Genomic DNA, 115343 nt, shown 5'->3' on the forward strand with positions numbered 1-115343 from the left:
AGGGTATCGCTATCGAGGCGCCATAACGCGTTATTGTACATAGCGGTCACCTCCGTATTGAACAAACGTTTTTTCGTTGATCGCGTACTCTTTCGGCCAGCTACCGACGCTGATTGCCGCGCTAATGAAGAAGTAGACGGCGCCGCGTATCTCCGGCTTAGTCACGCCCCAGTTCGTTGTCGGTGAATACTCGCGGCAGCATAGCGTTGATAGGCGCTCGATCATCGCCCAGAAGTTCGCCGGCTCCATCCGCGCTAAATGTTCCGGCGCGTTGGCTTGCGTCTCGACAAACCCGTTTATACGCGCTAGTTGAACGGTTCGCTCTGCACTGTCGATTACGTATACAGCGAGCTTAAGCGGCCTTTTGTCTTCGCGGTACGTGATTAAAGTGATTCCGTTGTCTTGTGCTACGGTTGTCATTCCGTATCTTCCTCGTCGCGTGCCGCTGCGGTCTGCGCACGTCTTCGTATTGGAGCCCGCGTATTCCCAGGCGGTTTAATGTCCAGCCCGTAGGACATAAAAATAGCGCTTCGGGCGTGTTTGCCTTCGGCGCTAATTAAAATATGCTTTTGTTGCTTGTAACTGCTCCGCGTTTCCTCCGAAGATGACTCGCGGGTTGATTATAATACGGTAGCTTCTCGTATCATGCGGATTAACTGCCAGCATAAAGACAGGCTTATCGTCCAGTTTCACCGCATGCAATGCCGGTTTTAACCGTTTGGAATCGCGGCCCAGCTTTTCGGCTAAGCTTCCGAGCTCCATCGGTATCAGCCGATCCGTTACCCTCTCCGTCGGGTTCTCACATACTAAGTTTGTCGCGAAATTAATGTACGGCAATACTTCGTAGATGAGCGCAAGCTGTTTAAGTTTGCGGCCGTTATACTGTACGTAAAGATCGCGAATCGTCTTTCGGTACATGCGAATGTGCTCGTAATCGCCGAGATAATACGGAGAATCCTCGACCTTTCCGCGATAAAATACGGTTGGATTAACGTAAATGTCGCCGATTTCGTCTATGCGAATAATGCCCTCGTCGCGCAACTTTCCGAAAAAGGTAGTAAATGACGGTCGGCTGACGTTTAACATTTCCGCAAGTCCTCGGCGCTGGATTGGCTTGCCGTTATCGTGTTCCAAGCGGCCCTCGCGGTAACTTACGTATGTACCAACAAACATAAGCCGCGCCAGGTCCTCGCCGCTGTTGAGCGTATTAAAGCGCGTATCGTACCGGTTAAGGTGCTGAAACATCGCCATTACGAATCCGCCGTTGTCGTCGCCGTGCTGTTGCATTACTCCCATTGAACGGTAAGCACGAACCTGGGCGTCCGTTGTCGCGGTCGGTAGCGAGATTTGAACCGTTTCAGCATAGTCGGCAACCTCCGGAATGCCGCGAAGGGCCTCGCGAATTGCGTCCGCTTGCTGAACGTGATGGCGCTTCTCAACTCGGGTAAGGTTTCTCCACGCTGTATGTTCTGATTTAAAATCGATCGCCATCGGTTCGGCCTCCTAGTTTGAATGAGATAGGTTACTTTGACTTTACACTTTTGCGGAGATAGGTTACTTTGACTTACACACCGAAAACCCCGAAACCCCATACGTGGCGCGGCTTCCCGCCGATTTCGGCTCGGCTGACCCTAAAGATAACCTTATTCTCTCTTAAAGGTCCACGCGGTAAAATATATACGAGTGTGAACGGGTAACACCTATTACGTTTGCTCGCGTTCGGTGTAAACACCGTTCGTTGAGCTAAAGGCTCTCTGCCGAGGAAAAGCGCCTCGTCACTCACCCATCCGCGCAAAAGAAAAACCGGCGCGTCTGGACAGTGTTTTAACTGCGTTTCTTCCTTACGTTTAGGGATAACGCGGTAAATGATAAGCCGGATACGCGAGACGGTTTTACTCGCGGATTCGTAGGGCTTGACCTTTGTTCACGCTGATTCAATGAATCGACGCGAACACTACGTTATACGGGTATCCTCGTACATGGCGAGAAGCCGACGCAGCTTGTCCGGAGTTAAATCTAATACCGCGATAAACCGGTGACGGAATGCGTCGGTGATCGATCGCTGACCGGCCTCGATGCGGAATAAATGCGATTCACTTACGCCGACCATGGACGCCATTTCCGCGAGTGATTTACGGTGCAATTCGCGCAGCCTTCGGATTACCGTACTATCGATGTTCATAGCGCTCCCTCCTTCCAGTAGTGTCAAGATTTCTTGCTTAATGCACAAATAAAAACGCCATCATTCCGGCTAGGCATCGCGGACAATGGCGTATTAGTAACGTCATAACGAAAAAACTCGGCAATACCCGTAGGCAACGGGCGCCGAGTTCGTTCTGGATCGCGATGAATATCAAGCGTTTGCGCAGTACACTTAATATCTCCCTCTCCACTTAATACAGATTTTTCTTCCATGAACTATTCGAGCCCGACAAGCGTACGCCACGTTGCTGCGCTGCTCCGACCTTTCGTCCACTTCTCCGCCTTCGGAAACGCTTCGGCCCTAACATCCCAAACGATATCTAACCAACATACGCTAGGCTGGCGCTGTTCGTCGCTACTTTCGGGAATCCACACTTTAACCGCGTGTGACTCGTCTCCGTCCATCGTTGGCCGCGAACCAGTGACGCTATTCCCGTCGTTACGGATATCGGATGCATGCCGAACGTGTTCCTCGACATCTGCGACTAAAACTTCGTAACGGGCAGTTCGCTTCGATTTCGTGGCCTCACGCTTGTCCTTGAAGTCTTCGACGTTCAAGTACGTACCATGTGTCCGGAATCGAGCGTTCGCTATCTTCTGTTCGGCCGCGCAATCCACACAACAATACTTACTTCCACGTTTACCGCGGATATAGAGTGTGTGACAGTTCCACGCAGCACAAACCGTCCGCGGATCGTCCTCGTCTAGAGTCGGCTTATATCCGACCGCATCGAATTCTTTCGCTTCCCATTCGCTACGAGTCCGAGTTAGGCTTTCCTCTTTTTCGCGCTGCCTGTCGAGCGTTTCCTGGACGTACAGAAGTTTGTTCCCCATTACTTCGGCCCAATACCAAAACACGCTACTCTCGACTCGTATCGCCTTATCGTTTGGACCGATGCGGAGATTCTTCGTGATTAGGTCACGCATTTCAATTTGGCGAAGATAGGATTCCGTTACGGCGGTGTACTGCAGAGCGAGATAGGTTAGCCTCGTAGTCTTGACCGTGACCTTACCTTTGGCCACTTCGCGAAGAATATCGATCGCTACCTTTCGCTTACTTGCCGGTGATACGTACTCAACATACACCGGTGTACGACGTCTTTCTAATGCGATTGCTGATAACATACGGATTCCCCCAAACGGTTATTTAGCGCCGACTCTACAACGCTAGGCATCCATTCGAGTCGTGTCTACTAACCGCGGTTCTTCCTCGTTATCGCCTTGATTATATCGCGTGTATGATCTACCGGACAACCCCTTTCTAAAATTATTTACGATAAAATGAAACGTATGTTCGCATCCCCCGTATTACCCTACATAACGGAAACAAAACGCTCGACAACGGTCCTACCCGAAGCCGAGCGCGCAATGTACATACGATTCAAACAGCGGTCGCTAACGGTTTTTGTTTCTTTGTCGCCATCCAGCGTATAAAAGCAATTGCTTCCGAAGGAAGGTCCGCGATTTCCTCTATCGATCGTGCCGGAATATCGAGATCACATATGAAGCCGCACTCTTCGTAGAAACCTTCCTCTAACGCTGGCCTGACGTAGAAAAAGTCCAGCGTAAAATTGTTAGGTATAGCTACCACATCGTCTGCAATCAGCAATCCCTCGTCCTCATACCGATCTATCACACCGGAAGTAACCTCGTAATACCCAAAGATAAGCGCTTTTTTCACCCTCGTATCATCTCCTCGTAATAAAATAGAACGCCGCCTATCCGTTGTTCTTATTGGCGTAAGGAACGGATAGGCGGCGAGGTAATGCGAGACACGTTTGCACACGCGCCTCCTACGATCGCGATTGCCGTCGTGACCGGTAAAGCACGCAAGGTAGCGGTCCCTAGCCGTTTGCAGCCGGCGGGCACTTGCGGTCCAAGCGGTTGCAGCCGCCAGGGTACGAAAAAAGACATACGGAATAACACGCTCAATAAATTGGCGTAAATTAAACGGTTATCCGCGACGACGGAAGCATAGCGCGCTCCCTTCGTTTCGGCCGGTTACCATCCGGCACTTATTCAAGCGGAATATCAAACGCATCGAACTCTTCGTCATAATGGCGAGTAAGCAGCTCATAGGCGCTAACCTCCGTCAACCGGCGGTACAGGTCCGCGATGAACACGAAGGTAGCTTCGGCCTTGATCGAAACGACGAAAGCTTCGCGGACCTGTAGGTACTTCCCGACATCGGGAACAACCGCAATTAGTAAAGCGAATCCATCAGCAACGTATAAAGCGTGCGCGGCGTCAGGCAGCAGGAATCCGTCATAGTTCGATTTGGCTGCGCTAATTGTAATCGGTGTGAGATGCGTCATCGTAACGCACTCGAAATCAAGCAACGCGTTATTTCTACGATAAGTTCGGCGATGATCGATAATACAAGGCTGCGACGGTTACGGTATACACGAGTATTAGTTGGCATTGGCGATTGAATAGCGTACATGCGGATAACCTCCTCTTTTTACGATAAAGCCGAGCGCGGATAATTGGGCAGGCGTTGCTTCTGTACAGCCGGCTACTACGTTACGATCTACGTCGGGCAGAATGCGGTGAAACGCGCCTGGTAAGACTACGATTTGCTGGCGATAAGAACCGGAACGCGCGGGGAAAGACGGATTGCAAAACGTGACGATTTTGTTGCCGGAGCGTCCGCAGATTACGAAGCCGATCGTATAAGTGCGATAGATACTTACGGAGCCCTGTTCGAATGATCCGGACTTAACGTTGAAGCGGTCGATTTTAAAAGTAGTTGTCATAAGTGAATACCTCCTAAATGGATTCGATTGTGAGCGTGACATTAAACTCGCGACGTTGCCGTTCTACGAGACTTGTTCGGGCCTTAAAACTTTCTTCGACCGGTGGAAAGTGCGTAGCTATCATGTAATGAATCGGACTAATACGTTTAATTTCTTGCTTTACAACGCGGCGCTTTTGCAATGTATCCTGCAACCGTTTAGCGTAACGATAACCGCCTAATACGCCGAATTTATCGTTCTCCATCTCGTGGTAAATTGCGTTTACCTCGCGATCGAGTTCGGACATACGACGATTCAATTCCGCCTGTACGTCCGTGATGCTGGCGTGTAGGCTGCGGAGTTGTTCGAACATTTCGTCGGCTAGTGACAATCGCGAAACCTCCTTTGATATTAGCTTGTCCAATTGACCGTTAAACGTTCATCTTCATGTAAAATATACCACCTGACCGTTAAACGGTCAATAGATTAATAGGAAATATTTTCGTATACTTATTTATGGAGGTGACTTGTGAGTGGATTGGAACCAGAATCCGGTTAATTTACGTTGCAATTTAGGTGAACTACTTAAGCAAAAAGGCATATCCGCTCTACAGTTATCGAAAGACCTTGACCATAGGCGCTCCACGATAAATGATTTAATTAATAATAAGGATATAAGCACAAAACGTATTCCTGCGCAGCTTATAGCGAGGATATGCGCTTACCTTGATGTAACACCTAACGAACTATTTACCATCATACATACGGAATAAGCCTCGTTCATTGAACGGGGTTTTTATTTCGCGCATATTGAACGTTTAACGTTCATAACCTATATCACTACCGCAGGAACGTAGCTGCGGAATATTCGCATAAGGAGCGTGTTCGCCTTGATGACGTATGTAACGATCGGCGCAATCGTGATCACCACAACGCTATTAGAGAAACGCAGCCGTGACGCCGGCAATACGGATGGAGCTTTAACCGCGCGTAGGTTCGGCCGCTACTTCCTGCTCGGTTCCGGCGCCATGATCGCGTATGAGTGGGTCACGGGTATGCTGGCGTTAATACTTTAAACCGTGGTACGTACCACGCACTTCGGACGATGGAAACAACAACTCGAATTGTCAACGAGTGTACGTACACTCATTCCGTTCACCCTTCCGCTGCTATCCGCCCGCCCTTGTCCGCTACCCTACCGTTATACATTCCGATTACCGTACGCGCACCGAATAAATGAACGGAAATGTCCGAATCGCGCGGCGCCTGGCTTTGGGCTCGTCCGCTACCCTTCCGTTTCCGCGAAAGAACTATAGGTTTTAAAGGAGGCCACCATGATATTTGAGATTGGATTTGGGTTATTGTGTGGATCATTATTAACATCACTTCACTCTCTCCCTTTCTCTCGGTCCTTTAAACGTAGCAGGCAATTCGTAGCCGCCTGTAAGACGCTGGGCCTGTCGGTCACGTATGGCGCTGACGTAGCGCTCCCCACCGTCAACGCGGAGTATAAGCATCCGTGGGGCGAACGTTACCTCGTTAACCTACCGGCCGGCTTATCGTCCGCGAAAGTCATCGATCAGCAGCGCGCACTCGCCGAAGCACTCCGCGTTAATGCCGATGATATGGAAATGCGCTACGATAACGGATTAATCATCGATATCATAACCGCGAAGATGCCGACGAAGGTTGCGTATCCAAACGTAAACCCAGGTTTACAAACGTACCGCGTATTCATCGGCGTTAACCGGCGCGGGGAACAACGGTTTTATGATTTTGATGGACCATACGCCCACCTTTTAATAGCGGGGATTAGCGGCGGCGGAAAGTCCGTCCTATTGCGCGCGATCCTTACTCAACTCGTGACCGGCTCATCAGCGGATATGTATCTTTCAGATTTGAAGGGCGGAACCGAGCTCGGCATATTCCGCGACCTGGCTTGCGTGGCCGGCTTCGCCTCTACGTTACCGGAAGTGCGGAATACGGCGGCTGCCGTTGAGTCCGAAATGATTCGCAGATACGAGGTTATGGCGGCTAATGGTTCGCAGCAATGGGCGGGTAATAAAACGATATTTGTATGCGATGAGCTTGCGGACTTTAAAACGCGGGCCGGCGATCCGGAGGCAAAGCTTAAGAACGAGATTAAATCGATCATAACGCGCCTATCCGCTAAGGGCCGCGCTGCTGGCGTATTACTCGTACTCGCTACGCAGAGGCCAAGCGCGGACATCGTAGACGGCCTGATTAAGACGAATATAGCCGCGTCTATCTGCTTCCGTACACGCGATGGCACGCAAAGCCGCATTGTACTCGATCATGACGGAGCCGCTGCGCTACCGGACGTACCAGGCCGCCTCATCTATCAGACAGCGCATGACGAAACGCTGCAGGCTCCGTATTTGACGGCAGAGGACGCGAAACGGTTGATTGCGGAGTTACCAAAGAAATTATGCCACGTGGCACAAATTGAAAAGGAGGAGGAATCGCGCCATGTCGTTGACGATAAACCGTACGCAAGCGAAACTAGCCCGCTGGATAGCGATATTACATTCTTGTGACCGCTTCGGCTACCTCACGACCTCGCAGATACAGCGGCTCCATAACCTCGGAGGCAGCCGGAATACTACGCGCATCCTGGGCGATATGAGCGAGTTTTTATCGTCCTTCCGCGAAGGCGAGACGGTATGGTATCTGAACGCGCGCGGCCGCAAGGAAATCGGCAGCCAAACGCAACGCCGGCGCACTCTTCATGTTAACCATGCGATTATTCGTAACGAAGTGTACGTCGCATATCGGCCGGAACAATGGCGCGAAGAGCATACGGTTAAATGGGATGATAAAACGTTGATTGCGGACGCCCTATTCCGCGCGAAGGCTGGCGGGCCGTTTACGTTCCTCGAAGTCGATAACACGCAGGCTATGGCGCAGAATGAACGTAAGATCGGATTATACCGCGAGCTCTGCGCGACTGGACGGTGGCAGGCGAAGAACGGTCCTTTCCCTACGATTATGTACGTTACGGTGAGCGAGTACCGGCATAAGCGATTGACGGCGTTGTTGCACGGGATGGACGCGAAGGTGCTTACAATTGCGGATTTATGACGTGCAGAGCCCGCTGATACTGGCGGGTTTTTGCTTTCCAGTTTATACTAATACATATACATACGGAGGTGTTTACGTGGAAATAAAGGGCGAGGTTAAAGAAGTATCCAAAACAAACATTACCGCGAATAAAGAAGCTAAGACTGCAATCAATTTTTACGGAGTTGCGGGTATTATTTTTATTGTAGTCGGCGTCTTTATGTTAATATTTGATAATATCTATTCGGGAATAACAATAGCGGCTTTAGGGTTTTTAGTTATGGGAATTGGTGAGATTCTTCGTTTTTTGAACAAAATCAGTAACAGGTCTCTATAATATGAAAAAATACGCAGGATTCCGGCAATTAACAGCATCAGTACATTTCCATACGGCTGCTCTCGATGAAGCTATCGTGCTCGCGTTTCAAGACAACGAACTAATTGGAGATGGGCGGATCGAGGAAATCACTGAAGATACAGTAAAAATAAGTGATGAGCACTTTATGCGCAAAAATTGTACATTCGTATACGCAAAATAAAAAGCCCTGGCTCTAGGGCTTTTTATTTTTTTATATTACCTTAAACGCGTTGTACGTAGAAGATTACTAGTTAAGCCGATTTTTGGGTTGTTAAGTGCATTCCTTAATTGTAATCTTGTGTTAACCGGTGCAGGTGCAGGTACATTCCATGTATTCTCCATAAGAATTGCTGATTTCGGAGGTATATTATATGACGCGTATGAGGTGACTTCTGTAACATGCAAACTGTCGTTAGGATCAATAAAAACTTGAAGATGGTTTCTGACTTGCACAGGTGTTAAATTTGTACGTAATGCCCAAAGAGAACCTTGAACTCTTTCCGCTTCCCCTAGTACATGAATAGCTTTAATTAAAAAAGTGTAATCTTTGCGAGTTTCGGGCGAGTTGAGATCGTAGTTTATATGTAACAATCGCATGCCGACACCCCTCCTTATTAGCAGTCACTCTCAACGAGTGCTAAATACATTATAATGGAAATATTATTAACTTTCAACTGTATATAGCGAAAAAACTAAATTCCACATCTATATATAGAGAGTCCCAAAAACTCTAATCGCAAAAAAAAGCGCGGCCACTAACGGAACATACTCCGCTAATGACCACGCCTATTAAAATCGTCGTTATCCGGACCGTCCAACGAGACCGCCGCGCTAAATGCCCTCTCTAATCTTATAAATACAAATTCTCTAGTGGTGAATGACGTTCGTGTTTAATCGATATATCCGACGAAAACAAGCGGACGTAAGTTCTGCACATATCTAACGTAGAGTGACCGAGTATAATCTGTAATGACAGCGGATCGCCACCGTTCATAACGTACATTTTCGCCATCGTATGACGAAACGTATGCGGAGACACGCGCACACCCTTAATACCTGCAGCAACGCCAATTTCCGCGATAACTTCCTGCATTGTGCGCGTCTTGATCGGAGTATTATCGATGTTAACGAATAGAAAATCGTGATCAAGTAAGCCGCGTATATTAATGTACTCCTTGAGATGACGTTCAAGTGTGCGTTGAAACGGAACGTAACGCTCCTTCCGTCCTTTTCCGTAAACTTTAATTCGCCGCTCGCGCCAATTGATATTCGGTATCGTGATACCTTCTGCTTCGGAAATGCGGACGCCTGTTTCGAGCAAAACCATCATAATCAAAAAATTACGGTAGCCGGTAAACGTCTGCTTATTTGGCGCATCAAACATCGCTTTGACCTGTGGTTTGCTGAACGTTTCAACGATACGCGTTTCCGATTTTATTTTAGCTACGCGATCAAACGGATTCTCCGTAAGGAAGCCTTCCGTTGACATATAGTTGAAGAAAGCGCGCCAGCCTCGTATATACTTATCGACCGTAGCATCTACCGCGCCCTCCTCACGTTTTGCGAGAATACATTCATGAACGTGGTCATGCGTGACGTCAATCGGCTTCTCAACGCCTTGGTGCGCCATCATGCGCGTAAGCATCGACAATACGTCTTTATAGTACGTAACTGTCGTATCTGCTAGATTCCGTATTCTACAATTTCGCAGGAATGTCGCGATCGCTACGTCAAACTCTTCGGACTCGGCCGCAGCCTTTACCGCGTCATAACCGCTAACCGCTATCGTATTCTTTCTCCGTACTGGACCGGTACTGCTTCGTTTACTTGCGGACATAGAAAAAAGCACCCCTTCGCGTAATAATCGTTTTTCAACGAATAAAGCGCGGTTACGAGGTGCTAATTCCGCCTGCTAATCGGTTAGGATCGCGCAGGATTATGTATTTCGCGTGCCGTATAATACCGTCTATTAACGTATGCTTATCGTAGGCTTACCGCTAGGCAAAACGTTGATATAACGGGCATTTACGTAGGTATGCCGAGGACGGGAATCGAACCCGTACGGTGGTCACCCACCGCAGGATTTTAAGTCCTGTGCGTCTGCCAGTTCCGCCAAAAGCTTGATAATACTGGTTTTTTCAACACTTGCCTTCTCTAGCTACACAGAACCCGTAACAGCATTTTAATAAATGTTTAGGTCTAAAATCCCTCAATCCTGTGTACTGGTTCAAAGATACTCTATTATCCATTCCCTGTCAATCTCAACCAATACCCTACCTTCTTTCAATTGAAATTGTTTCAAGCCTAATTAATTCACATGTATAAATCGATTGTGTAACTCTAAATCATACATCCTCAACCTTAACTCCTTCAATATCCCTAATAAGGAGCCACTCACCATCAATCATGAACCGACCTTTCAACTGGTCTACCCTATTCACAACGCCAACCACAGTAAGCATCTCAGTTATATGGAACATCCGAACACTTATTTCCACACGATGTTGCATCGACTCAGCAACCATCCTTGAAATGTCTTCCCACTCTTGTTCGTCAAGATCAATCCGCTGTCTTTTCTTCATTTCTCGATCATATTCATTTAATGCCACCTTATGTTCAGGAAGCATCATCCTAGATGATTCCCACATCCCATTACCTTCAAGTTTTTTCCTCATCATTTCACCGTCCTTTTCATAGGTGCTATCATTATATACGAACAAATGTTCTCTTAGCAATCTTAACTCATACTACGTAACGAATAAGTCAGTTGTGATCTTTCAATCAATAAAAAGAAAGAGCCTAATAAGATTCCACCCCCATTAGACCCTTTACTTCATCCAGTTTAATACCTCAAACATCTTCTCGGAAAAATTGAACTGACGCTCTACGTGACATTGTCTGTATCACACTCATACGAGTCACCTAAGCATGTTACAAGCGCCTATGCACCTCTAAGCATTACGTTACAACGCAAGTAATATAATCCACCAACGACTTCAACAGCATCATCATCGTAATCAGCGACCACGCACACCTCTTCGAACTCACCGCCTACCCATACCTCAATCTTCTGTTGAAAGTAGATGCAGTTTTGCAGATCAGCATCAGTTCGTATCTCGTTGTCCTTCATTCCAGCTTCAATCCCTCTCCTGAAGCAAAAAAAGCACCGCTAAATCAAGGACAGTTTTGTCCTTAAGATAGCAGTGCTTCTGCTTGTGGTTTATTTAACTAACAATAATTTACACAAAATCCACTGAGTTTTCAAGACACTATTTTTTCATTCATACATATTAATCATTCAGGCGTTAAATAAAATAAATAATTATAAATCAATTCATATATTAAAGTCAAATATTTTCTTGAGTTTTCTGATGTAGCAGTTTATCATTCGATATATACCCTCACATAAGGCAAACGATACAAAAATCCTATTATTACTTATTCCATAGAAAGGAGCCTTAACCAGGATGTTGCTGGTATCGTTAAATGGTAACTAATCTATCGTTTAATTTGGAGGTGAACAATATTAGATCAAATACAACCCATCTCGTTGAATTACCGTTCCCCATGCATCCAATGTCCAATAAACGACGTGCTAGGATGAACTTAATTCGCTGCAACCCTGAAATCATTTCAGTGTATAGCGACTCATCCTCCATCGTAAATAGCAATGTTGTTGGACTAGCTGGATGCTTTTCTGGGAATGGAAACTCCTATGTAGCAGCGGATAAACAATATCTAGCTTATGGGAACGAGACATTCTATGGTGAATTACTTGCTGTGTCCCTTTGTTTAGGTATATTACCCATAATGCTTAGTGATTATCGAAGTCTTCTTCTTCGACCAAGTAGAGTCACTTTGTACACTGATATGGAGTTAATTGGTAGGGTGCAAGATGGAACTATAGTATTTAAGAAATCGCATTATGATGATGCTGCATCAGACCTTCGAAGATTGCTCGCTGAAGTGCGAAGTGATTTCCCATTCGTGGAGATCAACGTCGAATATCTGAGTAGAAGTCTCAGGCAAGGTAACTCCTACTACAAAGCCGCTCATAAAGCTGCTAGAAGGGTTATTGGAAAGTAGTCAATCACACAACTATTACGGAGGTGATGAAATGCCGAGTCCTTGGTTCCTTTACGGATGCCTTATCGGGGCTATTGTTTACACAGTCTACTTGCTATTAAAGCGCAGATATGAGCGCCGAAAACGCCATGAAGCAGAGGTTAAGCTTTTCATGAAGTCACTGATGACACCTCAATCTGAAGAAAGCAAAGTCAGGGGCAAGCAAGCTATAGAATTTCTTAAAAAAGTAAGAGAGTCAAGTAAAGCTAATAGAGATGATACTAATGAGAGGGAGGAATGAACATAAATGTCCGACGAACCGCACAACAAAGAAGAACGTAACACTGCTTTCAAGGAATTTATTGAAGACAACAAAAACGCAGTACGATCACACTCAGATTCACAGCCTAAGTCAATCAAACCAGACGACGAATGGGCTGAAGAACACGGGTGGACTGAGATGCATGAAGGATTGCAATCGAAGTTGAAGAAAGATGATTAACAAACTAAGAACATACAGAAGCAAGGAGGATATGTATTTGCCTTCTGATCCCCTAAGTTTGATGGACTCTGACACACTTCCTCCCATCTATTTCTTCTTACTGGGAATGGGTGTTGCGCTTATTGCCATGCTTTTGTATTACCTGTTTAAACGAAACAAATAACCCGATGGAGGTGTGGGCATGCCCCCCCATAGTAATGACAGTGACTGGATAGACGAGTACGACTGGCATATAAAGCGCAGAGAAACAAATGGTTATAAGCGTATAAAATTCGATGCGATTACGATCCAAAGTGACTACTGGGAGTTGTGGGACATTAATACTGAATGTAGACGAAAAAGGAGCATTGAACCACTCAATAAACTAAATCTGAAAATCCCAGCTTTTCACTTCTCTACAACTGAACACAGATTAAGGAATTACGTTGATATATTCCAAGGGTACATCATTTATTGCATATTTGATGGTACAATTTTACTTTATGTTGGAAAAACTGGCGATATACGAACAAGGATATTGTATCATCCTTTAATGGATCGTCCTCTGTATATTGATCTTTTTGCTGAAAACATCACAGTAGAAGGCTTTTTTGTAAACACAGATGCTGACCTTCACACTTATGAATTATTCTCCATCAACACGCTTAAGCCTTTGCATAACATACATCGTGTATATACTTATTGATGTTATGTTAGCACAGCCCACGATTCGTCGTGGCTGCTGCTCTGAACAAGCGTGATATAAAATAAATCCTCGTCGAGCAGCTGTAGTGCACACCCACTATCGGAAATCCTCATAAGTTCTTTGACTAGTAACTATCCCCCCCCTACCATAGCGCAAATTCTCCTAACAAAAAGCCTTCACATGGAAGGACCTGTAGCTGATTTACGTTTGGCTAACTCCCTGTATAAAGTTGGCTTTGATGCACCTGTAAGTTCTGTTATCTCTTTCAACATGTACTGCATACTCTCATGCATCTTGATTGCTTCCTGCACTTTTGTTTTCAGGTGTGTTAATGTCTATCCTGTTGTTACCTGTTGCTTTGGCAATACACTGACAGCACGATACATAAAAATACATGCGTTTGCACTATTATTCAACCGTTAGATGGTACAATTTTGCCTACATACGTCTATGTCGCAAAAGACCAATTTTGCGACACGATATTTATCCTATTTTTATCCTGATAAATCGCAAAAGAATGGATAATTATGCAATGCTGAATCATTTCAAGCAACAACGTTTATACTTCAATCCGCTACCACAAAAGCAAGGTTCATTCCTACCTTTTTTTCTAGTAGTTACTGATACGTTTTCTTTAGGGACATTTCTGAAATCGGAGATAAGCCCTGCTAGATATTCTCTTTTTCGATTTTCCGTATCTTCTAATTGATTCTTCTCTATGAGTATAGCATTCCTTTGCATTCTTGCTGATACTTCTGCTACCTTTTTCAAATGTGAAAGGAATCCATTTTTATCAAATACATTATCTGTTGAGTGTTCACTTGCAATCCTTTCTAAATTAATAGTTGTAAAGTTAGCAGAATCTATTTCTATTCTTTCACCTAGATGATCCGATACACCTTTCATCACATCCAATACGTCTTTATGGTATTCCATAGGAACGCAACTTAAACCTGCCACTGCTAGCCCAGAACCCCAATCTACCCAATCAGTAGCCTTATACTCTGAAACAATTGATGAAGATGCATCAAATAGTTCTGCACCAAAACCATGTATTAGTTCCATTGGAACTTTACGACCACATGGATTCTGAACGAAAGCCACAGGAACTTGTCTAGTTATCATCTGGAATGCATGAGACACATCATTTAGAAACTCTTTGCCTTGGATTGATCGTCTGAACTGATGTAAATGCCTGATAATAAATACTCCATCTATTAGTTCAAAACGAGGTTTGCCCTCTACAAACGTATTTTCAGTAAACAGCCCATTCGCTGGGTTTAGTAATGCTGCCATAACCTCATTAGCATGATCATCCCATACTATAAAGAGAAAACGAAAATCATCTTGATAACTTTCCGACTTCGTATACTCTTTGTATTTGCCCTCTGCGCTTACCAAAAAATCTTTGACTGTCAATACTTTCGACTTCAGTGGATTTTCCTGCGACAAAAGTTCCCTCTCCTGCAAATGGGAAGTCAATTGATACCTAGATTTGCGATCTTGCATATAAGTCATTATATCTGCTGCTTTTACTTCCGCTGCGTAATTGTGACCAAATGCCTTTGATCTAAACTCTGGGTTCTTTCCATTTCTTATTGATTGTGGTTCTGACACAATGTACTTATGTCCGTTTTGTTCATCAGCTATTTGTACTGCTTGGGCAAAGACCAAAACCTCAGCTAAGTTCGAGTAAATTTGTGACCAAGATTCAGTTTCTCCGATCCTATTGATCATTTTCATCGAGTAGTCTGGCACAACTTTTTCGATAATAGCAAGTGTGTCACAAAGCATGCTTACGAATGGATTTATTGGTGGAAGAAATTTATTTTCTACCCGATGGTAGTCATGCACTTGAAATTTAAGTGGGTGAGATTGGGGTATTCTATCCCTCAATAGCTTAAAAATCTGATTTGAGTTCATAGTTGTTATCTCCCTTACACTGGATTATTGTACTGACACAAGATACAGTTGATTAAGGAACCCTCCACGTTCATCATGCTTTTTCTGTCGAATACGTTCCAGTTCCTCTAGCACAACGCCTTTACAACGAAAGTAGCTATAGACTACTTCAAGCAAATAATCCAGACTCATTTTCGCACAATGGATTGCATCGACATTCTTCATCATTCAGGTCATCTGAGAGCATGTTACGCTGTCATAATACCAAGCATATACGTTAGCACCTATCTCTGATGCTTAATCTATAATTTTAATCGATCTGTACCTTATCAATTGGTCTTGCATTACATAGATAGATCATACTAAATTCAAGCCTTCATGTCATATATATGTCCCACAGACAAACAAAAAAAGAGCATTCAGTGTGAAGTACTCTTAATAGGTATTGGTTATTCGATATCTATTCAAACAGCTGGAAAGTATAATTCTTTATTCCCTCTGGAAACTTGGTCATCATCTCAAACTTCTTAGTCTCGTTTGGCTCAATCCCTAGTGAATCAATGGCGTATGTCCAATCAGTATCAATTACATTATCATTCCCATCCTTATATATAGCCTTAACCTTTATATAAGAATAGGATATGTCTCCATTGTTCTTTACTGATCCTGTTGCACGAATGTAGTCTCCATCTCGACTCACTTCTATATCAGTGATTTCAAGCATAGGAACTGCATCTTCATTTGTTTCGTCCAGAAGTTCAGTGAAGAAATCCATATCCTCTGACTTTATAACAAGATCACCATCCAAAACACTCATTGCTTCTTCTGACTTACCCTGCTTATGTAGTTCTTTAGCTTTTTCCATTTGTTCATTGTATTCGCTATCAGAGATTGAATTATCTCTCTCTACATTGTTTGAACATCCAGATAATATGGAGATAGATAAAGCAATGAGAATTAATATTGTATTACGCAATTCAAACACCACTCCATCCTCTATGAAGTTCCTGCTTCCCATTTATGCCCACAACTCATACAGCCAACCATTAGCTTCTTACTCCCAATAAGTCCTCCTAGCAATCCAACTCCACCTAGCAAAGCACCTCCAACAGCAGACTTGCCAAGGCTAAAGCCTTTGTCTCCTGCGGACAATTGAGTGGATTTACATTTTGGACATCGCAATATCTCGTTTGAATTATCCGTATCTTGAAATAACTGTTTGTTTGCTGGCTTCTTAATGATGTTTGAAGACTCTCCACAGGAGCACATAATAACTGCATTGGACTTATAGCCAATGTCATTCGATTGACAGCTAATCTTAAGAACCTTATTCTCCTTAGAGCATCTTTCACAGCTAATATAATAATATCTTCCTGATTCATGTAATAACTTCATACCAAACATCACCCCTAGAACCCTAGAAATTTGAATAACAATCCAATAAGAACAAAGCCACAGACTACAACTGCAAAGATAGCAGCTAGATTAGTACCTTGTGGCAATGTTACAGACCAAGGGGCTTTCTCTGAAGATGTGTTTTCAGTAGTAGAAATGTTTGAAGGCAATTCACTTGCACACTTGCTGCAAAATGACATACCAAACACCTCCCCCTATATGGTTATGCTTACATCATACAATATTATACAAATATGAGGAAGGAAACTTCCTTCTGATAAGCTTTTTCTACTATAACAACAGGTTCTTTCACAGGCTCTTGAACTACAGCTTGTTCAGGCATATGACAAGTTCTGCTCAGGCTATCTGCTTTTTGTTCAACATCCGTCTTAGTGCCCTCACAGTAGCGCTAACAGCTTTCTCATACTCTGCACTGCACACTGATTCAATTCTCGATCTAAACCACTTCACTGGCTTCACTGAGCATGATAAGCCCTAAACCTCCCCCTCTAATAAAGTGTCATTTATCAGGTTTAGCAAATAATAACTTAGCAATATCCTGAGCAATGCCAACTTGGTTAGTTGTATAAGCTGATACTTCGGCGTATAAATTTGTAGCGATAGTCGATATACCTTGACTCATTGATGGGTCGACATTATATTTGTAGCGTTCTGTAAAAACTTTAATACGCCTGATCCTTGATTCTTTTTGATTTGATGGAATTTTCATCTTTGATATAAATGAGAGCCAATCTTTTGCATTCTTATCCCTATTACATGAATTACACGAAGGAACAACATTGCCCCATGAATGCAATCCTCCACTTTTTTTATTCATAGGTATTAAATGATCCTTATCAAATAAAACTGCCGTAATTTTTTTCCTACAGTAGCAACACTTATATTTAAAAAAACCTAATATCACGTGTATGTCAGTGTCATTACTATGATCAAAAGGATTGAATCCTCTATATTGGTCATACTCTCTGCCTAATCTGTAAAACAACTCCCTTACCGCTTGGTTAGCTGCTCTCGATGCTGACATCTAATCCCCCCTAACACCAACTTTAAATCGCATTGTCCATTAAGTCATCTCTAAGTTATCTCTACCTAATAATGAAGTTATTATTCCAGAGAGACAAAACAACATCCATCTGTGAGTTATGGGACATCTCCACTCCATTCATAACCTCTCTCCACAGTTCAAGCTTATCTCCTGCCAACTCAGGCTTGTCTCTCAAAATCTGCACAGCTTGGATTGCATAATTCTTGTTCTTCTGTGACCCACTTCTCTCAGCATATATTCCTTGTACGACACCCTGCACCAAACCATCTTCGCACAAACCAAGAAAAGCATTCTTTGGGCAACCCTTTTTCTGTGCTGCTGTGCCTACTCCAAAAGTTTCGTTAGCAACTTCATTCCAAGCATACAAGGGTGTCCAACCTTCGTTTACCTGAAGTTGTTGAACAGCCTTTACAGCAGTTTGTCCATATTTATTCAATAGATGACCTCTCCCCTATTTGTCCTCACTTGGTATCCCTCAACTATCTTTGACGCTTTCATAGAATATACGATTGCCATTTCCCAATAATACAACGAATTCCTTCTTTTACCTTAGCAATAATTGTATTAAAATAAATTCTAGTATGCAACAACTGAATCTTAAGTCACAAACAACTAGGAGAAAATACATATGTCTTTCTTAAAGGGTTTAGGTCAATTTGCAGGGGAAGTAACAGGCAAAGTTCTAGGTGGAACAGTAAGAGTAGTAGGTGAAGTCGCAGGAAGCCCATTTATTAAAGAAATAGGCAACGGGGTTGAAAAAGCTACAATAAATACTGGAAAGACAGCTGGTCAACTGGCAAGTGGAGCATTTGATGTTGCAAAAGGAATGATTAAGCAAGATGGAGATGCAATTGACAATGGTCTAAGTGATATTGGCGGTGCTGTTGCAACCACAGCCGTAGGGGTAGCGACATCTGCTAAGTACGTTTATAACAGCGGTAAGGACGTAGTGGTAGGAATTAAAGAAGATGATTACGACAAAGTAAAGTCAGGAGCAAAGGGGCTTGTAACAGCAGCTGCTGTAAGTGTTATCGCTGTTGGTCTTTTTGAACTTATTGACGTTGCTGATGGTGGAGTCGAAAGCGCTGATTTGGAAGCTGATGCTGGTGTTGAAAGCGATTTGGATAGTGGAACAACCACAGAAACAGTTGATATAGAACAAAATGTAAATCCAGATTCTGACGTAGTTTTAACTGAAAATCCAAACACTCACAATGTTGATGCTCATTATGTTCATGAATATACACGAGCAGATGGGGTTCATGTGGAAGGTTATTTTAGAGATGGCGATGGTAATACAAGCATTGATAATCCAGATGGTGAATATGAACAAAGTAATCCTGACTATAAGTCAAAGGCTTAAGATCAGGTGATTTAGGGCTGCTCTCTTTCTGTTGTAGTCTATGAAGCCATCCAGCAGGCTTATACGAGTAAGGTGTATATGGCTGTGCCGAAGCATGGGTTATGACCATAAATGGCTTACTGAGCAGGCATGTGATGGTACAAAACGTCTTGGCATTAAGCTTTGGGACATAGAAGTCTTGATTGAGCAGATGGCGAAGATCAAAGCCACGTAAACGATTAGTGTGAATTGATTTAGGAAAGCTGCCAGTTTATATGTTACAAACATAAGGTAAACAAAGGAGTGGTTCTCTTGCTAATAACTAAATTAACTGTAAAAGGACTGAGAAGTCTTACATCTGTTTCACTGCGATTTGAAGAATTTAGTGTAATAGTTGGTAAAAATGATATTGGCAAGTCAAGTACACTAAGAGCCTTAGACATTTTCCTTAACGATTTGAAACCTAATCGAAATGAAATATCACATGGGGAAAATAAGCTAGAGATTTCTATCACCTTCAAACTCACTAGTGAAGAACTTGAAAATGAAGAATTTCACGAGTTGGTCAAGCCTTATCTCGATAGCGATAGGTTCGAAGTCAAGAAAACAATCTCCATTGATACAGCAGATGTAACTAAACTTAGAACAGCAGAAGTTTACATCAAGGATGAAAAAATCAAACCAGCTGACTGGAAAAAACTCTCTTTCCATCTACCACAATTCATATATGTGGAATCCATTAGAGATATCGATAAGGCAACGAAGCTAACTTCAGGATCGATACTAGGAAAACTTGTAATGCCCTTGGTTTTAAAGAAAAAAGAAGTAACTAATGGGATACAACAACTTAAAACAATAATATCAGATAATATTAGTTCAATTGTTACTGACATTGAAGGCTATTTGAAGGAGCAAACGGCTGATGTGCTTAACCTAATTCCAAAATCTGATATTACGATGGATAAAGCAATCGAATTGGATTTACTTGTTAATGATGGTTTTAGTACAACCTCAATCAGTGGAAAGGGTTCAGGAATTCAGAGTTCTCTAGTAGTTTCATTATTCAGGGCTTACGCTAAACATCATGTTGGTAAGAATCTTATCTTTGGTATTGAAGAACCAGATGCTTATCTCCATGTTGGAGCGCAGCGAAAGATATTTCACTCCCTACAATCCATTACCGAGAATGAAGGTCAGGTAGTTCTCACTACGCATTCAACAGTATTTATTGATAGAGGAAATCTAAAGGGAATTACACTTCTAAAGCGTAATGAACAAGGTAAAGTAGAAGCAAAAAGAATAAAGCAAGATAGAGACATTAGTATAATTCAAGAGAACCTTGAATTACGAAACAGCGATTGGTTGCAATGGGATGCCATATTAATGGTTGAAGGTGGAACCGAAGACGCTGTTTTAGACATCTGGGCTAAAAAACTTGGCATTAACTTAGATAGTATTGGAATTAAAATCCTTGTAATAGGTGGTAAGGATAAAGCGCTCTATTTTGCTAATGCTACAATACTTGATGACTTAGGGATTCCATATGCCGTTCTTTTAGATTCCGATGAAAAAAATCCTAATGAGTATGCAGAATACTTAATCAAACAGACTAAAATCAAAAGAGAAAGCTGCTTTATATTAGATAAAAGAGAAATCGAAAACTACTATCCAAAACATGTCTTACAAAAGGTATTTCCTGAAAAGGATTTTGAATCCGTCAATTTCGGTGATAAAGATGATGTTAAAGATCAATTATTAAAGATTGTCAATAAATCTCCAGAATCCTTAGGCAGAATAGTTGCTTCATCGATGATGCCTACTGAAATACCATTTGCAATCCAAGAAGCTATACAACATCTAATTGATAAAATTCTTCATGAAGATGGCAAACTGTCTTTGATACAGCGCCTAGCTGCAGCTACTAACGAACAATAACTTTCACTCTTAAAACTGCTTTGGTTTGTTCTAACTGTCATCGGATGCTTCATCGCAGACGACCTTGGCTAGGAATAAACCAATTAAAATCTATACTTCAAGCATCAAGTTTGGTTACATAAAAGTTTTATTTCATATACGGCTCATTCGGCAATCACGTTAAGTCGCTAACGAGAATATGCCTGTTTTTTATTGGAAACCAAGTAGTACAATTGATATTAAGAAGCAACCTTAACGGTAATTGTAACAAGCGGCTGGCTGCTGTAGTATCCTAGCGTCCTAGCCTACTCAGTTACGATTCAAGGAGTTGAGCAACATCGACAACCTCACTAGGCTTTACGGAGAACAATATCTGAGCAGCCTACCACTTCGTCTATCAAGAATGGATGATCCAGAAGGTGTTGCGTACTTCCTAGCCGCCACAGACGAAGGATTGGTAATCAGGCAGCTTGAATTCGATAAGTACATCCAACCAGCATTCAAACACAACATCGTCGATGACGATATGTTAATCGTTAAAGAACTCAAAGCAAACGGGCAGGATAGCTAGATTTATAAGGGATTTTTGAAACTAATATAGACAAATACAATAATATCCATGCCTATTATTGAAGAGTTAAGTCAGAATTCGGCAATACCCATATATTGGAGGAAACCTACAATGACAACATTTAATGAGTATGAGCAATTTGTTATACGTGAGATGGCGAAGAACGCAATCTCAACTAATCCAGTTCAAGTCGCTCTTGAAGTAGCGGGAAAACCTGTAGCGAAGCTTATGGAAGTTGCTCATTCTTCAAAAAACAAGTATATAAAGAAAGCTGTTTCCAATATAGATGCTACTATCGAAAAATCGTTAAGAGGAACTGTTAAATTAGCAAAAAAATTAACAAGCGACGATGCCGTCCGAAAGGAGTTTATGAAGAATCATAAACTCAGCATTAACCACATAGAAGAAATCCGTAATTTATCCTTAAAAGAGATGGATATTGTTGCAGATTCATTTGATGCCAGTAACGGCTTCTTTGTTACAGCAGAAGGTGCAACAATGGGGTTAATTACTACTTTTACTGCTGGGCTTTTAGCACCAGTAACCATAGCAGCTGATGTGACAGCGTCAATGACACTGATGTCTCGACATATCAGCCAGATTGCAACTTCCTATGGATATTCGCCCGTCGATCCAATGAATATGCCACATATTTTAGCCGCTATGGCTCCTACTTCTTCTTCATCAGACGAAGGATTCTTATCAGCAAAGTCTTTAGCTTTCGCAGAAATTACAGCTGCAACTAAGTTTGCTAACGCTGTAACTAAAGAATGGACATCTGAAGTTATAGAAAAGTCTTGTCCGAGTTTGATTAAATTAATCCAAAAAGTTGCTGAACGTTTAGGCGTTGTGATTACTCAGAAAGAATTGGGTATGATAGTTCCGATTGCTGGGGCGGTCATCAATGGCGGACTTAATCTAGCATTTCAACAAATGAATCATACAAATGCAAAAGACTACTTCCGAAAGGTATATTTATATAATAAGTATGGAGAAGATATTGTAAATAATGCACTTGCAGGGGAAATCCAAAGGTTGGAAAGTAGAGTAAGCTAAGACGCTAACAAAAATGTAACTGTTGATCTTCACAGGTTACACGAAAGTGTCCATCATTTCTGTAACTGTAGGAGTCAGGCACACTAGAAGCCCTTTGCGGCACCCACAAGATTTCCCTAGGTATGAATGAATCTGGTATGACCACTAAGCCAGTGATCGAGTTTGAGCCTACTGGGTTGTTCCAGCCAGAACGCAACACACGTATTAGCGCAGTCGCCACAGTTCAAGTACGATGGAAATGATTAAAAATCAAAAGCCATCCACTCAATGAGGGATGGCTTCTTCTTTATCTCGAATCATCATTTTTAATTCTTCAACTGAAAACGCTGGTTTTCGTTTATGAAGCATTGCATGACAATTAGGGCATACAGGTCGCAAGTCCTCTACTGCATCAACTTCATATTCTTTCCCAACCTCATACAATGGCTTTAAATGATGAACATGAATAAAGTCATTTCCGATCACCCCATAGTAATCAGAGAAATTAAACTCACAGACACTACATTTACACCCATGATGCTCTATGCATTTTCTTCGAGCAATTGGATTCCTTTCGTAGACATTGACGAATATTTGCTTTACCGCACCCTCGACAAGTTTATTTGGTTCACTTTCTTCCTCCGAAAGAATTTCAGGGTGGTTCTCTAGTGGGTCGTTGAACTGCCAAACTACATTCACTGGAGATGTATCTTCAAAGCTTTTCGCCATACCGTTGCCAATGTAAACGAACTGCGGGTCGTCACTATCTTCTCTTGCAAATATGTGTACTTTACTATTTGGATCAATGAGAGACTGTATAGAATCATGTAATAATTTCGAACCCTTTTTCCCAAACCAAACTAAGTCATTCCCATCAAATCTGTTAGGGTGATCATGCCCAGTTCTACCTGCTGTACCAATGTTTGCAAATACATAGGAATCATTATTAAAACGAGTGTAGCCTGTGTCCCAATTTCCTCCCTGTTGGGCATCAGGAACGTTCACTATTCTGTAAACATCTTTACGAGTATAATATTCACCTACAATGAAGGTGGGAGCCGCCAATTCATTTGAAGTGTTGTCATCAAATACTAAACCCTGAATTACATAACCATACTCCTTCAATCGCTCATAGGCAGTACGGCGCTCTTCAACGGTAAATAAGACTTTGTACTGAGGAAGAAGAACACTTGCTTCAATGGTCAAATCAAGTCTCTTCTCACTCCACAACCTTTCAAAGCCTGTCGTTGCAGTATCTCTTGCAAGGAAGTCCTTCGCAACACTTACCGCTCCACGTTCACTAATCATTTGAATGAAAGCCCTTGCATTGTATTTGTACTCTGTCTTAGCAGTGTTGTAAGCTGCGACAACCGTTTTATGAAAGCTATTTGCAGCATCATTTCCAATATCGGTGTAGATCACATCGTTCAATTTATCAATAATTATGAAGCCTAACTGCTTTAAGAAGCCATTAGCTTCAACACCACCACTGAATTCATGCGGTTCTAGTTCAGTTCCGTTAACAAATGTATTTGCAATAGAGAGGACATACTTTGGCGGGTAATTTTTATCGTTATATACCAAGACATACTTGGTTGAAAGTCTTTCATCTGGTACAACACTTTGATTGATGTATTCTATCGCCTTTATAACGTGTTCCACAGATATGTTTTTAGGTATTGGCATTGTCTGCTCCTTTGAACTGTAAATTAAACCCTTCACTGCAAACATACCAGAATTGTACAATTTTAGATATACGTAAAACTAAGTGTCGAGGACACAGTAGAAGGAATAATTGGGATACAGTTAAGCGTTGGCTTAGGGTCTCTTTAACAATAGTGAAACATATAAATTCTGTTAAACAAATGTTTAACATGATGGACAGACGTACACTCCATGCTATTAACTAGGAATTCATCGTTGGTGCATGAGTACCGCTTGCGGCACGATACGAGCGGAGCGACTCAAGCTGATTCTTAATTCGTATCCCCACAAACTGGTACAATAGGGTTAGATGTTTAGCATTTGTGGAGGCTGCTTCAATTTTTCTGTTTCATACGTTATATTTTGGCTGTACTGCATGAGATCAGGAAGACTTCATTTTGAATCATCGTAGTAACCTATTCCTAATTCACTTTTCATGAGGTCAGTTAATTCATTAATTGAAGCCATTATTGTATTATGAATCTCCTCCTGATTGTCAAATTTATTATTACTAAAAAAGTCAATTGTAAATAAAACATTATTCAGTTCATTTGTTAGCCTTTCGACTATTAAGGTCACACCAGCGCTTAAGTAAATCCGATTTAATAAAAACTCATTCTTTGCATTGTTAAAGGCTGTTCTACTTCTGATTAACTCAAGGTCAAAAAGGAAATCACTAATTTTATCTGCAATTTCTTTTTTGTCATCACTTCGACTCCATTCTTCTAGGAAGTGAAGAAGCTGGCTCTCCTCTAAACTAAATCGCCTGAGATAATTTTCAAGTTCTATTTGACTATACATTAAAAACTTTGAGGGACTAAATTCGTTTCTCAAAACTAACCTTACTTTACTTTCCGCACGTAAATAAAGATCATATATCTTTGCATATTTCTCATGCTTCTTATTAGTAAACAAAATAAAATCTTGAGTTTTTCGTTGGAAATCAAACCTCATGTGTTCCATCATTATTTGCAAATCATGCTTATGACTCTCAAGTTTCTTGTTAAAATAATTATTAGTAATAGATTTTGCAAAGTATTTCATAGCCAACCCCACGATAGCTACTATACTGACACCTGATATAGTCAGTGTCCCCCAAGTCCAAACTATATCTATACTATCTCCTCCTAAATGAGAATTGACTTTCATAATTATTCCATAAACTATAATAATATAGTTACCTTTAAAAGTCTCTATCGTATTCACTTGGGATATATGAAAGATGCGAAGAGCCTGTTACCACCGTCAAAAAACCATAAAGCCTTCAAAGCTTCATGCCAACTTGCTGTAAATCTAGCTGGTGCAATGACAGACTTCGTGTTCTTTACATGGGAAGAAAAAGCTTCAATTGGTGAGTGACGCATTGAACAAAGAAGTAGGAATCGCAGAATCACGATTTATTATTTCTGACAATGGCATTAAGCAACTTACCAGCAAATGGATGGTACTGGTTTATTTTTCGTTTCAATTCATCATTTAGGCTCAATGCAGTTTGCCATACAACTGATACCCATGGTTCTTTTAATAGAGATTGTATATCCAAGGATATATTACCTCCATTCAATCGTGCTATTATTCATTCAAATTGGATTCATCACACTTACCAAATATCAATTCAAAATCACCTTTTCTGATTAAATGCTCAATAACTTCCTCAATCCGAATACGACTACATTCATCAACAAATAGCATATCACTGCCCCAAAAGTACTTTCCATGTAAGCATTCGCCAGTTCGTCTATTCTTTTCAGCAAGCGTTTGTATGTTTTTGTATGTATAAAATGAAGCAACCCACCTCGAACCATCTTCAAAAGTGACTATTATATCCGTATTATCGTCATGTATATCCCATTCACCTTCAGCCCATTCTTCTGCTTCGATCCAAATGGAATACTGATTACTTTTCATTTAAGAACTCCCATCAATTCTATCTCTCTATTATCAATACTATACCATATGCTGGAATATCGTGCGTGGCAGAAGCCCTCTACTCTCACATAAGCTTGTTTTTTGATGTGAATGAGTCTAGGACGATTAGAAATCCAGTAATCGAGTTTGAGCCTACTGAATCATTCAGACGCACCTCAACAAACTAATCTGTTTTCTCACTACATTCAAAGGCATGCTCAGTCTCCGAGGACTTCAGTGTATTCTCCTGAACTTATAATGTAACCAAGACTATCTGATGTGCTTTAAATGGACATAGGAAAAGCACCATCGAATGATGATGCTAACTGGATAAGCTTCTCGTTTATAGAAATCTATATAATTGTTGCTGTTGCAATATCCTTTCCAGCCCAAAGATTAAAGCTATAACCTGTTTCGAGTAATTGCCAAGGTGCTTCGTCAACAATAAAAGCCACATCTGCATATGTAACCCACGTATTATCAATATGTTTTGTTATCCTTACTAACACAGTCCATGTGTCTCCATAAAATGACTTATCCTTAATTTCACCGTAGTTTACAACAATGTCCCTTATCCATTCATTTACTTGAAATCGGCTAGGGTCTTTTTTCCAATTAATAAAGGCTTTTACAAACCTTCTGTCCACGGCGATCCCCCTTTGTTTAGAGAAAGGTGTGAATATTATTCAGGTATACTCCAGGTATACTCCGTATCATTAACATAGAATTCGCCCCAAGGAGAAACTCCATTATTACTAAGTTCTCTTATGTACCATTGTGTATTTCGTTGTTGTAACTCATAATCATTTCGAATTATACCCCACCATTTTTTCTGAATCATAGCAATTGAACCATCCTCAACTATTGCAATAGAAAGAGAACTAACTTTAGTTAATATCAACATTACAGTTAGAATAACTATTATGATCCTTAAACTTGTTTTGTCGATGCGCTTCACAACACCTCTCCTTCCGATTCGCTAGATGCCCCCAAAAATAGTCTCAATATCCTTAATGTACATTTGCGGGTTCACTTACGTTCCCCTTAGATATTCGTTATAAAGTTCGTATTCCCTCTCAAAATCTTCCTTATAGCCTGCCAGTCAAAAATTTAACAGAGCCTACTTGGAATCCGAATGCTACAACAGTCTTTAATGGGTGTAAGCAGTTTATTAAGATACAGGAACGATGGTCTTGATTGTATGAAATTGTAATACAACGTATCAAGATGTATTACATTTGTCACACAATTTGATTGGGGAGATAGGACATAGTTGTCGAAGCAGAGAGTGCCGTTTGCGGCACTACAGGAGCGTAAGCGACTTAAGACTGATTCTTATTTCGCATTACCACGACTGGTACAAAAGGTCAGCTGTTTAACAATTGTGAAACAGCAACATTCCGTTAAACAGTTGTTATACAATGTCTGAGTATGTACTAAACGACGACAGCAATACTATAACCTCTCCAGTTCAGACAAGATTTGATCTATATCATTTAAACATAAGACTTTGGTATTGTACTTTTTATCAATACCAAGTTGAACAATTCTATTTTTCATCTTTCGATCAGTAACAACGATATCACTGTAAGGCAATACTGTACTTATATGATTGACATCCATCGAATCACCTGAAACAACTGGAGTTATACTAGTGATAATCTTAGCAAGCAATTTACTCCCTATGTCTATATGTGGTATTTCCTTATAACATTCGGACTTAAGAAAGTCTATAAGTCCTTCAGGTCTATCAGAAAGCTGATTCCACATGGTTCCTAGATCAGTGATAATTGATAGCTGGTCAATGTCCTCTGTAGTAATCATCAATCCATTACTCACTTTATTTCTTATTTTGTCTATCACTACTCTACTCGCTTGAATAATACCAGTGTATTCCTGTTCAAGCTGCTGTTCATATGTAACTCCTGAAGCAACTAATATCTGTCTTAGTTCATTAAATTGTTCAAGTATAATTTGTTTCCGATTGGTTCTTTCTCGTATTTCTTGCTCTGTGACTTCACCATGAACAGATATTATTAATCCATTAAGAATTTCTTTGTTCCTTTCTTTAAGTTCCTCAACAGGATCATTATAGAATGCATCCCTATAATCCATTATCACTGTGTCTTCTTTATTAATATAGGCTTCCATAAAGGCATATAACTGTTCATCATGAATTGCCTTTCTAAACTGGAATTTAATGCCCATCGAAAGAAATGACTGTGTCCTGTGCGCTTCGTTATTCAAGCTGTTTATTTCTTCATCTTGATCACCTTCGACATACAGTAGCTTTCCTGCCCTTGTTTTCTGGTAAATGACATCAATTAACTTCGAGACTCTCTCTCTTTGTAAATCCTTTAACTCCACATCTTCTCTATATTTGGTCATATCGATGACTACATTCGTATCAAGCCAGAGAATTGGAAGTGGACAGTCTTTCATCTGAATGATCATTTCAATCAATAACTCCCTTCAGGATGTATTACATTTGTCTTATAGTCAGATAGAGAATAAAGATACTAGTTGTCGATGCAAGGAGTGCCAGCGGCACGACGACTCGGAGCAGAACGTCATTTATTTAATTTAACTTACAGGCTACCGCACAATTGCTGCCGCAATTGTTTGGTTAAAATGGTACACCTGCAGTCGCAGGATGTCCCATTTTTACTAAACACTACTTTTGATCAAAACTATGCCCTAACTTTTCGAAAAACAGCAATCTATTTTCCAATAAACTTTCTGCATATTTAACTCCAACTCGTACTCCCCTCTATATAAAGATAAAGAGTACGAGTTGAAGAGGAACGGCTATCGTACTAATATGTATCTCGTAAACAGTTTAATGCAGCCTGTCTGGTCTAGTGCTATAAATCGACTATCCTTAAACAGGCTACTAAAATTGCTACCAGAGAACTCTAATACTTTGGCAATCTCGTTTTTTTGATATTTCCCAGAGGGTAGACTCTTTAGATATTCAATAAGTCGCTCAACTCTGTCAGGCGCAACGACTTTGGTTGAAGTTCTTTTCTCCTCGAACTCAAGATTCAAGTATTCTCTAGAGCCTGAACCTTTAATTTGACCTAATACAGTCTCAACAATTTCACTGTCATTGTTAACCAGAAAGAATTGACCACTAGGCATTTCATTTCGTTGTATTCGTTTGATGCTTTGATACAACTCAGCGGCAATATAACCCATCTGATTTGATCTGAATTCGTTGTTCTTAAATCTACCTGAATGTAAGTCTAGCGACTTTCTACCCAAGTCAGAATTGTTATAGATCATGTACTTTAACAGATATTGTTCATATGGAATGTTTGGCGTTCCAAGAATCCAGCATTGGGTGAAGTCAGAATAGTCGTTTCTACCGACAAGATTACCAAACCAGTTGATTGCATACTCCTGATTCGTATACTTATCATCTACTCCTATGGAGTTGACTTCCATACGATGCAACGTCAATTCAATTCTCTCAGCATTCTCCTTGTGACACAAAATCAGCGTCTTGTCAGCAGTACTATGTCGTTCTTTTATCATCTTGCAAATCTCAGGATAAAAGTCGTCTTCATTTAACCGTAGATTTGATTTGCTTGAATTGAAATCCACGATAGTGAACAACGAATTGCTGTGATCAATTAAACGCTCCTGACCAACAACAGTGAATATATCCTTGCTGTTGTAAGCACCATCAATCCCAGCACTAGCATCTAGGATGATATTGTTGTCCAGTCCCCAGAGATGATGTCTTTGATCGAACGTACTGATGTTACCATTGTTGTATATATTGTTGTTGCTATACCACAAGGGTAGTCCCTTTATCATCGTTTCAAGGTTGTTACGTTGCACACGTGATAGAGTTTTTAATGACGGAATATTACGATTGGCTTCCATCAGACTCATAAAATTTACTAAGGTGTTCGGATGAATTCTAACCCTAGTCCTTAGGCATGTGTTCTCTTTTTTATCAAGTTTATATTCCTCTAGTTTGGCATTCATTTTCTTACAGACTTTATCGAGTTCACTTTGAATCGAACTATCGAGATAACCTCGAACTTCATCGTAAAGCTTTTTCGAGAAAGAATATGTAGGAAAACTCACTTTTTCATCTATGATTAGTATGTTTCTGTTCAAAGTAAAGCATTCCCTTAGTTCGTCATCCAGACAGAGGTTAATGTAACGCTGATGTGTAATAATAAGAACTCTAACGTTAACCAGCTTGTCAGGATTATTCTTCCATTCAGAACCCCAATTCTCCTTTGTAAGTCCAACTACATCTAATTTCAATGCATTGTTATGATGATCAAGATATGCTGCCGCTTCGTCAACATCCCTACTGAAGCGCTTCACAATCAAATACCTGTTGCTGCTATCCAAATCACTTAGGCTTTCTTCAACGATACGAATCATTTCCCTGCTTTTGCCGAAGCCTGCTTCGTAGTTGAATACCTTAAAATATGTAGGTTGATTTGTTACTTCGTTTATAGCCTGTTCAAGCTGATTGACCTTTAAAGTGTATCTATCGCTGTATGTTGCTTGCATTAACATCATCTCCATAATTTATCTGTAAATAAGTACATAAATAATCACTTAACGGTTAGTACGTTATCGCTCGATAACGCCTTTCTCGATGCCACGCTCTTTGTATTCTACTAGATATTGATGTAATTCGTCATTCCTCTCAAACATCCAGAACTGTTGTAGCGTCCTTTCATGTAATCCTGTGCATAGATACTTTAAGCTTTTTCCCAGCTTCAAGAAACTCATTAGGTTCCTGCTGTAACAAAAGAAATACTGTTTTTCGTTGGTATTCATATTTTCCTTCACTCCCTTTCATTTAGCTTTATAGTAAATAGGCTGCCGCTGATATAGCGGCAACCTGGCATCCAAAATTTTGTGTTACGATGCAGATGATCTTATTTCAATTCCACTGACCTCTGACTGAACCTGTTGATGCGTTCTAGCAACCTCAACACCTGTGACTAAATCGTAGAGGATTTTATATTTGTTCATTACCATGATGTATTTACTCTCATTTCCTACTTTAAGCTGCCCATCATTTGTTTGTAGCAGCAAATTGACTCCGTTATCAGCTTCAACAATAGTTCCATGATCGACACAGTTCAAAGCGTTCTTTGGAATACGGTAAAGGGCAGCAATAGCCTTCTTGGCTTCTCCTATACCGCTATAATCGATCCTATGGTCTATTCTCGTGTCTTTGATCACAAATACCTGACACTCTTTCAGAGCGCCTTCAGTGACGTTCTTCCAATGTGGAAGCATTCTGATATTGCTTTTCTCGTATCCACGTTTTGAATCAATCCTATCCAATGTGGGACGATCCTTTAAGATGCCACTCATATTATAGATATTCGTTTGAGCAACCCAATCATCTCTGAATTGATTATCATTCCAGAGGTCAGAGAAAAACTCCTTTACATTCTTATAGGAACATGAGACATGGTCATAACCATCTCTTGAATAATTGGGTTGGCTTCTCCTGAAAGCAGCCTGACATGATCGTTTTAGTAACTGTAATGGTGGATTCAAGTCATACACTCGTTTACGTGACTCCTGTTGGTACTCGATATTACATACCTTACAGTAGTTATTTTTCCCATCCTTGCTCTTTACTGATTTGCTGTAATTGTCTAGCGGCAGGTGCTGTTTACACCTGCTGCATCTCTTTGTATTCGCTTTCATTAATGTTCACTCCATTTCATATTCTTCATTCTAGGCAAAGGTAGCGTGAATCCCTGTTACTACTGCATTACTAAAATCCCATTTCCCTACTGCAACCGCTGTATTCGCTGCACCTGAAAACTTCAGGTACTCGTTATCGAAATGTTTGAACGATACATGATCTATGCCGTTGTAGATGGTAAAGTAGTTGATGCCATTGTAATTCAATTCAAAGTCCCCAAATTGTCCGCCAATCTTAGCGTAGTTCGATGGGTAGCTTTGTTGGTATATCTTCTGCGCAGCAAGGTTGGTTGTGTCAATATGCTCTGCCTTGATCTTTCCTGCGATAATTTGATCTGCTTGTAGCGTTCCAGTATACACACCATCAGCGTCAATGTGGGTAAGTCTCGTCGAGTTAATCATAAGACCGCCAAGCTGAGCCGCATTAGGTTGATTTACGACCTGTTCCCAAGTAATAGATGCGTTAGGAGACATAATTACATTTCTTCCTACTTCAAGTGTTTCAATCATCGCAGTTGTTATTCGTCCTTCCGATACATCCAATTGCCCAATCTTTATCTTGTCGATATAATCACCTTGGATTTTAGCTTTGTCCGCTGTCAATACTTCAGAACCATTAAGCTTCAACGAACCTCTTATGTTCATATCGCCATCGAAAGTCATATTCTTGGTGTTCACGTTATAGTAAAGCGAATCGTGCCAAGTCGAACCATTATCAGAACTCGTTTGAAACCTCAAACCATCTGTGGCGTTGAAGGTTGCCTTGGTTTTGTTGTCGCTTCTAGTAATGACTAACCCATTTGTCACATCAAGGTGAACCGCATCACTAGCATATTTAATTGGTCGTGAATCAATAATCGGTGAATGATATTCAATCAATTTATCTTCGTCTAAGTAGTACTGGATCATTGTGCCGCCAATAGTTTCACTTGAATGAGCATTATATACCTGTTGAAATAATCCGATATTATCCAACACCCCATTCAATGATTCCACCATAGCGTTTGTCTGTTCATCTCCACCAATGGACATGAACATAGTCGATACTTCGCCTTCAATTCGTTTTAAGTTGTCAGGGTTGGCAGAAGATATGTTATAAATCACTGGAATTATGCCTTCCACCCTTGCAACAATAAATTCAGCATGCCTTGTACTCCCCAAGTCTATTGTAGATTCATCCTTGAATCGCTGAATGTGTTTTTTGGTAAGTTGTTGAAGCTTCTCCATGCTGCTACTCTTAGATTTAATGAACTCGTCCAATATATGCCTTGTTATTGGCTCACTGCCACTTCGAAAAATAACCATATCATCAACTTTTATGATCTTATTGCATTCACCCACTGCAAATTTCTCTCCGTCAAGTTCAATGGATGTTCTGCTATCGCCAGCTATAAAGATTCTGTCTCTTTCGAGAATTATGACGCAAAGGCTCATTTTTGTTTCCTCCCTTCGTGTGTGTCGATGTACTCTTTGTACTTGTTGATCTTATCTTCTGACATTCCGTATCTACCACTTTCGTAGTTGCTCAATGTCGTTTTGTGACAGTCAAGCATGACACCAATTTCACGCAATCTAATTCTCTTCTTCAAACGTAATAGTCGATATTCTTCTCTGGTTTCCATTCTGAACCCCTCATTTTCAATAGATTTTCATAAAATAACAACGCAAATAAGGAGGACATATTGTCCCCCTAGATTGTTTTTCAATTATGTTTATACAAGAAAAGAACGCTCCACTGAAGGAACGTCCACTTTCGATTCAATACTAGTATTATACCACAGCACATCAAAAATGTCAAATACTAGTAGATTTATCAATAACTTATTGGACATTTGACATGCTTTTCTGCAACATGTCCTCCCATTGATATCAAAAAAAGTTGAAGACGCCCTCATCGCTTCATAGAATATCCACCAATACCACGTAGCTTTGCGACTCCATGAGTTCAACAAAATCCTCATCATCGTATCGCAAAATTTTACTCATGAGTCGCTGGCTTGATGTGCTATGGGTGTTTCCATAAATCGCAATCATGGTATGGATTTTAACTATCCCCGAGTATGTCCTCAAACAAAAAGCCACTCTTAGAAAATGGAGTGGCTTCTTTGATAGAAATTTCTCTTTTATTCAACTATCGTTTTCCTCTAGGTTTATTTCATGTTAGCTACTCTTTATTTGCAATTAATCTCAACGATTACTTAACGTTCACAAGCAATCAAGTCTTTGTCCCTGTCGCTTTTTTTATTGGCGTCATAGAGTTCCTTAGAAACAAAAGGCTTGAACTTCGTTTTCCCACCTTTATTTTTGACTGAGGAAGAACGAGCGACGCCACCTTTATACACTTTATTCAACTCCGTGCAGTTTTTATATGTAACTATCTTTGCTTTTGCTTCTGCTACGCCAGTTAAATTTGAAGTAAAACTAAGAATAAGACCTAAAGATAGTAAAATCACGAATACCTTTTTAATACTAACACTTCCTTTCATCCCATAATTATCGTAAATGCCACTATAACCTCTATATTCTTTTTTTTCAAGATAAGTGAGATATAAATTTAAACGCAAGTACGTTATTCACAAAAATAGTTAGCTAGTCTTTAAGTATACGATCTACCACTTTCTGCTTATCCTCATTACTTGGCATACTGTACCTCAAAATCATATCTGATGAACTATGATCGCTAAGACTTTGTATCACGCTAATGTACTCTCCTGCTCTCACAATTTTTAAGAATAATGATTGTAGCAGTGTTAAGTTGTGCCTAAACGAAGAAAGAAGCCCAATCCGCCCCAACCCTGACAAGTTGACGGAGAGTGCTTCCTCCTTCTTAAGCAATGCTTTGGAAATATACTAATTTTTTAATCTTCCCATACATCATCCATCAGCTTTTTAATCTGTTGTTCACGTTGTTTAGTCTCCGTTGTATCAGTTGTCCATACTCCAGCAACTAATACAACTACATCTCCAACCTTTACACTCGCAGAAACATCTTTTTTGCTCACATCTTGTGTTTGTCCATCAATCTCAATAACAGCATAATCACCTTCAAATCGATCAACTATACCTTTCATAAACTATCACTTCTCCTTTGTAGCTACTCACAAGCAACTCCATCACCATCTCGATCCAGCTTAGTGCTGTAACCAGCATCACCCTTATACAATGGAGCCTTCCCCGCTTCCCTAACTGCTGTACAATTAGCGTAGACAACATTATCTTGTGGTTTCTCTGATGGCTTAGGAGTAGGTTTAGGAGTAGGTTTAGGAGTAGGTTTAGGAGTAGGTTTAGGAGCCTGTGTAGCCGTTGGCTTAGTTGCATTTGCTTTCCATTCATTTTGTGATGTCGTAATTGTCTTACCATCCGTTGTAAAAACAATAGTACCTTGTTTATCATTCCTATAAATCTTTATCTTTTTGTCTGTCAAGCGTTTCAAAACCTCACTAGTAGGATGTCCATAGCTGTTCTTGCCTACTTGTATAACTGCATGTTTTGGGTTGACTGCATTTAGAAATTTTTGAGAAGTTGATGTCTTAGAGCCATGATGACCGATTAACAAGACATCAGACTTTATATTCTCTTTTGATTTTATTATATCGTTCTCACTCTTTGATTCAACATCACCCATCAGCAAAAATGAGGTGCTACCATAAGTGAGTTTAATTACAGCGCTCATATCATTTGCATCATCGTAAGTACCTACTGGAGCAATCATTTTTACAGTAGCATCTTTTTCCCAATCAAGTGTTAACCCTGCCTTTGCAGTCGTAACCTTAAGATTTTTCTTCTTAATGGCAGTTAATACATCTTCATACGTTTTGGTGGTCGAAACAACTTTAGGCATATAGATTTTACCAATTTCAAAGTTTGAAATCACTGCGTCCAATCCACCTACATGATTTGCATCGGGATGTGTCCCAATTAAGATGTCGATCTTCTTTATCTTTTGTTTCTTTAGGTAATCAACAATTGTCTTTTCTTCACTGTTGTTGCCTGCATCGATGAGGATCGTTTTACCAGTTGAACCGATAATTAATTGTGAAGCACCTTGTCCAACATCGATGAAGTGAACCTTCAGACTTTTTGTTTGTGTTGCTGCGTGAACTGGTACAACAGATAGAACTAGAATGAGCATTAGTGCAAATAAGAATAAACGTTTCATTATTACTTCCTCCTCTTCCAACAATTATTCGAGGGAATAGGTAGTTTGTCTCAAATAAAGTCAAACTAACTTAATCAAAGGCTCAGTTATCGTTGATTGTTGATTTTCGAGCAAAAGAAAGTCGCCCTTAGTGTTGGGCGGCTAATTATTATTGACTTTCTTCATTACTTCTATTAACTGCTCCGCAAAAATACGTGGTGAATTAGCTTCATAATAGCCTTTTACAACTTGAATAATTACTTTTCCTGATGAATCCAGTGTAAGGCTCGACATATAATCTTGTTTCCTAGAACCAGACTTATACCAATACTCCAATTTGTCACCATCAATTACTGCTTTCACGCCTCTAGCTGTATTTGATACTATCTCATCAATCACACTTTGCTTGAGTCCACCAAACGACTTTTCCGCATTAATTATAGCGTCAGAAGTAACTTTTACTATGTCAGAAACCGCCCTAGATGTTTTTTTTCTCTTTAATGCAACATATCCAAGGGCTCCCACTCCCGCTATCGCTAATAGTGGCTTAATCACTTTTGACATTTTCATATCGACATTTACCCCAATTCTAATTTAAGCAAGTTTCTGTTTCATAAGAACAAATACTTGAATGTGACCTGTACGGTTTCAAATTAATCACTAATTTATTGACAATTATATCAGACACCTCTAGAATCCCTCAATTCCAAATCTTAATGAACCGTTAGCGAAATCAATAATCAACAACTAAGTTTAACATAGCCTAATCAAAAAAAGGCTTCCTCCATTGTGAAGGAAAGCCTAGTATGATCTTCTGGATATTCAATGTTCATTCAGAAATGGCTACTGCATTCATTTGAATCCATTGGCTAGATCACAATTTTCTGAGCCTTTTCGTTTCTGGCATCAGATTATTAATAGGACTAGCTAAAGAATGTTCTCTTTTTAAATCATTATTGGTTAATGCCACATAACGTTTAGTCATCGTTAAATCACTATGTCCAAGTGTTTTTTGCAGCGTTAGAGCATTTGCACCGTTTCTAATGTATTCAAGTGCAAACGAATGCCTTAAATCATAAGGTCGAATATGATAACCTAGGGTTTTACTATACCTTTCAAGTCTATCTCCCCATGTATGACGATTAAGCATATTTCCTTCACATGTACAGAAAATGGGAACATCTTCAGTCCACTCCGAAGGTCTTACAGAAATCACCTGACGGATTGCTCTGACTGTTGGGATAGAAATTGGTAATGTCCTAGAAACCCTTGTTTTTGCTTTTACAGAAGTAATATATATTTCTTGCGAACTTGAATTAAAATCTTGAATCGATAAGGAAAGTGCTTCTTTAGGTCGTATCCCTGTATCTAATGTCAACAGGATTAGTGCAAAATCACGCAAACCAGTAAAAGTTTGCTTATCAGGCAGATCAAGCAACCGTCTAAGCACATCTTGGTCAATGCTAACGACACGTCCTTCATCTTTACGCTTCTTTATGGATTGCAAAGGGTTAGATTTGACGATTGTTTGCTCCAAACACCAATTCAAAAATGTTCGGAGGTATACTAAGCGATTATTAAACGTACATGGCTTAATGTCATCTTGACCTAGATAATGAAATACGTTGTGCTTCAAGTTTTCAATGGATTCAAATGAATCAGGATAACGCTTGAAAAATAGTCGTACTTGCTGGTTATAATCCTTGTACGTTTGCTCACTAATGCCCTGTGCTTTCTTCCAAAATAAAAATTGCTCTAATGCTTCAGTCCAATTTACAGTCATTACGTTTTTGATTTTCTTAATTCTTACCATGAAAAAAACTCCCTTTCATCACTTGTTTATGGCAAGTGTTGAAAAAGAGTTTTATCTTCGCTTTGAGTTCTGTGCACTTATAAAATTTCTAATATAAGTACTCAGAACCTTCGGCATTTGTACATCTTATGTACTTCGTGAAAACCATTGAAATCTCAAGGTTTTCGAGGTATGCCGAGGACGGGAATCGAACCCGTACGGTGGTCACCCACCGCAGGATTTTAAGTCCTGTGCGTCTGCCAGTTCCGCCACCCCGGCATGTTGTGAAGGTTTTGCTTATGGTGGGCCCTGAGGGACTCGAACCCCCGACCAATCGGTTATGAGCCGACCGCTCTAACCAACTGAGCTAAGGGCCCTCGAAAAACGTCTATTTCAACGTATTCATCGAAAGGTTGGTTGCGGGGGCAGGATTTGAACCTGCGGCCTTCGGGTTATGAGCCCGACGAGCTACCGGGCTGCTCCACCCCGCGACGTATATCCATTTGAGCAAAGCTTCTTGAAATGGCGACATAAAATAATATACTATATGGAGCTGTTTTAAGTCAAGCAAAATATTCTATTTTATTTTTTGTTCCTTTTTCAAGGAATAAATCTAACGCCAAATCGCCCTTTGCGGGATCTAAAAACCTCGACCTCACGCGGACAATCGTAGCCATAGACCCACCAATCATTTTCCATTCTTCTGACTAGGCAACCAGCTTGAAACTTCGTTTCGTATAGGCGAACCCAGTACACCCATCTCATGCGAATCCCCCCACTGTATTATAGGATAAGCAGCTTATTTGCCACACCAATAAAGGCTGTAGCCATTAGAATACCCACAAATTCGGATATTACTAGCGTAAATGGCTTAATCCTTTCCAATTGCTTCTTATATTTCATGCAAATCGGGTATACTCAAATTAGGTCATTACGAAGGAGCTGATGTCCATGTTATATGGAATAGTCGTTTTCCCGGAAAAGCATGTGCAAGATGTCGCTAATAGCTGGCGAAGACGCCATGATCCGCATTACTCAGCAATCCCTGCTCATCTCACTGTAAGAGAAGCAGAGGAATGGACGGATGACGAGCTGAAGCTTGCCGTTGCCCATTTGGAGCAGGTAACTTCGACGATGCCTGCATTCTCCATCCAATTGAACCGAGTCTCGACCTTCTATCCCGTTAATCATGTGCTCTATCTAGCGCTGCAAGACACTGCTGATATGCAGAAGCTCCACGAGCAGGTATGCAGCGGTCCAGTAACATGCACCGAAGGAAAATACGTTTATACGCCGCATGTCACAATCGGGCAAGAGCTTTCGGCTGATGAGCTTCACGATTTATACGGCAATCTTCGAATGCAATCAACTGACCTTGTTTCCAAAATCGATCGCGTTCACTTGCTTTATCAGACCGATAACGGCGCATGGACCGCTTATCAGTCGTTTCTATTGAGAGGATAGACAGAAAGTCTGTTGTAATGTAAAAAAGCCCACAATCGGCGCTCAGGCCGATTGTGGGCTTTTTACGATATTACTTTGTTATTGGCATCACTTCGACTGTACCGCCGCCATCGGTAGCTGTTCCAGTCGGATTGTTTTTGATTTTTTCAAGCACTGCATTTCCTCGTGTTTCCCACTCCGCAAGCGCTTCTTTTGCTGTCTTTGTTTTTTTGATGACTTCCTGGAACAACTCGTAGCCAGGCTGCTGAGCTTCCCATACGCCTGGTTTAGTACGATAAATAAGGTCAGCATCTGAGCTTGTTGGCGGAAGCGGCTTAAGTGTAGTAAAGGCATTCATGTTATATTGCAAGCCGCCGATTGGCGTTAAAAACTCTTTGCGTGCAACCATCTCATAAAGGCTTCTCGACTTCAGCTTCGCCCATTCCTTGCTGTTTGAGAATTTAATAAAATCCCAAGCGTCTTTATCATTTTGCGCTTTGCTGTTGATCCCCATCAGCTGGCTAAGCGAAATGCTGCCGCCAACATCCGGATCGTTAGGATGAACGGGTACCGTTACGACATCCCAGTCAACAGGCTCAAAATCTTTGATTTTCGAAGCGTTGTCCGAAGCTTTTTTGAGCTCGTTAATATAGCCATAGTCTCCAATTGTCATCGCCACTTTGCCTTTGATGAACAAATCACCATAGAAAGGATCATTGCCATTGCCGCCATCTGCGCTTTGCTTCTCATACATCTTGTTAATGAATTCTTGAGTTGGAACAACCTCTTCTTGGTAGAGCGATGCTACTGTATTCCATACGCCTTCCCATTGATCGCTGTTAACAAGCATTTTCTCAGCTTTGTCATCCCACATTTTTAGTTGCAGCGCTTGGCTGTAAACTTGCGTATCATTAAAGCCATCGGATGGCCAGCGATTGAACGAGAAGCCGAACTTACGGTCTTCTCCCTCACCTTTGGCAACTTGACGAGCAAGGTTAAGAATGTCTGCCCATTGCATCTTGTCTGTTGGCGGAGTTACACCTGCGTCAGCGAACATTTTTTTATTATAATAAAGTGCAGAAGAGTTGAACGTAGGCGTTAACGCATAGAGATTGCCGTCGCCTGCCGCTTTAATACCGTCAATAACGGTAGGTACATAATCGCTCAAATCAAATTTGTCTTGCGTTACGAGCGGATCAAGCGGCTGAAGCAGGTTATCCTGCGTCAATCTACGCAGCATATTGTAGTCTAGAACGACAACATCTACTGGATTTTGGCCGTTTAGCATTTCCTTCATCTTCTCGTAAGGATCAGGCTGCGTTGAAGGCTTGGATGGATCTTGCTGTTCAAAGCGCTGTTCATCATAGTTAATTGCGCCCACGATTTCGAACTCGATGTTTGGATGCGACATTTCATACATATCTGTGTATTGCTGGCGGAAATAAGGCTCGTTGTCCGAACCACCGTAAAGCACGCCAATCCGCAATACCCGCTTTTCCGCGGACTCCTCAGAGCCGCCGCTGCAAGCAGCAAGCAAGCCAATAAGCAAAGCAAGCGTTAAGCTAACCAAAGTAAATTTACGAATCCGCATACCTGACAACCGTTTAGTATTCATTCGAATTAACCCCCCAATGATTTTGGCGGCGTAATAATAATCCGCTCACCGTCAAATTCCATAGTTGCTTTGTCTTTAATGTTTAAGGCGGATAAATATTCCTTAGGCACTTGTAACCGTCCAACTCGATCTACGACGACATAGGCTTCATGAACAGATTGCAGTCCACTAGCAGCAGCTGGCAGCTCTGCCTCACCCCCATCAAGATTGATATTCGGATTCCGTTTAATAAACTCCGTGCTCGTTAAGCCGTCGCGAATGGCTACTACCCGATCGACCTTACCCGCAAGCGTCAAGTCATGCGTAACGATCACGATCGTAATTCCGATCTCGCGGTTCAGCCTTCGGAAAATACCCATTATTAAATCAGAGGTTGCCGTATCGACAGAACCGGTTGGTTCATCCGCAAGCAAAAGTTTAGGACGGTTCGACAGCGAAATCGCGATAGCGACCCTTTGCTGCTCCCCTCCGGATAGCTGATGGAGCTTGTTATGCATCCGCTCCTTCAAGCCGACCCATTCAAGCAGCTGCTTTGCGTATGGACGATCGACCTTGCCAGACAACATCATCGGCATCTCGACATTCTCAAGCGCGGAGAGATAAGGTAGCAGGTTGCGGGCATTATTTTGCCAAATAAAACCTACTGTTTCCCTCTTATACTGCACGAGGTCCTCTTCCGAAATCTTGAGCAGATCCCATGGGCCAACTCGCACCTGTCCGGCGGAAGGGCGGTCAAGACCGCCCAGCGTATTCAGAAGCGTAGATTTTCCGCTGCCGCTGTTGCCGATGATAGCCATAAGCTCGCCTTCGTTTACTTTTAAGTTCAAGCCCTGCAGGGCGACGACCTCTAGATCGTCGGTTTTGTAAATTTTCACCAGACCTTCGCAATCGATCATCGCTGTTGTCATCGTTCTTCTCCCATCTTGACCGCTTGATGCACTCTGAGCCTGCGAATATGCAGGAAGAGCAGCAATGCGCCGATCAGCATCATAAATCCGACTACGATGAACAATTGATTCGTATCGCTCGATTCGAAAATGACCCTGAAAGGCGGTACCGTTTCAGCAACGTTTTCCGTTGTTTGCAGGAACGGCAGGAACAGCAAGCTGACCGCTTTCCCGATTAAAACGCCCAGGCCTATGGCAAGGCCAGCTGTGAAAAGCTGCTCCAGCAGCAGCATCCCAGTAAGCTGCTTACGAGAAAGTCCCATCGCGCGCAATACCCCGAATTGAACGACACGCCCCGATAAATTAAAGAACCAAAAGAGCACGTAGCCAGCAAGGGTAATGATAACGGAAACGAGGAAGCCTAAGCTCAGTATGCCGAATACGCCGCCTCTCGTCGGAAGCTTCGATTGCAGGATTAGCTCGCTTCTAACATCATTGATAGATGCTAGCTCTACACCGGCCTTCTGCAGCGCTTGAACGATAGGCGCAACCTTCGCATCCGGCTTCATCTTCAGCCATACCTCATATGGAATAAGCGGAATTTGATCATAAATATAGTCCAAATTCGTGATGATAAACGGTGATTTATCCGGATATTGACTAGGCCAATAAGGCAATATGCCAACCACTACAAAATCAACCTTACCTTCCGTGAAGCCGACTGACACCGGGTCTCCCAGCTTAAGCTGATATTTCTCGGCTACCTTTGAAGGAATAAGCGCTGCATGCTCATACAGCCCCAAATTATTCAAATAATAGTTCGGATGTGTGGGATACAGATCGTTGCGGAACCAGCCAACCTTCGCAAAATCAACGTTGTCGATACCCATTATCGTACCTTGACCGATCGATTTGCCCGAGATGACGACGCTCCCCTTCGCCTGTAAGACGCGAGCTGCTGCTTCTACCCCTTCCAGGGAACGGAACAGCTCGAAGGGCGGCTCACTGAATAATACTTTTGTAGGAACGCTTTGACCGCCACCACCTGCACCGCCGCCGCTTCCTCCTCCGGAACCGCCTCCGGCACCTCCACCGCCAGCGCCGCCGCCTGCTCCACCACCGCCGCCGTTTCCTCCATTGCCTCCGCCATTATTGCCCGGCTTCGTTGTAATCTCTGGAGAGCCTTCCCACACCGTTTGAATGGTAACGTCGGCGCCGTACTTATACAACGTCCGTTCCGTCGAGTTCAAATCGATCGTTCTAGCTGCCGATGCGTTATAAACGCCAAGTCCCAGCGTTAGCACCAGCAAAATCATAAGCGGATAATAACCCTTTGACGAGCGGGAAAGCTGAGTAAGCGTCAAATAAAGCGGCACCGGTAAAAACTTGCGCCCAAGCCAAGTGAAGAGCTTCAACAGCCACGGGAACAGCCGCAAGAAAAATAATCCAAGTGCAAAAATAGACAAAGCCGGAACAAAGAATAAAAACGGTTGAACATTTAATTGATCCGTCGTCATCCCTGTTTTGAATGTCAGCATCTGGCGTTCATTGAACATATACCATCCATAGCCTGCAGCTACGAGCAACAGTACATCGAGATACCACCGCTGCCACACAGGCTTGCGGTCAGATCGGGCCAGATCCTGCTTATAGCTGACTATGGATGATCTAGCATACATAATAGCTGGAATAATTGTTGCAAGAAGAGCAAGCAATACCGCTGCGCCGCCTGCGATTATCGCGTCCGTAGAGAAGCCAACCGGTATCGACTTGCGATTGACGAAGGATAGGAAGCCATTGGCGGATCCTATGCTCTTCGCCATGAACCAGCCGATGAAGGGACCGCTGGCAAGCGCTATGCCGCCAAGCAGCAAGCCCTCCAACAAATAAATCCAAATAATTTGCCGCGTGCCTGCACCCCGGCTTCGGAGAACCGCGATATCGCTTCGCTGTTTATCAAGCGACTGGCGAGCATTCATCGCAATAAAGAAAAATACCATAGCCAGCATAGGTGCAGCTAGCGTAAACAGAAGCGTTTGCAGCTGCAGACTTTGCTTCTTAAATTCTGAGAGCGTAGACGAAAACGAGATTTCTACTCTCGTATCCTTGAGGCGCTGATACAATTCAATGTTGAGGCGCTCAAGCGTCCTGCCAAGCGGTGTTAATTGGCTCGTTTGAATTTCCGATAAATCGAAAGCATAATACCAGCTGGCATTATGAAGCGGAATGGTTTTCTTAGCGAGCAGATTTTTCTCGAACGCAGTTTCGCTAATTTGCAACGTATTCAGCAGGCTTTCCATTCCTTGATACCAGTATGAACTTGTATCAGTAAGCGGTTTGACCGCCCCGACGATTTTGACCCGTAAAGTAAGGTCTAATCCGCCGTATACCGGATATTCGAATATGTCACCGATATGTACATCATTACGATACATCGCTTCCTCGAACATCACCGCTTCGAGCAGCTCTCCATCCCCTTCAGCATTCACAAACCATCTGCCTTGTGTAAGCTCGGTATTAGCCTCAAGTCCGGACATGGTCATAATCGTCAGCTGGCGATTGCGCCCAGCATCAACCTTAGTGGGATCCTCAGGCACGACCTCTGTGCTGCGAATGGAATAGCTGTTGACGTATGTTTGAAAAGGAAAGCCGATCTCCTTCGGCACTCCGTCCGTAATATAGCTTTCAAGCCCCGATAGCGCCGATAAATCCGTTTTCCCGCCAGCGGGTGATTGATACCTCATTAGCAGGGAGCCAGCCGGTAATCCTGAGCTCTTCTGCTGCAGCGATTCGGCTACGACTCGTTTGAGCGCGCCATCCGCATACATCGGTATACTGGTCGCAAAAGCAACCGCCAAGGTCAGTCCCGCCAGCGTGCTTAAGGTTAGCCAGCGCGTGTTCCACATTTTGCGGAACAAAAAACGAAATAGCGGAATACCCATCGGCTATCGACCTACAACTTTCTGCCCCGGCTTCAAACCTTGCAGGATTTCAACCTGCGTCGCGGTCTGTTGGCCGACCTCTACATCCACCTCACGCTTGCCGTCAGCATCAATAACCTGCACGTAAGTTCGGGAACCAATTGAACGAAGCGTAGAAGGAGGAATAACAATGGCGTTTTCAGTGCGCTTCGTAATAATGCTGATAGACAGCGGAGTTCCTCTGTTTAAGTTTTTCGGCAAATCCTTAAGGTCGACAATAAGGAAGTCCTCTGGGCGCTCCGGCTTCGTCGTTCCAGGATTCCCGCCGTTACCGCCGCCATTATTCGGATCCTCCTCCGCTTTGATCGGAAGCTGCTTCACTTTGCCTTTAAAGGTACCGACGCTGCTTATATTAGCGGAAACCTCCAAACCGACAGCGACTTTTTCCAGCTCTGTTTTGGAAAGCTTCGCAGCTGCCGTAATTTTGCTCGTGTCCGCTACAATCGCAATCGGCGCATAGGCTTTAATGAGATCGCCTTTCTGAACATTTAACGTCACTACCGTTCCGCTAAATGGCGCTGTCAAAGTCGCCTTTGCGATTTCCTCTTCCATGTCAACCAGCTTCTGCTTGCGCTCTTCGAACGCTATCGACTTCTCCTCGAATTCAATCGGATCCATCTCATCGCGCTGACGCAGCGTTTCCTTCATGGAAACCTCTTCCTTTTTAAAAGCAAGCTTCTCCAAGCGCAGCGTTTTGACCAAATCATCCACGTCCAGCTCGCCGATCACTTGCCCGGCCTTAACGGCTTCACCCGCTTTCACATAGACCGATTTCAAATGCTTGCCGTCTAGTGTGAAAAACAATGTTTCTTCCTCCAAGGAGATCAGCTTGCCAATCACCTGCACCTTCGTCTCGAGAGTGGCAGTCGTCACCTCGTACTCCGGCTTTTTGGATATTTGCGGAGGGGCGATTTCCGGCAATACCTCTTCCTCTTGCTCGGCGGGAAGCAGCGAGCACCCGCTTGCGAATACTAATGAAACTCCCATTACAACAACCATCGAACGTTTAAATAAACTTTCCGTCCACCATTTCATAGACACGGTCGGCAACCTCCAAAATCGTAGGATCATGTGTAGTCATACAAATTGTAACTTGTTCAGTGCGAATAATATTTTGGAAAACGGCCATAATTTGAGCGGACATGCCTGTATCAAGCTCTGCTGTCGGCTCATCGGCCAAAAGCAGCATCGGCTTATGCGCGATCGCCTTAGCAATAGCAACACGCTGCTGCTCGCCACCCGAGAGCTCGAATGGACGGTGACTCATCCGCCGCTCGAGTCCAACAAGCTCAAGACATTCAGTCACTCTATCCTTCCACTCTGAACGTGGAACACCAGCCATGCGAAGGGAAAGCTCCACATTCTCCCGTGCAGATAAAAGCGGCATAAGTGCGAAGGCTTGAAAGATAAAGCCCATGTGCTTACGCCTAACTAACGTTCGTTGATCGTCGCTCATACTATGAAACGGCAAACCATTAAACAAAATCTCACCCTTGCTCGGGGTATCCAGACCGCCCAAGCAATTCAGAAGCGTCGTCTTGCCTGAACCCGATCTGCCTCTAAGCATAACTAATTGGCGCTCCTTGAGCTCCATTCGAATGCCCTTCAATACATGAAGCGGAGAACCTCCAACCTGAAACGTACGCTCTACATCGGTTACGGTAAGTAGATTACGACTTTCAACGGCGGGTTCTATCTGCGCTTCTGCGATTTGCTCTTCTTCCTGCGGAATGGCCATTAGCGCTTCCGATCCCTCCTCAACCAAGCTTTCATAATTCTAATCTTACATGATAGACGAAGGACATGGTTAAAAAGTTACGCCAAAAAGAAACATATTTTAAAAAGTTTGCAAAGTAAAAAAGCTGCTTTTAGCGAATGCTCCCGCATCACGCCTAAAGCAGCTATAACAGCAATTTACTTTACTTTAAAATGAGAAATGGCTTGGTCCAGCTCTTGAACGATTTCATCCAAATGGCCGGCCGCATTTGAAATGTTATCCATAAGCGCAAGCTGCTCCTCCGTTGCTGCAGCAACGCTTTCCGTCTTCTCCAAGTTGTCGGCAGCCGTCGATGCCGATTGCTCCATCGAAGCGCTAACCTCCTCAGAGCTGGCGGACATTTGCTGCGTAATCGAGGAATTCTCATGAATCTGTTCGCTCATTTCATTGATTGAATTTACGATGATATCCAGGTTTTGACGAACGTCTCTCACACGCTCGCTGCCCAGCCTCATCTCTTCTATCGTTTGCGACATAAAGGCGGAAGCTCCTGCAATCTCCTTCTGCGTCACGTCTACGAGCTGGTGGATGCCGTCTGCCGACGCAAGCGAGCCTGCCGCAAGCTTGCGGATCTCTCCTGCTACAACTGCGAATCCTCTGCCATGCTCGCCGGCGCGCGCTGCTTCAATGGACGCGTTAAGCGACAAAATATTCGTTTGATTGGAGAAGCTTGTTATGTTCTCGGCAATTGCGCCAATTTCCATGGAGCGATGCTCCAGTGTTCTGATCGTCTCTGAAAGCTTGCCGATGACTGTAGTCATTTCATCCATTTGATCAATCAAGCGAAGCAGCGCTTCATGTCCGAGCTCGGCCTGCTGCGAGGTAGAAGTTGATCTGTCTGCTATGGAGGCTGTATTTTCAGCAATTCGTTGAATGCCGATCGTCATTTCCTCAATCGCTCTGGACGTTTCCACCGCGCCTCTCGCCTGAGCTTCCGAGCCTCCTGCTACTTCCTGAATGTTCAATGCGACATGCTCAGCCGCAGCTGCCGATTCCTTAGAGGCCGTCGTAAGCTGGGATGCTGATTGGGTCACGTCAGAAGCATGGACGGCAATGTCGCTAATAAGCTTCTTCATCGCTTCGATCATGTGGTCCACCGATTTCGATATGCTGCCTAGCTCGTCCTTGCTGTATTTCTGATCCGGCAGAGCTGTTAAATCACCTCTTGCTACACAATCTGTCTTATACACGACGCTTTTGATCGTCTTCATAATGTGGCGGATCGAAAAGTAAACGGCAATAGCTAATCCAAGTGTAACGATAATAATGGCTACAAATATGTAAAGCTGTGTTTTATCCAGTTCTTCCGTTATGTTTGTAATGGTCGAATTGGCATGGACGTCAATGGCTTGTCCGATCTCATCGATGCCTGAACGGCTGATCAGAAAGCTTTTATCAATCTGACTATTTATAAAATGGTTGTTGCCGTCACCAGCTGCTTTTAGAGCTGCCGCTGACCAAAAATTAAAATTAGCCTTGAATTCGACCAAAATTTGATTGATATCGCGTGTTGACTCGCTGGCCGCCAAGCCTTGCAATCCCTTAGCGAATACGATCTCTTGCGCTTCCCCTACGCGATCTTCCACCTGTTTAAGATTATCCGCCAACTCTTCTCTGGCCGCATCAGCCGCGGCTTGATCCAGGCTGCCTGATTCAACTCTCAAATAGGCTTGGTAAGCTTGATACATATCTCTATCTGCATTCAATACTAACGTATCCACTTTATTCGTGGTCTCATAAATCTGTTCCTTCATTTCATCAAATACCGCCCGCTGCTCCCCAAGCAAATAAAGCCCTGTGAATGCGAAACATACAAGCGGAACAAGCGATAGCAGTGCCAACCTAATTCTTACAGATAATTTCATTAAAATACCCGCCCCTCAATTCATGAAAAATAGTTCTATTATTATTTATCGGGTAACAGAATAATTAATAAGAGATTAAGAAAAACTTTTTAATTTTTTGTGTCGAATTTCTAAGTCTAATCATATAAAAAGCGTGCTATCACATGAATGCGAGAGCACGCCTTTTAATCCGTTTAAGCATTATTTACCAAAAGATTGGGGATCTTGTCGCCAAGCTTGCAAAGCTGCCACATCTTCCGGTGCAACCTTGCCGAGCTGAACAGCCGTTTGAATTAATGCGCTGTAGTTGGACAGCGTTGCAAGCGGCATTTGCTCAGCAGCAAAGGCTTGAATCGCAGAATCGAACTCATAGGTGAAAATCGCTAGAACGGCTAATACTTCCGCGCCTGCTTCACGCACGGCTAGACCGGCTTTCAGCGAACTGCCGCCTGTCGAGATCAAATCCTCGATGACAACAACCTTCTGGCCTGGGTTCACGCGTCCTTCGATTTGGTTTTGCTTGCCGTGCCCTTTCGCTTTGTCGCGAATATAAGCCATCGGCAGATTAAGCTTTTGGGCTACCCATGCTGCATGGGGAATTCCCGCTGTCGATGTTCCCGCAATAACCTCAGCATCAGGATAATTCTCACGTATGATGGTCGCGAAGCCCTCAGCTATCAGATCCCGAATAGCCGGGTAAGTCATCGTAAGACGGTTATCGCAATAGATCGGCGATTTAATGCCTGATGTCCATGTGAAAGGTTCATTGGGACGAAGCGCAACCGCTTCAATTTCAAGCAAGCTCTTGGCAATTTGGTTAGGCAATTCGATTAACGTTGATTTACTCATAGGAAGTCAGCTCCTCAATAATGGATTCTATTGCAGCTCTTGGGCTAGGTGCCGCCGTAATCGGACGTCCGATTACCATATAATCGGTGCCTTGGCGCAGCGCTTCGCTAGGCGTCATTATGCGCGATTGATCGTTCACGTCAGCGCCTGCCGGACGAATGCCTGGCGTAATCGTTTTGAAAGCTGCTCCGCACGCTGCTTTTATTGCTTCTACCTCGGAGGGTGATGCAACAACGCCGTCCAGACCAGCCTTCTTCGTCAGCTCCGCATAGCGCAAAACCGCTGACTCTACCGTACCGCCGATGCCAATCTGCTCGTTAAGCATCAACTGGCTTGTACTCGTCAAATGGGTAACCGCGATAACGGTTGGCCTGTGCAGTCCGCTGCCCGTAAGAGCAAGGTCCACGCCTTCAAGCGCAGCTTCCATCATTGCGCTTCCGCCTGCCGCATGCACGTTGAACATGTCTACGCCTAGCTTGGTAACGCTGTTTGCCCCGCCTTTGACCGTATTCGGAATATCATGCATTTTCACATCAAGAAAAACGTAGTAGCCTCGCTCTTTCAAGCTATTCACAAATGAAGGACCTGCGGCATAAAACAGCTGCATCCCCACTTTAATATAACAAGGAATGCCCTGCAGCTCGGCAATTAAACGCTCTGCCGCTGCTGCATCTGGATAATCCAGCGCTACCATAATCCGTCCTGCAGCTTGCTCGTTTGTCAACTTCATTCGAAATCTCTCCATTTCTCTATACATTTGCATAATAAACGGCCATACGTCTTGCTCTAGCTTGCCGCCGCAAGGCTGAAAGCCCTTTGGAAGCAAGCAAAGCAATGAACGCTGGCCGTACTTTTAAGCTGCGTGAGCTTATTTCTTTTGAAGCACCACTGGCATAGAGCGCGAGGAGAAGTTTAGCGTCTCGAGCATAACTAGCAATGCGCGAACGGTATCCAGCGATGTCATACAAACTACTCCATTCTCAACGGCTTCACGACGGATTCGGAATCCATCACGCTCAGGCGCCTTGCCTTTTGTCAATGTGTTGACGACAAATTGCGCTTGGCCTTCGCGTACGAGATCCAAAATATTCGGTGAGCCTTCGCTGAGCTTGTTAACAGTCGTAACGATCAAGCCTGCTTCTTCAAGCGCTTTTGCCGTTCCGCCCGTTGCGATGATTTTGTAGCCTAGGTTAAAGAAGCCGCGCAGCAATTCTGTTGCCTCTTCTTTGTCCTTGTCCGCTACTGTAGCAATGATTGCGCCTGATGTCGGAATTTTCATTCCTGCGCCGATAAGGCCTTTATAAAGTGCTTTTGCATACTGAACGTCGCGGCCCATAACTTCACCCGTCGATTTCATCTCAGGCGTCAAGGTAGGGTCAACGCGGCGCAGCTTAGCGAAGGAGAATACCGGAACCTTAACGGATACGTATTCATCCTCTGGCCACAAGCCTTCTGTATAACCAAGATCAGCAAGCTTAGTGCCAAGAATCGCTTTAGTAGCCAGGTTTGCCATCGGAATATTCGTTACTTTACTTAGGAAAGGAACGGTACGCGACGAACGCGGGTTAACCTCGATGACATACACTTTATCCTGGTGGATAACGAACTGGATATTGACAAGTCCGATTACATTCAGCGCTTTGGAGATGCTGATTGTAATGTCGACGATTTGTTGTTTAATGTCATCCGAAAGCGATTGTGGCGGATAAACCGCGATCGAGTCACCGGAGTGAACTCCAGCGCGCTCAACATGCTCCATGATGCCTGGGATAAGAACAGTCTCGCCGTCGCAAATCGCGTCTACTTCCGCTTCCTTGCCCAGCATGTAGCGGTCAATCAATACCGGGTGCTCAGGGTTGATTTTTACAGCAACCTCCATATAGCTTAGAAGCTCTTCATCCGAATATACGATTTCCATTGCACGGCCGCCTAAAACATAGGACGGACGAACAAGCACCGGATAGCCAAGTCCTTGCGCAGTAACAACTGCATCGTCTACTGATGTTACCGTTTTGCCGTCAGGCTGTGCGATGTTCAAGCTGCGAAGCAAGGCTTCGAACTTTTTGCGATCTTCCGCGGCATCGATGCTTTCAAGGCTGGAGCCGAGAATGCGTACGCCTGCTTTGGAGAGCGGAGCAGCAAGGTTGATGGCTGTTTGTCCGCCGAATTGCACGATGACGCCAATTGGATTCTCTTGCTCGATAACGTTCATAACATCCTCGAAGAACAATGGCTCAAAGTACAGTCTGTCGGATGTGCTGAAGTCAGTTGACACGGTTTCCGGGTTGTTGTTAATAATAACCGCTTCGTAACCAGCATTTTGGATAGCCCATACAGCATGAACCGTTGAGTAATCGAACTCGATGCCTTGGCCGATACGAATTGGACCGGAACCAAGCACGAGTACCTTTTGTTTATCCGTTGCTGTAACTTCGTTCTCTACCTCATAGGTCGAGTAGTAGTACGGAGTAGACGCTTCAAACTCAGCGGCACAAGTATCAACCATTTTGTAGACAGGCTTCAGATTATGCTGAACGCGAAGTGCGCGAACCTCTTCCTCTGTCGTATGGCTGCCGTTCGGGAAGCCTTCGCGGCGGATTTCTGCGATCGAACGATCGGAGAAGCCTTTGCGTTTTGCTTCATATAGTGTTTGCTGGGAAAGCGTTGATTCGCTCCGCATCCGATCTTCGAATGCGACGATCGATTGAATTTTGTCCAGGAACCACCAATCGATGTTTGTAATATCTTGAATTTCCTGCAGCTTGTAACCGCGGCGGAACGCTTCCGCTACGAGGAACATGCGCTCGTCGTCCGGCTTCTCAAGACGTGAGCGAAGCACGGCATCATCCAGGGACGAAGCTTCTTTTAGGTGAATGCGGTGCGCGCCGATTTCGAGCGAGCGAACCGCTTTGTGAATCGATTCCTCGAATGTACGGCCGATCGCCATAACTTCGCCAGTTGCTTTCATTTGCGTGCCTAGCTTACGGTTCGCGTTAACGAATTTGTCAAAAGGCCAGCGTGGAATTTTCGAAACAATATAATCAAGTGTTGGCTCAAAGCATGCGTAGGTTTGGCCAGTTACTGGGTTTACTAGTTCATCAAGCGTGTAGCCAATTGCGATTTTTGCTGCCATTTTGGCAATCGGGTAACCTGTCGCTTTGGAAGCCAGCGCCGATGAGCGGCTGACACGCGGGTTTACTTCGATAACATAGTATTGATAGCTTTGTGGATCAAGCGCGAATTGCACGTTGCAGCCGCCCTCGATGTTCAAAGCGCGAATGATTTTTAATGATGCCGAGCGAAGCATTTGGTACTCGCGGTCGGACAAGGTTTGGCTAGGCGCTACGACGATGCTATCGCCTGTATGTACGCCAACCGGGTCAAAGTTCTCCATGTTACATACAACGATACAGTTGTCGTTCGCATCGCGCATCACTTCATATTCGACTTCCTTCATGCCGGCAATCGATTTCTCGATCAAGCACTGGCTGATCGGGCTGTAACGGATACCGGAAGCAACCGTCTCGCGAAGCTCCTCTTCGTTAGTGCAAATACCGCCGCCAGTTCCGCCAAGCGTGTAGGCAGGACGAACGATGATTGGGTAACCGATCGTGTTTGCAAAAGCAATCGCATCCTCAACCGTAGTTACGATATCGCTATCCGGTACAGGCTGCTCTAGTTCGCGCATCAGATCACGGAACAAATCGCGGTCCTCTGCTTTCTCGATGGCTGTAAGCTGAGTACCAAGCAGCTTCACGTTCTCGCGTTCAAGAACGCCGGCGCGTGCTAGCTCAACTGCCATGTTAAGGCCGGTTTGGCCGCCAAGCGTCGGAAGCAAACCGTCCGGACGCTCTTGGCGAATGATTTGGGATACAAAATCAAGCGTGATTGGTTCGATATATACTTTGTCGGCCATGTTCGTGTCCGTCATGATTGTAGCCGGGTTACTGTTTATAAGAACAACCTCGTAGCCCTCTTCCTTGAGCGCTTGGCAAGCTTGTGTGCCGGCATAGTCGAATTCCGCCGCTTGTCCGATAACGATCGGACCGGATCCGATCACGAGAATTTTTTTGAGTTCATTATTTTTGGGCATACTGAAGCTCTCCTTTCAACGTCTCCGATAACACCGCTTGACGAGGTTTTTGTGGGTTGTTTTTCTTGTGCGTACGGATCATTTGCAGGAACTCATCAAATAGATAGCTGGAATCATACGGTCCAGGTGCTGCTTCCGGATGATATTGAACCGAGAAAGCCGGGAAAGTATTATGTTTAAGTCCTTCGATAGTGCGGTCATTGTTGTTAATGTGTGTGACCGTCAAAGGCGTGTTCGCTACAGACTCTTCAAGCACCGTGTATCCGTGGTTTTGCGAGGTAATGTAGCAACGGTTAGTTGCAAGCTCTTTAACCGGGTGGTTTCCGCCGCGGTGACCAAATTTCAGCTTAGTCGTTTCTGCTCCGCAAGCTAGCGCGAACAGCTGGTGTCCTAGGCAAATGCCGAAGATCGGGTACTCGCCAAGCAGCTCGGAAATCATTTTTACAGCGTATGGCACATCCTGCGGATCCCCAGGGCCATTGGACAATTGAATGCCATCTGGAGCTAGGCGACGAATTTCGTCTGCAGTCGTATTATGTGGAACGACGACAACATCACAGCCGCGTTTCGTAAGCTCGCGCAAAATACCGCTTTTAGCACCGAAGTCAACAAGTACGATACGCTCGCCTTGTCCAGGGCTTGAGAATAGGTTAGGTGTCGATGTCCGTGCAACTTGATCTGTCATCAGCTTCGAGATGTTAAGACGCTCTGCAAGCTCTTCAACACGCTCGTTGCCCGTTGTGATCAGACCTTTCATCGTACCGTAGTTGCGAAGCTTGCGAGTTAGCATACGCGTATCGATTTCGCTGATGCCCGGAATGCCGTATTCTTTCAGAAGCTGACCTAGCGAATATTGAGCGCGCCAGTTGCTTGGCACTTCTTCATGACGACGAACGACGAACCCATGAATGAATGGGCGAATCGATTCAAAATCATCGCGCGTAATGCCGTAGTTGCCGATTAGCGGGTAAGTCATCGTTACGATTTGTCCGCAGTAGGACGGATCGGAGAGGACCTCTTGATAACCGGTAATACCTGTATTAAATACAACCTCGCCCATCATTTGCGCTTCTGCACCGAACGAAAGGCCCGTAAACAACGTACCGTCTTCCAACAATAATCTTGCTTGCATCCGTATCACTCCTCAGGTGTTCATTATTCCCCATATATTGGCTTAATTAAGTAGATATTATTATTCGGACCAGACGACAGCGCCGTCAACGATGGTTGTCACTGGCCAGCCGCTAAGCTTCCAGCCGCCGAATGGCGTATTGTTGCTCTTTGATGCAAAAGTGCTTGGATCAACCGAACGCTCGCTGTTCAAATCCACAATCGTTACATCGGCAGGTGCTCCTTGCTCTAATCGTCCAGTCGGAAGACGGAAGACGCGAGCCGGGTCTGCAGTCATGCGCTGCAAGAGGAAGCCAAGCGTCCATTTGCCGGTTTGTACGAATTTCGTATACAAGAGCGGGAAAGCCGTTTCGAAGCCGACGATGCCAAATGGCGCAAGCTGTACGCCGCGTGCCTTCTCTTCCGCGCTATGCGGGGCATGATCGGTAACGACCATATCGATCGTTCCATCCTCGAGCGCTTCGATGACCGCTTGGACGTCGCGCGGCGTGCGAAGCGGCGGATTCATTTTCCAATTGGCATTATCAAGGCCTGGAATGTCTTCGTCTGACAAAAGCAGGTGATGCGGGCAAACCTCAGCGGTTACCCGAACGCCGATTTGCTTCGCAAGGCGGATCAAGCGTACCGATTGCTCTGTGCTCACATGGCATACGTGATAGTGCACGCCCGTAGCTTCAGCCAGCAATACGTCTCTTCCTACATGAATCGCTTCCGATTCGTTCGGAATTCCTTTCAAGCCATGCTTGCGGGAAAACTCGCCTTCCGATGCCCAAGCGCCCTCAACCAATGTGTCGTCCTCGCAGTGCGCGATGATTGGCATATCCATCGACTGCGCAAGCGCCATCGCGTTTTTCATCATTTGCGCGTTTTGAACGCCTACACCGTCATCCGTGAAGCCAATCGCTCCTGCTTCTTTAAGTGAAGCAAAATCCGTCAGCTCGCGTCCTAGCTCGTTTTTAGTAATGGATGCGTAAGGCAGTACCTTAATTACTCCAACCTGCTCTGCTTTGTTCTTAATGTAGGAAACCGTCTCAGCTGTATCCGTTACCGGGCGCGTGTTAGGCATGCATGCAATCGTCGTGAAGCCGCCCTTAGCAGCGGAACGAGTACCTGTTGCGATATCTTCTTTATATTCAAAACCTGGATCGCGCAAATGAACGTGCATGTCGATAAAGCCTGGCGATACTAGTTTGCCCTGCGCATCAATAACCTCCGAGCTGCCTGTATCCGGCGTTTGTGCGCCGTCTACGATCGCTTCGATTTTACCGTTTGCGATTTGGATATGCTTGCTTTCTAGGCTGCCCGAAGTTTCATTCCATACGTTACCGTTAATTATCCATAATGACATGATCGTTTCACCCTCCGGTTGGTTCGTTCTATGTTGCTGCTATTAGCTGAGTGCGCGTTCTATGACGGCCATTCGAATCGGTACCCCATTTTCCATTTGCGGAAAAATGCGTGATTGCGGATGTTCAACCAGCTCATCGTCGATTTCTACGTTGCGATTGATTGGCGCTGGGTGCATGATGATCGCATGATTAGCAAGCTTGCTTGCTCTCTCCACCGTCAAGCCGTAATGCTCGCGGTAGCTCTCAGCGGAGCTCAGCATGCCGCTTTCATGGCGCTCGAGCTGTACGCGCAGCATCATGACGACATCTGATTTCAAAGCTTCATCTATAGTGACATAAGAGACATCCAGTTCAGCGGCTTGCATGTTCGGCGGTGAACAGAAGTTAACGTTAACCCCAAATTTCTGCAGCGCCCACAGATTCGATCTTGCAACTCTGCTGTGCAGCACATCTCCGACAATCGAAACCGTCAATCCTTTGAGTTGTCCAAAATGTTTGCGCATCGTATACATATCGAGGAGCGCTTGGGTAGGATGCTCGTTGTTGCCGTCTCCAGCATTGATTAGTGGTACTTTAATTTTTGTCGCCAGCTCGGCAAGAACGCCGATTGGCTTGAGCCGAATAATTCCAACATCGATTCCCATCGATTCCAGCGTGCGAACCGTATCGTAAATCGATTCACCCTTTTGTACGCTTGATACCGCGGAAGAGAAATTCAGCACCTCTGTTCCGAGACGCTTCTCAGCTACCTCGAAGGAAAAGCGCGTCCGCGTACTATTTTCGAAAAACATATTGGCTGCGAACTTGCCTTGCATCGTCGTGTGGACTTTCGTGGATTGGTTCTCCCAATAAGCCGCCCGATCAAGAATAGATTCAATCTCTTCCTTGCTTAGGTCCTTTAATCCGAGCAAACTCCGTTGCTTAAGCTGTGTCACCGTCATCCGGCTTGCCCCCTCTTGTTAATGTTACTTGATCGATTTGGTCGATTTCGGTAAGAGCTACTTCAATTTGCTCCTGCTTGGAGGTTGGCACGTTTTTGCCGACAAAATCAGGCCGAATCGGCAGTTCCCGATGCCCTCTGTCTACAAGCACCGCCAACTGGATGCTTTGCGGCCGTCCGCAATCCATAAGCGCGTCCATTGCCGCCCGGATCGTTCGTCCTGTGTAGAGCACATCATCGAACAATATGATTCGTTTGTCTTGGACCGTGAAGGGCACGCCGTCGGTATCGCTTATCGCCGCCGCGACTTCAACGTCCGCAGACATGCCGGCTTTGCGATCATCGCGGTAATGCGTGATGTCAAGCTCGCTCACGAGCACCGGCTTTCCTTCAATTTCCCTGATGCGTTCAGCAATGCGGTGCGCGAGGTAGATGCCCCGCGTGCGAATGCCTACGACTACGCAGTTATCGATGCCCTTGTTCTTCTCCACGATTTCATGAGCAATCCGCGTTAATGCCCGGCGAATTGCCGTTTCATCCATGATGACCAAATGCTCTTCTTCCGTCATTTCCGCTTACTCCTTCCATAATCGCCCAAATGCCAGGTTGCGACAAAAAAGCTCCTTGCAAAATTCGCAAGGAGCTTGTGATAAGCCATGAAGAGATAGGGTACATTCCCTCGCCGCTCTCGTCACAGAAAGCTGCACATTAGGATGTCCTATTCTTCTCTTCTATAGACTTGTTATTCACGCTACCTTGCCAGCCTCTCGGGACTGAGTTAAAGGTACTGCTGTTTATCAAAGGAATTATCCCACATTCGACATATGATGTCAAGTGAAAACGAATATTTCCGCTTGTACACCGTGTGAACCAATTCCGATCAGCTATACAAGAATAGCGTTAATTTGTTACAGGCTAAGCTTACGAATTCTTTCAACCGCTTTTTCCGTATTTTCGCGGCTGCCGAATGCTGTTAGGCGGAAGTAGCCTTGGCCGCTTTGTCCGAATCCTACACCCGGTGTTCCAACGATATTTGCTTCCGTAAGAAGCTTATCGAAGAATGCCCATGAATCCATGCCATTTGGCGTTTTCAGCCAGATGTAAGGCGCATTGACACCGCCGAATACTTCCAAACCGATCGATGCAAGACCGTCGCGGATAATCGCAGCGTTAGTCATATAGTAATCAACCAAAGTTTTGATTTGTGCTTTGCCTTCCTCCGAGTAAATAGCAGCAGCACCGCGTTGTGTCACATACGATACGCCATTGAATTTAGTCGTGTGGCGGCGATTCCACAAGTCGTTGAACAAAACTTCGTTACCGGAAGCATCAAAGCCTTTAAGCTCGCGCGGAACGACCGTATATGCGCAGCGTACGCCTGTGAAGCCAGCGGTCTTGGAGAAGCTGCGGAATTCGATAGCAACCTCGCGCGCGCCTTCGATTTCGTAGATGCTGTGCGGAACATCCTCTTCTTGGATGAATGACTCGTAAGCGGAATCGTAAAGGATGATACAGTTGTTCGCCTTCGCGTAATCAACCCATACCTTAAGCTCTTGCTTCGTCAATGTCATGCCAGTCGGGTTGTTCGGGTAGCACAAGTAAATAATATCAACCTTGCGGTCCGGCAGGCTTGGCTTAAAGTCGTTCTCAGCTGTGCACTCCAAGTAGGAGATGTTCTCATAGCGTTTTGTTTCTTGATTGTATTTGCCTGAGCGGCCAGCCATTACGTTCGTATCTACATACACAGGGTACACAGGATCTTGAACGGCAACGATGCTGTTTTCGCTGAAAATTTCTTGAATGTTGCCGACATCGCATTTGGAGCCGTCGCTTACGAATACTTCATTCGATGCGATTTCGATGCCGCGCGCTTTATAGTCATTTTCAATAATTGCGTTGACCAGAAAATCGTAGCCTTGCTCGGGGCCGTATCCGCGGAATGAGCCTGGAGCCGCAAGCTCGTCTACTGCGCTATGCATAGCTTTTAGAACCGCTTCTGGCAAGCCGCGAGTAACGTCGCCAATTCCTAGGCTGATAATTTCAGCATTTGGATTTTCTTGAATAAATTTTGTGCGGCGCTTTGCAATTTCAGAAAACAAGTAGCTGCCTTGCAGCTCCAAGTAATTTTGATTAATGGATGTCATTTCGTGTCACCTATCCTTATATTTTCATTAATTTCAGATGTTACTGTTAGAATAACTTACTTCACAGTTCGAAATAATGAATAAAGTGGTGAAAAGTTTGCACTTTTGCACGTTTTGAACTACCTGGATCTCAAGCTGCTAAGCACATTCTCAAAATCTGCCGGCAAAGGCATCTCGAACTCCAATCTCTCGCCGCTGCGCGGATGCGTAAAGCCGAGAAGCGCGGCATGCAAAGCTTGTCCCTTTAGCGCCACGGTCTTATTGCGCCCATAAACCGGATCTCCCGCAAGCGGATGTCCGATATATTTCATATGCACGCGAATTTGATGGGTGCGTCCCGTTTCGAGCTGCAGCTCGACAATCGTATAATCGCCCAAACGCTCCAGCACATGGAAATGGGTTACCGCGTGTCTGCTGTTGCGCTCCGTTACCGTAAACAGCTTCCGATCATTCAAGTCGCGTCCGATCGGCGCGTCAATAGTTCCCTGGTCATGCGGCAAATTGCCGTGCACAAGAGCGATATATTTGCGCGTTACCGTATGATCCTTCAACTGCTCCGCAAGGGAAATATGCGCGAGGTCATTTTTGGCTGCCATCAGCAATCCCGTCGTATCTTTGTCGATACGATGCACGATGCCTGGACGAATCATGCCATTTATGCCGGACAAATCCTTGCAGTGGTACATAAGCGCATTTACAAGCGTTCCGGACGAATGTCCCGGTGCGGGATGAACGACCATACCGCGCTTTTTATTGATGACAATAAGATCCGAATCCTCATAAATAACCTCAAGCGGAATGTTCTCAGGCACGATCGCAGCCTCTTCCGGTTCAGGTATATGAAGAACAACATGGTTGCCTTCCATTACCTTCACGTTCGCTTTTGCTACCTTCCCGTCTACCAGCACGGCTCCTGCTTTGATCCATTCCTGTACTTGCGTTCTCGATACGCCAGCATCGTCGATGCTGTCAGTTACAAACTTATCTACTCGTTCACCGGATTGCTCTGCTTCTGCGATCCATTCCAAAGGCTCTTCATTATACAGGCTGTTGCTCATGATTGTTATGATCCTTGTCCTCTCCATTTTGCAAACGTTTTTTATCATCCTTAGCGGACAACAACGTATCAATTAGTATTAATGCTACGCCGCAGACGATACCCGAATCCGCCACGTTAAAAATCGGAAATTCATAGCTGCCGAAGTTAAACTGCAGGAAGTCAACAACCTCACCAAACCGAGCGCGATCCAAGAAGTTGCCAATCGCACCTCCAAGCACAAGTCCTAGCCCAACGAGCAGCCAAGGCTTGGCAGACCGGCGAATCGACTGAATGTACCATATAATGCCCGTTACAATGACGATTGTAATAATAATGAAAAAAAGCCGTTGCTCCTGCAGGATGCCAAACGCAGCACCCCGATTTCGATGCGAAGTAATGAGAAAAAAATTACCGATAACGCTAATTTGATCCCCGATCTCAAGCTTTGTTTCAATTATTTTTTTTGTTACAAAATCAAGGACAAACACGATTACGGCTACCCAATAATAATAAAAACGCATCTAATCACTCCTAATTTTTTGTGAAGCAACATTTCAACCCCAGAGAGCTGCGTGTTGGTCCATTTCGAACCGACGCGATAGCTCCTTTCAAACAATTCCAATCAATTGTAGCATACTGGGCCAAACGAGAGCCAGCACGAAGCGTTGTTCTTCCATTGAAGCCCATACTGAAAATCCGCCTTTCGGCAAAAGCTAATACAGCAATTATGTTCCCTGCTAAGGAGGGCGCTCAAAAATGACAACCCTAACAAACGCTCATATTAAGCTGTTGCAAAGCAGGTTATTGGATGAGCAGCACGACATCGAACACAGGCTTGCAGAAAATGATCATTACGGATTATCCCATTCGCTTCGCGATGATACCGGCGAGCTTTCATCGATCGATAACCATCCAGGCGATATCGCAACCGAGCTGTACGAACGTGAAAAAGACGTTGCCCTGCTTGAACAGGAGGATCTGCATCTAAGACGTATCGATGCGGCGCTTGATGCGATAGCAAGCGGTTCATATGGCATTTGCTTGACTTGCAACGAGCCTATTCCGTTTGAGCGGCTTGATGCCGTTCCCGATACGCTGTATTGCATTGAGCATGCGCCTCGCCAGCATTTATCCCTGCGCAGGCCCGTTGAAGAATTAGTGCTTGATCCTCCATTTGGTCGAACAAGCATGGACGAGCATGACAATTACAACGGCTTTGACGGTGAGGATGCTTGGCAAATTGTTGAACAATGGGGCAATGCCGATTCACCTGCCATGTCAGAAAATCGAGATGTTGCCGATTATGATCATGTCGGCATTGAAGCTTATGAGAATGACGGCTTCGTTGAGCCGATCGAAAGCTTTCTTGCGACCGACATCACCGGCCGTCATGTCTCCGTGATTCGCAACCGGGAATATTCGCATTATTTGCATGCCGGCGAAGGAGATCACGGCCTTGAGACTGAAGAGCTTGACGAAAAATAAACAAATCAATACGTTTTTCCTTCAAGCTGGATTTGTACGATTCGAACGATGTCCGCGATATAGTCGCCGATAATCGGCAGGTTCAACGCACCTAATATACGCAGCACATAAAGAATCGTCGCAGCAAAAAAAGTAAAGCCGATTGCGATACCGACGCCTCGCGCCGTACCGGCAAGCAGATTTTTCCAAATCAGCGTTCTGGGGCGGTTCAGCAGTTGGACATAATCGGCAATTTGCGTACGCTCCAAATCTGTTGCGATATTTAACAGGCGTTTATCAAGCATGCTGAGCGAAGATTGCAGCTCGTTCAAATTTTTCGGTTGATCCGGGTTATTTGTTTTCATACGAGGCATCCCCTTTGTCAAACAATAAAACGAGGCCTAACCTCCCTGCCATTGCAGCTGTGCGACCATTTAAGTCGCTTGCTGCAGCAGCCGGTAGGCGACGGCCTCGTTTTTCGCTTGTTGTTTTCCTATATACTATATCCTTATCCGCGGATGAAAATCCCTATAACCTTCTCGCCGAGCGATACTCTCTCCATCTCAGGCGTTTCTTCATAGGATACTGACTGTACAAGCACATTATCGTGCAGGACATCCTTGAATGCTTCAAGAGCTGCTTTAAGCTCAGAATCTACATCCAGCACAAGGTCAATCCTTTTCTCGATCGGCAAATCCAGCTTTTTGCGCGTATCCTGAACGGCACGAATAACTTCGCGCACCCAGCCCTCCTGCTCAAGCTCCGGCGTAATATCCGTATTAAGCGCTACGGTAACGCCATAGCCTGATGCAGAAGCGAATCCAGACTTCGCTTGTTTTTCAACCAACAGCTCTTCAACGGCAATGGCCAGCTGCTCGCCCTCAGCGCTCGTGAAATCGAAGGTGCCACCATTCACAATGCTGCGTGTTTGGTCTGCATTTAAGCCTTTCAGCTGTGCCTGAATTGGCCCTACGTTTTTGCCATACTTTTTGCCGGCAACTTTAAGGTTCAGCTTGAGCGTAAAATCAACAAAGCCGCTGTCTGAATGTTGTACCGTAATCGCTTTGACGTTAATTTCGTCCTTCACGATGTCCTCGTATTCTGCCACGTTGAAATCACGATCCAGCGAAACGATAAGCTCGGATAATGGTTGACGCGTCTTGATGCCCGTTTCGTTCCGAACGTTGCGCGCAAGCTCAACGATTTGTTTCGCGCTTTCCATGTCGCGCTCCAGCGTCTCATCGATCGCAGCTTCGTCAGCTTTAGGGTAGTCAGCCAAATGAACGCTGCCCGCTCCGCCCAAGTTTCCGTATACATCCTCAGCTAGCAAAGGAGCATATGGCGCAATTAGACGAGACAGCGTAAGCAAAACGCTGCGGAGAGTCTGGTAAGCAGCCAGCTTGTCATCGGTAAGCCCGCTTCCCCAGAAACGGTCGCGCGAGCGTCTGATATACCAGTTGCTAAGCTCGTCAACAAACGTCTCAATCGATTTGGCCGGGTTAAGGAAATCATTAACCTCTAGTCCTTTGTTCACCGTGTTGATTAAGCTATTCAAGCGGGAAATGATCCAGCGATCCAGCTTGTTACCCGATTTGATCTCCTCATGTGCGTTAAAGTCAAAGCCGTCAATGGATGCATAAAGCGCAAAAAACGCATGCGTGTTGACGATAGTATCAATGACCTTCGATTTTGCCTCGCCTACGATGCCGCGCGAGAAACGTTTGCTGTTCCACGGCGCGCTGTCTGCAAGCAATGCCCAGCGGAATGCATCTGTGCCGTATTCGTTGATGATTTCCCATGGATCAATGACATTGCCTTTTGACTTCGACATCTTCTGGCCATTCTCATCCAAAATATGTCCGGTTGAGATAACCGCTTTGTAAGGCGCTTTGCCATTGTATAGCGTCGATACCGCCAGCAAGCTGTAGAACCAGCCGCGTGTCTGGTCAATGCCCTCGCAGATGATGTCTGCCGGGTATTGCTCGGAGAACTGCTGTTCATTCTCAAACGGGTGATGATGCTGCGCAAAAGGCATTGAGCCGCTGTCGAACCATACGTCGATCACTTCCGGTGTACGCGTCATTTCTGCGCCTTCGGCAAATGGAGATTTCAGCTTGATTCCATCTACATATGGCTTGTGGAGCTCGATATCCTCCGGCACGTCGCCGATTGCCATCGCGCGTAAATCAGCGATGCTGCTCGGCGAATATTCTTTGCCTGTCACTTCACAGAACCAAACATTAAGCGGCGTTCCCCAGTAGCGATTGCGGCTGATGTTCCAATCCACCAAATCCTCAAGGAACTTGCCAAAGCGGCCTTCGCGGATATGGCCTGGATACCAATCCACACTGTTGTTGTTAGCGATCAGTTGATCCTTAACAGCCGTTGTCTTAATGAACCAGCTTTCCATTGCATAATAGATCAATGGCGTTTTGCAGCGCCAGCAGAATGGATAGCTATGCTCGTAGCGCTCTTTCGAGTAGAGCAAGCCGCGCTCGCTCAAATTTTTGACGATATCGATATCAAGCTCGCTGTCTTTGACGAAACGACCCGCAAAATCCGTTACTTCCGCAACGTAGCGGCCAGCCAAATCAACGACGCTCAGCATACTGATTCCGTTCTCGCGCGATACTCTGTAGTCATCTTCGCCGTGTGCAGGCGCGATATGAACAATTCCTGTACCGCTTGTGTCGCTGACAAAATCGCCGGCAATGACGATATGTCCTTTCTCAATCGCAACGTAATTGAATGGCGGCTCATAGCTTAAGCCAACCAGCTCTGCGCCTTTCACAACGGATAGCACCTCATACTCATCCTTCAGCACGCTCTCAGCCAAATTTTGAGCAACGATATACACTTCGCCATTTTTGGAAGCGCGGATATAATCAAGCTCCGGATTTACAGCGAGCGCCACGTTAGCTGGCAGCGTCCATGGCGTAGTCGTCCAAGCGAGGACAAACTCTCCAGAATCCTTAAGCTTGAACTTCGCAGTCGCGCTTAGATCCTTTACATCCTCATAGCCCTGTGCAACCTCATGCGAACTGAGCGTCGTTTGGCAATCCGGGCAATACGGGCTAACACGATGTCCGCGGTACAGCAGGCCCTTGCCGTGAATGGTGGATAAAATATGCCAAACGCTCTCGATATACTCATTTTTAAGCGTAATGTATGGATTGTCTAGATCTGTCCAGTATCCGATCGCTTCTGTAAGCTCACGCCACTGCTTCTCGTATTCGAATACGCTGTCCTTACATTTTTTCACGAATTTCTCAATGCCGTATTCTTCAATTTCTTGTTTGCCGGAGATGCCCAGCTGCTTCTCAACGCCAAGCTCAACCGGAAGACCGTGCGTATCCCAGCCTGCTTTACGGATTACGCGGTAGCCTGCCATCGTCTTGTAACGACCGATAAAGTCTTTGATAACGCGGCCAAGCACGTGACCGATATGCGGTGCACCATTAGCGGTAGGCGGTCCTTCATAAAATACAAAATTCGGCTTGCCTTCCCGATTTTCAATTGATTTCTTGAAGGTATCCTCTGTCTTCCATTGCGCAAGCACTCGCATCTCACGACTGCGGGCACGTTCCTTTACATCTACGCGTTGCATATTCCAGCCTCCTAATTTTAAACAAAAATAAAGCCTCATCCCTATGAGAAGGGACGAGGCTTAGTCGCGTTACCACCCTTGTTCCGCATATTCTTCTGCCGTATTGCTAGCAAGAAGATGAAGGCTAACAGCTCTCTCGAACTGCGCTTCATGCGGCACCTTAGTCGCGAACGTTCTGTTCGCGTTCCCTGTAACGGGGGACAGCCGTCAGCACTTACTGCTGCTCTCGCAGGTTCGGCGCCGCTTCTCAGAGAGGATATTCCGAATTGGCTCACACACCGGGCTTTCAGCTGCCGCCGGCTCTCTGAGGAGTGACCCTAAGACGTACTTGTTCTCGTCAACGAAGTTTAGATCAATAATTCATTATCATTAGTTATAGCTTAACAACAGGCCAAATGTCAAATGTCATTTCGCCTATTTGTAGTTAATTACCCGAGCGTCAGCTCATGCTCTGCTTGTCTTACTTTCGGCTCAAGCGTATCCCAGCCGTCTACCGTGAGCAGCTCTAGCTGTGCTTCTACGAGCGTCCGGAAACGAGCGCGATACACAGATGCTTGCTTCTTAAGCTCTTCAACCTCAAGAGATACCTTGCGTGACTTCGCGAGCGAATCATTAATGATACGATCGGCATTTTTCTCCGATTCCTTAATGATCAGCTGCGCTTCCTTCTTCGCATTGCTTCTTACTTCGTCAGCGGCTTCCTGCGCGACAATAATCGTTTTGCTTAGCGTTTCTTCGATATTTGTAAAATGATTTAATCTTTCCTGCAGGCCAAGCAGCTGATTTTGCAGCTCTTTATTTTCACGAATGAGCGATTCATAGTCTTTGATGACTTGATCTAGAAATTCGTTGACTTCGTCCTCATCATAGCCGCGCAATCTCCGACCAAACTCTTTGTTATGTATGTCCAATGGCGATAAAGGCATTGGCGCACCTCCTCATGGTATTTGTGACTCTGGCAACCGGATTTACTATTGATGTGAACACTTTCGACAACTACAGGTAAAATCCTGCAATCGTTCAAATAAATTTGCCTATCCTGACGCGTATTCTGCCCTTTTTTGTCACACCATCGACCTCAATCACTTTAAATCGCCCAAGTCCCTTGAACGATACAACGTCTCCCGCGCGAAGCTGCTCGGATGGATCCTCTTCCGATTTCCAGTTCACTCTGCATCTGCCTGCTCGTATCGGATCTACAATTTTGGATCTGCTAATCCGATATACGTCGCTCGCAATGCCGTCCAATCGCATGGAAGCAACGGATAAGCTCATCTCCTCCAGCTTCGGCACAACTGTCTGCAGCTCTGTTAGCGGAATGATGTCCGTCAGAACATTAATGCGATGAACCTGTCTCAGGTGTATATTTAAGTAATCGGCAATTTCATCTAAAACGATGATATGGCAAAAATGTTCATGTACATGTATATCACCAATTCGATCACGTTTAATGCCAAGTCCGAGCAAGGCGCCCAAAAAATCACCATGATCAAGCTCAAGGCTAGCTTGTCCAGGCCCATTAACCGCAAGCACCGATATGCCAATCGCCTCATCATCCAAGCTGCGATAATCAGGTCCAATAATGGCCCGCTTCCGTTCTGCCAGGTCACTGCCGCCATCAAGGCGAACGCTCACATCTGGATTGCGATTGGCTAATATAGTCAGGATTTGCGCTTGCCTAGGGTCTAAAAAATCGGTCCGCTTCAGCTCATGCTGCTGTGCGGACCGCTCTATCCATTCCTCTGCCCGATCGACAAATGCTTTCTCATCGGGATGGAAATGATCATATATACCTTGTTTCATAAGATTCCATTCCTTTAGTTAACGAAAAATTTAATTACTCCCATCAACCCTGCAGCAATGAAACGCAAAGCGAAGAGAGCAATAATCGGGGATAGATCCAGCATGCCGCCAATCGGCGGGATAAATCGCCGGAATATTCCGAGATAAGGTTCTACCAGCTTGCCAAGAAACACACCGATAAAGCTATCGCGAGCATTTGGCAACCATGACAGCAGCACATATCCAATGATCATAAAACTGTAAATGCTTTGTAGTGTATTTATTGCTCCTTCAATACTATTTAACAACTCAAGGTCACCTCATTTTATTGTAGTCGTTCTCCTCGGCCAGCATTTCCGTTATAGCACCTTGAATTTCCACTGAATCCGGCGTGCATAGAAAAATATTTGGGCCTAGCTTAGAGATGCTCCCGCTTAAAGCGTACACTGTACCGCTTAGGAAATCAACAATCCGAACAGCAAGATCATTGCGGACGCGTTGCAAGTTAACGATGACGGCACGTCGCGAACGCAAATGGTCAGCAATTTCTTGTGCTTCATCATAAGAACGGGGCTCGCTAAGCACAACTCTTACATTTTTCTGCGAGTGAATGCTGACAACATTATTACTCTTTGTGTTTTTACGTGCCTCGAAGGGAGAAGTTTCAGCTTCTTGCTCTTCCTGCTGTACGACCCGTTCTCTCTCAACGACTTCTTCTTCATCCTGCAAGCCAAGAAAGCTCATAAACCGGTTCATGACACTCATCTATTATTCCTCCTCTTTCCCCACTAGTATCGTACCAAGGCGAATCCATGTCGCTCCTTCTTCAATTGCTACGTCAAAATCATTCGACATGCCCATTGATAAATGGATGATCGTATTTGGAAGTTCCGGGTGCTGCTGCAACTCATCCCGCAGCTCTCGTAAAGCTCTAAAAACTTTTCTCGTTTGCTCGGGTTCCGCTTCATACGGAGCCATCGTCATTAGACCGATTGGCTTAATCGAATGGAACCTTCTAAGCTGCTCTACAAATGAAAACAGCTGCTCTGGTTCAAGGCCTTGCTTTGAATCCTCGCCAGAGACATTTACCTGGATGAAGCAAGGAACGACAATGCCGAGCTGTGAAGCCCGCTTGTCGATTGCCTCAGCTAACGACAGCCTGTCCAATGAATGCATGTATGTAAACTTTCCAATGACGTCTTTCACTTTATTCGTTTGCAATGATCCGATAAAATGCCAAATGGGCTGCTCGTCCGCATTTTGCTCGGCATTCCCGCTGATCGCTTCCCATTTCTCCTGTGCGACCTTCCAGCGGTTTTCGCCAAGATGGCGCAAGCCGTGCTCGAAAACCGTTTTTGTCGTATTTAAGGACACATACTTAGTGACCGCAATAATTTGTATTTCTTCCCTGCTTCGTCCCGAACGCTCGCAAGCCTTCTGGATCCGCTCTTCTACGTGCTGAATTCTATCCTGTATAGTAGACAATTGCCTCACCTCTCCCGAATGCCGATCCAACTGGCCATTCGGCCGGTCATGCCACCTTCTTTGCGATGGGAAAAGAACAAATCCCTTCTGCATCCGGTGCACCACTCTGTTAATTCGATACGTATCGGCAAAATTCCTGCTTTTATCATAATCTGTCGGTTTATTTCTTTCAAGTCTAAGTTCGCTTTGTCAATACCTGCTGGCTTGAGCATCGTTTCAGCTTCTTCACCCTTCAGTCCAAGGCTCTCCAATAGCTGCTCGACTTGGTTTATAACCGGTCCATCAACCTCATAGCAGCATGCACTGATAGAGGGGCCTATCGCAGCAAGCAGCGCTTGCGGATTCGTTCCATAAGCGTTCACCATTGCTTGTATCGTCTCTGTAGCAATTTGCTGCACGGTGCCCTTCCAGCCGGCATGCGCAAGCGCGATCGCATCATGCTCGGGATCAAAGAAGTATAGAGGTACACAATCCGCATAAAAAGAAGCGAGCAGTACGCCCGGCACGTCCGTCATAATCGCATCGCAATCCTTTAGCACATCGTTCAGAGTCGCTCTGCCTCTGCCTTTCTCCGCTTCCGTCACCTGATACACACGGTTGCCATGCACCTGCTCGGCACAGGTCCAACTTTCGAATGGCCAGCCGACTGCATCAGTCAATAGCCGTCGATTCGCAATAACCGCTTCATCAAGATCGCCGACATGCAGGCCCATATTTAAAGAAGACCATGGCGCCTCGCTTACGCCGCCATCTCTTCCAGTAAACCCAGCCGTCAATCGCTCATGACGAGCACCCCATTTGGACAACAAAAAAAGCGAAGGTCCCTTCGCTGATTGCTTATGTTTAAAAGCTTCCATGTCGTTTTCACCTCTATTTAAAGGATTGTTGGCACGCCCGACATTTACTAAGGCACGCTGAGCAATCCTTCCATTCGTTTAGACACAGTTTACCGTGTTACGAGCGAGCGTGCAAATCGTCCTCCTCGGAACGCAGCTGCTTCGTATCATCCATTCTGACAAGCACAACATCCGCTCCGATCTTTACAATGTTGCGCCAAGGAATGACGACCTCCGTGCCGCTCCCGCCGAACATGCCAAGAAATTTTGTGAACTGCGGCACTACGATGGAATCGATGCGTCCCTGCCGCAAATCAAGCTCCAAATCGGATATTTGACCGAGCTTTTTGCCATCTACAATATTGATAACGTCCTTCGTCTGAAAATCAGATATTTTCATTTCCGTTCACCGCTTTTCAAATAGAGTGATCGTCCGTTTTGCCTCTCCTATAACTATATGAGCAATTTGCCCAAAATGTCCTTCTTCTCTAAAAAACGAGCTGTTGAAATTAAAATATATTTTTATGTACGACAGCGTACAATACTTTCCAATTGCCATCTTGCCTGTTATGATTAATGTACGCCATCGTACAATGAACTGGATTAGGGAGGCACCATGCCAAAAATCGTAGCGACCGAACTGGATTGGGTGAAGCTTGGACTTCAAATGTTCGCAAGTGGAGGAATTGAAGCTTTAGTAGTGGAGCAGCTAGCTAAGCAGCTCCGCAGCAGCAAAACCAGCTTTTACTGGTATTTTAAAAATCGTCATTTATTTGTTGAACGCATCGTTAATTATTGGCATGAAAAAGCGACCAGCTCGATCATTGCCATGATCCAGCAGCATCAGACCTTAGAACCGAAGCAGAAGGTGCAGCAGCTGCTTGCCGTCATGTTCAGCTCGAATGAAGGCAAGGACTTTGTTTATCATTTGCGAAAATTAGGAGCTTCGGAGCCTTCATACGCGGAAATGCTGCTTCAAATCGAGCAGCAGCGATTGGATTACATGAGCAGCCTGCTTAAGGAGTACGGTTTATCCGATGAGGCAGCATGCCGCACGTCCGAGCTATTGTACAGCTATTACTTAGGATGGCATGAGCGCAATAAGCATCGCACACTGTCCTCCAAGGAGGCAGAAAAGCAAATCAACCTGCTTTTGCCGTTTATCGAAAAAAATCTTGCCTTTTAACGGAGGGGATAAAGATGCAAGTGGTGCTTGCAAGTATGGTTAGCGCGGTGTTGTTTTTGATAGGGTGCATTCATTTGTATTGGCTGTTTGGGGGTCGCAAGGGCTTCTCCATCGCTATTCCGACTAGAAGCAATACAAATTCGCCGCTCTTTAAGCCAGGACTCTTTGGAGTCGCTGCCGTTACTTTGATTTTTTGGGCTGCTGCTGTTTCTCTTTTGATGTTTGTTGAGGTGTTTCCGCCAATTGGCCCTTCTTGGCTTCCCCGCTTTGCAGCCTGGTCGCTTGCAGTTGTGTTTCTCTTGCGAGCGATTGGTGAGTGTCGAGCGGTCGGTATTTTCAAAAGCATCCGCGACACCCCTTTTGCACGATTGGATTCGCTTATTTACTCTCCGCTCTGCCTGCTCCTAAGCGGTTTAACGTTCTGGATGCTGCTGCTCGCATAGTCTTTTTTGATCCGAATACGTACAAAAAAACGGTGCCTCGCGGCACCGTTTTTCTAGTTTCAACTCATGTTTTAACATGCTTTTGCATTTGCTGAATGGCTGACTTCTCAAGGCGCGAAACTTGCGCCTGCGAGATGCCGATTTCATCGGCTACTTCCATTTGTGTCTTTCCTTCAAAGAAACGCATGGACAAGATCATTTTTTCACGGTCGTTCAGCTTGTGCATCGCTTCCCGAAGCGCGATTTCTTCGATCCACGATACATCCTTGTTCCGCTCGTCGCTAATTTGATCCATTACATAAATCGGATCGCCGCCGTCATGGTAGATCGGTTCAAACAAAGAAACCGGATCCTGGATGGCGTCAAGCGCAAAAACGACGTCTTCCTTCGGAACATTCAGCGCCTCAGATATTTCAAAGATCGTCGGCTCGCGTGAATTTTTGTTCGTCAAGCTATCTCTGACTTGAAGCGCCTTATAGGCAATATCCCTCAAGCTTCGTGATACGCGAATCGGGTTATTGTCTCGCAAGTAACGGCGTATTTCCCCGATAATCATCGGTACGGCATAGGTGGAAAATTTGACGTTTTGGCCAAGGTCGAAATTATCTATCGCCTTCATAAGTCCGATGCAGCCGACTTGGAACAAGTCGTCCACAAACTCTCCCCTATTGTTAAACCGTTGTATAACGCTAAGCACTAGCCGTAGGTTGCCGTTTACTAATTTCTCTCTTGCTGCCCACTCGTTGCGGGTTTGCAATGCCGTAAACAATTCTCTCATTTCGACATTATTTAGGACAGGCAGTTTCGCGGTATCCACTCCACAGATCTCGACTTTATTTCGGGTCAACGTGATTACCTCCCAAGGAGAAACATTAATGTACATTATCTCCTTGGGTGGTCTTTTTATTCCTATTGCGACATCGTTCGACAACCGCAAGCGTGGTGCGGCCTTACACCATTTTGTTAAATTCTTTTCGAAGTCTTTTTATAATCCGCTTCTCCAGGCGCGAAATATACGACTGCGAAATGCCAAGAAGATCAGCCACATCCTTTTGCGTTTTCTCCTCGCCATCGGCAAGCCCGAAGCGAAGCTCCATAATAATCCGCTCCCTCTCCGAGAGCTTATCCAGCGCTTTATGGAGCAGCTTGCGGTCCACCTGCTCTTCGATATTACGATAAATCGTATCGTTCTCCGTACCGAGCACATCGGATAAAAGCAGCTCATTGCCGTCCCAATCAATGTTAAGCGGTTCGTCGAAGGATACTTCTGTACGGGTTTTACTGTTGCGACGCAAATACATCAATATTTCATTTTCGATACAACGCGAGGCGTAAGTCGCAAGCTTGATCTTTTTTTCCGGATCAAAGGTGTTTACCGCCTTAATGAGACCAATCGCGCCAATCGATACGAGATCTTCAATATGAATGCCGGTATTTTCAAACTTACGGGCAATATATACGACAAGCCTTAAATTTCGTTCAATAAGCATTGCACGAATAGCCGTATCGCCCGTAGGCAGCTTTTCCAGCAAATATTCTTCCTCTTCACGTGTCAATGGAGGTGGAAGCGCTTCACTACCACCGATGTAATAAATTTCTTCGCTTTTTAATCCGAATAAAAACATAATGCGATAATAATATAACTGAAGGATCAATTTGTACTTGACGAGCATCTGGCCCATCCCTCCTCGTTTGTATGAGCATACGGTTTTATTGTTGTACCATAGACGGATGGATAATGGCTCGATATGCCCCATCAGACGTTAGCTTTCCGCCGTCAAGCCCGATAAGCACCTTCCGCGTTTCAAATACTTGTCCTTCCCTAGTAATCTCAACTGCATCCGGCTTTATCGCTAGCATGAACTGTGACCCTCGGTTGACACCTCTGAATGGAACGAGACGAAGCCTATCCTGCCACACGAAGGGCTGTTCATCCATTCCCGCTACAAGACGATCCACTTGTGCATCTCGTATGCTATTCAACCACGATTCGGGCAAATCATCTTGCCATAAGGAAGCTTCCATCACCATGACCGGCGTTCGTGTTAACGGATCATAGAGCTGATTGCCGGTGTCAATCAGGCCAACGCAGGTTTGAATACGATCTCCAATAGTAATTTTGACTTCAGCTAGATGAGTGTGCACCAGCTCCCTTTCTCGTTTTTGCGTCAATACGGTACGGTATATATACAGTCCGATACAAAACGCAGCAATTAAATAAAACAGTCCCATCTTGAGCTCCACGCGCATGCTGCCGTTTACGAACGTAATCGTCCTCCAAACCTCGCCGGACCCTTGCATGAACAAATAATAGAGCCCAAGCACCGCACCGGCGGCAACAAAGTTAACCGCATAAAATGCCGCCACATTTCTCAAAAAATGCTGAATGGACGCGAACCCAAAAGCAATCCACACCATCAAAAGCGACATCCCGATTTTTACGGCTAATGTAAATAAAAAGGATAATTGTGGAAAAAGCATCAAAACGACATAACAAGCTCCGACAGCAGAAGCCAATAACACCCGCCAAGGTCGTGGTTTTAGATGACGGGCCCATGCGGAAGTTAATAGAATAGCACCATCAACAAGCAGCTCTCGCAAAAACATAACATCCACATAAATAGCCACTTCGGTCACCTTCCTGCACTGGCGGTAAACGGGCCTGCAGCCGGCTCCCGGGAGAACGATTGAGACTAGTATATTAAAATCCTATTTCAAAGTCTGTCTATTCATGACAGCATGACATATCTTTTTTTGTCGAGTAGCTGTATAAAAACCGCCCGTAATTTTGTTTGGAAAAATAGTACGCTTCGAATCAAAGATATATAGTTATGAAACACCTCTATTCAAAAGAGGTATGCTTTTACCATCTTCAGAGATAGATTATCGATCGAAACACCGATGTAACGCAGTAAAGAGCACTTTCCACCACGGATACGTAGATTGCTGAAGTATGCGGATTTTTAGTCTGGAGGGAGTTGATTCTTTTGTCGTTTGGATCGGTCTACGAACGCTGGCTGGAGGTAATCTGAATTCACGTAAGGGAGAGAGCAGGCGAAGACTCGAGCAAGGTCTTGGACATGCAGAAAAACATTTTTTAGAAACGGTATGGTATCCAGCCTTTATGGGGCTGAGCGGGTTGTATCCTGAGTATGAAATTTCTGCTTCCGTGACGGCACCCGTTTTTTTGGATTTTGCATATCTAAAGGCTGGCTTGCAGCTCGCCATTGAAATCAATGGCTTTCTCACACATCCAGCAGAAATGACTCGCTGGCAGTTTTCTGATTCCTTAATGCGCCAGAACCATCTTATTCTCGACGGTTGGAAAATCTTACGCTTCTCGTATGACGACATAAAAGAAAAACCTCGCATATGCCAGCAGCTGCTTCAACAATTTATGGGTAAGAGCTTGATTGGAAAAAAGAATGAATCTAGTGCAGAGAATTTTTTGCAGCTGGAGGTTTTAAAATATTCATCCCGTTTGGAGCATCCTATTCGTCCAGCAGACGTAATTGCGCTTTTAAAAATCAAAAAAAGAGATGCTCAAAAGCTGCTGCAGAGCATGGTACAAAAACAAATGCTGCCTGCGGGCAACGGTACAAAAAGGATTCGATGCTACAAAATAAACCCCGAACAACAAACGTCATTATCTGCATCTTTGTAGACAGCGCAAATTTGTAGCTGTAATCACATATTTGCGCTTACGGCTGACATTCGACCATGCTCCACACGACGATCTTACCCTGTATGCGCATATAGGTGCTTGCAGGGTGAAATTTGTTACTATCCCCGTAAGCACCAATATGCGCTTACGACAGCTATGAGCCCCCTATGACATAAAAAAAAACGCCCCACCCTATAACAGGTGAGGCGTAAATAATAAAGCTCTAGCGATCGCTGCGAGGGCGATTGCGAAGGAATGCAGGAATTTCTAGTTGATCACTAGATGTATTGCTAGAACCAAAAGGCTTAACCGGATTAGCATTGCCTGCTTGTCTTGTATCCGTAGCTTCTGGCTGTTGCTGCGGAATACGGCGAGCTGCAGCCGATTTATGCTCAAAGCCCGTTGCAATAACGGTTACTTTAATTTCATCCTTCAAATCTTCATCGATGATAGCACCAAAAATCATGTTCACATCCGGATCAGATGCCGAAATGACGATTTCAGCCGCCTCATTCACTTCATAAAGTGAAAGGTTGCTGCCGCCTGTAATATTCATAATAACGCCGCGAGCGCCGTCAATCGATGTTTCAAGCAACGGGCTCATGATTGCTTTGCGCGCCGCTTCAGCAGCACGGTTCTCGCCAGTTGCGATACCGATACCCATCAAAGCAGATCCGCGTTCTGTCATAATCGTCTTCACGTCTGCAAAGTCAAGGTTGATCAAACCCGGTACGGCGATTAGATCGGAGATGCCTTGTACCGCTTGACGAAGCACATTATCCGCTTCGCGGAACGCTTCCAGCATCGGAGTCTTCTTGTCTACGATTTCAAGCAAACGGTCATTTGGGATTACGATCAGCGTGTCTACCTTTTCTTTAAGCGCTTCGATGCCAAGCTCAGCTTGTCCCGAGCGCTTGCGGCCTTCAAAGGTAAACGGACGCGTGACAACCCCAACTGTCAATGCACCGCATTCGCGGGCAATTTCAGCTATTACCGGAGCTGCGCCTGTTCCTGTTCCGCCGCCCATGCCAGCGGTAACGAATACCATGTCCGAGCCTTTAAGCTGGTTCATAATAATTTCGCGGGATTCCTCAGCAGCCTTGCTGCCTACATCTGGATTAGCACCGGCACCAAGACCGCGTGTCAGCTTGTCGCCGATTTGCAGCTTATGCTCGGATTTAGCCAAGTGCAGCGCTTGTGCGTCGGTATTTACCGTAATAAATTCGACGCCTTTAACACCATTTTCGATCATACGGTTAACGGCATTGCTGCCGCCACCGCCTACACCTATTACTTTAATTTGAGCAAGTTGTTCAAGCTCAAAGTCGAATTCCAACATCTTCATTTTCCCCCAGTCAAGCGTAAACTGCTGATAGTATCAGTGATCTATACAGCAACGTTTCGCGGTAAAATATAAGCATCGTATAGAGGTGAATCTTATATTATCTTATATTTTCAAATAAATTCATTAAACATGCTTTTGATCCGCTCGAACATACCGGGTTTCGTTGAAGCTGCTGGACTTGCTTTGCGGCTTGCCGTTTTCTTCACTGCTCCTGTTCCTCGAGCTCCCATATATTTCGACACGTATTGGATCATGCCAACTCCGCTGCTGAATGCCGGATCCCTTACTCCGATATAATCAGGCAATGCGATTCTGACGGAAGACTCCAGCTCTGTCTGGGCCAAAGCGAGCGTTCCTGGCATCGAAACGGAGCCACCGGTTAAGACATAGCCGTTAACCTTATCCCCATAGCCGAGTCGACGTACTTCTTGGCGAACCAGATGGAAAATTTCTTGCATGCGCGGTTCAATAATGCTTGCAAGGTCAACCTGCGAAAATTCCTTCTCCACATTGCTGCCCATGCGAGTAACCTTAAACTTCACATCTTCAGCCGCGTCGAGCACGTTCGCGCATCCGTATTTCAGTTTAATTTTCTCCGCTTGATCGCTTTGTGTACGCAAGCCGTAAGCGATATCGTTCGTTACATATTCGCCGCCGATTGGCAGCGTTGATGTAGCAGCAAGTCCGCCTTGATCATAAATCGCGATCGTGCATGAGCCCGCTCCAATATCCGTTAGTACAGTGCCCATCGATTTCTCATCCTTGGTCAGTGATACAACACCTGACGCTAATGATAACAAAATGACACCAGAAATACGAAGGCCTGCTTTCTCTACACAACGCATAAGGTTGTGTATCGCAGTCTTCGTCCCCGTGACGATGGTCGCCTCCACTTCGAGACGCACTCCAATCATACCTCGTGGGTCGGAAATACCTTCCAAACCGTCAACTAAATACTGTTTCGGCACCAAATTAATAATTTCACGCTCTGGCGGCAGCGCTACAACTTTAGCTGCTTGCAGTACGCGTTCAATATCTTCTTCCCCAATTTCACGATCCTCGTTGGATACTGCAACGACGCCACGATTGGTCTGCAGTGCGATATGGTTGCCCTGAATTCCTACGTAAACATCTGATATTTGAATGCCTACCATGCGCTCCGCATGCTCAATTGCATTTCGGATCGATTGCACGGTTTGGTCAATATCTACAATTGCTCCTTTGCGAATACCCTCTGAGTCGGCTGATCCAACTCCAATAATATTAATGGCTCCATTATTCACTTCACCAATAATAGCACGAACTTTGGATGTACCGATGTCCAAACTGACGATGATGTCGTTACTGCTCATCCTGCGGCACCTCCGTTTCAAATAAAAATTAATATTTCACTTGTTCAAGGTCTTCCTACTTATTCAACGCCTTTAATATTTTCCCTCTTTTTTCAACAAAATTTTCGTAGTATTTTCGCTTTTTGTCGAGTCCCGCCCCTTGCAGTACTCTATATTTCCTAATGTTATCCAGCCTCATCGAGTATAAATGCGATAAATAAAATTCTACCATTCTTTGAAGCTATTGAGTAGTCTCTTTTTGATCAGCGTCCATATTTTCTAGACTTTCGCTCTGAAATGGTACATATGTATCCGCAAGCAGCATCGTGATTTTGCCTGGCTCCTGTGTCTCGATAACTGCATTCAGCGCTTCAATCTTCTCCGTAAGCACAGAAACGGCTGTGACCACTTCAAATTTCGTTCGTGTATATATCCTTATGCGATCAGGATAAGCCGATGAAGGATAAGGGATAATCTCCGAAAGGTCAGAGAGCTGCTTAGTCGTTATCTTGCCGAGCTGTGTCGTTAATGCTGCCTTGACTGGATTATCGTCGGTCCAGCCAGACAGAACCGGCTTGTCCACAAGCTGCATAACGTCGCTGTCGGCTTCCACGGTTGTGCCATTAGACAAGAGCGCTGTCATTTCCCCTTGCTTGGAAAGCTCGAAGGCAACCACCGGAAACTCCTCCACTGCAATTTTAAGAAGACCAGGAAATACCTTTGTAACCTTCACATCATTTACTTGCGGCAGCGTCAAAACTCTTTCTTTGATCGTCGAGGATGAAGTGCGGAAGAACGCATCGCCAACCAAGATCGCAGCTGCCTTGCCAATTTCTTCATGCGTAACAAATCTTGTACCCTCAATTTGGATTTCGGAAACCTTGCTTATGGAAGAATTAAAAAATAATACCGCCAGCAGAGCAACAAACAATAGAATAAGTATGGTTAACAGCTTTCGGCTGCCCATTCGCTTTCGATTAGGTTCCTTCAGTACAGGCATCTGCGAGCTCATAACTTGTCCCTTCTTTCCCCAAAAAACATCCGGCTAACCTCTATGCTTCAGCTTTCGCTTTGCATCAATAGGGTACCGGCTGTTTCTATCTTGCAGCTCATGCGCATAGTATTAGTTATTAGGCACCGGAGAATATCGCGAAATGCGCGCACCCAGCCTAGATAACATCGTTTCGATTTTCTCGTAGCCGCGGTCGATGTGATGGATTTGCTCTACGACCGTCTTTCCTTGCGCTGCTAGACCCGCAATGACTAGGGCTGCGCCCGCTCGCAGGTCTGTCGCCTCCACCGTAGCTCCATAAAGCCTTGGCACACCACGAATGAATGCGGCATTCATATCCACGCGAATGTCGGCGCCCATGCGCGACAGTTCATCCACATGCTTTAGTCTGCCTTCAAAAATCGTTTCCTTCAATACGCTTACACCATCAGCAAGCGTAAGCAGCACCATAACCTGAGACTGCAAATCGGTAGGAAAAGCCGGATATGGAGAGGTTACAATCCTCTCAACCGCTTTGGGTCTGGCTGCACTGCCAACTTTAATTATATCACCGTCGACAACGATTTGAACACCTGCCCTGCGCAGAACATGAATCAATGAGGATAAATGGGCCGGCTGCGTATTTTGGAGCGTTACATGACCGCGTGTCGCGGCGGCAGCTACCATAATCGTCCCAGCTACTATACGGTCGGGAATGACTTTATAACGACATGGTGTTAGCGACTGTACCCCATCTATCGTTATCGTGTCGGTTCCGGCACCCATAATCTTCGCGCCCATCGCATTTAGAAAACGCTGCAAATCTTGAATCTCCGGCTCACGTGCGGCGTTGCTAATTGTAGTTCGGCCCTCCGCCAAAGCAGCGGCCATCATAATGTTTTCTGTTGCTCCAACGCTTGGAAAACTTAAATGAATATCGGCGCCCAGCAATTTGTCCGCACGGCATATAATACGGTTGCCGAATTCTTCGATCTCTGCCCCAAGCGCCTTCAAGCCCTCTAAATGAAGATCGATCTTTCTCTCACCAATTGCACAGCCCCCAGGCAGGTAAACCTGCGTCTCTCCAAACCTAGCTAGCAAAGGCCCCATTAGAAAAATAGAAGAGCGCATCTGTCTCATTAACGATTCCGGCACGTGAGAGGTATGTGCAGTTTCAGTATCCAGCACTACGGTTCCTCCCGAATGCTCGGCGCGGCATCCTAATTCGCGCAAAATGTTCAGCATGACATCGATGTCCAGCAATTCAGGCACATGATCAATCGTTGTTGTGCCTTCGGCCAGCAGACTGGCAGCCAGAATCGGCAAAGCGGCATTTTTCGCTCCTTGGATAACTATGGTTCCTGAGAGAGGTTTCCCACCTTCAATCACCAATTTGTCCAATGTATCACCTCCGAATTACCGCTCACCCACCACCAATACTTCCGGCACCAGCAGGATGCCGTAGCGGTCCTGAACGGTGCTTTGTATATGAGTCATGAGGGCGAGAACGTCTTCAGCTGTTGCTTGCCCGGTGTTTACGATAAAATTGGCGTGCTGCTCCGATACTTGCGCCCCGCCGAGTCGTTCACCTTTGAGTCCTGCCTCTTGAATAAGTCTAGCGGCATGATCATTAGGCGGATTGCGGAACACGCTGCCTGCAGTTGCAAGCTGAAGCGGCTGCGTTCTCAATCTTCTCTCTTTGTAAGAAGCCATTTCTGCGAGGACTTCCTTCTTATCCTTCTCTGCCAGCTCAAAGGTCGCCTCAACGACGATGCCCTTTTGCTCTTGCAGAATAGAATGACGGTAAGAAAAGTGCATGTCATCTCGTTCGTAGCGAACCAATTCTCCTGTATCCAGAACAATATCAGCTGACTTAAAAATACGTGACACATCCGATCCATGCGCGCCAGCATTCATATAGACGGCTCCGCCTACCGTGCCTGGAATTCCCCCCGCGAACTCAAGCCCGGTCAGACCTTCCTTACCCGCCATGACTGATAGCTTTATTAAAGAATACGAAGCGCCAGCTATGACTAGCGATCCTTCAAATCGCACGTAATCTAACCCTCTGTGCGGTTTAATTACAACACCGCGAATGCCTTTATCGCTCACCAGCATGTTAGAGCCTCTGCCCAAATTAGTCCACGGCATCTGATGCTTTTGCACCAAACGAACCGCAGAGACTAATTCTTCTTTGCTTCGAGGGAGGATTAATATATCAGCGGGACCGCCGATTTTCCATGTTGTATAGTTCGAGAGCGGTTCGTTGTACAAAACTTCGCCAAGATTGGCTTGTTCCAATTCCGCCTTAAATGCTTCCATTAGTTGAACCTCCTTAAGGATTGCAGGGCAAAGCCTGCCTCGTAAGCATAGCTTGGGATTTGCAATGCAAAACCCGGTCGTATGCACATGACTTGCTGAATAAAGGATAATGAAATCCATTCGCTGCTCTCCGAATGCTAGCTCAAAAACGCTGCAGCCGGATCATTTAGTTGCAATAACCGCTCCTTTCGGGCGACGGTCACGAATATAGTGTATCCTATGCCCTTATAGGCTCTTGTGTGACAATGGCCCATATTGAACAATCAGTTATCCTGGCTCGGAAGGAGCCTTATTCCTTTGCAACAATTGCTGCAGCCTTTTGTTTTGGAGCAGAGCCGTTTATACAAATCAGACAATACCCGCAGCTGCTTCGTGCCGCCGGGAATTGCCTGTACTTTTCGCGTGTGGGTCTATCCTTTTCCAGCCATTCCTATCGACAGCAATATCCGGCTTGAATAGCCGCAGCCGCCGAACAGGAGCCGCAAACCATTCAGAAGCCGGACAGTTAATTTCATTATTTTCGATAAAAAGCTCATGCCACTCCGATAAAGCATCCAACCTCACCTCGAATAACGAGAGATGTTCAATAAAATACCCAGTGCTGTTAAAAGAAGCGTAAGCGATGAACCCCCATAGCTGACGAGCGGCAGCGTTATGCCCGTTACGGGCATCATGCCGATGACGACGCCAATATTAATGAGCACCTGCACGCCGACAATACCGGTAATCCCAACAGCAAGCAAGCTGCCAAATGTATCCGGTGCGGCGATAGCCGCACGTACGCCTCTCCAAACGACAACTAAAAATAACAAGATAAGCGTAACCCCGCCAATAAAACCGAGCTCCTCGGCTAATATAGAAAAAATAAAATCCGTTTGCGGCTCAGGCAAATAACTGAACTTCTGACGGCTCATTCCAAGGCCAAGCCCTACTAATCCGCCGGGTCCGATCGCATACAGGGATTGAATAATCTGATAGCCTCCGCCAAGCGGGTCAGCCCATGGGTCAAGGAAAGACGTAATTCTCTGCAAGCGGTATGGCGCTGCTAAAATCAGTCCGATGAATCCAGCAACACCGACTAGCGCCAAGCCGCCCAAATGAGCCATTCTAGCGCCGGCAGTAAAAATAAGCAATAAAGATGCCCCTACCATTACCGCACCAGTACCTAGATCAGGCTGCAGCATAATTAAGCCAAAGGCTAGTCCAACCAAACCAAGCGGCGGCATTAGTCCCTTCGTGAATTGCGTGATCGTCTGCTGCTTCTCAGAAAGCCATTTCGACAGAAACAAGATCATAGCCAGTTTCATAAATTCCGACGGCTGAATACCGAAGGAGCTGATGCCAAGCCAGCTGCGGGCACCGCCGCGAACGACGCCGATACCGGGTATTAGAACGAGCAATAGCAATCCAAAGCAAACAATCAAAGCCATCGGCGCCCATTTTTTCCATACGGTGTAGTGCGTGTTCATTGTAAATAGTAACGCACCAATACCTAAAGCGGCAAATATAACCTGACGTTTCACAAAATAGAAACGATCGCCGAATTCATGAAAAGCTAGCACTGCACTAGCGCTGTATACCATAATCAACCCGATCGCGAGAATGAGCCCAATTGCAGACAACATCCAAATATCCGGGGCAGAACGCGCTTTGGCCATAGCGAACACACCTCTTAGCATGGGAAAGTAGGGACATGCCCCCTACTTACAAGGTATGCGCCGAATCTTTAAAAATGCGCCCTCTTTGCTCATACGAAGCAAACATATCCCAGCTTGCGCAGGCAGGCGACAATAGCACGATATCGCCAGGCTCAGCCATTGCTGCAGCTTGCTTCACCGCTTGTTTTAGGACGGACTCGGCGTCCTCATTAGGTTCGACGATTTCCACCTTACCTAAACCTGCAAGCTCAGCTACGCGGGAAAGCTTCTCCCTAGTCTCGCCTAGAGCGACCAGACCCTTCAAGCGGTCGCGGAATAAAGGCACCAGCTCCATATAATCGGATCCCCGGTCGAGTCCTCCCGCTACAAGCACAATCGGCGCCGACAAGGAGCGAACCGACATCGTTGTCGCAACCGGATTTGTCGCTTTGGAATCATTATAATATTTGACCCCATTCACTTCGCGAACGAACTCCAGCCGATGCTCTACCCCTCTAAATAGCTGCAAGGGCTCTATAAGCTGATCCGGAGCAACTCCGGCAGCCAAACATGCCGCTATCGCAGCAAGCGCGTTAGCCGCGTTGTGACGGCCTGGAATACCAAGCTCAGAGACAGGCAAAATCGTGATTTCCATCTCTTCTCCCTGGCGGAATACGATTTGTCTATTTTTAGCCGTTTCTTGCTCCAGCGAATCGATTACGTCCAGCTCGTAGGGGGGTTCAATATAAATTCCTGCATCAAGCCGCTCGTAAAGAGAAAAAGGCAGCTGCTGAGCAATTAGAAACTCGGATAGCGCTCTGCACTCCGGGTCATCCCAATTGATGACCGCTACATCGTCTTCGGTCTGGTTGTCGAACAGCTTTGCCTTGGAATTGACATAGTCGTCCATATCGCCATGATAATCCAGATGCGTCTCCGCAATGTTTAGCAGCAGCGCAATATGGGGCCGGAAATCGCTTGTGCCTTTTAGCTGAAAGCTGCTTAGCTCAGCAACTATCCACTGGTCTGGCGTTGCCTCCAAGGCCGCTTCGCATAGCGGACGGCCAATATTACCCGCGACGATGGGCTTCAAGCCAGCTGCGTTTAAAATCTCACCGATCCAGGTCGTCGTCGTCGTTTTGCCGTTTGAGCCTGTTATGCCGATGATTGGGGCAGGAGAAAGCCAATAGGCCGCCTCTACCTCTGTGATCACTTCAACGCCCAGCTCCCCCGCACGAAGCACAGGCGGAGATGAGTAAGGTATGCCGGGATTTTTAATCAATAGCGCGGTATCCTCCGTTATCAGATCGTCTGGATGATAACCGCACAGCACAGAAATGCCCAAAGCAGTCAATTCGTCCGCTTCGGGGCATAATTCGCGTGCTTTCATATCGTTCACAACGACATCAGCGCCTAATTGGTGAAATACTTTCGCTACGCTAACCCCGCTTCTAGCCAAGCCTAATACGACAACTCGGCGGCCTTGATAAGATGCCGGATGATTCATAACTGACAGTCCCTTCTATGGATACATGAAGCGGCCCCAAATAAATTGGCAGCCGCTTGTTCGCAACATTTCTCTCCATTATATTACAAATAGCAGCCCAATTGCTGCAAGCACTAATCCAACGAGCCAAAACACGGTAACAACCTTCCATTCGGACCAGCCAACCAGCTCAAAATGATGGTGGATGGGGCTCATTTTGAAAATACGTTTGCCTCTTAGCTTGAAGGAGCCTACCTGCAAAATAACCGATAGCATTTCAATTACAAAAACGCCGCCAATAATAATAAGCAGAAGCTCTGTCTTCGTTAAAATGGCTACTGCCGCAATCCCGCCTCCAATGCCGAGCGAGCCCATGTCACCCATGAACACCTTCGCCGGATGCTTGTTAAATACGAGAAAGCCAAGCACCGCACCTACCATTGCCGCAGAGAACACGGCCGATTCATGAGCCGACGTTTGCAGCGCAACAACTGTGAAAGCGCCAAAGGCAATCGCGCTTGTACCCGCCAGGAGACCGTCAAGCCCGTCGGTGAAGTTAACCGAATTGCTCGCAGCAAACATAATAATAACGACTAGCGGGTAATAAAACCAGCCTAGATCAAAGCCCCAGCCTGTACCCGGCACCGTAATTTCCGTGCTGTGATTCATATTGTAGAGCATCGCGCACACGATAATGGAAAACAGCAGTTGGCCGAACAGCTTCTGTCTAGCAGTGAGGCCAAGCGATCTTTTGAATACAATTTTAATATAATCATCCAAAAAGCCAACCAGGCCAAAGCCAAGCGATGCAGTCAGCAGCACCCAAAACTCCGCCGTTTTATCGGAAAACTTCAAAAAGGCGATCATGAGCGCAAACATTATGATGATGCCGCCCATCGTTGGCGTACCGCTTTTTTTCAAATGGCTTTGAGGGCCTTCCGTACGGATTTGCTGACCGAACTTCAAGCGGCGAAGCAGCGGAATGAACAATGGCCCGAGCAAAACCGCTAGCAAGAAGGAGGCGCCTATTGAAAATAAAATGACCATCATGTCCATTTCCTCACCCCACTTCCAAAGCTTGGACAATCTGTTCCATCCGCATGCCGCGAGAACCTTTTATAAGGACGATGTCCGTCGGCTGCAGCTGATTGCGCAGCCACTGCGCAAGCTCTTCTTTCTCTTCGAAATGGCGAACGACATCGCTTGCGGATGCAGTCGGGAAACGCGATTTCGCACCCTGCGCGATATGCTGTCCCAGTGGTCCAAAAGTTAGAACAGCATCCGCTTTGCCTGGCGTTATATAAGCCCCTGCCTCGAAGTGCAGCGCCTGCTCCTCCGGCCCAAGCTCCAGCATGTCGCCAAGCACGATCCATTTGCGAGTAAAGCCATCCAATTGTTCAACGAGATCAATAGCCGCGCGCACGGCTGTAGGGTTAGCGTTATAAGCATCGTTCAAAATCATCGCGCCATTGAAAGCTCGTACGGGCTGAATACGCATCCCCGTCAGCTTCAAATCGCTCAAGCCTTCAATGATTTTTGCAGCCGGGACGCCGAAGAATCGGCCAACGGCGATCGCGGCAAGCGCGTTGCTCACGTTATGCTGGCCGGGTACAGGTATGCGGATCGTTCCCAACCCGCTAGGCGTTCCGTTATAAACCGCAGTAAAAGACGCTGCTTCCGATTCTATGACGATATCGTCTGCCGACCATTCGTTATGGGCAGCTAATCCAAATGTTCTGCGCACGATGCCCGCCGGAAGCACGGAGCGTCCAAGCTCGGTTTCGAGCAGCGGCTCGTCGCCATTATAAAGCAGCAGGCCATCCTCGCTTAGGCCAAGAGCGATTTCCAGCTTCGCTTTGGCAATTCCTGCCCTTGAGCCCAGATGCAGAAGATGAGCATCGCCAATGTTCGTAATGACCGCGGCATCAGGCTGGGCAATCTTCGTAAGCAGCTCGATTTCGCCGAAGCCGCTCATTCCCATCTCAAGCACCGCTACCTCCGTATCCTCCTCAAGCTGAAGAACCGTCAACGGCAAGCCAATATGATTGTTCAGGTTGCCTTCCGTCTTGTGAACCTTATATGTGGTTCCAAGTATAGCAGCCGTCATATCCTTTGTCGTTGTTTTGCCGTTGCTGCCTGTAATGCCAACAACGCGCACAACGAGCTCGCTGCGGTAGGCAGCAGCGAGCCGCTGCAGCGCGACGAGCGTATCTCCTACGATAAGAAGCGGCACATCGGCAAGCGATTCCGGCACCTCGCGCCCCTTCTGCCAGAGCGCTGCAACGGCTCCGTTTTGAACAGCCTGCTCCAAATAAGCATGCCCGTCGAACTGCTCGCCAACAAGCGGGATGAACAACTGGCCAGCAGCAGCATGCCGCGAGTCAGTCGTTACACCCGATATCATTAATTCCTTATTGTTTCCATTCCATTTTGCGCCGCTCATCTCGGCAATTTGCTTGATCGTACGTTTAATCAATGTATGATTCCCCTTATCGCTTCTTTCGCTACTTTTCGATCGTCAAATGGATACTTGACTCCGTTAATATCTTGGTAGGTTTCATGACCTTTCCCCGCAATCAATACTACATCGCCTTGGCTTGCCATTTCAACCGCTTTTTGAATTGCGGCCTTGCGATCAGCAAGTAATTCATATGTGGAAGGATCGATTTTACCTTTTATAAGTCCATCCTCAATATCCTTAAGTATAAGCTCCGGCGGCTCCGTGCGCGGATTATCGGAGGTAATAATGGCGTAGTCTGCATATTTGACTGCAATGCTTCCCATTAGCGGCCGCTTCGACCGATCCCGATCGCCTCCGCAGCCGAATACGCATATGATTCGTTTCTCGGCAAACTGCTGGACGGCTCGCAGCACATTTTCCAAACCATCGGGCGTATGCGCATAATCGACGATCACCGCGAACGATTGCCCGGCATTAACAGCCTCCACCCGTCCAGGAACGCCGGGAATCGCGCTTAGGCTACCCGCAATCGCCTCCAGCTCCACCCCTTCAAGCAGTACAGCGCTGATAGCGGCAAGCGCATTGTATACATTGAACTTGCCGGCCATTTGCAGCGTAACGTCCGTCTCTCCCCGGAAGGTATGAACATGAAAGGTCGTGCCCTGCGCCGTAATCCGAATGTTTGAGGCGCGAACATCCGCTTCCTTATCGATGCCGTATGTTACAACCTCCGATGCAGTCAGCTCCGCGTACTCTGCTGCAGCGTCGTCATCCGCGTTAAGGACGGCGTACGAGCGCTCTCTCTCCTGTGCGGCATACTCGTTTCCCAGCCTCGAAAAAAACAATCCTTTAACAGCCGCGTAACGGCTCATCGTTTCATGATAATCCAAATGATCCTGCGTAAGATTTGTAAATACTGCCGTCCGAAAGCGGCAGCCCTTCACCCGCCCTTGCTCAAGTGCGTGAGAGGATACTTCAATCGCGCAATATTGCGTGCCCGCATCGCGCATTTCGCCGAGATAACGCTGCAGCTGGAGCGTCTGCGGGGTCGTGCTCGTCATCGGGAACGATAAGCCAGCATAACGACGCTCGATTGTGCCGATCACTCCGGTAGGCCTATTCTGATCATTTAAAATTTGCTCAATCAAATACGTTGTTGTTGTCTTGCCGTTCGTACCCGTTACCCCAATTAATTTCAAAGCATGGCTTGGATAGGCATAATAATAATTAGCAATAACAGCCATTGCAAGCCGGCAGTCCCTAACAATAATTTGTGGAACAGGCAAATCCAGCTGCCGCTCCGCAATAAGTGCGGCTGCGCCGGCTGCGGCAGCCTGAGGCGCAAACAAATGTCCGTCAACTGTATGTCCTCGCAGGCAGATAAACAATTGACCCTCGCTGATGCATCTTGAATCGGTTTCGATGCCGTTCCATTCCGTTTCCCCATCGCCTATGAGCCGCGCGGTTGCAAGCAGCTCCGTAACATCCTTTAAACGCATCTGCCCCACTCCTCCCTTAAGCGCTGACGGAGTAACGATAAGCCGCCCTCAGCACCCTCGTTAACTACCATTATAGTCAATGGGAGTGGGATATATTATCTTCTTCGCCTAAATAGATGCGAATCGTGGAGCCGCGATCGACCCGGGTTCCTGCAGCAGGAGCTTGTCGTATAACCGTTTTTCCCGAGCCTGCGGATGTTAGATTAAAATTCATGTTCAGATCCTCATATAAATCGGACACCGTTTTGCCAACCAGATTAGGTACGGTTACGATTGGCGTTTCGCCGTACTTATAGATCCGGTCAATCTGCTTCTCACGAGCCGGAACTTCCAAAATATTCAGCGCGTCCTCCATAATATTTCGGACGATTGGAGCCGCTACAACGCCCCCGAACTGAATCCCCTGCGGATTGTCTACCGCTACGTAGATGACGATTTGCGGGTCATCTGCAGGTGCAAAGCCGACAAAGGAAACGATATGCTCATTCGGCGAATATCGGCCGTTGATAACCTTCTGGGCCGTACCTGTCTTGCCGCCTACGCGGTAGCCGTCGATGAAAGCATTGCGGCCTGTTCCTTTGGCTACTACGCTCTCAAGCGCTTCACGCACTTGCTTTGACGTCTCCTCGGAAATGACCTTCCGCACAGCCTCCGATTTCACGGTCTCAACGGTCGCGCCGCTTTCCGGGTTAATCCAAGCTTTCGCTACATGCGGCTTGTATAGCGTACCGCCATTAATGGCAGCAGATACCGCTGTAATCTGTTGAATCGGTGTAACCGATACCCCTTGACCAAAGGCTGTCGTAGCAAGCTCTACAGGACCGACTTGACTGAGCTTGAACAAAATGCCATTCTCCTCACCGCCAATATCGATGCCTGTCTTCGTGCCAAAGCCGAAGTTTTTAATATAATCGAATAATTTCTCTTTGCCAAGTCGCTGGCCGAGCGTTACAAAGCCGGGGTTGCACGAATTCTCAACAACTTCCAGAAAAGTCTGGCTGCCATGGCCGCCTTTTTTCCAGCAGCGAAGCCTTGCTCCGCCAACCTCGATGGCGCCTGGATCGAAGAAACGCTCGTTTTTTAAATCAACCTTTTTCTCCTCCAAAGCAGCGGCTAGCGTTATGATTTTGAAGGTGGAGCCCGGCTCGTATGTCATCCAAATCGGCAGGTTGCGGTTGTAAACCTCTGTAGGCACCTCGCGGTACTTATCCGGCTCATAGGTGGGACGGCTTGCCATCCCGAGAATTTCCCCATTATTTGGGTCCATTGCAATTGCGATAATGCCATTTGGCTGCAGCTTCGTCATCGCTTGATCAAGCTCTCGCTCCATAACCGTCTGTATTTGTTTGTCGATCGTAAGCTGCATCGTAAGCCCGTCCTTCGGCTCAACATATGTATCCGAGGAATTCGGCATTTGCCTGCCTGCTGCGTCCGATAGAAAGGATACGCTGCCGCCTATGCCGCTAAGCTCTGTGTTATATTTTGCTTCAATGCCCGTCAAGCCTTGATTGTCGATTCCCGTAAAGCCAAGGACATGTGCGGCTAGGCTGCCATACGGATAAAAGCGTTTATTATCTTCGGCGACGACGATGCCCGGAAGACCTAAAGCACGAATTTGCTCGGCTTTATCAAGCGTGATTTTCCGGCCTCCAGGCCCGAGCTTAACGATCATGCTTTTTGTTTTTATTTTAGTGAACAACTTCTCCTGCGACATGTCGAGCAGCGGCGCCAGTGCAGCGGCAACAGCCTGCTTATCTTTGATCTGTACGGGAATCGCGTAGACCGTAGGCGAACTGACATTGTAGGCCAGCTGTATCCCGTTGCGGTCCACAATCTCGCCTCGCTTGGCGACGTACGGGATATCGCGTCTCCAAGAATTTTCCGCTTTATTTGCGAGTTCCTCGCCCTGCCACAGCTGTACATAGCTAAGCCTGATACACAAGGCGAGGAATGAGATCCCTGCCAATATAAGTACGATAAACAAACGTCGTCTGACCGTCACATTGGATACCTTCATAACTTGTTCCCCCTCCGCTTGACTGTTTCGAAGGAGCGCTCAATGACGCTCATTCCCAGATTATTCGGGACAAGCGGAGGATAGAACAAGCTTTAGACGAAGGCAGCCGCCTTCGTCCGTGTTCAATTATAGATTACTCGCCTGTTGCGTTCGTATTGGCATTGGAATCGGCTGCTTCACCTTCACCTTTACCTGCTGCTGAACCTGCACCGCCAGATTCATCCGTCTGAGGGTCGTCGCTATCCCCCTCCTTGATTGCCGCTTCTGAATCTGATCCTTGATCAGCCGCATCCTGTTCCCCATCTTTGCTAAGCGGCGGAGCGAGTGTAACCTTCAATACTCTTACGTTATTCAACGTCTCCTCCTTCTGGGATACGACAAAGCCCTCCCCGTCCGGAATAAGACGAATGCCGATCAGCGAGGTGATTTCAAGCGCATCGCGCAGCGACACGCCCTTCAAATCCGGAATGGCTAGCTTCTCTCGCTGCTCTGTAATTAAATATATTTTCTGAGTGGGATGAGCGGAAGAACCTCCTGCTGGGATTTGCTGCAAAACGGTCTTTCCGTTCCCGACCAGTTCAAAAGTCATTCCTTTTGCTTTTAATTCTGCTTTAGCCTGAGCAACCTGAAGCTTCGTTAGCTCAGGAACCGTTATTGACACTTCCTTTTTCAAATCGTTCGTATCCGTCGGGTAATTCGGCGCTACGCCCATTTTGCGCAAGCTCTTCAGCACGATCTGCTTAAACGCCGGAGCCGCAACCTTGCCTCCCCCCACGAGGGGGTCATTTGGTTCATCGACAACGATATATACGACGATTTTCGGATTATCAACCGGCGCGTAGCCGATGAAGGAGACTACAAACTTCGTAGCGGAATATTCGTTGTTGATAACCTTTTGTGCTGTACCTGTTTTTCCCGCTACCCGGTAGCCTTCGATATACGCGTTTTTACCGGTACCCTTGTCCTGATCGGATACGACCTGCTCTAAGTATTCGCCGACTTTACGCGATGTTTCCTCGGAGATCACTTGGCGAACGACCTTCGGCTCAATCGTTTTAGTCGTTTTTGTTGTCGGGTCCGTTATGCTTTTCACAATTTGCGGTTGAAGGAGCTTGCCCCCATTCGCTACAGCAGCGACTGCCGCAACCTGCTGAATAGGCGTAACTGAAACCCCTTGCCCGAATGTCGCATTGGCAATCTCGCTTGCATATTGAAAGCGAATAGAGCCTGAAAGCTCACTGCCTAGCTGTATGCCTGTTTTTTGGCCGAAGCCAAAATTCGTATAATAATCTCTCAGCTTTTGCTCTCCTAATCTCTCGTATCCCAGCTTGACGAACGCCACGTTACTGGAATACTTCAGGCCATCTAGAAACGAAATGGTTCCCCAGCCCTCTCGCTTAATATCACGAATCGGCCTTGGTATGCCTTTAATTTTGATTTGGCCTGATTTGTACATTTCATCCGGATTAAAGACGCCTTCCTCAACTGCCGCTGCCAGCGTTACGATTTTGAACGTTGAGCCTGGCTCGTATAATGATTTGATCGCATGATTGTAGGAGTTCGAATTGTTTTTCCAAAATTCATTCGGATCATATTGCGGCGTATTTGCCATTGCCAAAATTTCCATCGTGTTGGGATCGGCAGCAATAGCTGTCGCGCTTTTCGGCGCATACTCCTTCACAATTTCTTGCAGCGCTTCCTCTACGTAATGCTGAATTTCGCTATCGATTGTCAGATTAACATTTTGGCCGTTCTTAGCAGGCTGAAATTCCACTTCACCTTCGGCGAGCTGAACGCGTTTCCCGTCCTTCTCGTACTTGATAAAGCCATTTGTGCCGGTCAGCTGTTTGTTGAAAGAAGCCTCAATGCCAGTCATTGCTGCGCCGTCTCGGTCCAAATATCCAACCAGCTGCGCAGCTGAAGTTTTTCTAGGATAATAGCGTTTTAAGCTTTCTGCTAAATCAATACCGACACCAGTTACCTTCTTTTCTTTGGACAATTCTTCGCGGAACGCTCTAATTTTATCGGCCACTGTCTTGTCGATTTGCCAGCCGCCTTTACGCATCTCCCGATTAACAACATAAGTCCCATCTTCCTTTTTGGCGGTCACATTTTTCCGAAGCTCTTCCTTCGAAATGCCAAGTATTTCATGCAGGCCGTCGATAATGTCTTCCGTTAGCCCCTCTTCATTGATGACCTTTGGATTCACGGAAACATTATAGGTAATCGTGTCCATTGCAAGCACATTTCCATCGCGATCGGCAATCGTGCCTCGTTTAGCGACAATCTCCTCTGCAGCCGACCATCTCTTTTTCGCCAGTTCAAAATATTTGGCGCCTTCTACTACCTGCACGAAATAAATTCTGCTTATTAAAATGAGAAAAAGGAGGGTCATTACCCCTCCAAACAACAGTGTCCGCAATCTAATTCTCTTTTTCATCTTACTCACCTTGTTTACCCATTGCCGTTTTCAACTCGTTGTCACCAGTATTTACCGTTATGCCGCCTTCAATCGAGCTAACCATCCCCTGTGATTCGGCAATCTTGCGAATGCGCTCAGGATCACTCAGCATCTCAACCTGCTTTTTCAAATCTTCCATTTCAATGTTCATCGTTTGAGATTCGCTTTTGAGATTTTTGATGTCGAGGTTCATATCATAGATTTGTGCGTAGCGGAAAATAATGACACCAGCTACTACAACGCACATTAATACAGTGAACATGTACAACAGCTTCTCTTGAACCGGTAAGGATTTACGACTCTTAACCAATCGTTTCGTTTCTTTGATAACAGTCTGCTGATCCTGCTTTCGCTTAGGTTGCAGCGCTAAATTGCCATTCACATACGCCAATTCAAATCCCCCTTACAATTTTTCTGCGACTCTAAGCTTTGCCGACCTCGCCCGAGGATTAAGCTCCAGCTCTCTCTCGGAAGGTACGATCGGCTTGCGGTTAACTAATTTCACTGTCCCGCTGTTTCCGCATACGCATAACGGAAAATCGGGCGGACAAGTACATTTCTCCACAAACTTCGCAAACATTTGCTTACATATGCGGTCCTCAAGCGAATGAAACGTAATGACAGATGCACGGCCGCCAGGGGCCAAGCAGCGAATCGTCTGCTCCAGCGCCTCTTCCTCTGCGCCAAGCTCGTCGTTTACAGCAATGCGGAGCGCTTGAAAGGAACGCTTGGCAGGATGCCCGCCTGTACGTCTTGTTGCAGCTGGGATCGATATTTTAATCAATTCTGCCAGCTCGCCGGTTTTCTCGATTGGCGCTTTCTCTCGCGCTTTCACGATGTTTCTTGCGATTGAACGGGCGAATTTCTCTTCGCCATAGCGATCAAGTATGCGGGAAATGTCACGTTCATCCCACGTATTGACGATTTCATGCGCTGTAAGGTCACCTTCACGATCCATCCTCATATCTAGCGGAGCATCGTGGTTGTAGCTAAAGCCGCGTTCCGCTTCGTCAAGCTGCGGGCTTGATACGCCTAGATCGAACAAAATGCCATCTACCTGCGGGACGCCATCTTGCATTGGAACGCCGCATCCTCTAAGCTCCTGCTCCAAATCACGGAAATTGCTTCTAACAAGCGTTACTTTATCCAAGTATGGAGCAAGCCTAACGCGAGCATTTTCCAGCGCCCAGTCGTCCTGATCGAATGCGATTAACCGCCCTCCTTCGCCTAATCGGGACGCAATGAGCTCACTATGCCCTGCCCCTCCAAGCGTACAATCGACGTAGATGCCGTCTGGCTTAATCGCTAGACCGTCAACCGCTTCTTCCAAAAGTACTGTAATATGCTGAAACACGCCTCAGCCCTCCCATTCCTGTTGTCCATTCTAGAAGTTGAAATCAAAATCGACGAGCTTCTCAGCGATTTCGTTAAAGGTTTGCTCCGATTGCTCGTAATAGCCGTCCCATGTCTGCTTGCTCCAAATTTCAACGCGACCGGAGACGCCGAGCACCATGCAGTCTTTGTCTAGCTTCGCATATTCGCGAAGATGGCTTGGTATGTTTACCCTTCCCTGTTTATCAAGCTCACATTCGGTCGCACCGGAAAAGAAAAACCGGGTAAAAGCACGCGCATCTGACTTCATTAGCGGAAGTGATTTTAATTTTTGCTCCAAAACGCTCCACTCGCTCATGGGATATACGAATAAGCAATTGTCTAAACCACGGGTAGCGATGAACGAGGCACCAAGTGATTCGCGGAATTTCGAAGGTATGATGATGCGGCCTTTCTCATCGATGCTATGTTGATATTCACCCATAAACATGACTTTGACCCACCCCTTCCCCTATTTCCACCACTTTGCCCCACTTTTCCCCACTAAGATACAATAGTTCGCCACCTAAAATAAAAATCCTGCTCCATGAGCAGGATTTTTCTAAAATATTTCATAGTATTAATGATTATTAATCTTTAAAGGGTAGGCGGCAGCTTTTCCTCATCTGAATCCGTCTTCTCAGCAGTCTTTGTCTCCTTCTTCTTTCTCCGATAAAGCCAAAAGGCAGGTACAGCGATAACCGCTCCAACAGCAGCTACCGGAACTGCTCCCGCTAGCACAACGAGCAAGAAGTTTAGCGCATCCCATACGACCTTTGTGCTTCCTGTTATCGCATCTGACATTCTTCCGCCCAAATTCGGCTTCTTTACGCTTTCATTTTTCAGCGTTTGGTCCGTTTGGTACATGCGCAGCTCTACCGTGGAGAACGATACGTTGTTATCCAAATAACGAATTCGTCCTTTGATGCGCTCTATTTCGAGCTGCACCTCCGAAAGCTGCTGTGAAAATTTCAGTAAATCATCCGCTTTAACGGCCTTATCCATCATTGCGAGCAGCCTGGTTTCGACCAGCTGCCTTGCCTTCAGCCTTGATTCAAGGTCAACATATTCCTCGGATACGTCCTTGCCCCCGATATTTCTCTCGAAGTCATTATGCTTGATAAGCTCGACCCGATCTATGAACGACATAAAGCCGGCAGCCGGAACCTTGATCGTATAGGTTGATCCGATTTCCCCATCATGCCTCGTATCTTGGAATTGTAAAATATAGCCGCCGCTTTGATGAATCGCATTGCGAAGCGATGTCGCGGCTGCTGCCAGCTCATCCACCTGCATGCTTAAATTGGCGGTGTAAATAATTTTTTGATTAAAGCCCTCTGTACCCGCAGCGGTTTCAGAAGCAAAACCTCCGCCTGCTGGCGACTCGCTTTCACCACTGGTAGTTACGGCAGTATCAGCCTCAGCTTGATCAGCACCGGAATTACCATTACTCTCACTGTCCGATTTAGCTTCGTTCATTAGCGCTGACTGTTCAGAAGCTTTATTGCTCGCTGTATCGAAGTTTCCTGAGGAGCATCCTGCCAATAAGCCAATCCATAAAATAACGACTGCCCATGCTGCTAATCCTTTTTTCTGTTTATACAATGCCATTCCCCCTTACTGTATTGCTCTCTAGACGCAGGTTGGGAATAAAAGGTTACAAATAAAAAAGCCGCGATTGCTCGCGGCTTTCCAAGTTATTTATTCAGCTTCTTTCCAGCTGTCCAGATAGGCTGCTTGCTCATCCGTAAGCTTATCAATGCCAAAGCCAAGCGATTGCAGCTTGAGACGAGCTACCTGCTCATCAAGCTCGTAAGGCACGTTAACAACCTTGCTGCCAATCGTTTTGTATTGCTCGTTCACGTATTTTAGCGCAACGGCTTGAAGCGCGAACGTCATATCCATAATTTCGGCTGGATGTCCGTCGCCGGCAGCCAAATTAACAAGGCGCCCTTCAGCCAGCAAGTAAATGCTGCGACCGTCCTGAAGCTTATATTCTTCAATGTTGCGACGAACCGTACGCACGCTTGTCGACAATGCTGCAAGCTCCGGCTTGTTCGCTTCAACGTCAAAATGCCCTGCGTTCGAAATGATCGCGCCGTCCTTCATAACCTCATAGTGCTCGCCGCGGATTACATCACGGTTGCCTGTAACCGTCACGAAAAACTCTCCTACTTTTGCCGCTTCAATCATTGGCATAACGGCAAAGCCATCCATATAAGCCTCAACGGCCTTGATTGCATCGATCTCGGTTACGACGACATTTGCGCCAAGCCCCTTCGCACGCATCGCAACGCCTTTGCCGCACCAGCCATAGCCGACGACAACAACTGTTTTACCAGCTACCATCAGGTTTGTCGTCCGGTTAATGCCATCCCATACCGATTGGCCCGTACCGTATCGGTTATCGAATAAATGCTTGCAATACGCATCGTTTACAGCAACCATCGGGAATTTCAAGGAGCCGTCCTTCTCCATCGCTTTCAGCCTAATAATTCCCGTCGTCGTCTCTTCCGCTCCGCCGCGCAGGTTCTCGCCGAGCTCAGGATGCTCCGAATTCAGAATCGTAGCCAGGTCTCCGCCATCATCGATAATGAGATCCGGCTTCCACTCAAGCGCCTTAATGTTAAGCGCCTTGAACTCTTCTGGGCTAGGATTGTATTTCGCAAACACGGTAATGCCATCCTCCACGAGTGCGGCACATACATCGTCTTGCGTTGACAGCGGATTGCTGCCGGTAATTGTCACCTCAGCGCCGCCCGCTTTGACAACCTTGGCCAGATATGCGGTTTTCGCTTCCAAATGCAGTGCAATTGTAACCTTCAGTCCTTTAAAAGGCTGCTCCTTCTCGAACTGCTCGCGGATCGTATTCAGAACCGGCATATGCGCAGCTACCCAATCAATCTTCAAATGGCCATCTTGTGCCAATGACATATCGGCAACAATGCTTCTCTCAACTGTACTCATCTGTATTTACCTCCTGTTATTTTACAAATAAACGATTTCGTGTCCGCCCTCTCGGTTATACGGCGCTTCAAGAAGCTTATCCAGCCAATTTAAGCTGTAGCGGTTCCAATAGGCTGTCATATTAAGCACACGCTCCTGCGGCTTTCCAAGCGGCTTAATAGAATGATGAATACGGTCAAGCTGCCTGGTGGATGCTTCAAATTGCTTGTTGAAGGCATCTACGGTTTTTGAGCCCATGTAGCTGATCTGCTCGACAATTTTCTGCATATTCGTATCCCCGAGCTTAGCAAGCGAAGGCTGAACGGATGTTGCCAGATCAAGCAGCGGTTTGTAGAGCTGTTCGAATTGCAGCCTCGCATCATCGAATTGCTGTTCGATCGATAATCCGTCTTGATCCTTCAGCCACGTGCTCTTGCGCTCCTCGAAGCGCTCCATGACATCCTCGAAGGAAAGCTCGTATTTGTCCATATGCTTAGCTACGGTTCCTTCTATTAATGTAAAGGACATGCGGGGCACGATGATCGGCATTTCCATGCCAAGCGCGCGGAACGCTTCGCCAGTCAAAGCCCAATAGGCAATTTCCCCGGGACCAAGCACCGTAGCGAGTACCGGAAATAAATAATCCTGCATAAGCGGTCTCGTAAGGACATTATTGCTAAGCTGCTGCGGCTGCTCATCCGCAATGTGCAGCAATTCCTTCTCCGTTATTGACAACTGGCCTTTACGGTCTTGAAAAAGACCATCCTTCTTATGAAGTAGCGTTCTTTCATCGCCATTTGCCGAGTGGAACAGAAATAAGTTGGCGCTGCCGGGCGTTACATCCGCCTGCAAGCTGTATCCAAACTCCTTGACCTTCTCGGCAGCAGACATATACGCTTTCTCCAAGTCGTCATTGCGCTCGATCATCTTTCTAAACATCGGAGCTTCCAAGCGGCGGATAGCCGGATGATCTGCATCAAGCAGCACAAGCCCCTGTTTGCCGAATAAGTGGCTTAAAATCATAGCAAACAAATCCGACAACGATTGCGACTTCTGCGACATCTGGCGCAATTCCTCCAGAAGCAGAGGCTTGAACTCAGAATGCGGCAGCGCTTGCTCCAGCTCTTCCAGCAGCTGTGTCCACATTTCTTCTGAAAGGGACGAGCGGCTCACCGATGTGCGCGCGCCTTCTGGGCGTGCCGCCGATAGCTTGCGCAGCTCCTGCTCGGCAGTTAGTACATAAGCGTGGTTCGCTTCATCCCAATCATGATCCTCGCCCGCAACCCAAAAAACTGGAACGACCGTGCGCCCTAGCTGCTCGCTCGCAGATTTAGCAGCACCAATAATGGATACCGCTTTATGTATAACGAGCAAAGGGCCGGTCCACAATCCGGCTTGCTGGCCTCCAACGACAACCGGTGCACCTTCCGCAATTGCTGAGATGGATGCAAATACTTCAGCGCTTGCGCCTGCCATCTCATTGTAAACTCGCAGCGCACGCGCAACCTCTGCTGCCTCGGCTCTCACATGGCTCGTTTGCTCCAAACGTTTAAACCGTCTATCCCAGTCCTGCTTCGCTCCCGCATGATAGCCGTACAAAGCTTCTATACGGTCATCTGTGCGATTTATATAAGCCTCTGTCAAAGGCTGAGCGCTTGGCAATGAATAATTTTCTGTTCTCATAGCGCAGCCTGTAACCTCCTGCTTGATAGTCGCCAAAGCGACTTAAAATGTATTAAACTGAACATTTTAATTGTACACAAAGGTGAAGCCGTCCGTCAAAGCAAAAACGCCTCTGCTTTTAGGAGGCGTTTGGCGTATGTACTTCTAAATTATGCGGTAAGCACCAATTTGCCGATGACAATGCACATGAATACGACATACAGCACGCTCATTGAAAAAAAGCTTAGCCGCCAAATCGTTCTAAAAATTTTTTTGCCATCGATCGTGCCGCGTTTGCGGAACTGAGCATTGCCAAGCAATCCGCCTCCAAGCAGCATAAATAATAAAATGCCGTAAAGACCGAATTTGGTGCCAGATAAATTATCGAACAGTACGGCTACGCAGCCGATTAATAACGCCGTCGTGACATCCATGGCCAGTCGAAAAGCCTTCTTCCGATCCTGAATATATGCCCCATAACCAAATAAGATGATCGCGAAAGGTATGACTGGAATGACCGCCAAATAAGCGTATGCATGTTTTATGCTATCCAATATCATCTCCAACGTCCTTCAGTCCCTCCTATTCAGCTTTCGGATGCAGCGCTTGCACGAGTTCCGTAATTGCCAGATTTAGCGGTGCCTGTAAGCCATGCTTCGCAGCCAGCCTTGTAACTCCGCCATTAATCGCATCTATTTCTGTTACCCTGCCTGCCCGAATATCGCTTAGCATGGAGGAAATGTTGCGGCTAGTTTGCCTGCAAACATCAATAATGAGCTGCCAGCCATCTTCCGGCATGGCCATGCCCGCTTTCACAAGAACATGCTCGGTTTCCATATATAGCTCACGCATAAGCTTCTCGCGAGCAGGATGAGCTGGGAGCTGTCCGTTTTCCACATCATAAATCGCTGTTAAAGGATTAATTACCGCGTTAATAAGAAGTTTATGGAAAATTCGATTCTCCAAATCATTCGACAGAGAAGAAGCAAATCCTGCCGATTGCAGCATAGAAACCAACATTTTTTGCGAGATAGCGAGAGTTTCATCCCCTTTACGCCCATTCCCTCCCCACTCACCCAGCCAAAGCTGCCCCTTGCCCGTATGCGCTACCGTTCGCGAATCAAGCCGTTTAGCGCCTTCCGTCGTCACAGCGGCATGCAGCGGCAGATTTGGAAGAGCCTCTTGAATACGCTCCAAGTGGCCGACCCCATTTTGCAAGCACATCATTGCAGCAGCCTCATTCTCAGGGCCATTTGTTAGCAGTGCAAGTTTCTTTAACAGATGATCATTCAAATCCGTTTGTTTGACCGTTAGAAGCAGCCAATTATAGCCCGCGCTTTTACTATTTTGGTCTTTATTCCATTCTCGTAAGGAGGCATGCTCCATCCACTCGCTCTTGACACGAATCACCCGCTCGCTTATTCCATCAACCTCAATTAGCCTAATTCCTTGCTCCGCAAGCTGTACCGCCTGCTCCATGCTGCGCGTCCATATAGTGACATCAGCGCCCGCGTCTGCTAGCTTCGCCCCATAGAGCAGCCCAAGCGATCCTCCGCCTACTACATCTATTTGCAATTTCCACGCCTCCTTATACGACAGCTGCTCTTCGCTATATTGCAAACATCGTATCAAATCTGCTGAAAATGATGCAACTGATATGATGCGTCTTGAAGCTTATTATTTTTGTACGACATAAAAAAGAGAGACCAGCCATTGTTAATGGCCAGCCTCTCTCATTTACGGTTTATAACTTATTCAATACGTTCCAAATTGCCGTTTGCATCCATTTTAAATCTAGGCTTCGCCTCGTCATCATTCGTTAATACAGTAAGCCTTCTTGCACGATCCATAATTTGAATGAGCGTCTTGTAATCATCGTTTACTGCGCGGTAATCGGTTTGCACATTGTTGACCTCTTTGGACAATCTCTCATTCTGATCGCGCAAACGATATAGCTCATCCTCTTTGTCTTTCAGTTCCTTCTCAAACCATTTGATTTGACGCGTCAAATCCTGATAAGTCGTCTTCCATCCACGGAGAAAACGAATAACAGCATCAACGGACAAACCTTCCTCGATCGAGCTGCCTTCTTGCTTGAAACTGCGCTCATCCGTTTCAAAAACGGCAATCGATGAAACATGCGGCGTTTGGACAATCGTTTGTTTTTTCAAATAATTTCGTTTCTGGCGCTGCTGCTTTGCAATTTGTATCGCATCCTCATACCTTTTGCGAACGCAGCTATTCCAACGGAAACCGCATGCTGCGGACGTCCGTCCGATTCGTTCGCCTACTTCCTCAAAAGCTGCAAGCTGGGTACTTCCTTCTCGAATATGGCGTAGTGTAACCTCGGCGAGTATAAGATCATCGTCCGGACTCCACGCATCTTGTCTGACTGCTGTCATGCAACAAAAACCTCCTAACGTAAAGGCGCTTACTTTATCTCTATGCCCTTGGTAGAGTTCATAGAATCTATTGGATACTAAATTGTATAACCAAATTTTCAATTGCTCATACATGTTAGCTCTTATTATTGGTCAAACTATATCTAGACTCCTCATGCAGGAATGGCTTTAAACAAAAAGTTTGCGATTTCGTCACCGTTTTTGGTTTACACTTATTTCGCCAAACGTTATAATGATCATTAGAAAATCGGGTCGCAGCGAAAGGGGGATGTCATCATGGCACGCATGTATCGGGTACTTGGATTTTGGACCCTGGTAATCGGACTAATGGCTTTTGCAGGCCATATGACGGAATTTGCGCTTTTATTTTTTGCACAAGCCGTCGCTTTCGTATTTCTAGGCTACTTGAATTTCTCCGAGAGAACTTACATCGTAATGTTCTGGGGATATATGATCATTTCATTCGTGGGTTTCACGTATTGGTCGGTCTTCAAGATGGACTTGCCGTTTTAACAAGGGCGACACAGACTCTCGCCTAGGCAGGTCATATACTTAAGCTAAGCGAAAACGAGCATTGCTGTCCTTGACGGCAATGCTCGTTTCGCGTAGAAATACCCCTGTTTAATGAACAAAAGAACGGTGTCAGCCCCATTGAGCTGTCACCGTTCTTTTATTTTCATTATATTTTGTCCAGTATCATCACTTTAAACGATTCGCTCATCTGATCGCTGAGCAGGAGCTGCCTAATCGCTCTGTTCATTCGGGCCGACTCGCTGAAAGGATCTGCGCCGGTATGGTTTTGAAGCAACTCCAGAACGCCATGATCGATCAAAAATTGCTTTTGAGTCGAATAGCTTGTAACCTGCCAGCCACTTTCCTCCGCTTCGCGTCGTATAAACGTAAATGGGACATGCGAAGTTATATCTTGCTCGCCGATTCGGATATAAGGACTGTCGCTTGCCAGATGACGCCAATAACACATAAGCGTTCCATTCATGCGATGCTCTGCCGTATATTCAGCAGCCTCATGTCCGTAGTCAATAAGCACGAGGCGTCCGGTCGTCATAACACCTCCCAGCCTCTTTAAAAACGCCGCTGCATCCGCATGAACCTCCGTCCGCTGTCCCTCCCTAAGGTGAATGCCGTCGCGCGCAAGCCAGCCGCTTATTCGCGAATCTGTGATCGGCATATAAACCTCGTGAAAGCCATGGACCTCATCTCCTGCAACGCCAAGCTCGTACAGCTCTCCATCAGTACGTTGAATCCTGTGAACGGGAAATGCGTCCAACAGCTCATTGGCGAGCACGAGCGCCGGTTGCTTCAGCCAGCTTGAATGCCACGCATCATCTGACGAGGCAATCAGCGGCTCAGCAACCAATTGACCGCAGTTATCAACAAAAGCCTCTCTTGCCGCTCGGCCGTGCGCTGGATGATCTTCAATGAGTATAGATTGGAATCGTTCCGGCCAATCGCTGCTTCGTTTGCCTCCTGCTGCCGCGATTTGAGCAGAAAGCCTGCCTGTTCCAGCTCCCCATTCGATTAGCTTAAGCGGCTCGCCAATCGCTTCGCCATAAGCTTTTGCGCAGCCAGCAAGAATCTCCGCCAGAACGCGCCCAATTCCCGAGCTTGTATAAAAGTCGCCTTCCTTACCCACACGAACTGGCCCCGAGCGATAATAACCATACGTCCTATCATAAAGGCAAGCGTTCATATAGTCATAAAAGGAAATACATCTTGCTTCATGCCTTCTCCCCTCATTATCGATATGCCAGCCTGAGTATCGTGATTCAGCAATAGCCTCCGCAATAGAGACAGCAAGCGGGTTTTCCTTCATCATAAGGTTCATCCTTTTCCAAATGTAAGATATAATAGAATGGATTGCCGCATAAAATGAATGCTGAGGAGGGACGATGCCGTTGACATTGACAGCCAAGCGTAATCGTATTTCCATAGCAGCCACGGCGATGCTCCTAATTGCATGGCTCTTTATTCAGCTTCCCGTCTGGGCAGAGCCGCTGCCAACAGATGAAGAGGAAATGCATTCGCTGCTTGAAAAAAGTTTATCCGTCGCAGAAATTGATAAAGAAATCATCCGTATCCAAGAGCAGAAAGAGCAGCTTACACTGACGATGACGGACACGGAGAAGCAGCTGCACGTGCAGGAGCAGCAAATATCGGACAAGCAAGACGAGGCTGGAAGCGTTTTGCGCGCTTATTATATGGGAGAACGGGATTTCTTGTTGAGCGCACTATTATCTTTCGATTCGTTATCGGAGCTGTTTCAAATGCTGGATTACGCAGAAATCATTTTAACCCATGACAAGCATACCTTGAATACATATGTGGAGCAATATCAGAAAGTGAAGGAAGGCTATAAGCAGCTTGAGACGAGACAAGACGAGCTGACCATCATGGAAGAACAGCTTCGAACGCAAAGAGAACGCGTATTGGCGCTAGAGAAGCAGCTTGACGAGCAGCTATCCGGCCGGTCGGATGCCGATCGCATTCGAATATTAATGAAGGAGCTTACCTCATACTGGGATACGGCGGGAATTGACGTAGTCAAGCAATATTTCCGCGCGCTTTCGAAGGCGATGAAGAAGCTTCCTAGCTGGATACAGGATAACAAACAGCTGCTTGAAATCAAAGGCTTTCAATATACGATCCGAGTGCCTGAGGATGATTTGAACCAATTTTTGCGGGAGCAAAATGACATTTTCAACAATTTCTCCTTCGAATTCGTTGACGGAAAAGTCATTGCCCAAGGCAAACAAGGCAACATGGAAATTAAAATTGCCGGCTATTACACGGTAGAAAACGATCCAAAAAACGCTATTCTGTTTCATGTAGATGAGCTTTTGTTTAATGGCTTTGCGTTGCCCGATACAACTAGGCGAGCTTTGGAGAAGGAATTTGACCTTGGCTTTTATCCCGATCTTATCGTATCCTTCCTGAAAGCAGACTCCGTAGATATGTCAGATGGCGAGCTCACAATAAAGCTGAATCTTAAGCTTTAAGCCAAAACTTGATGAGCCCTTACAATAGCCAAAAAAGCCCGTCCCCACTTGCTGGGGGCTGGCTTTTTTTCGGATCATTCGCTTCGTGCGGCGAGCGAATCGATGTACGGCTTGATTTGGAACGTTCCTTCGGAAAATATTTCCCACATTCGCTCCCGATACTGCCATTTCTCTGGCCACATCGGATCAGGCTGCGGCAATTCATTCTCCTCCCGCTTAACGATCAACACCTTTTTCCACCAAGCAGGCGGTATTTGGATTTGATCCTTCTGCAGTGAGCTGTTAAACGAATATAAAGAAGCTCTTGCCGGCAGCTGCCCCGACCGGTCGTAAGTCATCTGCTGGTTGTTTACATCCGTTATTTCCCTGATCCACAGCATCGCTTCCTCCTCCGCATCGCTGCTTGAGGAGATGGCATAGCTATGTCCATTTAACCACGGAGAATAAATATGATCCCGATCGACGATCAGCTCATTTCGCAATTGTTCATTTAAGCTCTCATAGTCATTCCAAGGAATAATGGCAGCGAGCAGGTTATCGGTTTGAAATGAAGCATTCAATTGATCAATCGCATGACTGTCGATCCGGCTTATATGCTGCTCCATTTTTTGAAACCACTCAAGCTGTGCTGTTTGCTTCTCGTTTAAGGGCTGCATATTCAACAAGTTAGACTGGCCCGCGTCGAAGGCAGCCATCCAAACCAGCTGCTGCTGCAAATCGCCTGCGCTCCAATTCACAATGCTTGCCTGTGGATGAAGCTCGATAATCTTAGCTGCGGCAGCTTGGTATGATGCCCAGTCGGTTGGCAGTCCCTTCAAGCCTGCCTCTGCAAGCAATGTGCCGCTCCATACGACAACATACGGATTGACATCACGCGGGACTCCCCATAAATAACCGTTCCATTTGAGCGGGTCTAGAAGCCCTGTCATCTGATCTGAGAGCGTATCCCCTGTCATCACGCTGTCAGCAGGCTTCAGAAAACCGCGAACGGCGAATGGTCTGACCCACCCATTGTCGAGAAGCAAGATGTCTGCAGACTCCCCCTGTTGACTTTGAAGCACCCACAGGCCGTAAGCCTTATCTTTGGATGGTTCATTAGTTAGCTTTACTTGTATATGAGGATATTTCATCATAAAATTCCGATTTAGGTCCTGCAGCTGAAGAAACTGCGAATTCGGCAAGGAAACGTTTACAAAGATGTCGGTAAGCTGATCGACGATAAACTCTCCCGGTGCTGGCTGTTCATTCGATTTCTTGTCCGGTTTTCCAACGCTAGCTTGATCTGTATTGCGCGAGTAAGGGATAAGCAATAGTGCTGCTAACAGTAACGTACCGATAAGAAACGGCACATATTTTCTGGGAGTCACAGCGTTCTTCCTTTCATCCTTGAATCTACTAAAAATAGGATAACAATAATTCGTTAGTTTGTCCAAATGAACCTGTAAAACTTGATGGCTATTTGCGGAAAAAGTAAATAAGCCTATAGTTTCCTTTTAAGCTTCATTTGCATATCGGGAGTCCTATGAACGGAAATAATGCCAGAAAAAGAAAAACGAGCCTTAGAATTGCTTCTAAGGCTCGTTTGCGTATGGTTTTAATTCCTTTACGTTCTCTAATATCAGCGCCTAACCAGTTTGGGGCCATTCTTTTAAAGTAAATCAGCGGCAAGCTGCGCAAGCTTAGAGCGTTCGCCTTTCTCCAGCGTCATGTGTCCGCTTATTCCTTCGTTTTTGAAGCGTTCCACGATATGCGTCAATCCGTTGCTGATCGAATCAAGGTACGGATGATCAATCTGCTCCGGATCGCCCATAAGAACAATTTTGCTGCCTTCGCCGACCCGCGATACGATCGTTTTCACTTCATGCTTCGTTAAGTTTTGCGCTTCGTCGATAATAATAAATTGACCTGGGATGGACCGGCCACGAATGTAGGTTAGCGCCTCGACTTGAATGCTGCCCATACCCATCAATATTTTATCGATGTCGCCTGCCTTCTTCGTATCGAACAAATACTCCAAATTATCATAAATCGGCTGCATCCATGGACGCAGCTTCTCTTCCTTCTCTCCCGGCAAATACCCGATATCCTTCCCCATTGGAACGACAGGCCTCGCAATAAGCAGCTTCTTGTACTTATGCTCATCCTCCGTCTTCAGAAGGCCTGCTGAAAGCGCTAGAAGCGTCTTCCCCGTCCCTGCCTTGCCTGTAAGCGTTACGAGCGGGATATCGTCATTGAGGAGCAGCTCAAGCGCCATGCGCTGCTGTGCATTACGGGCCGTGATGCCCCAAATCGGATCATTGCTAAGATATAGCGGCTCAAGCCTCGCTCCATCTTGGCTAACCTTTAACAGCGCAGACTTTGAGGTTCCCATTTCATCGCGCAAAATAACAAACTCATTCGGATTTAATCGAATGTTCAAGTGCATGTTGTTCACGGTAAGAAAGCGGTACGTGTAAAACTCGTCGATAACTGCCGGATGCACATAAAGCGTCATATAGCCTGCATAGAAGTCTGAAGATACAACGACCCGGTCCGATAAATAATCCTGTGCCTGCAAACCAAGCACATCAGCTTTAATGCGTACAAGCACATCCTTGCTTACCAATACAATGCTTTGCTTCTCAGGCTCATTCTCTTGCTCTATGTGGTAATTCAGCGCAACCGCCAAAATCCGATTATCATTTGACATTTCTCCAAACATTTCCTGCACGCGCATAAAGCTGCGGTGATTTAATTCCACCTTGAGGACACCGCCGCTCGGAAGCTCAATCCCCTCGTGCAAATGACCCTTTTCTCGCATTTTATCAAGAAGACGTGAGATGGAACGGGCATTTCGACCTAATTCATCAGCCAACCTCTTCTTGGAATCGATTTCCTCCAACACGACCGCGGGAATTATGACTTCATTATCATCGAAAGCAAAAATCGCTTGCGGATCATGAAGCAGCACATTTGTATCGAGCACGAATATTTTTTTCATGAGAACCCTCCCGGCGTTGGATATTCATTAGAGGCCATACATAGCAAGTCGCTGCTGCGGGTAAACTATGATTCACTGGTGACTTTTAGATATTTCAACGAGAAAAAAGAGGTGGCAAACATGTTCAAATGGCTAACTTCAGCGATCATTGTTGCGATTGTAGCGACAGGCTGCAGCACCGTCGCACGTAATGAGACATCACCCTCTCCACAAAATAATGGCCAAGTTAAAGCTCAGCAATCTGAACCGCGAAAAAAGGAAATTAAAGATTCAAAAAAGGTTGCGGCACATCTGGAGCAGTTGGCCAAAGGAATTGACGGCGTAACGAACGCGCACTGTGTCGTGTTCGGAAATACAGCTATCGTTGGAATTGATGTAGATGCAAATCTCGATCGCTCAAGAGTCGGTACGATAAAATACTCCGTCGCCGAAGCGTTTCACAAGGATCCATATGGCGTAGACGCACTCGTTACTGCGGATATGGACCTCTCCCAACGAATTAATGAAATAGGCGCTGACATCAAGCGCGGCAGACCGATCGCCGGCTTCGCAGAAGAAATGGCCGATATCATAGGAAGACTCATTCCGCAGATACCGCGTGACGTGACGTCGATTGAGCCTGAGAAATCGCAAGCTCCTAAGATGAATAAGAAATTGTAAAGGCCTCCTGAAGACACAAAAAGCCTAGTGAGCTATCACTAGGCTTTCTTCATGGCCACGGAAACTTGTACAGCTAAAGTATCCGCAACAAAGTTCTTATTCGATTTGTCGCACGCAATGGTAGTGGACAAGCACGCGGCATTATTCATCGCGTCCCTGTATTCCATAATGCTCGAGGTCAAACTGTCAGATACCGCATGTAGCTCGTGCAGTAGAACGATAGGCTGCTTTTGCAATTTTTCGATCGGTTGCTCGGATCTTGCGGATTCGGCGTTGGTCATTCGCATGACCTCCTTCTGAACAGATTTCAATAATGGCCTCTGTAGCATTATTATATCCATAATATTAGTTGCAGTCTACGGTTATTCAGCCATTTTTGCCTGCAAGGCAGCCCGAGCTTCATCAAGCTTTGCATCATCTAGATAAACATAAGGACTTTTCCATTTTCCTTCAAGCGGAATGAACGTAATATCATTGCGGCCCATGCTCATATATTCTGCAATCATGTTCTTGATTTCTTTGGAAGGCATATCCATCGTCAGGTTTTTGCCGACGGCCTCCATAACCGAACCAATCTTCGTTACACCGTCCAAAGATTTCATCTTATCCGTTAGAGCGCCGATAACTTGGCTTTGCCTTGCATTGCGCTCGAAATCGCTAGACATATTTTTGCCGTTGTTCGATTTGCGATAGCGAACGAAATCAAGCGCCTTCTCGCCGCTCAGCACTTGAACGCCTGGCATCAAATCAATGTTAGTGCCATCAGCAGTATCCCTGTATTTCATACGCATGTCAACATCGACTTCCACGCCGCCAAGCGCGTCTACAACATCCGCAAAGCCCTGAAAATTAATTACCGCGGAATATTTAATGTCAATATTGAAAAGCCTGCTCATGACATTGCGGACCTCTTGCTTGGCATCTGCATAAGCCGCTTCTTTATCCAGATCTTTCTTATTAAGCGCGTTCATATAAAAATCAGCATAGAAGCTATTCGCTTTGCGTGCTCGATAACCGTCAACATCGATGTTCGAATCACGCGGAATCGTAACGATCGTTGCCGATTTGGAATTCGGGTTAAATACGGCTACCATCATGACATCCGTGTTCAAGCCGCCTCCATGGGAGCGCGAGTCAATACCCATCAACAGCAGAGCGACTGCTTTTTCCTTAACCGACTCTCCTGCAGGAATTACAACCTCATTATCGCTTGGTGCCGCGATTTGGTCCACAGCCTCATCCGCCTTGAAAACCAAATAAGCTAAAGCCAAAGCAACGAGGATAAGAACCGCAAACAGCAATACAAAGATCGTTTTCCAAACCGAGCGCTTTTTGCGCGGTTTTTGTTTTTTTGCTTTTGCCGGTTGACGCGCTCCCGCCCTTGGAGGTAATTCCGTTGAACCCTTGCTCATATGTGCCACCTTCAAGTTCAGTTGTATTTTGGATTTGATTCAATGTCCGTCAATAGCTGCTCGCCAACCTCGCGAGGATAGAACTGCAGCTTGGAGCGGCCATCCTTCTCATATTTCACATGAATCATCGTATCGTCAATCTTCGTTATGACAAAGCTCGACAAGCCATGATCCTCTGTCAAAATTTGCTCAAAAAAAACAAGCGTGTCGAGAGCTGCTTGATCATCTTGCCTGGCACTTGCAACCAGCTTAATTTGCAGCCAGTTAAAAAGAGCGTCCTCTAGCTTCATTTGCCCGATTCCGCATTCTGAGGGGCATTATCTCCGGCCTTGCTGCCCTTCCACTTGTCATACAATTGACGCCCGCGAAGCATGAGCATCATAAGAACCGCTACTCCCATACATTGAATGATCGGCAGCTTATCCACCTGCAAAATCATCAAAACGAAGGAACCAAACGCAATCAATGCATAGACCAAAATCTCTTTCAACAACGGCAGCTTCTGCTGAGCACGAAACACTTTATTGAATATGTATATCGTAAAGCCGAGAATGATCAAATAAGAAATCAGCTTATGATCGCTTAACCAAGCCTGCATGCAGCATACCTCCTTCTCCATTGTAAACGGCCATCGCCGCATTATAGTTGCACAGCAATCGTTTCACTGTGAAATATAAGTGGGATTATAAGTTAAGAACTTATAATCCCACTTATATTTTAAAGAAAACGTAAGGCTTTGCGCGAGCAAAGCCTTACGTTAGTTGATGATCAGCTCTTAAACGCTAGCTTGTGCGTTTTTGCGGTTTTTGTCCGCGCGCTCGCGCTCGCTTTTGTTCAAAATTTTCTTGCGTAGACGAATCGTCTTCGGCGTAATTTCACAATACTCGTCATCGTTCAAGTACTCAAGCGCTTGCTCTAGCGAGAACAGGCGAGGGCTTTTCAATGTAACGGTATCGTCTTTACCAGCAGAACGAATGTTGTTCAATTGTTTTACTTTACAGATATTGACGATGATGTCATTCTCACGAGTATGCTCACCAACGATCATGCCTTCATATATTTCTGTACCTGGCTCAAGGAACTGAATACCGCGATCCTCTACGCCCATCATGCCGTAGAATGTCGATGTTCCGTTCTCACTTGCTACTAGAACGCCTTGGTGACGGCCGCCAACGCCAGCGCCAGCAAGTGGACCATAACTGTCGAAAGCATTGTTCATGATGCCGTAGCCGCGTGTCAAAGTCAAGAACTGTGTACGGTATCCAATCAAGCCGCGTGCTGGAATTCTAAATTCCAAACGAACTTGGCCGTTGCCATGGTTAATCATGTTAAGCATTTCTGCTTTGCGTGTTCCAAGGCTCTCCATAACAGCGCCCATGCTCTCTTCTGGCGTGTCAATTAGTAAACGCTCGTAAGGCTCTTTCTTCTGGCCATCAATTTCCTTGATGATAACTTCAGGCTTGGATACTTGAAGCTCGAAGCCTTCACGGCGCATGTTCTCGATTAGAATCCCTAAGTGAAGCTCTCCACGGCCGGAAACGATAAATGCATCCGGGCTGTCCGTTTCATCAACGCGAAGCGCTACATCTGTCTCAAGCTCTTTGTATAGACGCTCACGAAGCTTACGGGATGTAACCCATTTACCTTCGCGGCCTGCAAAAGGACTGTTATTGACAAGGAAAGTCATTTGAAGCGTAGGCTCGTCGATTTTTAGAACTGGCAAAGCTTCTGGCTTCTGCGGATCAGCAATCGTCTCACCGATGTTGATTTCACGGATACCTGCGATTGCGATGATATCGCCAGCGCCTGCTTCCTCGATCTCAACGCGCTTCAAGCCTACGAAACCGAACAGCTTCTCAATTCTTGCTTGTTTATTGCCGCCTTCACGAGTCATTACTGCAACGGTTTGACCTTGCTTGATAATGCCGCGGTTAACGCGACCTACCGCAATACGGCCAAGATACTCGTTGTAATCAAGCAACGTCACGAGGAATTGCAATGGTTGTTCTGTGTCCTCTGTTGGCGATGGAATGTTGCTGACGATTGTTTCATATAGAGCTTCCATGTTTTCATCTTGTTTCTCAGGATCAAGACTGGAAGTACCCATTAGCGCGGATGCATAAACAACAGGGAATTCAAGCTGCTCGTCATTTGCGCCTAGCTCGATAAATAGGTCAAGAACCTCATCTACAACCTCTTGAGGTCTAGCGTTCGGACGGTCAATCTTGTTCACGACAACGATTGGCGTCTGATTGGATTCAAGCGCTTTGCGCAAAACGAATTTCGTTTGCGGCATACAGCCTTCAAACGCATCAACGACCAAAAGCACGCCGTCAACCATTTTCATAATACGTTCAACCTCGCCGCCGAAATCAGCATGTCCAGGCGTATCCACGATGTTGATCAAATAATCTTTGTAGTTAATTGCTGTGTTCTTAGCCAAAATCGTAATACCGCGTTCGCGCTCAAGATCGTTAGAATCCATTGCGCGTTCCTGAACTGCTTCATGATCGCGAAACGTACCTGATTGTTGAAGCAGCTTGTCAACCAACGTTGTTTTACCGTGGTCAACGTGGGCAATAATAGCGATATTCCGTAAGTTCTCTCTTGCTTGCATAACTTGTAATCCACTCCAATTGTTTTTTATTTAAATCTTGTTTTTCCTTACCAACGTCTGCGCTTGCTTAGCATCATCCAAACACCCGCTGCAATTAGTGCAACAGCAATCGCATAAATCCCCCAGCTCCACAAAAGCACTAAAATAACGAACACGGCCGATGCGGCAGCAAGCGCAATCGATGCCGTGAGCACAACACGCGGTCTGGATGAACCGAACAAATAATATTCGTAAAGGCCTGCTGCTACGCCAAAAATAAACAGCGGCCACAAATATTTCAAGCTATCCCATCCAAAAAGGTTGCAAACGACAAACAGCAGGGCATATACGACGAGCATTCCGCCTGGTACAAGCACGACCGCAGGAACTAATCGCCCGAAGTAAAGAACATGCAGAAGCACTCCAGGAATCAACACGAGCAGCGGCCAGAAGATTGCGCCCAAAAAGCTGAATACACCTAACTTGCCCAACAAAATAAAGACCCCGGCTAACAGCAAAATAATTCCAGCGGAATATTTGTTATTAGGCATTTGCGCTTCCGCTCCTTACAACGCCAATCGCATATCTTGACGAAAGACGACAGTTTTTATCTATATTAGTTTAAAGGAACTGAGGCAAAAATACCAGTACATAGCGAGGGTATACGCAAAAAAAAACCGTTCCTCAATATTTTGAGTAAACGGAGCATGTCATAAACATTATAAAATAGGCTTTTTTTTGACAATTGCTAACGCAATGACAAGCGGCACACAAAGGAGCGGAATCGCTTCGGCAAGCGTTTTGGAGCCGTGAAAGAGCAATTTGTCGAGGCCGGGATCATGCATGAGCATTTCTCCAGCCGCATAGGCAAGCAAGGCAGCTCCAATATAAGATAAGGCAGGAAATCTTTGCAATAGGGATCCGAGCATCTGACTTCCCCAAATAATCATAGGAATGCTTAGCGCGATTCCGAGCAAAATAAGAATTGGATCGCCATCAGCGACAGCGGCAATGGCCAGCACATTATCAAGGCTCATAATGAAATCCGCTACTACGATCGTCCAGATCGCTTGACCGATCGTTTTCGCTTTCTTTACAGAATGCGGATCCTGTTGCCCCCCAGCCTCTGCGAGCAGCTTCACTGCGATATAGAACAGCAGCAGAGCTCCGATAGCTTGCAAATAAGGCACCTGCAGCAGCTTAATGGCTACCAACGTTAAAATGCAGCGCAGCCCTACTGCCGCGAGAGCTCCCCACCAAACGGCGCGCTTGCGCTGCTCTGGCGGGAGCTGGCCGCTCGCCATTGCGATAACAATTGCATTATCTCCGCTCAGCAATACATTAATTAAGACGATTTCGATAAATATAATGACGCTGTCCAAGCTGCATCCCCCCTCTTATCAGAGGTATGAACAAGCTATGAAGAATATGTCCAAAAAAAAAATGAATCCATCTTCACCAGCAAGCGTATTTATTGAAGACTCCAGGAATGCCTGTATATGGAAGGAGAGAGATTTCTTATGGAACTATTTTCAGTCGAGTTTTTCTCCGCCCTGCTGACCATCGTTTTCATCGACCTGATTTTGGCCGGAGACAACGCCATTGTTATAGGGCTCGCAGCACGAAACCTGCCTAAGGAGCAACAAAAGAAAGCTGTCATTTGGGGAACAGCCGGTGCAGTCGGTATTCGAATCATCGCAACCTTGCTTGTCGTTCAGCTCCTGAATGTTCCATGGCTAAATCTTGTTGGAGGCCTCTTGCTGATATGGATCGCATACAAGCTGCTCGTACAGGAGGATGCCCATGACGGCATTAAATCAGGCAACACGCTTTGGCAATCGATACGGACGATTATAATTGCCGATGCGGCAATGGGAATCGATAACGTTATCGCGGTTGCTGGCGCAGCACATGGCAATACGCTGCTTGTCATCCTTGGATTAATTATTAGCGTACCCGTCGTTGTATGGGGCAGCACGATCTTCATCAAATTGATCAATCGCTTCGAATGGATCGTTTACGTCGGTTCTGCGGTGCTTGCTTATACGGCTGCCAAGATGATAACGCATGAAAAATCATTCAAACCATTTTTCGAAAATCAGCTGATCTTCTGGGCATTCGTAGTCATTATCGTTGCTATTACGATCGTAGCTGGTTTATTGACCAATAAGCACAAGAAAAAACAAGCACAACAAGAAAGCAGTGAGTCCCATTAATGGGATTCGCTGCTTTCTTTGCATCATTTGAATGTTAAAACCAGCTATCCTCGCCTGCCGTTTGTACGGATGTTTGAAGCTCAGGCGTTAGATGCAGCAGTTCTGTTCCTTCTACGGCATCCGCCAGCAATTGCGAATAATTCGGGATGAGAGCCTCAAGCTTCTCAACGATTCTAAGATTCGGATTCGTGCTTGGCGATTTTGGCAAAAATAATGTACAGCAATCCTCGTAGGGCAAAATCGACGTCTCAAACGTTCCAATCCGCTCAGCCAAACGTATGATCTCATGCTTGTCCATCATGATAAGCGGCTTAAGCTGCGGCAGCTCCGTTGCGCGGCCAATGACGTTCATGCTCGGAAGCGTCTGGCTTGCTACCTGCCCCAAGCTCTCACCCGTAACGATGCCATTCGCCCCGCTTCGCTCAGCCAACTGCTCCGTTACCCGAAGCATAGCTCTTCTCATCAAAGTGATGATCAGATTATCGCTTTTGGCTTGAACCAAAGTCGTTTGGATTTCAGTAAAGGGCACCAGATGCAGCTTGATCGGCTCGCCGCTGAAGTAAGACAAGCGCTTTGCAAGCTCAATGACTTTATCTTTCGCCTGTTCGCTTGTAAACGGGTAGCTGTGGAAATGGACAGCTTCCACCTCCAGCCCTTTGCGCAGCGCCAGCCAGCCTGCTACAGGACTGTCTATGCCGCCAGAGAGCAGCAGCATCGCTTTGCCGTTCGAGGCGAACGGAAATCCGCCAGCACCGGGAATAACGTCGTAGAATACATACGTCGCTTCCTCTTGGATATCGACACGCAATTCAATATCAGGCTTGCTCACATTCACTTTAAGTCCCGGCATCGCTTGCAGCACATATCCGCCCACCAAATGATTCATCTCCTGCGAGTTATGAGGAAATGGCTTCCATGCACGCTTGGCGCTTACTTTAAAGGTTGCCGGCTTCTCTGGCAATGCCTGCATAAGAGCCAGTGCGGCAGCCCGAATTTTCTCAAGGTCCAGCTCCGTGCTGATAACTGGGCTTAACGATACGATGCCAAACAAATCCTTCAACCGATTCGCAACAGGCTCATACGCATGCCCGTTCAGCTTAACAAACAATCGCCCAAAAGATTTAAAATAAGTAATATGGTCATAAGGGAGCAAAGCTTGCTTCACTTGGTCAAGCATTCGCTTCTCGAATTTATTTCGGTTTCTTCCCTTCACCATTAAATCTCCGTAACGGAGCACGATTTGATCATATTGCAAGTTTAAGTCAATCTCCTCTCAAGCGGCTTCAATTGCTTGACGACATGACGCAGCGCCGCGCCCAAAGCATCAATATCCCGCTCCTCGTGTTCATCCCCAAAGCTGATTCGCACCCCGCTGGCAGCACGCTCTCGGCTTGCTCCAATTGCGAGCAGCACACGGCTCGGTTTGTCGTCCTTCGAGGAGCAGGCAGATTTGGTTGAAGCCATTATACCATGCTGCTCAAGCATATGAATGATGACCTCAGGCTTCATTCCCGGGTATGAAAAATGAAGGATATGCGAAGCGGAAGGCTCAGCGCCGTTCCGCTTTAGCTCCGGCAGCTCATCCATATGCTGAATGAGCTTATGCTTCAGCTGCTTCATTCGCCGCTCTCGCTGCTCCATGGCCCCAATGGATAAACGGAGCGCCTTGGCGGATGCAACGATGCCCGGAACATTTTGCGTGCCGGCGCGATAACCGAATTCCTGCGTGCCTCCAGTAAGCATAGGCTGCAGCGCAACACCCTCTCGGACATAGAGGAAGCCAACACCTTTAGGACCTCGCAGCTTATGGGCTGAGGCGCTAAGCAAGTCAATCCCCCAATCCTCGATTCGAACCGGCAGCTTGCCAATGCTTTGTA

At 45.8% G+C, this 115343-nt stretch carries 115 protein-coding genes, 4 tRNA genes and 1 other annotated feature (2 of these 120 only partly in view); of the genes, 21 read left to right on the forward strand and 98 right to left on the reverse strand.

Going from position 1 to position 115343, the window contains the following annotated elements; genetic code table 11:
* The 6 genes from HI950_RS07500 to HI950_RS07525 form a co-directional block, all read right to left on the reverse strand.
* On the reverse strand, window positions 1-41 hold the beginning of the coding sequence (locus tag HI950_RS07500) for a hypothetical protein (protein ID WP_169083241.1). The gene continues 175 nt to the left of window position 1, outside the view; only the first 41 of its 216 coding nucleotides appear in the window; the start codon lies at window positions 39-41; its stop codon lies off the left edge, out of view.
* A complete protein-coding gene (locus HI950_RS07505; RefSeq protein WP_169083242.1) occupies window positions 31-420 on the reverse strand; it encodes a hypothetical protein in 390 nt (129 codons plus the stop codon). Before HI950_RS07505 ends, HI950_RS07500 begins: the two co-directional genes overlap by 11 nt.
* Before the next feature lie 132 nt (window positions 421-552).
* Window positions 553-1491: a cyclic nucleotide-binding domain-containing protein gene (locus HI950_RS07510; protein ID WP_169083243.1), complete on the reverse strand. Its 939-nt coding sequence runs from the start codon at window positions 1489-1491 to the stop codon at window positions 553-555.
* Between the two features lie 463 nt (window positions 1492-1954).
* Window positions 1955-2182: a helix-turn-helix domain-containing protein gene (locus HI950_RS07515; RefSeq protein WP_169083244.1), complete on the reverse strand. Its 228-nt coding sequence runs from the start codon at window positions 2180-2182 to the stop codon at window positions 1955-1957.
* Between the two features lie 236 nt (window positions 2183-2418).
* The gene (locus HI950_RS07520; protein ID WP_187768046.1) at window positions 2419-2760 is read right to left on the reverse strand and encodes a hypothetical protein; all 342 of its coding nucleotides are present in this window, start codon (window positions 2758-2760) and stop codon (window positions 2419-2421) included.
* A gap of 823 nt (window positions 2761-3583) precedes the next feature.
* Complete coding sequence (locus HI950_RS07525) at window positions 3584-3883, reverse strand: hypothetical protein (protein WP_169083246.1); 300 nt, start codon at window positions 3881-3883, stop codon at window positions 3584-3586.
* An 84-nt stretch (window positions 3884-3967) separates the two neighbouring features.
* Between HI950_RS07525 and HI950_RS07530 the strand changes: the two genes are divergently transcribed.
* Complete coding sequence (locus tag HI950_RS07530; RefSeq protein ID WP_169083247.1) at window positions 3968-4147, forward strand: hypothetical protein; 180 nt, start codon at window positions 3968-3970, stop codon at window positions 4145-4147.
* A gap of 70 nt (window positions 4148-4217) precedes the next feature.
* On the opposite strand, the gene HI950_RS07535 is transcribed toward HI950_RS07530, so the two are convergent.
* From HI950_RS07535 to HI950_RS07545, 3 genes are all read right to left on the reverse strand, one after another.
* A complete protein-coding gene (locus tag HI950_RS07535; protein WP_169083248.1) occupies window positions 4218-4517 on the reverse strand; it encodes a hypothetical protein in 300 nt (99 codons plus the stop codon).
* Between the two features lie 96 nt (window positions 4518-4613).
* The gene (locus HI950_RS07540; RefSeq protein ID WP_169083249.1) at window positions 4614-4958 is read right to left on the reverse strand and encodes a hypothetical protein; all 345 of its coding nucleotides are present in this window, start codon (window positions 4956-4958) and stop codon (window positions 4614-4616) included.
* Window positions 4959-4971: 13 nt separating this feature from the next.
* Window positions 4972-5328 (reverse strand): hypothetical protein, encoded by a 357-nt coding sequence (locus HI950_RS07545; protein ID WP_169083250.1) that lies wholly within the window; start codon window positions 5326-5328, stop codon window positions 4972-4974.
* Window positions 5329-5470: 142 nt separating this feature from the next.
* Between HI950_RS07545 and HI950_RS07550 the strand changes: the two genes are divergently transcribed.
* The 6 genes from HI950_RS07550 (at window position 5471) to HI950_RS07575 (ending at window position 8557) form a co-directional block, all read left to right on the forward strand.
* The gene (locus HI950_RS07550; protein ID WP_169083251.1) at window positions 5471-5710 is read left to right on the forward strand and encodes a helix-turn-helix domain-containing protein; all 240 of its coding nucleotides are present in this window, start codon (window positions 5471-5473) and stop codon (window positions 5708-5710) included.
* Between the two features lie 117 nt (window positions 5711-5827).
* Window positions 5828-6013: a hypothetical protein gene (locus HI950_RS07555; RefSeq protein ID WP_187768047.1), complete on the forward strand. Its 186-nt coding sequence runs from the start codon at window positions 5828-5830 to the stop codon at window positions 6011-6013.
* 258 nt (window positions 6014-6271) lie between these two features.
* Window positions 6272-7495: an FtsK/SpoIIIE domain-containing protein gene (locus HI950_RS07560; RefSeq protein WP_169083253.1), complete on the forward strand. Its 1224-nt coding sequence runs from the start codon at window positions 6272-6274 to the stop codon at window positions 7493-7495.
* Window positions 7428-8039: a replication-relaxation family protein gene (locus tag HI950_RS07565; protein WP_169083254.1), complete on the forward strand. Its 612-nt coding sequence runs from the start codon at window positions 7428-7430 to the stop codon at window positions 8037-8039. Before HI950_RS07560 ends, HI950_RS07565 begins: the two co-directional genes overlap by 68 nt.
* 76 nt (window positions 8040-8115) lie before the next feature.
* Complete coding sequence (locus HI950_RS07570) at window positions 8116-8355, forward strand: hypothetical protein (protein ID WP_169083255.1); 240 nt, start codon at window positions 8116-8118, stop codon at window positions 8353-8355.
* Between the two features lies 1 nt (window position 8356).
* Window positions 8357-8557 (forward strand): hypothetical protein, encoded by a 201-nt coding sequence (locus HI950_RS07575; protein ID WP_169083256.1) that lies wholly within the window; start codon window positions 8357-8359, stop codon window positions 8555-8557.
* Between the two features lie 35 nt (window positions 8558-8592).
* Here HI950_RS07575 and HI950_RS07580 read toward each other — a convergent pair whose 3' ends face one another.
* From HI950_RS07580 to HI950_RS07600, 5 genes are all read right to left on the reverse strand, one after another.
* Window positions 8593-8973, reverse strand: a complete 381-nt coding sequence (locus HI950_RS07580; protein WP_169083257.1) for a hypothetical protein — start codon at window positions 8971-8973, stop codon at window positions 8593-8595.
* A 253-nt stretch (window positions 8974-9226) separates the two neighbouring features.
* On the reverse strand, window positions 9227-10213 hold the full coding sequence (locus HI950_RS07585; protein WP_169083258.1) for a tyrosine-type recombinase/integrase: 987 nt from the start codon (window positions 10211-10213) through the stop codon (window positions 9227-9229).
* Between the two features lie 202 nt (window positions 10214-10415).
* Window positions 10416-10490: transfer RNA gene (locus HI950_RS07590), tRNA-Leu, on the reverse strand.
* Between the two features lie 231 nt (window positions 10491-10721).
* On the reverse strand, window positions 10722-11054 hold the full coding sequence (locus HI950_RS07595; protein ID WP_223285158.1) for a YolD-like family protein: 333 nt from the start codon (window positions 11052-11054) through the stop codon (window positions 10722-10724).
* Between the two features lie 263 nt (window positions 11055-11317).
* Window positions 11318-11506 (reverse strand): hypothetical protein, encoded by a 189-nt coding sequence (locus tag HI950_RS07600; protein WP_187768048.1) that lies wholly within the window; start codon window positions 11504-11506, stop codon window positions 11318-11320.
* A 1242-nt stretch (window positions 11507-12748) separates the two neighbouring features.
* Here HI950_RS07600 and HI950_RS07605 point away from each other — a divergent pair.
* A complete protein-coding gene (locus HI950_RS07605; protein ID WP_169083259.1) occupies window positions 12749-12943 on the forward strand; it encodes a hypothetical protein in 195 nt (64 codons plus the stop codon).
* A gap of 1225 nt (window positions 12944-14168) precedes the next feature.
* On the opposite strand, the gene HI950_RS07610 is transcribed toward HI950_RS07605, so the two are convergent.
* From HI950_RS07610 to HI950_RS07630, 5 genes are all read right to left on the reverse strand, one after another.
* Window positions 14169-15551 (reverse strand): SEC-C metal-binding domain-containing protein, encoded by a 1383-nt coding sequence (locus HI950_RS07610; protein WP_169083260.1) that lies wholly within the window; start codon window positions 15549-15551, stop codon window positions 14169-14171.
* 439 nt (window positions 15552-15990) lie between these two features.
* Window positions 15991-16548 carry an FxLYD domain-containing protein gene (locus HI950_RS07615; protein ID WP_169083261.1) on the reverse strand — a complete coding sequence of 186 codons (558 nt, stop codon included), beginning with the start codon at window positions 16546-16548 and terminating at the stop codon, window positions 15991-15993.
* A complete protein-coding gene (locus HI950_RS07620; RefSeq protein WP_169083262.1) occupies window positions 16527-16925 on the reverse strand; it encodes a hypothetical protein in 399 nt (132 codons plus the stop codon). The genes HI950_RS07615 and HI950_RS07620 overlap by 22 nt, the downstream gene beginning before the upstream one ends.
* Before the next feature lie 520 nt (window positions 16926-17445).
* Window positions 17446-17970: an HNH endonuclease gene (locus tag HI950_RS07625; RefSeq protein WP_169083263.1), complete on the reverse strand. Its 525-nt coding sequence runs from the start codon at window positions 17968-17970 to the stop codon at window positions 17446-17448.
* 61 nt (window positions 17971-18031) lie between these two features.
* Window positions 18032-18427 (reverse strand): DUF6979 family protein, encoded by a 396-nt coding sequence (locus HI950_RS07630; protein ID WP_169083264.1) that lies wholly within the window; start codon window positions 18425-18427, stop codon window positions 18032-18034.
* Between the two features lie 192 nt (window positions 18428-18619).
* On the opposite strand from HI950_RS07630, the gene HI950_RS07635 reads away from it, so the two are divergent.
* The 3 genes from HI950_RS07635 (at window position 18620) to HI950_RS07645 (ending at window position 22874) form a co-directional block, all read left to right on the forward strand.
* Entirely contained in the window at window positions 18620-19354 is a 735-nt protein-coding gene (locus HI950_RS07635) for a hypothetical protein (protein ID WP_187768049.1), read from the forward strand.
* Between the two features lie 291 nt (window positions 19355-19645).
* Window positions 19646-21268, forward strand: a complete 1623-nt coding sequence (locus HI950_RS07640) for an ATP-dependent nuclease (protein WP_169083265.1) — start codon at window positions 19646-19648, stop codon at window positions 21266-21268.
* 661 nt (window positions 21269-21929) lie between these two features.
* Window positions 21930-22874 (forward strand): EcsC family protein, encoded by a 945-nt coding sequence (locus HI950_RS07645; RefSeq protein ID WP_169083266.1) that lies wholly within the window; start codon window positions 21930-21932, stop codon window positions 22872-22874.
* A gap of 264 nt (window positions 22875-23138) precedes the next feature.
* On the opposite strand, the gene HI950_RS07650 is transcribed toward HI950_RS07645, so the two are convergent.
* The 18 genes from HI950_RS07650 to HI950_RS07735 all read right to left on the reverse strand — a co-directional run bounded on the left by HI950_RS07650 (window position 23139) and on the right by HI950_RS07735 (window position 38860).
* Window positions 23139-24539 (reverse strand): DUF3427 domain-containing protein, encoded by a 1401-nt coding sequence (locus HI950_RS07650; protein ID WP_223285159.1) that lies wholly within the window; start codon window positions 24537-24539, stop codon window positions 23139-23141.
* Window positions 24540-24950: 411 nt separating this feature from the next.
* A complete protein-coding gene (locus HI950_RS07655; RefSeq protein ID WP_169083267.1) occupies window positions 24951-25706 on the reverse strand; it encodes a hypothetical protein in 756 nt (251 codons plus the stop codon).
* Window positions 25707-26129: 423 nt separating this feature from the next.
* Complete coding sequence (locus tag HI950_RS07660) at window positions 26130-26465, reverse strand: hypothetical protein (protein ID WP_169083268.1); 336 nt, start codon at window positions 26463-26465, stop codon at window positions 26130-26132.
* Window positions 26466-26818: 353 nt separating this feature from the next.
* Window positions 26819-27112 (reverse strand): hypothetical protein, encoded by a 294-nt coding sequence (locus HI950_RS07665; RefSeq protein ID WP_169083269.1) that lies wholly within the window; start codon window positions 27110-27112, stop codon window positions 26819-26821.
* A 35-nt stretch (window positions 27113-27147) separates the two neighbouring features.
* Window positions 27148-27423, reverse strand: coding sequence for a hypothetical protein (locus tag HI950_RS07670; protein WP_169083270.1), 276 nt, complete (start codon window positions 27421-27423; stop codon window positions 27148-27150).
* Window positions 27424-27920: 497 nt separating this feature from the next.
* The gene (locus HI950_RS07675) at window positions 27921-28919 is read right to left on the reverse strand and encodes a hypothetical protein (RefSeq protein ID WP_169083271.1); all 999 of its coding nucleotides are present in this window, start codon (window positions 28917-28919) and stop codon (window positions 27921-27923) included.
* A 354-nt stretch (window positions 28920-29273) separates the two neighbouring features.
* Window positions 29274-31004: a hypothetical protein gene (locus HI950_RS07680; protein ID WP_169083272.1), complete on the reverse strand. Its 1731-nt coding sequence runs from the start codon at window positions 31002-31004 to the stop codon at window positions 29274-29276.
* 357 nt (window positions 31005-31361) lie between these two features.
* Window positions 31362-32165: a hypothetical protein gene (locus HI950_RS07685; RefSeq protein WP_169083273.1), complete on the reverse strand. Its 804-nt coding sequence runs from the start codon at window positions 32163-32165 to the stop codon at window positions 31362-31364.
* Window positions 32166-32195: 30 nt separating this feature from the next.
* A complete protein-coding gene (locus HI950_RS07690) occupies window positions 32196-33599 on the reverse strand; it encodes a hypothetical protein (RefSeq protein WP_169083274.1) in 1404 nt (467 codons plus the stop codon).
* A gap of 764 nt (window positions 33600-34363) precedes the next feature.
* Complete coding sequence (locus HI950_RS07695; protein ID WP_191296751.1) at window positions 34364-34651, reverse strand: excalibur calcium-binding domain-containing protein; 288 nt, start codon at window positions 34649-34651, stop codon at window positions 34364-34366.
* Between the two features lie 372 nt (window positions 34652-35023).
* A complete protein-coding gene (locus HI950_RS07700) occupies window positions 35024-35236 on the reverse strand; it encodes a DUF3006 domain-containing protein (RefSeq protein ID WP_169083275.1) in 213 nt (70 codons plus the stop codon).
* 23 nt (window positions 35237-35259) lie between these two features.
* Window positions 35260-36324 (reverse strand): MBL fold metallo-hydrolase, encoded by a 1065-nt coding sequence (locus tag HI950_RS07705; RefSeq protein ID WP_169083276.1) that lies wholly within the window; start codon window positions 36322-36324, stop codon window positions 35260-35262.
* Between the two features lie 141 nt (window positions 36325-36465).
* Window positions 36466-36873 (reverse strand): hypothetical protein, encoded by a 408-nt coding sequence (locus HI950_RS07710; RefSeq protein WP_169083277.1) that lies wholly within the window; start codon window positions 36871-36873, stop codon window positions 36466-36468.
* Between the two features lie 304 nt (window positions 36874-37177).
* Window positions 37178-38116, reverse strand: coding sequence for a tyrosine-type recombinase/integrase (locus HI950_RS07715; protein ID WP_169083278.1), 939 nt, complete (start codon window positions 38114-38116; stop codon window positions 37178-37180).
* Between the two features lie 172 nt (window positions 38117-38288).
* A tRNA-Leu gene (locus HI950_RS07720) sits at window positions 38289-38374 on the reverse strand.
* 21 nt (window positions 38375-38395) lie between these two features.
* Window positions 38396-38472, reverse strand: a tRNA-Ile gene (locus tag HI950_RS07725).
* Window positions 38473-38509: 37 nt separating this feature from the next.
* A tRNA-Met gene (locus HI950_RS07730) sits at window positions 38510-38586 on the reverse strand.
* Window positions 38587-38695: 109 nt separating this feature from the next.
* Window positions 38696-38860, reverse strand: coding sequence for a hypothetical protein (locus HI950_RS07735; RefSeq protein WP_187768050.1), 165 nt, complete (start codon window positions 38858-38860; stop codon window positions 38696-38698).
* Window positions 38861-39046: 186 nt separating this feature from the next.
* Between HI950_RS07735 and HI950_RS07740 the strand changes: the two genes are divergently transcribed.
* Window positions 39047-39559, forward strand: a complete 513-nt coding sequence (locus HI950_RS07740) for a 2'-5' RNA ligase family protein (RefSeq protein WP_169083279.1) — start codon at window positions 39047-39049, stop codon at window positions 39557-39559.
* 70 nt (window positions 39560-39629) lie between these two features.
* Here HI950_RS07740 and HI950_RS07745 read toward each other — a convergent pair whose 3' ends face one another.
* From HI950_RS07745 to lspA, 16 genes are all read right to left on the reverse strand, one after another.
* Window positions 39630-41153 (reverse strand): ABC transporter substrate-binding protein, encoded by a 1524-nt coding sequence (locus HI950_RS07745; RefSeq protein ID WP_169083280.1) that lies wholly within the window; start codon window positions 41151-41153, stop codon window positions 39630-39632.
* A 5-nt stretch (window positions 41154-41158) separates the two neighbouring features.
* Window positions 41159-42049 (reverse strand): ABC transporter ATP-binding protein, encoded by an 891-nt coding sequence (locus HI950_RS07750; RefSeq protein ID WP_169083501.1) that lies wholly within the window; start codon window positions 42047-42049, stop codon window positions 41159-41161.
* A gap of 8 nt (window positions 42050-42057) precedes the next feature.
* Window positions 42058-44982 (reverse strand): ABC transporter permease, encoded by a 2925-nt coding sequence (locus HI950_RS07755; RefSeq protein ID WP_169083281.1) that lies wholly within the window; start codon window positions 44980-44982, stop codon window positions 42058-42060.
* Between the two features lie 3 nt (window positions 44983-44985).
* Window positions 44986-46062, reverse strand: coding sequence for an efflux RND transporter periplasmic adaptor subunit (locus HI950_RS07760; RefSeq protein WP_411268074.1), 1077 nt, complete (start codon window positions 46060-46062; stop codon window positions 44986-44988).
* Window positions 46028-46759, reverse strand: coding sequence for an ABC transporter ATP-binding protein (locus HI950_RS07765; protein ID WP_169083282.1), 732 nt, complete (start codon window positions 46757-46759; stop codon window positions 46028-46030). The genes HI950_RS07760 and HI950_RS07765 overlap by 35 nt, the downstream gene beginning before the upstream one ends.
* Window positions 46760-46935: 176 nt before the next feature.
* The gene (locus HI950_RS07770) at window positions 46936-48663 is read right to left on the reverse strand and encodes a methyl-accepting chemotaxis protein (RefSeq protein ID WP_169083283.1); all 1728 of its coding nucleotides are present in this window, start codon (window positions 48661-48663) and stop codon (window positions 46936-46938) included.
* 180 nt (window positions 48664-48843) lie between these two features.
* Window positions 48844-49491 (reverse strand): orotate phosphoribosyltransferase, encoded by a 648-nt coding sequence (pyrE, locus tag HI950_RS07775; RefSeq protein ID WP_317618312.1) that lies wholly within the window; start codon window positions 49489-49491, stop codon window positions 48844-48846.
* Window positions 49484-50221 carry an orotidine-5'-phosphate decarboxylase gene (pyrF, locus tag HI950_RS07780; protein WP_169083284.1) on the reverse strand — a complete coding sequence of 246 codons (738 nt, stop codon included), beginning with the start codon at window positions 50219-50221 and terminating at the stop codon, window positions 49484-49486. Before pyrF ends, pyrE begins: the two co-directional genes overlap by 8 nt.
* Window positions 50222-50359: 138 nt before the next feature.
* Window positions 50360-53584, reverse strand: a complete 3225-nt coding sequence (gene carB / locus HI950_RS07785; RefSeq protein ID WP_169083285.1) for a carbamoyl-phosphate synthase large subunit — start codon at window positions 53582-53584, stop codon at window positions 50360-50362.
* The gene (locus tag HI950_RS07790; protein ID WP_169083286.1) at window positions 53571-54716 is read right to left on the reverse strand and encodes a carbamoyl phosphate synthase small subunit; all 1146 of its coding nucleotides are present in this window, start codon (window positions 54714-54716) and stop codon (window positions 53571-53573) included. The genes carB and HI950_RS07790 overlap by 14 nt, the downstream gene beginning before the upstream one ends.
* A gap of 60 nt (window positions 54717-54776) precedes the next feature.
* Window positions 54777-56063: a dihydroorotase gene (locus tag HI950_RS07795; protein ID WP_169083287.1), complete on the reverse strand. Its 1287-nt coding sequence runs from the start codon at window positions 56061-56063 to the stop codon at window positions 54777-54779.
* Between the two features lie 42 nt (window positions 56064-56105).
* Window positions 56106-57005, reverse strand: a complete 900-nt coding sequence (locus HI950_RS07800) for an aspartate carbamoyltransferase catalytic subunit (RefSeq protein WP_169083288.1) — start codon at window positions 57003-57005, stop codon at window positions 56106-56108.
* The gene (gene pyrR / locus HI950_RS07805; RefSeq protein ID WP_169083289.1) at window positions 56986-57573 is read right to left on the reverse strand and encodes a bifunctional pyr operon transcriptional regulator/uracil phosphoribosyltransferase PyrR; all 588 of its coding nucleotides are present in this window, start codon (window positions 57571-57573) and stop codon (window positions 56986-56988) included. The genes HI950_RS07800 and pyrR overlap by 20 nt, the downstream gene beginning before the upstream one ends.
* 339 nt (window positions 57574-57912) lie before the next feature.
* Entirely contained in the window at window positions 57913-59148 is a 1236-nt protein-coding gene (locus tag HI950_RS07810; protein ID WP_169083290.1) for an LL-diaminopimelate aminotransferase, read from the reverse strand.
* A 119-nt stretch (window positions 59149-59267) separates the two neighbouring features.
* On the reverse strand, window positions 59268-60206 hold the full coding sequence (locus HI950_RS07815) for an RluA family pseudouridine synthase (RefSeq protein WP_169083291.1): 939 nt from the start codon (window positions 60204-60206) through the stop codon (window positions 59268-59270).
* Window positions 60187-60708, reverse strand: a complete 522-nt coding sequence (lspA, locus tag HI950_RS07820) for a signal peptidase II (RefSeq protein WP_169083292.1) — start codon at window positions 60706-60708, stop codon at window positions 60187-60189. Before lspA ends, HI950_RS07815 begins: the two co-directional genes overlap by 20 nt.
* A 235-nt stretch (window positions 60709-60943) precedes the next feature.
* Here lspA and HI950_RS07825 point away from each other — a divergent pair, with 235 nt between their 5' ends.
* Entirely contained in the window at window positions 60944-61672 is a 729-nt protein-coding gene (locus HI950_RS07825) for a TraR/DksA C4-type zinc finger protein (protein ID WP_169083293.1), read from the forward strand.
* Window positions 61673-61677: 5 nt separating this feature from the next.
* On the opposite strand, the gene HI950_RS07830 is transcribed toward HI950_RS07825, so the two are convergent.
* The 9 genes from HI950_RS07830 to HI950_RS07870 form a co-directional block, all read right to left on the reverse strand.
* Window positions 61678-61956, reverse strand: a complete 279-nt coding sequence (locus tag HI950_RS07830) for a DUF5665 domain-containing protein (protein WP_411268079.1) — start codon at window positions 61954-61956, stop codon at window positions 61678-61680.
* A 203-nt stretch (window positions 61957-62159) separates the two neighbouring features.
* Window positions 62160-65258: an isoleucine--tRNA ligase gene (gene ileS / locus HI950_RS07835; RefSeq protein ID WP_169083295.1), complete on the reverse strand. Its 3099-nt coding sequence runs from the start codon at window positions 65256-65258 to the stop codon at window positions 62160-62162.
* A 46-nt stretch (window positions 65259-65304) separates the two neighbouring features.
* Window positions 65305-65608: a binding site (T-box leader), on the reverse strand.
* A 78-nt stretch (window positions 65609-65686) separates the two neighbouring features.
* Window positions 65687-66184, reverse strand: a complete 498-nt coding sequence (locus HI950_RS07840; protein ID WP_169083296.1) for a DivIVA domain-containing protein — start codon at window positions 66182-66184, stop codon at window positions 65687-65689.
* Between the two features lie 94 nt (window positions 66185-66278).
* A complete protein-coding gene (locus HI950_RS07845; protein WP_169083297.1) occupies window positions 66279-67061 on the reverse strand; it encodes a YlmH family RNA-binding protein in 783 nt (260 codons plus the stop codon).
* A 14-nt stretch (window positions 67062-67075) separates the two neighbouring features.
* Window positions 67076-67348 (reverse strand): YggT family protein, encoded by a 273-nt coding sequence (locus HI950_RS07850; RefSeq protein WP_223285161.1) that lies wholly within the window; start codon window positions 67346-67348, stop codon window positions 67076-67078.
* Between the two features lie 7 nt (window positions 67349-67355).
* Window positions 67356-67805: a cell division protein SepF gene (locus tag HI950_RS07855; RefSeq protein WP_169083298.1), complete on the reverse strand. Its 450-nt coding sequence runs from the start codon at window positions 67803-67805 to the stop codon at window positions 67356-67358.
* A gap of 3 nt (window positions 67806-67808) precedes the next feature.
* Entirely contained in the window at window positions 67809-68534 is a 726-nt protein-coding gene (locus HI950_RS07860; RefSeq protein ID WP_317618313.1) for a YggS family pyridoxal phosphate-dependent enzyme, read from the reverse strand.
* A complete protein-coding gene (pgeF, locus tag HI950_RS07865; protein ID WP_169083300.1) occupies window positions 68531-69382 on the reverse strand; it encodes a peptidoglycan editing factor PgeF in 852 nt (283 codons plus the stop codon). Before pgeF ends, HI950_RS07860 begins: the two co-directional genes overlap by 4 nt.
* Before the next feature lie 97 nt (window positions 69383-69479).
* Window positions 69480-69761, reverse strand: a complete 282-nt coding sequence (locus HI950_RS07870) for a YlmC/YmxH family sporulation protein (RefSeq protein WP_169083301.1) — start codon at window positions 69759-69761, stop codon at window positions 69480-69482.
* A 216-nt stretch (window positions 69762-69977) separates the two neighbouring features.
* Between HI950_RS07870 and HI950_RS07875 the strand changes: the two genes are divergently transcribed.
* The gene (locus HI950_RS07875) at window positions 69978-70547 is read left to right on the forward strand and encodes a TetR/AcrR family transcriptional regulator (RefSeq protein WP_169083302.1); all 570 of its coding nucleotides are present in this window, start codon (window positions 69978-69980) and stop codon (window positions 70545-70547) included.
* Between the two features lie 14 nt (window positions 70548-70561).
* The gene (locus HI950_RS07880) at window positions 70562-70990 is read left to right on the forward strand and encodes a DUF3995 domain-containing protein (RefSeq protein WP_169083303.1); all 429 of its coding nucleotides are present in this window, start codon (window positions 70562-70564) and stop codon (window positions 70988-70990) included.
* A 64-nt stretch (window positions 70991-71054) separates the two neighbouring features.
* On the opposite strand, the gene sigG is transcribed toward HI950_RS07880, so the two are convergent.
* The 3 genes from sigG to spoIIGA form a co-directional block, all read right to left on the reverse strand.
* Window positions 71055-71837, reverse strand: coding sequence for an RNA polymerase sporulation sigma factor SigG (gene sigG / locus HI950_RS07885; protein WP_056638991.1), 783 nt, complete (start codon window positions 71835-71837; stop codon window positions 71055-71057).
* Window positions 71838-71940: 103 nt separating this feature from the next.
* Entirely contained in the window at window positions 71941-72663 is a 723-nt protein-coding gene (gene sigE / locus HI950_RS07890; RefSeq protein WP_053375506.1) for an RNA polymerase sporulation sigma factor SigE, read from the reverse strand.
* Between the two features lie 37 nt (window positions 72664-72700).
* Window positions 72701-73618 (reverse strand): sigma-E processing peptidase SpoIIGA, encoded by a 918-nt coding sequence (spoIIGA, locus tag HI950_RS07895; RefSeq protein WP_169083304.1) that lies wholly within the window; start codon window positions 73616-73618, stop codon window positions 72701-72703.
* Window positions 73619-74129: 511 nt separating this feature from the next.
* Between spoIIGA and HI950_RS07900 the strand changes: the two genes are divergently transcribed.
* Window positions 74130-74654 carry a DNA-binding response regulator gene (locus HI950_RS07900; protein WP_169083305.1) on the forward strand — a complete coding sequence of 175 codons (525 nt, stop codon included), beginning with the start codon at window positions 74130-74132 and terminating at the stop codon, window positions 74652-74654.
* Window positions 74655-74877: 223 nt separating this feature from the next.
* Here the strand turns inward: HI950_RS07900 and ftsZ are convergent, their stop codons facing one another.
* From ftsZ to murB, 5 genes are all read right to left on the reverse strand, one after another.
* The gene (gene ftsZ / locus HI950_RS07905; RefSeq protein WP_169083306.1) at window positions 74878-75993 is read right to left on the reverse strand and encodes a cell division protein FtsZ; all 1116 of its coding nucleotides are present in this window, start codon (window positions 75991-75993) and stop codon (window positions 74878-74880) included.
* Between the two features lie 116 nt (window positions 75994-76109).
* Window positions 76110-77351 carry a cell division protein FtsA gene (ftsA, locus tag HI950_RS07910; protein ID WP_169083307.1) on the reverse strand — a complete coding sequence of 414 codons (1242 nt, stop codon included), beginning with the start codon at window positions 77349-77351 and terminating at the stop codon, window positions 76110-76112.
* 220 nt (window positions 77352-77571) lie between these two features.
* Window positions 77572-78342, reverse strand: coding sequence for a cell division protein FtsQ/DivIB (locus HI950_RS07915; protein WP_169083308.1), 771 nt, complete (start codon window positions 78340-78342; stop codon window positions 77572-77574).
* 111 nt (window positions 78343-78453) lie between these two features.
* On the reverse strand, window positions 78454-79722 hold the full coding sequence (gene murA, locus HI950_RS07920) for a UDP-N-acetylglucosamine 1-carboxyvinyltransferase (RefSeq protein WP_169083309.1): 1269 nt from the start codon (window positions 79720-79722) through the stop codon (window positions 78454-78456).
* 15 nt (window positions 79723-79737) lie between these two features.
* Window positions 79738-80643, reverse strand: coding sequence for a UDP-N-acetylmuramate dehydrogenase (gene murB / locus HI950_RS07925; RefSeq protein ID WP_169083310.1), 906 nt, complete (start codon window positions 80641-80643; stop codon window positions 79738-79740).
* Window positions 80644-80940: 297 nt separating this feature from the next.
* Between murB and HI950_RS07930 the strand changes: the two genes are divergently transcribed.
* Window positions 80941-81102 carry a hypothetical protein gene (locus HI950_RS07930; protein WP_169083311.1) on the forward strand — a complete coding sequence of 54 codons (162 nt, stop codon included), beginning with the start codon at window positions 80941-80943 and terminating at the stop codon, window positions 81100-81102.
* A gap of 101 nt (window positions 81103-81203) precedes the next feature.
* Here the strand turns inward: HI950_RS07930 and spoVE are convergent, their stop codons facing one another.
* From spoVE to HI950_RS08010, 16 genes are all read right to left on the reverse strand, one after another.
* Window positions 81204-82301, reverse strand: coding sequence for a stage V sporulation protein E (spoVE, locus tag HI950_RS07935; protein ID WP_169083312.1), 1098 nt, complete (start codon window positions 82299-82301; stop codon window positions 81204-81206).
* Between the two features lie 46 nt (window positions 82302-82347).
* Window positions 82348-83787 (reverse strand): UDP-N-acetylmuramoyl-L-alanine--D-glutamate ligase, encoded by a 1440-nt coding sequence (gene murD / locus HI950_RS07940; RefSeq protein WP_169083313.1) that lies wholly within the window; start codon window positions 83785-83787, stop codon window positions 82348-82350.
* Window positions 83788-83865: 78 nt separating this feature from the next.
* A complete protein-coding gene (mraY, locus tag HI950_RS07945; protein ID WP_169083505.1) occupies window positions 83866-84822 on the reverse strand; it encodes a phospho-N-acetylmuramoyl-pentapeptide-transferase in 957 nt (318 codons plus the stop codon).
* A gap of 4 nt (window positions 84823-84826) precedes the next feature.
* Complete coding sequence (locus HI950_RS07950; RefSeq protein WP_169083314.1) at window positions 84827-86242, reverse strand: UDP-N-acetylmuramoyl-tripeptide--D-alanyl-D-alanine ligase; 1416 nt, start codon at window positions 86240-86242, stop codon at window positions 84827-84829.
* The gene (locus HI950_RS07955) at window positions 86239-87726 is read right to left on the reverse strand and encodes a UDP-N-acetylmuramoyl-L-alanyl-D-glutamate--2,6-diaminopimelate ligase (RefSeq protein WP_169083315.1); all 1488 of its coding nucleotides are present in this window, start codon (window positions 87724-87726) and stop codon (window positions 86239-86241) included. Before HI950_RS07955 ends, HI950_RS07950 begins: the two co-directional genes overlap by 4 nt.
* A 76-nt stretch (window positions 87727-87802) precedes the next feature.
* Complete coding sequence (locus tag HI950_RS07960) at window positions 87803-89743, reverse strand: stage V sporulation protein D (protein WP_169083316.1); 1941 nt, start codon at window positions 89741-89743, stop codon at window positions 87803-87805.
* Between the two features lie 133 nt (window positions 89744-89876).
* A complete protein-coding gene (locus HI950_RS07965; protein WP_169083317.1) occupies window positions 89877-92183 on the reverse strand; it encodes a penicillin-binding transpeptidase domain-containing protein in 2307 nt (768 codons plus the stop codon).
* Window position 92184: 1 nt separating this feature from the next.
* On the reverse strand, window positions 92185-92586 hold the full coding sequence (gene ftsL, locus HI950_RS07970; protein ID WP_317618321.1) for a cell division protein FtsL: 402 nt from the start codon (window positions 92584-92586) through the stop codon (window positions 92185-92187).
* Between the two features lie 21 nt (window positions 92587-92607).
* Complete coding sequence (gene rsmH / locus HI950_RS07975; RefSeq protein WP_169083319.1) at window positions 92608-93558, reverse strand: 16S rRNA (cytosine(1402)-N(4))-methyltransferase RsmH; 951 nt, start codon at window positions 93556-93558, stop codon at window positions 92608-92610.
* Window positions 93559-93588: 30 nt separating this feature from the next.
* Window positions 93589-94026: a division/cell wall cluster transcriptional repressor MraZ gene (gene mraZ / locus HI950_RS07980; RefSeq protein ID WP_169083320.1), complete on the reverse strand. Its 438-nt coding sequence runs from the start codon at window positions 94024-94026 to the stop codon at window positions 93589-93591.
* Window positions 94027-94172: 146 nt separating this feature from the next.
* Window positions 94173-95180 (reverse strand): DUF4349 domain-containing protein, encoded by a 1008-nt coding sequence (locus HI950_RS07985; RefSeq protein WP_169083321.1) that lies wholly within the window; start codon window positions 95178-95180, stop codon window positions 94173-94175.
* Between the two features lie 96 nt (window positions 95181-95276).
* The gene (locus HI950_RS07990; RefSeq protein ID WP_169083322.1) at window positions 95277-96542 is read right to left on the reverse strand and encodes an adenosylhomocysteinase; all 1266 of its coding nucleotides are present in this window, start codon (window positions 96540-96542) and stop codon (window positions 95277-95279) included.
* Window positions 96543-96563: 21 nt separating this feature from the next.
* Window positions 96564-98204 carry a bacillithiol biosynthesis cysteine-adding enzyme BshC gene (bshC, locus tag HI950_RS07995; protein WP_169083323.1) on the reverse strand — a complete coding sequence of 547 codons (1641 nt, stop codon included), beginning with the start codon at window positions 98202-98204 and terminating at the stop codon, window positions 96564-96566.
* A 149-nt stretch (window positions 98205-98353) separates the two neighbouring features.
* Entirely contained in the window at window positions 98354-98743 is a 390-nt protein-coding gene (locus HI950_RS08000) for a DUF3397 domain-containing protein (protein WP_223285184.1), read from the reverse strand.
* A gap of 22 nt (window positions 98744-98765) precedes the next feature.
* Window positions 98766-99758 carry a ketopantoate reductase family protein gene (locus HI950_RS08005; RefSeq protein ID WP_169083325.1) on the reverse strand — a complete coding sequence of 331 codons (993 nt, stop codon included), beginning with the start codon at window positions 99756-99758 and terminating at the stop codon, window positions 98766-98768.
* Between the two features lie 176 nt (window positions 99759-99934).
* On the reverse strand, window positions 99935-100585 hold the full coding sequence (locus tag HI950_RS08010; RefSeq protein ID WP_169083326.1) for an RsfA family transcriptional regulator: 651 nt from the start codon (window positions 100583-100585) through the stop codon (window positions 99935-99937).
* Window positions 100586-100861: 276 nt separating this feature from the next.
* Between HI950_RS08010 and HI950_RS08015 the strand changes: the two genes are divergently transcribed.
* On the forward strand, window positions 100862-101098 hold the full coding sequence (locus tag HI950_RS08015; protein WP_053375484.1) for a DUF2626 domain-containing protein: 237 nt from the start codon (window positions 100862-100864) through the stop codon (window positions 101096-101098).
* A gap of 166 nt (window positions 101099-101264) precedes the next feature.
* On the opposite strand, the gene HI950_RS08020 is transcribed toward HI950_RS08015, so the two are convergent.
* Window positions 101265-102422, reverse strand: a complete 1158-nt coding sequence (locus tag HI950_RS08020; RefSeq protein WP_169083327.1) for a class I SAM-dependent methyltransferase — start codon at window positions 102420-102422, stop codon at window positions 101265-101267.
* Window positions 102423-102495: 73 nt separating this feature from the next.
* Between HI950_RS08020 and HI950_RS08025 the strand changes: the two genes are divergently transcribed.
* Entirely contained in the window at window positions 102496-103602 is a 1107-nt protein-coding gene (locus tag HI950_RS08025; protein WP_169083328.1) for a coiled-coil domain-containing protein, read from the forward strand.
* Window positions 103603-103676: 74 nt separating this feature from the next.
* On the opposite strand, the gene HI950_RS08030 is transcribed toward HI950_RS08025, so the two are convergent.
* A complete protein-coding gene (locus HI950_RS08030; RefSeq protein ID WP_169083329.1) occupies window positions 103677-104969 on the reverse strand; it encodes an ABC transporter substrate-binding protein in 1293 nt (430 codons plus the stop codon).
* 281 nt (window positions 104970-105250) lie between these two features.
* Window positions 105251-106582 (reverse strand): PhoH family protein, encoded by a 1332-nt coding sequence (locus tag HI950_RS08035; RefSeq protein ID WP_169083330.1) that lies wholly within the window; start codon window positions 106580-106582, stop codon window positions 105251-105253.
* Window positions 106583-106702: 120 nt separating this feature from the next.
* On the opposite strand from HI950_RS08035, the gene HI950_RS08040 reads away from it, so the two are divergent.
* Window positions 106703-107242 carry a YhcN/YlaJ family sporulation lipoprotein gene (locus HI950_RS08040; RefSeq protein ID WP_169083331.1) on the forward strand — a complete coding sequence of 180 codons (540 nt, stop codon included), beginning with the start codon at window positions 106703-106705 and terminating at the stop codon, window positions 107240-107242.
* A gap of 38 nt (window positions 107243-107280) precedes the next feature.
* Here the strand turns inward: HI950_RS08040 and HI950_RS08045 are convergent, their stop codons facing one another.
* The 7 genes from HI950_RS08045 to HI950_RS08075 all read right to left on the reverse strand — a co-directional run bounded on the left by HI950_RS08045 (window position 107281) and on the right by HI950_RS08075 (window position 112632).
* Window positions 107281-107523 (reverse strand): hypothetical protein, encoded by a 243-nt coding sequence (locus HI950_RS08045; RefSeq protein ID WP_169083332.1) that lies wholly within the window; start codon window positions 107521-107523, stop codon window positions 107281-107283.
* Window positions 107524-107604: 81 nt separating this feature from the next.
* Window positions 107605-108654 carry an LCP family protein gene (locus HI950_RS08050; protein WP_169083333.1) on the reverse strand — a complete coding sequence of 350 codons (1050 nt, stop codon included), beginning with the start codon at window positions 108652-108654 and terminating at the stop codon, window positions 107605-107607.
* 17 nt (window positions 108655-108671) lie between these two features.
* Complete coding sequence (locus HI950_RS08055; protein ID WP_169083334.1) at window positions 108672-108944, reverse strand: hypothetical protein; 273 nt, start codon at window positions 108942-108944, stop codon at window positions 108672-108674.
* Window positions 108941-109252, reverse strand: coding sequence for a YlaH-like family protein (locus tag HI950_RS08060; protein ID WP_169083335.1), 312 nt, complete (start codon window positions 109250-109252; stop codon window positions 108941-108943). The genes HI950_RS08055 and HI950_RS08060 overlap by 4 nt, the downstream gene beginning before the upstream one ends.
* Before the next feature lie 177 nt (window positions 109253-109429).
* On the reverse strand, window positions 109430-111271 hold the full coding sequence (typA, locus tag HI950_RS08065; protein ID WP_169083336.1) for a translational GTPase TypA: 1842 nt from the start codon (window positions 111269-111271) through the stop codon (window positions 109430-109432).
* A gap of 47 nt (window positions 111272-111318) precedes the next feature.
* Window positions 111319-111801 carry a hypothetical protein gene (locus HI950_RS08070; RefSeq protein ID WP_169083337.1) on the reverse strand — a complete coding sequence of 161 codons (483 nt, stop codon included), beginning with the start codon at window positions 111799-111801 and terminating at the stop codon, window positions 111319-111321.
* 168 nt (window positions 111802-111969) lie between these two features.
* On the reverse strand, window positions 111970-112632 hold the full coding sequence (locus HI950_RS08075) for a TerC family protein (RefSeq protein ID WP_169083338.1): 663 nt from the start codon (window positions 112630-112632) through the stop codon (window positions 111970-111972).
* Window positions 112633-112770: 138 nt separating this feature from the next.
* On the opposite strand from HI950_RS08075, the gene HI950_RS08080 reads away from it, so the two are divergent.
* Entirely contained in the window at window positions 112771-113466 is a 696-nt protein-coding gene (locus HI950_RS08080) for a TerC family protein (protein ID WP_169083339.1), read from the forward strand.
* 34 nt (window positions 113467-113500) lie between these two features.
* Here the strand turns inward: HI950_RS08080 and thiI are convergent, their stop codons facing one another.
* Complete coding sequence (thiI, locus tag HI950_RS08085; protein WP_169083340.1) at window positions 113501-114721, reverse strand: tRNA uracil 4-sulfurtransferase ThiI; 1221 nt, start codon at window positions 114719-114721, stop codon at window positions 113501-113503.
* Between the two features lie 2 nt (window positions 114722-114723).
* A protein-coding gene (locus HI950_RS08090; protein WP_169083341.1) for a cysteine desulfurase family protein crosses the window boundary here: on the reverse strand, window positions 114724-115343 show its 3' portion. Its footprint extends 529 nt past the window's final position; only the last 620 of its 1149 coding nucleotides appear in the window; its start codon lies beyond the right edge, outside the window; its stop codon occupies window positions 114724-114726.

Source organism: Paenibacillus sp. PL91 (genome assembly GCF_012935325.2).
Classification (GTDB): Bacteria; Bacillota; Bacilli; order Paenibacillales; family Paenibacillaceae; genus Pristimantibacillus.

What these genes read in the sequence shown, in the direction of transcription:
- HI950_RS07765 (WP_169083282.1), bottom strand. Translation starts at nt 46,759, where the DNA reads ATGGCCATTCCGCAGGAAGAAGAGCAAATCGCAGAAGCGCAGATAGAA.
- HI950_RS07705 (WP_169083276.1), bottom strand. Translation starts at nt 36,324, where the DNA reads ATGAAACGTTTATTCTTATTTGCACTAATGCTCATTCTAGTTCTATCT.
- HI950_RS07830 (WP_411268079.1), bottom strand. Translation starts at nt 61,956, where the DNA reads ATGCTTGATAAACGCCTGTTAAATATCGCAACAGATTTGGAGCGTACG.
- HI950_RS07580 (WP_169083257.1), bottom strand. Translation starts at nt 8,973, where the DNA reads ATGCGATTGTTACATATAAACTACGATCTCAACTCGCCCGAAACTCGC.
- HI950_RS07810 (WP_169083290.1), bottom strand. Translation starts at nt 59,148, where the DNA reads ATGACATCCATTAATCAAAATTACTTGGAGCTGCAAGGCAGCTACTTG.
- HI950_RS07515 (WP_169083244.1), bottom strand. Translation starts at nt 2,182, where the DNA reads ATGAACATCGATAGTACGGTAATCCGAAGGCTGCGCGAATTGCACCGT.
- HI950_RS07735 (WP_187768050.1), bottom strand. Translation starts at nt 38,860, where the DNA reads ATGAGATGGGTGTACTGGGTTCGCCTATACGAAACGAAGTTTCAAGCT.
- pyrR (WP_169083289.1), bottom strand. Translation starts at nt 57,573, where the DNA reads ATGACGGAAGAAGAGCATTTGGTCATCATGGATGAAACGGCAATTCGC.
- HI950_RS07745 (WP_169083280.1), bottom strand. Translation starts at nt 41,153, where the DNA reads ATGAATACTAAACGGTTGTCAGGTATGCGGATTCGTAAATTTACTTTG.
- mraZ (WP_169083320.1), bottom strand. Translation starts at nt 94,026, where the DNA reads ATGTTTATGGGTGAATATCAACATAGCATCGATGAGAAAGGCCGCATC.
- HI950_RS07710 (WP_169083277.1), bottom strand. Translation starts at nt 36,873, where the DNA reads ATGAAAATGTCAAAAGTGATTAAGCCACTATTAGCGATAGCGGGAGTG.
- HI950_RS07845 (WP_169083297.1), bottom strand. Translation starts at nt 67,061, where the DNA reads ATGAAACAAGGTATATATGATCATTTCCATCCCGATGAGAAAGCATTT.
- HI950_RS07615 (WP_169083261.1), bottom strand. Translation starts at nt 16,548, where the DNA reads ATGGGAAGCAGGAACTTCATAGAGGATGGAGTGGTGTTTGAATTGCGT.
- HI950_RS07690 (WP_169083274.1), bottom strand. Translation starts at nt 33,599, where the DNA reads ATGAGCCTTTGCGTCATAATTCTCGAAAGAGACAGAATCTTTATAGCT.
- spoVE (WP_169083312.1), bottom strand. Translation starts at nt 82,301, where the DNA reads ATGGCCAAAGCGCGTTCTGCCCCGGATATTTGGATGTTGTCTGCAATT.
- HI950_RS07965 (WP_169083317.1), bottom strand. Translation starts at nt 92,183, where the DNA reads ATGAAAAAGAGAATTAGATTGCGGACACTGTTGTTTGGAGGGGTAATG.
- ileS (WP_169083295.1), bottom strand. Translation starts at nt 65,258, where the DNA reads ATGCAACGCGTAGATGTAAAGGAACGTGCCCGCAGTCGTGAGATGCGA.
- HI950_RS07880 (WP_169083303.1), top strand. Translation starts at nt 70,562, where the DNA reads ATGCAAGTGGTGCTTGCAAGTATGGTTAGCGCGGTGTTGTTTTTGATA.
- HI950_RS07750 (WP_169083501.1), bottom strand. Translation starts at nt 42,049, where the DNA reads ATGATCGATTGCGAAGGTCTGGTGAAAATTTACAAAACCGACGATCTA.
- HI950_RS07855 (WP_169083298.1), bottom strand. Translation starts at nt 67,805, where the DNA reads ATGAGTGTCATGAACCGGTTTATGAGCTTTCTTGGCTTGCAGGATGAA.
- HI950_RS07960 (WP_169083316.1), bottom strand. Translation starts at nt 89,743, where the DNA reads ATGAAGGTATCCAATGTGACGGTCAGACGACGTTTGTTTATCGTACTT.
- HI950_RS07800 (WP_169083288.1), bottom strand. Translation starts at nt 57,005, where the DNA reads ATGACGGTGACACAGCTTAAGCAACGGAGTTTGCTCGGATTAAAGGAC.
- bshC (WP_169083323.1), bottom strand. Translation starts at nt 98,204, where the DNA reads ATGAGAACAGAAAATTATTCATTGCCAAGCGCTCAGCCTTTGACAGAG.
- HI950_RS07680 (WP_169083272.1), bottom strand. Translation starts at nt 31,004, where the DNA reads ATGCAAGCAACATACAGCGATAGATACACTTTAAAGGTCAATCAGCTT.
- HI950_RS07635 (WP_187768049.1), top strand. Translation starts at nt 18,620, where the DNA reads ATGTCTTTCTTAAAGGGTTTAGGTCAATTTGCAGGGGAAGTAACAGGC.
- lspA (WP_169083292.1), bottom strand. Translation starts at nt 60,708, where the DNA reads ATGCGTTTTTATTATTATTGGGTAGCCGTAATCGTGTTTGTCCTTGAT.
- ftsA (WP_169083307.1), bottom strand. Translation starts at nt 77,351, where the DNA reads ATGAGCAGTAACGACATCATCGTCAGTTTGGACATCGGTACATCCAAA.
- HI950_RS07595 (WP_223285158.1), bottom strand. Translation starts at nt 11,054, where the DNA reads ATGATGAGGAAAAAACTTGAAGGTAATGGGATGTGGGAATCATCTAGG.
- HI950_RS07560 (WP_169083253.1), top strand. Translation starts at nt 6,272, where the DNA reads ATGATATTTGAGATTGGATTTGGGTTATTGTGTGGATCATTATTAACA.
- HI950_RS07795 (WP_169083287.1), bottom strand. Translation starts at nt 56,063, where the DNA reads ATGTCATTATGGATAATTAACGGTAACGTATGGAATGAAACTTCGGGC.
- HI950_RS07530 (WP_169083247.1), top strand. Translation starts at nt 3,968, where the DNA reads ATGCGAGACACGTTTGCACACGCGCCTCCTACGATCGCGATTGCCGTC.
- HI950_RS08040 (WP_169083331.1), top strand. Translation starts at nt 106,703, where the DNA reads ATGTTCAAATGGCTAACTTCAGCGATCATTGTTGCGATTGTAGCGACA.
- HI950_RS07790 (WP_169083286.1), bottom strand. Translation starts at nt 54,716, where the DNA reads ATGCAAGCAAGATTATTGTTGGAAGACGGTACGTTGTTTACGGGCCTT.
- HI950_RS07585 (WP_169083258.1), bottom strand. Translation starts at nt 10,213, where the DNA reads ATGTCCGCAAGTAAACGAAGCAGTACCGGTCCAGTACGGAGAAAGAAT.
- HI950_RS08060 (WP_169083335.1), bottom strand. Translation starts at nt 109,252, where the DNA reads ATGCAGGCTTGGTTAAGCGATCATAAGCTGATTTCTTATTTGATCATT.
- HI950_RS07685 (WP_169083273.1), bottom strand. Translation starts at nt 32,165, where the DNA reads ATGAAAGCGAATACAAAGAGATGCAGCAGGTGTAAACAGCACCTGCCG.
- HI950_RS07755 (WP_169083281.1), bottom strand. Translation starts at nt 44,982, where the DNA reads ATGGGTATTCCGCTATTTCGTTTTTTGTTCCGCAAAATGTGGAACACG.
- HI950_RS08015 (WP_053375484.1), top strand. Translation starts at nt 100,862, where the DNA reads ATGGCACGCATGTATCGGGTACTTGGATTTTGGACCCTGGTAATCGGA.
- pgeF (WP_169083300.1), bottom strand. Translation starts at nt 69,382, where the DNA reads ATGGAAGCTTTTAAACATAAGCAATCAGCGAAGGGACCTTCGCTTTTT.
- carB (WP_169083285.1), bottom strand. Translation starts at nt 53,584, where the DNA reads ATGCCCAAAAATAATGAACTCAAAAAAATTCTCGTGATCGGATCCGGT.
- HI950_RS07815 (WP_169083291.1), bottom strand. Translation starts at nt 60,206, where the DNA reads ATGAGCAACAGCCTGTATAATGAAGAGCCTTTGGAATGGATCGCAGAA.
- HI950_RS08010 (WP_169083326.1), bottom strand. Translation starts at nt 100,585, where the DNA reads ATGACAGCAGTCAGACAAGATGCGTGGAGTCCGGACGATGATCTTATA.
- HI950_RS07655 (WP_169083267.1), bottom strand. Translation starts at nt 25,706, where the DNA reads ATGAAAGTCAATTCTCATTTAGGAGGAGATAGTATAGATATAGTTTGG.
- ftsZ (WP_169083306.1), bottom strand. Translation starts at nt 75,993, where the DNA reads ATGTTGGAATTCGACTTTGAGCTTGAACAACTTGCTCAAATTAAAGTA.
- HI950_RS07565 (WP_169083254.1), top strand. Translation starts at nt 7,428, where the DNA reads ATGTCGTTGACGATAAACCGTACGCAAGCGAAACTAGCCCGCTGGATA.
- HI950_RS08025 (WP_169083328.1), top strand. Translation starts at nt 102,496, where the DNA reads ATGCCGTTGACATTGACAGCCAAGCGTAATCGTATTTCCATAGCAGCC.
- murB (WP_169083310.1), bottom strand. Translation starts at nt 80,643, where the DNA reads ATGGAAGCATTTAAGGCGGAATTGGAACAAGCCAATCTTGGCGAAGTT.
- HI950_RS07840 (WP_169083296.1), bottom strand. Translation starts at nt 66,184, where the DNA reads ATGCCTTTATCGCCATTGGACATACATAACAAAGAGTTTGGTCGGAGA.
- HI950_RS08055 (WP_169083334.1), bottom strand. Translation starts at nt 108,944, where the DNA reads ATGAAGCTAGAGGACGCTCTTTTTAACTGGCTGCAAATTAAGCTGGTT.
- HI950_RS07650 (WP_223285159.1), bottom strand. Translation starts at nt 24,539, where the DNA reads ATGCCAATACCTAAAAACATATCTGTGGAACACGTTATAAAGGCGATA.
- HI950_RS07695 (WP_191296751.1), bottom strand. Translation starts at nt 34,651, where the DNA reads ATGAAAGGAAGTGTTAGTATTAAAAAGGTATTCGTGATTTTACTATCT.
- HI950_RS07675 (WP_169083271.1), bottom strand. Translation starts at nt 28,919, where the DNA reads ATGATCATTCAGATGAAAGACTGTCCACTTCCAATTCTCTGGCTTGAT.
- HI950_RS07575 (WP_169083256.1), top strand. Translation starts at nt 8,357, where the DNA reads ATGAAAAAATACGCAGGATTCCGGCAATTAACAGCATCAGTACATTTC.
- HI950_RS07620 (WP_169083262.1), bottom strand. Translation starts at nt 16,925, where the DNA reads ATGAAGTTATTACATGAATCAGGAAGATATTATTATATTAGCTGTGAA.
- HI950_RS07825 (WP_169083293.1), top strand. Translation starts at nt 60,944, where the DNA reads ATGACAACCCTAACAAACGCTCATATTAAGCTGTTGCAAAGCAGGTTA.
- HI950_RS07875 (WP_169083302.1), top strand. Translation starts at nt 69,978, where the DNA reads ATGCCAAAAATCGTAGCGACCGAACTGGATTGGGTGAAGCTTGGACTT.
- murD (WP_169083313.1), bottom strand. Translation starts at nt 83,787, where the DNA reads ATGAATCATCCGGCATCTTATCAAGGCCGCCGAGTTGTCGTATTAGGC.
- HI950_RS08050 (WP_169083333.1), bottom strand. Translation starts at nt 108,654, where the DNA reads ATGAGCAAGGGTTCAACGGAATTACCTCCAAGGGCGGGAGCGCGTCAA.
- HI950_RS07715 (WP_169083278.1), bottom strand. Translation starts at nt 38,116, where the DNA reads ATGGTAAGAATTAAGAAAATCAAAAACGTAATGACTGTAAATTGGACT.
- HI950_RS07770 (WP_169083283.1), bottom strand. Translation starts at nt 48,663, where the DNA reads ATGAAATTATCTGTAAGAATTAGGTTGGCACTGCTATCGCTTGTTCCG.
- HI950_RS07625 (WP_169083263.1), bottom strand. Translation starts at nt 17,970, where the DNA reads ATGTCAGCATCGAGAGCAGCTAACCAAGCGGTAAGGGAGTTGTTTTAC.
- HI950_RS07740 (WP_169083279.1), top strand. Translation starts at nt 39,047, where the DNA reads ATGTTATATGGAATAGTCGTTTTCCCGGAAAAGCATGTGCAAGATGTC.
- HI950_RS07535 (WP_169083248.1), bottom strand. Translation starts at nt 4,517, where the DNA reads ATGACGCATCTCACACCGATTACAATTAGCGCAGCCAAATCGAACTAT.
- HI950_RS07605 (WP_169083259.1), top strand. Translation starts at nt 12,749, where the DNA reads ATGTCCGACGAACCGCACAACAAAGAAGAACGTAACACTGCTTTCAAG.
- HI950_RS08080 (WP_169083339.1), top strand. Translation starts at nt 112,771, where the DNA reads ATGGAACTATTTTCAGTCGAGTTTTTCTCCGCCCTGCTGACCATCGTT.
- pyrE (WP_317618312.1), bottom strand. Translation starts at nt 49,491, where the DNA reads ATGAGTAAATCAACGTTAATCGAATTGCCTAACCAAATTGCCAAGAGC.
- HI950_RS08020 (WP_169083327.1), bottom strand. Translation starts at nt 102,422, where the DNA reads ATGATGAAGGAAAACCCGCTTGCTGTCTCTATTGCGGAGGCTATTGCT.
- HI950_RS07915 (WP_169083308.1), bottom strand. Translation starts at nt 78,342, where the DNA reads ATGAGCTCGCAGATGCCTGTACTGAAGGAACCTAATCGAAAGCGAATG.
- HI950_RS07660 (WP_169083268.1), bottom strand. Translation starts at nt 26,465, where the DNA reads ATGAAAAGTAATCAGTATTCCATTTGGATCGAAGCAGAAGAATGGGCT.
- HI950_RS07610 (WP_169083260.1), bottom strand. Translation starts at nt 15,551, where the DNA reads ATGAACTCAAATCAGATTTTTAAGCTATTGAGGGATAGAATACCCCAA.
- HI950_RS07870 (WP_169083301.1), bottom strand. Translation starts at nt 69,761, where the DNA reads ATGAAAATATCTGATTTTCAGACGAAGGACGTTATCAATATTGTAGAT.
- HI950_RS07505 (WP_169083242.1), bottom strand. Translation starts at nt 420, where the DNA reads ATGACAACCGTAGCACAAGACAACGGAATCACTTTAATCACGTACCGC.
- typA (WP_169083336.1), bottom strand. Translation starts at nt 111,271, where the DNA reads ATGCAAGCAAGAGAGAACTTACGGAATATCGCTATTATTGCCCACGTT.
- HI950_RS08070 (WP_169083337.1), bottom strand. Translation starts at nt 111,801, where the DNA reads ATGCCTAATAACAAATATTCCGCTGGAATTATTTTGCTGTTAGCCGGG.
- HI950_RS07540 (WP_169083249.1), bottom strand. Translation starts at nt 4,958, where the DNA reads ATGACAACTACTTTTAAAATCGACCGCTTCAACGTTAAGTCCGGATCA.
- HI950_RS07990 (WP_169083322.1), bottom strand. Translation starts at nt 96,542, where the DNA reads ATGAGTACAGTTGAGAGAAGCATTGTTGCCGATATGTCATTGGCACAA.
- HI950_RS08035 (WP_169083330.1), bottom strand. Translation starts at nt 106,582, where the DNA reads ATGAAAAAAATATTCGTGCTCGATACAAATGTGCTGCTTCATGATCCG.
- HI950_RS07600 (WP_187768048.1), bottom strand. Translation starts at nt 11,506, where the DNA reads ATGAAGGACAACGAGATACGAACTGATGCTGATCTGCAAAACTGCATC.
- HI950_RS07510 (WP_169083243.1), bottom strand. Translation starts at nt 1,491, where the DNA reads ATGGCGATCGATTTTAAATCAGAACATACAGCGTGGAGAAACCTTACC.
- HI950_RS07955 (WP_169083315.1), bottom strand. Translation starts at nt 87,726, where the DNA reads ATGCGTTTAAAGGATGTTACGGAGCTGCTTGCAACCGCGCGGCTCATA.
- pyrF (WP_169083284.1), bottom strand. Translation starts at nt 50,221, where the DNA reads ATGAAGTTGACAAACGAGCAAGCTGCAGGACGGATTATGGTAGCGCTG.
- HI950_RS08000 (WP_223285184.1), bottom strand. Translation starts at nt 98,743, where the DNA reads ATGATATTGGATAGCATAAAACATGCATACGCTTATTTGGCGGTCATT.
- sigE (WP_053375506.1), bottom strand. Translation starts at nt 72,663, where the DNA reads ATGCTCGTCAAGTACAAATTGATCCTTCAGTTATATTATTATCGCATT.
- HI950_RS08045 (WP_169083332.1), bottom strand. Translation starts at nt 107,523, where the DNA reads ATGACCAACGCCGAATCCGCAAGATCCGAGCAACCGATCGAAAAATTG.
- HI950_RS07645 (WP_169083266.1), top strand. Translation starts at nt 21,930, where the DNA reads ATGACAACATTTAATGAGTATGAGCAATTTGTTATACGTGAGATGGCG.
- HI950_RS07700 (WP_169083275.1), bottom strand. Translation starts at nt 35,236, where the DNA reads ATGAAAGGTATAGTTGATCGATTTGAAGGTGATTATGCTGTTATTGAG.
- mraY (WP_169083505.1), bottom strand. Translation starts at nt 84,822, where the DNA reads ATGGACATGATGGTCATTTTATTTTCAATAGGCGCCTCCTTCTTGCTA.